General features: G+C 72.7%; 98 protein-coding genes and 3 pseudogenes (2 of these 101 running past the window's edge). 48 read left to right on the forward strand and 53 right to left on the reverse strand.

What is annotated here, in order from left to right; all coding sequences use genetic code 11:
* A protein-coding gene (locus tag ACIRGB_RS10510; protein WP_403861323.1) for a helix-turn-helix transcriptional regulator crosses the window boundary here: on the forward strand, positions 1-40 show its 3' portion. It extends 335 nt beyond the left edge of the window; 40 of the gene's 375 nt are visible here — the last part of the coding sequence; the start codon falls outside the window, past its left edge; it ends in the stop codon at positions 38-40.
* Between the two features lie 50 nt (positions 41-90).
* Here ACIRGB_RS10510 and ACIRGB_RS10515 read toward each other — a convergent pair whose 3' ends face one another.
* The 5 genes from ACIRGB_RS10515 to ACIRGB_RS10535 form a co-directional block, all read right to left on the reverse strand.
* Positions 91-2,304: an FG-GAP repeat domain-containing protein gene (locus tag ACIRGB_RS10515; RefSeq protein ID WP_403861326.1), complete on the reverse strand. Its 2,214-nt coding sequence runs from the start codon at positions 2,302-2,304 to the stop codon at positions 91-93.
* A 104-nt stretch (positions 2,305-2,408) separates the two neighbouring features.
* Positions 2,409-3,083: a histidine phosphatase family protein gene (locus tag ACIRGB_RS10520; protein ID WP_403861329.1), complete on the reverse strand. Its 675-nt coding sequence runs from the start codon at positions 3,081-3,083 to the stop codon at positions 2,409-2,411.
* 76 nt (positions 3,084-3,159) lie between these two features.
* On the reverse strand, positions 3,160-4,401 hold the full coding sequence (gene manD, locus ACIRGB_RS10525) for a D-mannonate dehydratase ManD (protein WP_403861332.1): 1,242 nt from the start codon (positions 4,399-4,401) through the stop codon (positions 3,160-3,162).
* A 54-nt stretch (positions 4,402-4,455) separates the two neighbouring features.
* Positions 4,456-5,592: a PQQ-dependent sugar dehydrogenase gene (locus tag ACIRGB_RS10530; RefSeq protein ID WP_403862110.1), complete on the reverse strand. Its 1,137-nt coding sequence runs from the start codon at positions 5,590-5,592 to the stop codon at positions 4,456-4,458.
* Positions 5,593-5,710: 118 nt separating this feature from the next.
* Complete coding sequence (locus ACIRGB_RS10535; RefSeq protein WP_403861335.1) at positions 5,711-6,304, reverse strand: dihydrofolate reductase family protein; 594 nt, start codon at positions 6,302-6,304, stop codon at positions 5,711-5,713.
* Between the two features lie 266 nt (positions 6,305-6,570).
* On the opposite strand from ACIRGB_RS10535, the gene ACIRGB_RS10540 reads away from it, so the two are divergent.
* Positions 6,571-8,049, forward strand: a complete 1,479-nt coding sequence (locus ACIRGB_RS10540; protein ID WP_403861338.1) for an FAD-dependent monooxygenase — start codon at positions 6,571-6,573, stop codon at positions 8,047-8,049.
* Positions 8,050-8,079: 30 nt separating this feature from the next.
* On the opposite strand, the gene ACIRGB_RS10545 is transcribed toward ACIRGB_RS10540, so the two are convergent.
* Complete coding sequence (locus tag ACIRGB_RS10545; RefSeq protein WP_403861341.1) at positions 8,080-9,201, reverse strand: FAD-dependent oxidoreductase; 1,122 nt, start codon at positions 9,199-9,201, stop codon at positions 8,080-8,082.
* Between the two features lie 53 nt (positions 9,202-9,254).
* On the opposite strand from ACIRGB_RS10545, the gene ACIRGB_RS10550 reads away from it, so the two are divergent.
* Entirely contained in the window at positions 9,255-9,935 is a 681-nt protein-coding gene (locus ACIRGB_RS10550; protein WP_403861343.1) for a TetR/AcrR family transcriptional regulator, read from the forward strand.
* Positions 9,936-9,964: 29 nt separating this feature from the next.
* Here ACIRGB_RS10550 and ACIRGB_RS10555 read toward each other — a convergent pair whose 3' ends face one another.
* Positions 9,965-10,888, reverse strand: a complete 924-nt coding sequence (locus ACIRGB_RS10555) for an MBL fold metallo-hydrolase (protein ID WP_403861346.1) — start codon at positions 10,886-10,888, stop codon at positions 9,965-9,967.
* A 173-nt stretch (positions 10,889-11,061) separates the two neighbouring features.
* Between ACIRGB_RS10555 and ACIRGB_RS10560 the strand changes: the two genes are divergently transcribed.
* From ACIRGB_RS10560 to pntB, 5 genes are all read left to right on the forward strand, one after another.
* On the forward strand, positions 11,062-11,271 hold the full coding sequence (locus tag ACIRGB_RS10560; RefSeq protein ID WP_403861349.1) for a hypothetical protein: 210 nt from the start codon (positions 11,062-11,064) through the stop codon (positions 11,269-11,271).
* Complete coding sequence (locus ACIRGB_RS10565; protein WP_403861351.1) at positions 11,258-12,649, forward strand: amidase; 1,392 nt, start codon at positions 11,258-11,260, stop codon at positions 12,647-12,649. Before ACIRGB_RS10560 ends, ACIRGB_RS10565 begins: the two co-directional genes overlap by 14 nt.
* A gap of 49 nt (positions 12,650-12,698) precedes the next feature.
* Positions 12,699-13,262, forward strand: a complete 564-nt coding sequence (locus tag ACIRGB_RS10570) for a TetR/AcrR family transcriptional regulator (protein ID WP_403861354.1) — start codon at positions 12,699-12,701, stop codon at positions 13,260-13,262.
* 160 nt (positions 13,263-13,422) lie between these two features.
* The gene (locus ACIRGB_RS10575; RefSeq protein WP_403861357.1) at positions 13,423-14,997 is read left to right on the forward strand and encodes a Re/Si-specific NAD(P)(+) transhydrogenase subunit alpha; all 1,575 of its coding nucleotides are present in this window, start codon (positions 13,423-13,425) and stop codon (positions 14,995-14,997) included.
* On the forward strand, positions 14,994-16,454 hold the full coding sequence (pntB, locus tag ACIRGB_RS10580; protein WP_403861360.1) for a Re/Si-specific NAD(P)(+) transhydrogenase subunit beta: 1,461 nt from the start codon (positions 14,994-14,996) through the stop codon (positions 16,452-16,454). Before ACIRGB_RS10575 ends, pntB begins: the two co-directional genes overlap by 4 nt.
* Before the next feature lie 48 nt (positions 16,455-16,502).
* Here the strand turns inward: pntB and ACIRGB_RS10585 are convergent, their stop codons facing one another.
* The 6 genes from ACIRGB_RS10585 to ACIRGB_RS10610 all read right to left on the reverse strand — a co-directional run bounded on the left by ACIRGB_RS10585 (position 16,503) and on the right by ACIRGB_RS10610 (position 20,305).
* Positions 16,503-16,946 carry a nuclear transport factor 2 family protein gene (locus tag ACIRGB_RS10585; RefSeq protein WP_403861363.1) on the reverse strand — a complete coding sequence of 148 codons (444 nt, stop codon included), beginning with the start codon at positions 16,944-16,946 and terminating at the stop codon, positions 16,503-16,505.
* Between the two features lie 120 nt (positions 16,947-17,066).
* On the reverse strand, positions 17,067-17,471 hold the full coding sequence (locus ACIRGB_RS10590; protein WP_403861366.1) for an STAS domain-containing protein: 405 nt from the start codon (positions 17,469-17,471) through the stop codon (positions 17,067-17,069).
* 84 nt (positions 17,472-17,555) lie between these two features.
* On the reverse strand, positions 17,556-18,314 hold the full coding sequence (locus tag ACIRGB_RS10595) for an IclR family transcriptional regulator (RefSeq protein ID WP_403861369.1): 759 nt from the start codon (positions 18,312-18,314) through the stop codon (positions 17,556-17,558).
* 41 nt (positions 18,315-18,355) lie between these two features.
* Positions 18,356-19,171 carry an SAM-dependent methyltransferase gene (locus ACIRGB_RS10600; RefSeq protein ID WP_403861372.1) on the reverse strand — a complete coding sequence of 272 codons (816 nt, stop codon included), beginning with the start codon at positions 19,169-19,171 and terminating at the stop codon, positions 18,356-18,358.
* 10 nt (positions 19,172-19,181) lie between these two features.
* Positions 19,182-19,436 (reverse strand): DUF397 domain-containing protein, encoded by a 255-nt coding sequence (locus ACIRGB_RS10605; protein ID WP_403861375.1) that lies wholly within the window; start codon positions 19,434-19,436, stop codon positions 19,182-19,184.
* Complete coding sequence (locus ACIRGB_RS10610; protein ID WP_403861378.1) at positions 19,433-20,305, reverse strand: helix-turn-helix domain-containing protein; 873 nt, start codon at positions 20,303-20,305, stop codon at positions 19,433-19,435. Before ACIRGB_RS10610 ends, ACIRGB_RS10605 begins: the two co-directional genes overlap by 4 nt.
* A gap of 136 nt (positions 20,306-20,441) precedes the next feature.
* On the opposite strand from ACIRGB_RS10610, the gene ACIRGB_RS10615 reads away from it, so the two are divergent.
* From ACIRGB_RS10615 to ACIRGB_RS10625, 3 genes are all read left to right on the forward strand, one after another.
* On the forward strand, positions 20,442-20,894 hold the full coding sequence (locus ACIRGB_RS10615; RefSeq protein WP_403861381.1) for an ATP-binding protein: 453 nt from the start codon (positions 20,442-20,444) through the stop codon (positions 20,892-20,894).
* A gap of 117 nt (positions 20,895-21,011) precedes the next feature.
* Complete coding sequence (locus tag ACIRGB_RS10620; protein WP_403861384.1) at positions 21,012-23,432, forward strand: SCO7613 C-terminal domain-containing membrane protein; 2,421 nt, start codon at positions 21,012-21,014, stop codon at positions 23,430-23,432.
* A 149-nt stretch (positions 23,433-23,581) separates the two neighbouring features.
* Positions 23,582-24,232, forward strand: coding sequence for a YceI family protein (locus ACIRGB_RS10625; protein WP_403861387.1), 651 nt, complete (start codon positions 23,582-23,584; stop codon positions 24,230-24,232).
* Between the two features lie 22 nt (positions 24,233-24,254).
* On the opposite strand, the gene ACIRGB_RS10630 is transcribed toward ACIRGB_RS10625, so the two are convergent.
* The 3 genes from ACIRGB_RS10630 to ACIRGB_RS10640 all read right to left on the reverse strand — a co-directional run bounded on the left by ACIRGB_RS10630 (position 24,255) and on the right by ACIRGB_RS10640 (position 26,599).
* Positions 24,255-24,941: a 2-phosphosulfolactate phosphatase gene (locus ACIRGB_RS10630; protein ID WP_403861390.1), complete on the reverse strand. Its 687-nt coding sequence runs from the start codon at positions 24,939-24,941 to the stop codon at positions 24,255-24,257.
* 58 nt (positions 24,942-24,999) lie between these two features.
* Complete coding sequence (locus tag ACIRGB_RS10635; RefSeq protein WP_403861393.1) at positions 25,000-25,449, reverse strand: SGNH hydrolase domain-containing protein; 450 nt, start codon at positions 25,447-25,449, stop codon at positions 25,000-25,002.
* Positions 25,450-25,612: 163 nt separating this feature from the next.
* Entirely contained in the window at positions 25,613-26,599 is a 987-nt protein-coding gene (locus tag ACIRGB_RS10640; RefSeq protein ID WP_403861396.1) for a helix-turn-helix transcriptional regulator, read from the reverse strand.
* A gap of 117 nt (positions 26,600-26,716) precedes the next feature.
* On the opposite strand from ACIRGB_RS10640, the gene ACIRGB_RS10645 reads away from it, so the two are divergent.
* Positions 26,717-27,403, forward strand: coding sequence for an alpha/beta fold hydrolase (locus ACIRGB_RS10645; RefSeq protein WP_403861399.1), 687 nt, complete (start codon positions 26,717-26,719; stop codon positions 27,401-27,403).
* Between the two features lie 182 nt (positions 27,404-27,585).
* Here ACIRGB_RS10645 and ACIRGB_RS10650 read toward each other — a convergent pair whose 3' ends face one another.
* Positions 27,586-27,960 carry a VOC family protein gene (locus ACIRGB_RS10650; protein WP_403861402.1) on the reverse strand — a complete coding sequence of 125 codons (375 nt, stop codon included), beginning with the start codon at positions 27,958-27,960 and terminating at the stop codon, positions 27,586-27,588.
* 32 nt (positions 27,961-27,992) lie between these two features.
* The gene (locus ACIRGB_RS10655; RefSeq protein ID WP_403861404.1) at positions 27,993-29,147 is read right to left on the reverse strand and encodes an ABC transporter substrate-binding protein; all 1,155 of its coding nucleotides are present in this window, start codon (positions 29,145-29,147) and stop codon (positions 27,993-27,995) included.
* 72 nt (positions 29,148-29,219) lie between these two features.
* On the opposite strand from ACIRGB_RS10655, the gene ACIRGB_RS10660 reads away from it, so the two are divergent.
* A complete protein-coding gene (locus ACIRGB_RS10660; RefSeq protein WP_403861407.1) occupies positions 29,220-29,474 on the forward strand; it encodes a hypothetical protein in 255 nt (84 codons plus the stop codon).
* A gap of 44 nt (positions 29,475-29,518) precedes the next feature.
* Here ACIRGB_RS10660 and ACIRGB_RS10665 read toward each other — a convergent pair whose 3' ends face one another.
* Together ACIRGB_RS10665 and ACIRGB_RS10670 are read right to left on the reverse strand one after the other, a co-directional pair.
* A complete protein-coding gene (locus tag ACIRGB_RS10665; protein ID WP_403861410.1) occupies positions 29,519-30,403 on the reverse strand; it encodes an endonuclease/exonuclease/phosphatase family protein in 885 nt (294 codons plus the stop codon).
* An 8-nt stretch (positions 30,404-30,411) separates the two neighbouring features.
* Positions 30,412-31,680 (reverse strand): FAD-dependent oxidoreductase, encoded by a 1,269-nt coding sequence (locus ACIRGB_RS10670; protein ID WP_403861413.1) that lies wholly within the window; start codon positions 31,678-31,680, stop codon positions 30,412-30,414.
* An 80-nt stretch (positions 31,681-31,760) separates the two neighbouring features.
* Here ACIRGB_RS10670 and ACIRGB_RS10675 point away from each other — a divergent pair, with 80 nt between their 5' ends.
* Positions 31,761-32,354 (forward strand): TetR/AcrR family transcriptional regulator C-terminal domain-containing protein, encoded by a 594-nt coding sequence (locus ACIRGB_RS10675; RefSeq protein WP_403862113.1) that lies wholly within the window; start codon positions 31,761-31,763, stop codon positions 32,352-32,354.
* 40 nt (positions 32,355-32,394) lie between these two features.
* Complete coding sequence (locus ACIRGB_RS10680) at positions 32,395-33,369, forward strand: LysR family transcriptional regulator (RefSeq protein WP_403861415.1); 975 nt, start codon at positions 32,395-32,397, stop codon at positions 33,367-33,369.
* Positions 33,370-33,390: 21 nt separating this feature from the next.
* Here ACIRGB_RS10680 and ACIRGB_RS10685 read toward each other — a convergent pair whose 3' ends face one another.
* Positions 33,391-33,999, reverse strand: a complete 609-nt coding sequence (locus ACIRGB_RS10685) for a TetR/AcrR family transcriptional regulator (protein ID WP_403861418.1) — start codon at positions 33,997-33,999, stop codon at positions 33,391-33,393.
* Positions 34,000-34,127: 128 nt separating this feature from the next.
* Between ACIRGB_RS10685 and ACIRGB_RS10690 the strand changes: the two genes are divergently transcribed.
* Positions 34,128-35,588: an amidase gene (locus ACIRGB_RS10690; RefSeq protein ID WP_403861421.1), complete on the forward strand. Its 1,461-nt coding sequence runs from the start codon at positions 34,128-34,130 to the stop codon at positions 35,586-35,588.
* 265 nt (positions 35,589-35,853) lie between these two features.
* A complete protein-coding gene (locus ACIRGB_RS10695) occupies positions 35,854-37,059 on the forward strand; it encodes an alanine--tRNA ligase-related protein (protein ID WP_403861423.1) in 1,206 nt (401 codons plus the stop codon).
* Between the two features lie 7 nt (positions 37,060-37,066).
* On the opposite strand, the gene ACIRGB_RS10700 is transcribed toward ACIRGB_RS10695, so the two are convergent.
* Entirely contained in the window at positions 37,067-38,002 is a 936-nt protein-coding gene (locus tag ACIRGB_RS10700; RefSeq protein ID WP_403861426.1) for a MurR/RpiR family transcriptional regulator, read from the reverse strand.
* A gap of 195 nt (positions 38,003-38,197) precedes the next feature.
* Here ACIRGB_RS10700 and ACIRGB_RS10705 point away from each other — a divergent pair, with 195 nt between their 5' ends.
* From ACIRGB_RS10705 to ACIRGB_RS10715, 3 genes are read left to right on the forward strand one after another with little or no spacing between them, the layout of a single operon-like run.
* The gene (locus ACIRGB_RS10705) at positions 38,198-39,199 is read left to right on the forward strand and encodes a BadF/BadG/BcrA/BcrD ATPase family protein (RefSeq protein WP_403861429.1); all 1,002 of its coding nucleotides are present in this window, start codon (positions 38,198-38,200) and stop codon (positions 39,197-39,199) included.
* 8 nt (positions 39,200-39,207) lie between these two features.
* Positions 39,208-40,779 (forward strand): sodium:solute symporter, encoded by a 1,572-nt coding sequence (locus ACIRGB_RS10710; RefSeq protein ID WP_403861432.1) that lies wholly within the window; start codon positions 39,208-39,210, stop codon positions 40,777-40,779.
* A 39-nt stretch (positions 40,780-40,818) separates the two neighbouring features.
* Positions 40,819-41,994, forward strand: a complete 1,176-nt coding sequence (locus ACIRGB_RS10715) for an anhydro-N-acetylmuramic acid kinase (RefSeq protein ID WP_403861435.1) — start codon at positions 40,819-40,821, stop codon at positions 41,992-41,994.
* 22 nt (positions 41,995-42,016) lie between these two features.
* On the opposite strand, the gene mgrA is transcribed toward ACIRGB_RS10715, so the two are convergent.
* A complete protein-coding gene (gene mgrA, locus ACIRGB_RS10720) occupies positions 42,017-43,063 on the reverse strand; it encodes an L-glyceraldehyde 3-phosphate reductase (protein WP_403861438.1) in 1,047 nt (348 codons plus the stop codon).
* Between the two features lie 53 nt (positions 43,064-43,116).
* Entirely contained in the window at positions 43,117-44,544 is a 1,428-nt protein-coding gene (gene rox, locus ACIRGB_RS10725) for a rifampin monooxygenase (protein WP_403861441.1), read from the reverse strand.
* A gap of 351 nt (positions 44,545-44,895) precedes the next feature.
* Between rox and ACIRGB_RS10730 the strand changes: the two genes are divergently transcribed.
* The 3 genes from ACIRGB_RS10730 (at position 44,896) to ACIRGB_RS10740 (ending at position 48,409) form a co-directional block, all read left to right on the forward strand.
* Positions 44,896-46,416 (forward strand): catalase, encoded by a 1,521-nt coding sequence (locus ACIRGB_RS10730; protein WP_403861445.1) that lies wholly within the window; start codon positions 44,896-44,898, stop codon positions 46,414-46,416.
* A gap of 174 nt (positions 46,417-46,590) precedes the next feature.
* Positions 46,591-47,370 (forward strand): hypothetical protein, encoded by a 780-nt coding sequence (locus ACIRGB_RS10735; RefSeq protein ID WP_403861448.1) that lies wholly within the window; start codon positions 46,591-46,593, stop codon positions 47,368-47,370.
* A 118-nt stretch (positions 47,371-47,488) separates the two neighbouring features.
* Complete coding sequence (locus ACIRGB_RS10740) at positions 47,489-48,409, forward strand: SDR family oxidoreductase (RefSeq protein ID WP_403861451.1); 921 nt, start codon at positions 47,489-47,491, stop codon at positions 48,407-48,409.
* 13 nt (positions 48,410-48,422) lie between these two features.
* Here ACIRGB_RS10740 and ACIRGB_RS10745 read toward each other — a convergent pair whose 3' ends face one another.
* Both ACIRGB_RS10745 and ACIRGB_RS10750 read right to left on the reverse strand, forming a co-directional pair.
* A complete protein-coding gene (locus ACIRGB_RS10745; protein ID WP_403861454.1) occupies positions 48,423-49,790 on the reverse strand; it encodes a phosphatase PAP2 family protein in 1,368 nt (455 codons plus the stop codon).
* A 105-nt stretch (positions 49,791-49,895) separates the two neighbouring features.
* Positions 49,896-50,969, reverse strand: a complete 1,074-nt coding sequence (locus ACIRGB_RS10750; protein ID WP_403861457.1) for an alkene reductase — start codon at positions 50,967-50,969, stop codon at positions 49,896-49,898.
* Between the two features lie 116 nt (positions 50,970-51,085).
* Here ACIRGB_RS10750 and ACIRGB_RS10755 point away from each other — a divergent pair, with 116 nt between their 5' ends.
* Both ACIRGB_RS10755 and ACIRGB_RS10760 read left to right on the forward strand, forming a co-directional pair.
* A complete protein-coding gene (locus ACIRGB_RS10755) occupies positions 51,086-51,451 on the forward strand; it encodes a MerR family transcriptional regulator (protein ID WP_403861460.1) in 366 nt (121 codons plus the stop codon).
* A gap of 60 nt (positions 51,452-51,511) precedes the next feature.
* Positions 51,512-52,084, forward strand: coding sequence for a TetR/AcrR family transcriptional regulator (locus ACIRGB_RS10760; RefSeq protein WP_403861463.1), 573 nt, complete (start codon positions 51,512-51,514; stop codon positions 52,082-52,084).
* 36 nt (positions 52,085-52,120) lie between these two features.
* On the opposite strand, the gene ACIRGB_RS10765 is transcribed toward ACIRGB_RS10760, so the two are convergent.
* Complete coding sequence (locus ACIRGB_RS10765) at positions 52,121-54,010, reverse strand: glycoside hydrolase family 9 protein (RefSeq protein WP_403861466.1); 1,890 nt, start codon at positions 54,008-54,010, stop codon at positions 52,121-52,123.
* A 161-nt stretch (positions 54,011-54,171) separates the two neighbouring features.
* On the opposite strand from ACIRGB_RS10765, the gene ACIRGB_RS10770 reads away from it, so the two are divergent.
* Positions 54,172-55,389 carry an AAA family ATPase gene (locus ACIRGB_RS10770; protein WP_403861469.1) on the forward strand — a complete coding sequence of 406 codons (1,218 nt, stop codon included), beginning with the start codon at positions 54,172-54,174 and terminating at the stop codon, positions 55,387-55,389.
* Positions 55,390-55,408: 19 nt separating this feature from the next.
* Complete coding sequence (locus tag ACIRGB_RS10775) at positions 55,409-57,046, forward strand: VWA domain-containing protein (protein ID WP_403861472.1); 1,638 nt, start codon at positions 55,409-55,411, stop codon at positions 57,044-57,046.
* A 30-nt stretch (positions 57,047-57,076) separates the two neighbouring features.
* Here the strand turns inward: ACIRGB_RS10775 and ACIRGB_RS10780 are convergent, their stop codons facing one another.
* Together ACIRGB_RS10780 and ACIRGB_RS10785 are read right to left on the reverse strand one after the other, a co-directional pair.
* Complete coding sequence (locus tag ACIRGB_RS10780; protein ID WP_403861475.1) at positions 57,077-57,892, reverse strand: SAM-dependent methyltransferase; 816 nt, start codon at positions 57,890-57,892, stop codon at positions 57,077-57,079.
* 72 nt (positions 57,893-57,964) lie between these two features.
* Positions 57,965-58,840, reverse strand: a complete 876-nt coding sequence (locus tag ACIRGB_RS10785; protein ID WP_403861478.1) for a helix-turn-helix domain-containing protein — start codon at positions 58,838-58,840, stop codon at positions 57,965-57,967.
* Positions 58,841-59,127: 287 nt separating this feature from the next.
* Here ACIRGB_RS10785 and ACIRGB_RS10790 point away from each other — a divergent pair, with 287 nt between their 5' ends.
* Entirely contained in the window at positions 59,128-59,598 is a 471-nt protein-coding gene (locus tag ACIRGB_RS10790) for a hypothetical protein (protein ID WP_403861480.1), read from the forward strand.
* A 31-nt stretch (positions 59,599-59,629) separates the two neighbouring features.
* Here ACIRGB_RS10790 and ACIRGB_RS10795 read toward each other — a convergent pair whose 3' ends face one another.
* Complete coding sequence (locus tag ACIRGB_RS10795) at positions 59,630-60,739, reverse strand: glycoside hydrolase family 43 protein (RefSeq protein WP_403861483.1); 1,110 nt, start codon at positions 60,737-60,739, stop codon at positions 59,630-59,632.
* Positions 60,740-60,993: 254 nt separating this feature from the next.
* On the opposite strand from ACIRGB_RS10795, the gene ACIRGB_RS10800 reads away from it, so the two are divergent.
* Positions 60,994-62,187, forward strand: a complete 1,194-nt coding sequence (locus ACIRGB_RS10800; protein ID WP_403861486.1) for a glycoside hydrolase family 64 protein — start codon at positions 60,994-60,996, stop codon at positions 62,185-62,187.
* A 100-nt stretch (positions 62,188-62,287) separates the two neighbouring features.
* A pseudogene (locus ACIRGB_RS10805) lies at positions 62,288-63,139 on the forward strand (family 16 glycosylhydrolase); the annotation flags it as partial.
* Positions 63,140-63,226: 87 nt separating this feature from the next.
* Here ACIRGB_RS10805 and ACIRGB_RS10810 read toward each other — a convergent pair.
* The gene (locus ACIRGB_RS10810) at positions 63,227-63,373 is read right to left on the reverse strand and encodes a hypothetical protein (RefSeq protein WP_037922471.1); all 147 of its coding nucleotides are present in this window, start codon (positions 63,371-63,373) and stop codon (positions 63,227-63,229) included.
* 306 nt (positions 63,374-63,679) lie between these two features.
* On the opposite strand from ACIRGB_RS10810, the gene ACIRGB_RS10815 reads away from it, so the two are divergent.
* Both ACIRGB_RS10815 and ACIRGB_RS10820 read left to right on the forward strand, forming a co-directional pair.
* A complete protein-coding gene (locus ACIRGB_RS10815) occupies positions 63,680-65,929 on the forward strand; it encodes an alpha-N-acetylglucosaminidase (RefSeq protein ID WP_403861489.1) in 2,250 nt (749 codons plus the stop codon).
* 5 nt (positions 65,930-65,934) lie between these two features.
* Entirely contained in the window at positions 65,935-66,783 is an 849-nt protein-coding gene (locus ACIRGB_RS10820) for a glycerophosphodiester phosphodiesterase (RefSeq protein WP_403861492.1), read from the forward strand.
* 6 nt (positions 66,784-66,789) lie between these two features.
* On the opposite strand, the gene ACIRGB_RS10825 is transcribed toward ACIRGB_RS10820, so the two are convergent.
* Both ACIRGB_RS10825 and ACIRGB_RS10830 read right to left on the reverse strand, forming a co-directional pair.
* Positions 66,790-69,714 (reverse strand): FAD-binding and (Fe-S)-binding domain-containing protein, encoded by a 2,925-nt coding sequence (locus ACIRGB_RS10825; protein ID WP_403861495.1) that lies wholly within the window; start codon positions 69,712-69,714, stop codon positions 66,790-66,792.
* Between the two features lie 92 nt (positions 69,715-69,806).
* Positions 69,807-70,232 (reverse strand): RidA family protein, encoded by a 426-nt coding sequence (locus ACIRGB_RS10830; protein ID WP_403861497.1) that lies wholly within the window; start codon positions 70,230-70,232, stop codon positions 69,807-69,809.
* A 2-nt stretch (positions 70,233-70,234) separates the two neighbouring features.
* Between ACIRGB_RS10830 and ACIRGB_RS10835 the strand changes: the two are divergent.
* The 3 genes and pseudogenes from ACIRGB_RS10835 to ACIRGB_RS10845 all read left to right on the forward strand — a co-directional run.
* Positions 70,235-70,515 (forward strand): annotated as a pseudogene (locus tag ACIRGB_RS10835) (serine hydrolase); the annotation flags it as partial.
* 4 nt (positions 70,516-70,519) lie between these two features.
* Positions 70,520-71,053 carry an NUDIX hydrolase gene (locus tag ACIRGB_RS10840; RefSeq protein WP_403861500.1) on the forward strand — a complete coding sequence of 178 codons (534 nt, stop codon included), beginning with the start codon at positions 70,520-70,522 and terminating at the stop codon, positions 71,051-71,053.
* Positions 71,054-71,437: 384 nt separating this feature from the next.
* Positions 71,438-72,634, forward strand: a complete 1,197-nt coding sequence (locus ACIRGB_RS10845) for a glycoside hydrolase family 64 protein (RefSeq protein ID WP_403861503.1) — start codon at positions 71,438-71,440, stop codon at positions 72,632-72,634.
* A 119-nt stretch (positions 72,635-72,753) separates the two neighbouring features.
* Here ACIRGB_RS10845 and ACIRGB_RS10850 read toward each other — a convergent pair whose 3' ends face one another.
* From ACIRGB_RS10850 to ACIRGB_RS10865, 4 genes are all read right to left on the reverse strand, one after another.
* On the reverse strand, positions 72,754-74,193 hold the full coding sequence (locus ACIRGB_RS10850; protein WP_403861506.1) for a GH1 family beta-glucosidase: 1,440 nt from the start codon (positions 74,191-74,193) through the stop codon (positions 72,754-72,756).
* Between the two features lie 46 nt (positions 74,194-74,239).
* Positions 74,240-75,163 carry a carbohydrate ABC transporter permease gene (locus ACIRGB_RS10855; protein WP_403861511.1) on the reverse strand — a complete coding sequence of 308 codons (924 nt, stop codon included), beginning with the start codon at positions 75,161-75,163 and terminating at the stop codon, positions 74,240-74,242.
* A 12-nt stretch (positions 75,164-75,175) separates the two neighbouring features.
* On the reverse strand, positions 75,176-76,171 hold the full coding sequence (locus ACIRGB_RS10860; protein WP_403861514.1) for a carbohydrate ABC transporter permease: 996 nt from the start codon (positions 76,169-76,171) through the stop codon (positions 75,176-75,178).
* Positions 76,172-76,275: 104 nt separating this feature from the next.
* Positions 76,276-77,586: an ABC transporter substrate-binding protein gene (locus ACIRGB_RS10865; protein ID WP_403861517.1), complete on the reverse strand. Its 1,311-nt coding sequence runs from the start codon at positions 77,584-77,586 to the stop codon at positions 76,276-76,278.
* A gap of 337 nt (positions 77,587-77,923) precedes the next feature.
* Between ACIRGB_RS10865 and ACIRGB_RS10870 the strand changes: the two genes are divergently transcribed.
* Complete coding sequence (locus ACIRGB_RS10870) at positions 77,924-78,937, forward strand: LacI family DNA-binding transcriptional regulator (protein ID WP_403861520.1); 1,014 nt, start codon at positions 77,924-77,926, stop codon at positions 78,935-78,937.
* 10 nt (positions 78,938-78,947) lie between these two features.
* Here the strand turns inward: ACIRGB_RS10870 and ACIRGB_RS10875 are convergent, their stop codons facing one another.
* Positions 78,948-79,343 (reverse strand): hypothetical protein, encoded by a 396-nt coding sequence (locus ACIRGB_RS10875; RefSeq protein ID WP_403861523.1) that lies wholly within the window; start codon positions 79,341-79,343, stop codon positions 78,948-78,950.
* Between the two features lie 94 nt (positions 79,344-79,437).
* Here ACIRGB_RS10875 and ACIRGB_RS10880 point away from each other — a divergent pair, with 94 nt between their 5' ends.
* From ACIRGB_RS10880 to ACIRGB_RS10900, 5 genes and pseudogenes are all read left to right on the forward strand, one after another.
* On the forward strand, positions 79,438-80,280 hold the full coding sequence (locus ACIRGB_RS10880) for a class I SAM-dependent methyltransferase (RefSeq protein ID WP_403861526.1): 843 nt from the start codon (positions 79,438-79,440) through the stop codon (positions 80,278-80,280).
* A 107-nt stretch (positions 80,281-80,387) separates the two neighbouring features.
* Positions 80,388-80,558: pseudogene (locus ACIRGB_RS10885) on the forward strand (TetR/AcrR family transcriptional regulator); the annotation flags it as partial.
* A 65-nt stretch (positions 80,559-80,623) separates the two neighbouring features.
* A complete protein-coding gene (locus ACIRGB_RS10890) occupies positions 80,624-80,827 on the forward strand; it encodes a hypothetical protein (RefSeq protein WP_403861528.1) in 204 nt (67 codons plus the stop codon).
* A gap of 168 nt (positions 80,828-80,995) precedes the next feature.
* Positions 80,996-81,850: a glycerophosphodiester phosphodiesterase gene (locus tag ACIRGB_RS10895; protein WP_403861532.1), complete on the forward strand. Its 855-nt coding sequence runs from the start codon at positions 80,996-80,998 to the stop codon at positions 81,848-81,850.
* Between the two features lie 123 nt (positions 81,851-81,973).
* Positions 81,974-82,318, forward strand: a complete 345-nt coding sequence (locus ACIRGB_RS10900; protein ID WP_403861535.1) for a hypothetical protein — start codon at positions 81,974-81,976, stop codon at positions 82,316-82,318.
* On the opposite strand, the gene ACIRGB_RS10905 is transcribed toward ACIRGB_RS10900, so the two are convergent.
* From ACIRGB_RS10905 to ACIRGB_RS10930, 6 genes are read right to left on the reverse strand one after another with little or no spacing between them, the layout of a single operon-like run.
* Complete coding sequence (locus tag ACIRGB_RS10905; RefSeq protein WP_403861538.1) at positions 82,293-83,282, reverse strand: formylglycine-generating enzyme family protein; 990 nt, start codon at positions 83,280-83,282, stop codon at positions 82,293-82,295. The genes ACIRGB_RS10900 and ACIRGB_RS10905 overlap by 26 nt on opposite strands.
* A 32-nt stretch (positions 83,283-83,314) precedes the next feature.
* The gene (locus ACIRGB_RS10910) at positions 83,315-84,856 is read right to left on the reverse strand and encodes a sulfatase-like hydrolase/transferase (RefSeq protein WP_403861541.1); all 1,542 of its coding nucleotides are present in this window, start codon (positions 84,854-84,856) and stop codon (positions 83,315-83,317) included.
* Positions 84,853-85,854 (reverse strand): aliphatic sulfonate ABC transporter substrate-binding protein, encoded by a 1,002-nt coding sequence (locus ACIRGB_RS10915; protein ID WP_403861544.1) that lies wholly within the window; start codon positions 85,852-85,854, stop codon positions 84,853-84,855. Before ACIRGB_RS10915 ends, ACIRGB_RS10910 begins: the two co-directional genes overlap by 4 nt.
* A 20-nt stretch (positions 85,855-85,874) precedes the next feature.
* Positions 85,875-86,687 (reverse strand): ABC transporter ATP-binding protein, encoded by an 813-nt coding sequence (locus ACIRGB_RS10920; RefSeq protein WP_403861546.1) that lies wholly within the window; start codon positions 86,685-86,687, stop codon positions 85,875-85,877.
* Complete coding sequence (locus ACIRGB_RS10925; protein ID WP_403861549.1) at positions 86,684-87,565, reverse strand: ABC transporter permease; 882 nt, start codon at positions 87,563-87,565, stop codon at positions 86,684-86,686. Before ACIRGB_RS10925 ends, ACIRGB_RS10920 begins: the two co-directional genes overlap by 4 nt.
* Complete coding sequence (locus tag ACIRGB_RS10930) at positions 87,552-88,817, reverse strand: ROK family transcriptional regulator (protein WP_403861551.1); 1,266 nt, start codon at positions 88,815-88,817, stop codon at positions 87,552-87,554. The genes ACIRGB_RS10925 and ACIRGB_RS10930 overlap by 14 nt, the downstream gene beginning before the upstream one ends.
* A 236-nt stretch (positions 88,818-89,053) precedes the next feature.
* On the opposite strand from ACIRGB_RS10930, the gene ACIRGB_RS10935 reads away from it, so the two are divergent.
* The 3 genes from ACIRGB_RS10935 to ACIRGB_RS10945 all read left to right on the forward strand — a co-directional run bounded on the left by ACIRGB_RS10935 (position 89,054) and on the right by ACIRGB_RS10945 (position 93,378).
* Positions 89,054-90,415 carry a family 43 glycosylhydrolase gene (locus ACIRGB_RS10935; protein ID WP_403861554.1) on the forward strand — a complete coding sequence of 454 codons (1,362 nt, stop codon included), beginning with the start codon at positions 89,054-89,056 and terminating at the stop codon, positions 90,413-90,415.
* 132 nt (positions 90,416-90,547) lie between these two features.
* On the forward strand, positions 90,548-92,710 hold the full coding sequence (locus ACIRGB_RS10940; RefSeq protein ID WP_403861557.1) for a SpoIIE family protein phosphatase: 2,163 nt from the start codon (positions 90,548-90,550) through the stop codon (positions 92,708-92,710).
* Positions 92,707-93,378: a CBS domain-containing protein gene (locus tag ACIRGB_RS10945; protein WP_403861560.1), complete on the forward strand. Its 672-nt coding sequence runs from the start codon at positions 92,707-92,709 to the stop codon at positions 93,376-93,378. The genes ACIRGB_RS10940 and ACIRGB_RS10945 overlap by 4 nt, the downstream gene beginning before the upstream one ends.
* 86 nt (positions 93,379-93,464) lie before the next feature.
* On the opposite strand, the gene ACIRGB_RS10950 is transcribed toward ACIRGB_RS10945, so the two are convergent.
* Complete coding sequence (locus tag ACIRGB_RS10950) at positions 93,465-95,711, reverse strand: MMPL family transporter (RefSeq protein ID WP_403861563.1); 2,247 nt, start codon at positions 95,709-95,711, stop codon at positions 93,465-93,467.
* Positions 95,712-95,898: 187 nt separating this feature from the next.
* On the opposite strand from ACIRGB_RS10950, the gene ACIRGB_RS10955 reads away from it, so the two are divergent.
* Positions 95,899-96,633 carry a TetR/AcrR family transcriptional regulator gene (locus ACIRGB_RS10955; RefSeq protein ID WP_403861566.1) on the forward strand — a complete coding sequence of 245 codons (735 nt, stop codon included), beginning with the start codon at positions 95,899-95,901 and terminating at the stop codon, positions 96,631-96,633.
* A gap of 71 nt (positions 96,634-96,704) precedes the next feature.
* On the opposite strand, the gene ACIRGB_RS10960 is transcribed toward ACIRGB_RS10955, so the two are convergent.
* Positions 96,705-97,640 (reverse strand): LysR family transcriptional regulator, encoded by a 936-nt coding sequence (locus ACIRGB_RS10960; RefSeq protein WP_403861569.1) that lies wholly within the window; start codon positions 97,638-97,640, stop codon positions 96,705-96,707.
* A 106-nt stretch (positions 97,641-97,746) separates the two neighbouring features.
* Between ACIRGB_RS10960 and ACIRGB_RS10965 the strand changes: the two genes are divergently transcribed.
* Positions 97,747-99,060 (forward strand): aspartate aminotransferase family protein, encoded by a 1,314-nt coding sequence (locus ACIRGB_RS10965; RefSeq protein WP_403861572.1) that lies wholly within the window; start codon positions 97,747-97,749, stop codon positions 99,058-99,060.
* Between the two features lie 64 nt (positions 99,061-99,124).
* Here ACIRGB_RS10965 and ACIRGB_RS10970 read toward each other — a convergent pair whose 3' ends face one another.
* The 3 genes from ACIRGB_RS10970 to ACIRGB_RS10980 form a co-directional block, all read right to left on the reverse strand.
* Positions 99,125-101,344, reverse strand: coding sequence for an MMPL family transporter (locus ACIRGB_RS10970; protein WP_403861575.1), 2,220 nt, complete (start codon positions 101,342-101,344; stop codon positions 99,125-99,127).
* 350 nt (positions 101,345-101,694) lie between these two features.
* Entirely contained in the window at positions 101,695-102,798 is a 1,104-nt protein-coding gene (locus tag ACIRGB_RS10975; RefSeq protein WP_403861578.1) for a winged helix DNA-binding domain-containing protein, read from the reverse strand.
* Positions 102,795-103,217 (reverse strand): VOC family protein, encoded by a 423-nt coding sequence (locus ACIRGB_RS10980; protein ID WP_403861580.1) that lies wholly within the window; start codon positions 103,215-103,217, stop codon positions 102,795-102,797. Before ACIRGB_RS10980 ends, ACIRGB_RS10975 begins: the two co-directional genes overlap by 4 nt.
* A gap of 131 nt (positions 103,218-103,348) precedes the next feature.
* Here ACIRGB_RS10980 and ACIRGB_RS10985 point away from each other — a divergent pair, with 131 nt between their 5' ends.
* A complete protein-coding gene (locus ACIRGB_RS10985; RefSeq protein ID WP_403861583.1) occupies positions 103,349-104,350 on the forward strand; it encodes a helix-turn-helix transcriptional regulator in 1,002 nt (333 codons plus the stop codon).
* A 22-nt stretch (positions 104,351-104,372) separates the two neighbouring features.
* On the opposite strand, the gene ACIRGB_RS10990 is transcribed toward ACIRGB_RS10985, so the two are convergent.
* The 4 genes from ACIRGB_RS10990 to ACIRGB_RS11005 all read right to left on the reverse strand — a co-directional run bounded on the left by ACIRGB_RS10990 (position 104,373) and on the right by ACIRGB_RS11005 (position 111,044).
* Positions 104,373-105,584 (reverse strand): Cmx/CmrA family chloramphenicol efflux MFS transporter, encoded by a 1,212-nt coding sequence (locus ACIRGB_RS10990; protein ID WP_403862116.1) that lies wholly within the window; start codon positions 105,582-105,584, stop codon positions 104,373-104,375.
* A gap of 99 nt (positions 105,585-105,683) precedes the next feature.
* Positions 105,684-107,978 (reverse strand): FdhF/YdeP family oxidoreductase, encoded by a 2,295-nt coding sequence (locus ACIRGB_RS10995; RefSeq protein WP_403861586.1) that lies wholly within the window; start codon positions 107,976-107,978, stop codon positions 105,684-105,686.
* A 37-nt stretch (positions 107,979-108,015) separates the two neighbouring features.
* On the reverse strand, positions 108,016-108,534 hold the full coding sequence (locus tag ACIRGB_RS11000; protein WP_403861589.1) for an SRPBCC family protein: 519 nt from the start codon (positions 108,532-108,534) through the stop codon (positions 108,016-108,018).
* Positions 108,531-111,044, reverse strand: coding sequence for an ATP-dependent Clp protease ATP-binding subunit (locus ACIRGB_RS11005; RefSeq protein ID WP_403861592.1), 2,514 nt, complete (start codon positions 111,042-111,044; stop codon positions 108,531-108,533). The genes ACIRGB_RS11000 and ACIRGB_RS11005 overlap by 4 nt, the downstream gene beginning before the upstream one ends.
* A 429-nt stretch (positions 111,045-111,473) precedes the next feature.
* Between ACIRGB_RS11005 and ACIRGB_RS11010 the strand changes: the two genes are divergently transcribed.
* A protein-coding gene (locus ACIRGB_RS11010; RefSeq protein WP_403861595.1) for an MFS transporter crosses the window boundary here: on the forward strand, positions 111,474-112,408 show its 5' portion. The gene runs 280 nt beyond the window's last position; the window shows 935 of its 1,215 coding nt (coding positions 1-935); the start codon lies at positions 111,474-111,476; the stop codon falls past the right edge of the window.

Raw genomic sequence — 112,408 nt, forward strand, 5'->3', positions numbered from 1 at the left:
GGCCGGCGGCACCACGCTCCGCCGGGAGGGGCGAGGGTAGGGCGGGGGCCGCCCCTCTTCCTCCCCCGCCCGCTCCTTTCCCTCGCCGCGTCAGACGATGGGCTGCTGGGCGTTGCCCGGGCTGTCGAGGCCCATCACCTGGCGGCCGAGGAACGGCGCCTTCCACGAACCCGTGCCCCGGTAGAGGTAGTTGCCGGTCGGGCTGAGGGCGATGAGGTCGTTCCGACCGTCGCGGTCGGCGTCGCCGACGGCGACGAGGTGGGTGTACGGCCCCCATCCGCCACCGATCCGCGTACGGGCGGCGAACGTGCCGTCGCCCTTGCCCAGGTAGAGCCAGAGGACCCCGTCCTTGTCCCGGGCCACCAGGTCCCCGGCTGCCGCTCCCGCGATGTTCCCGACGGCCGTCAGGTCGTTGTAGACGCCCCAGCCGCCGCCCATCCGCTTGCGGGCGGAGAAGGGTGCGGCGACCTTGCCGGTACCGGGGTAGAGCCACAGGACACCGGAGCGGTCGGTGGCGAGGAGGTCGTTCCTGCCGTCTCCGGTGACGTCGGATCCGCCCGTGATCCTGTCGTAGACCTGCCAGCCGCCGCCGACCCTGGTCCGGGAGGCGAAGCCGCCGCGGCCGTTGCCCTGGTACAGCCACAGGACGCCGGACGCGTCGCGGGCGACCAGGTCGCCCACCGGCGTGCCGCCGAGGTCGCCGGTGGCCTCGATACGGTCGTAGACGTTCCAGCCGCCGCCGACGAGGGCCTTGTCCTCACCCTCCGTCAACTGCCCGTCGTTCATGCGGGTGCTGTAGTAGGTGTCGCTGCGCCAGAGCCGGCCGGCGGTGTCCCGCGCGAGCACGTCGGGGGTGCCGTTGTCGTTGAAGTCGTGCGGCTGCGCCCTGCGGGTGACGGTGAAGGTCCCGTCGGCGGTGGCGACCGGACCGATGCCGTTGAGCGGCTCGGCGACCACTTCCCAGGTGTAGGCGCCGTTGGGGGCGGCCTCGAAACCGTCGCCGATGTAGCCGCCGTTCCAGTCCAGCGTGACGGAGGGGGTGGACGGGTGGGTCTCGGTGACGACGACGGCCTTCCCGGTCCGTACGTGGCGGAGCGTGATCCGCGCCTCCACGCTGCTCCGGGACAGGTCCCAGCGCAGGGACGCCGATCCGCCGTTCTCGTCGAGGTCGACGACCCCGGGCACGGTGTTGCCGGTGATCTCGACCTTCGTGGGTGCTCCCGCGCTTGCCACCTGGGTGACGACGGGTGCCCCGTCACCGCCCGTGGTGATCTTGTACAGGCCCTCGCCGTCGGCGACGCTGCCCCCGCGCACGTACAGGCCGTCGGGAGCGGCGGCGGACGACGTCAGGTGGTCGAGCAGCTTCACCGACCGCCCGGTGCCCGGGTCGTACGCGGTCACCGCGTGCAGCGGGTTCTTCTCGCCGGAGGCAAGGCCGCCGGCCTCCCCGTAGACGACCCAGCCGCCGACGAGGCCCACGTGGAGGTCGCTCGCGTACGCGTGCGGGACCGGGATCTGCCTGACCTCGTCGGTGGCACGGTCCAGGAGGAACACCGCGGGGTTCTGCGAGTTGTCGTTCTCGGTCCAGACGACGTGTGTCCCGGAGACGGCGATGTCTCCTCCGGTGGCGCCGGGGGTCCGGTCGTGCACCTCGTGGACGGCGCCCGCGGCGAGGTCGATGAGCGCCCACTTCTTCTGCGCCCCGTCGGTGAAGGTGAGCAGGGCGTCGTCCGGGGTGGCCGGGGCGACCGAGAGGCCCTTCGCACCGGCCGGCAGCCCGGTCACGGTCCGCGCGGCCCCGCCCTCGGGGTGCTGGCGCAGGGTGAGGGCGCCGTCGGTCTCGACGGTGGTGAAGACGGCGTCCGCCGCCGAGCCGGCGTAGCGGGGCTCACCGGGCAGATCCCCGACGAAGACGTCGGACGACGACAGGGTCTTGAGGTTGCGCTGCTGGATTCCCCAGCGGCCCACGAAGACCAGGTAGTCCGCCGTCCGCGAAGAGCGCAGGTAGGTCCGGTTCGAATATCCGCTCCCGGCACCGCCCGTGTACCGCGTCCAGCGCTTGTCGAGGGACGCGTCGGACATGGTCACGAAGCCGGTCAGACCGGCGTCGACCAGCTTCGCGTTCTTCAGGAAGGGCATGAGGACGGCGTCGGTGGCCGCCGCGTCCGCCGTCACCGTCGCGTGGGCGGCCGAGACGGGCACGGACAGGGCACCGCCGGTGACGGTGAGGACGGTGGTGACGGCGACGAGAAGTCGGCGTCGGGTCGATCGGGCCAGGGGCACGTGCGTTTCCTCCTGATGCATGAGGCGCACCGTGCGCCTCATGCATACGACTCACGGTGAACCGAATGGTTGTACCCGAGGTCAGGACGCCGGTGGGAGGTCCGGTCGCGGCGTGCGGGAGTTCCTCACCGCCCTGGGCTGGACTCCGTCACGGTGGCTCCCGTGGGGTCGTTCGGGCCCGGCGCGAGGGGCACGGGTCCCAGGGACTCGCCCTCCCAGCGCAGCGCTCGCCATCCCTGCCCGGGCGAGCCGGAGACGATGACGATTCCGGTGTTCGCCAGGGGGTGGCGCTTGGCGTAGTCGACGTCCACGTTGTCGGCGCGCGCCGCGGCCCACATGCGGATCGCGGCGCCGTGGCTGACCAGCGCCGCGGTCCGCGCACCGGTCTCGTGGGCCTCGGCGACGACGGCGTCGAACCGGTCGAGTGCCTCCACCCCGTTCTCGCCGCCGGGCATCCGCAGCCGTACGTCCCCCGCGGACCAGGCGAACGCGGTGTGCATGTAGGTGTGCGCCGCTTCGTCGTCACCGCGCATCTCCAGGTCGCCGGCGGTCAGCTCCCGGATACCGGCCCGGATCCGGACCTCGAGGCCGGTCGCCGAGGCCAGCGGGGCGGCGGTCAGCTGCGTGCGTACGAGCGTCGACGCGTACAGCGCGTCGATCTGCTCGGACGCCAGCGCCTCGGGCAGCGCCGCCGCCTGTTCCTGGCCGAGGGCGGTCAGACCGGGGCCCGGCTCGGCCGTGTCCAGGAGGTGCTTGAGGTTGGACGGGGTCTGGCCGTGCCTGATGAGCAGCAGACGCATGCGACGGGGACCTTCTGCGGGACGACGGGACGACGGAGCCTTTCCACTGTGCCACGCGCCCCGGGTGTCCCGGGTCTCACCAGTCGTGCACCGTGCCGTCCCCGAGGCGGTTCACGGGCAGGTAGGCGGGCTCGTAGGGGAAGCGGGCCGCCGCCTCGTCGTCGAGTTCGACGCCGAGACCGGGGGCGTCGCCGGGGTGCAGGAGGCCGTCCTCGAAGCGGTAGGAGGTGCGGAACACCTCCAGGGTCTCGGGGGCGTGGCGCATGTACTCCTGGATGCCGAAGTTGTGCACGGCGAGGTCGAGGTGGAGGGCGGCCGCCATGCCCACGGGTGAGATGTCGGTCGGGCCGTGCATGCCGGACCTGATGCCGTACACGGCGGCCATGTCGAGCAGTTTGCGTACGGCGGTGATGCCGCCGGTGTGCGTCACCGCCGAGCGGACGTAGTCGATCAGCCGTTCCTGGAGCAGCGTGGTGTAGTCGTGGACGGAGTTGAAGACCTCCCCGATGGCCAGGGGCGTGGTGGTGTGTTCCCGGATCAGCCGCAGGGCCCGCTGGTCCTCGCCCGGTGTCGGGTCCTCCAGCCAGAAGAGGTCGTAGGGTTCCAGGTCCTTGCCGAGCCGGGCCGCCTGGATGGGCGTCATGCGGTGGTGTCCGTCGTGCAGCAGCGGGAGTTCGGGGCCGAAGGTGTGCCGGACGGCTTCGAACACAGTGGGCATGTGGCGCAGGTAGGCGCGGGTGTCCCAGGTCTCCTCGGTGGGACGCGGGTGGGCGGTGCCGGTGCGCCGGGCGGGCTCGTAGTCGTAGCGCTCCCCGCCGCCCGCGGCGGAGGCGGCGACGCCGTACACGGAGTCGAGGCCGGGGATGCCGCTCTGGATGCGGACGGCCCGGAAGCCGTCCGCCAGGTGCGCGCGCACCGAGTCGAGCAGTTCGGGTATGTCCCGGCCGGAGGCGTGGCCGTAGGCGAGGGCGCCGGTGCGGCAGGCACCGCCGAGGAGTTGGTAGACGGGCATGCCCGCCGCCTTGCCCTTGATGTCCCACAGCGCGGTGTCCACGGCGGCGACGGCCGCCATGGTGACCGGGCCCCGGCGCCAGTACGCGCCCCGGTACAGGTACTGCCAGGTGTCCTCGACGGCGTGCGCGTCCCGCCCGAGCAGCAAGGGGGCCACGTGCTCGCGCAGGTAGACCTCGACGGCCCGTTCACGTCCGTTGAGGGTGGCGTCGCCGAGGCCGGTGAGCCCGTCCTCGGTGGTGATGCGCAGGGTGACGAAGTTGCGCCCTGGGCTGGTGACGACGACATCGGCAGCGGTGATCTTCACGGGGGCGGGTCTCCTTCCGAGACGCGGGCCCGGGTGGTCAGGCCGGTGCCGTGATCACGCCGGGTCGACGCGGGAAACCGTACCCCCGATGGCGAGGACGTACAGCTCGCCGTCGCCGTCCTGGGCGAAGGACACGACCTCTCCGCCGTTCACCCCGAGGTCGTGCTCGGCGGTCACCTCGCCGTTGTCGATCTCCAGGGAGCGCAGGGTGCCGTCGCAGTAGTCGCTGTAGACGTACTGGCCCGTGAGGTCCGCGATCGCCTCGCCGCGGTACACGTATCCGCCGGTGACCGAGCAGCCGAGGCCGGTGCGGTCGTACTCGTGGATCGGCGGAACGTGGTTCGCGGGTTCGGTGCCGCCGCGGAAGGGGTGGGTGCCCTCCATCTGCGACCAGCCGTAGTTCTCGCCGCCCGCGCTGCTCGCGGGCGCCCGGTCGATCTCCTCCCAGTCGCTCTGGCCGACGTCGCCGATGAACAGGTCGCCCGTTGCCGAGTCGAAGGAGAACCGCCACGGGTTGCGCAGGCCGTAGGCCCAGATCTCGCCCCTGGCGTTCGGGGCGCCGACGAAGGGGTTGTCCTCCGGGATCGCGTACGGGTCGCCGCCCTGGGGGTCGATCCGCAGCAGCTTGCCGAGCAGGGTGTCGAGCTTCTGGCCGTTGCCCTCGGGGTCGCCGCCGCCCCCTCCGTCGCCGAACGCGATGTAGAGGTGGCCGTCGGGGCCGAACCTGATGTCGCCGCCGTTGTGGTTGGACTCGGGCTGCTCCTGGGTGAGGACGGTACGGCGGGTGTCCTCCCGGACGGTGCCGTCCTGGACGGCGAACTCGTCGATGGTGCTGGTGCCCTGGAGGTCGGTGTAGGAGAGGTAGAGGTGTGCGAAGTCCTGGTCGAACGCCAGGCCGAGCAGGCCGCGTTCGCCGTCGGTGGTGGTCTCGTCGGAGATGTCGAGCACGGGTGCGCCGAGTCCGTCGCCGTCGAGGACCCGGACGGTGCCCGCGCGTTCGGCGATCCACACCGTGTCCTTCGGTCCCGCGGTTCCGGCCGTCGGGTTCTGGGCCCGGGCCACCTCGGTGAGCGCGACCTGCGCCGCGTCGCCCGGGGCTGGGGGCTCGTCGGCGGATGCCGTGGCCAGGGTCAGGGACCCGACGAGTCCCAGCGTGCCGATGATCGCCGATATACGGGTGCGAACGTTCACCATGGCCTCCCGGAGGCGGTGAGTGGGGGGAGTTCCGTCGCCGGCCACCACCGACAATACGGGGCCGCGGCATGCTGGCCCAGACCAACGCGGGCTTCTTCCGGCCGAGTTGGGCCGTCTAGGACTCGCCTCGGTCGCCGGCCGAGGGCGGTCCGTCCACGATCGTGGGAACGTACTCCAGCAACTGGAGCCGGCCGTCGAAGGTGCGGCTCTCGACGAGGTCGAGGGTGACGTCCGGGTACGCGTCGAAGATCCGCTCCTTGCCGGTCGCGCCGGTGATGACCGGGAAGACGACCACGCGGAAGCGGTCGACCAGACCGGCTTCGAGCAGCGACCGGCTCAGGCTGAGACTGCCGAGGGTGCGCAGGGGCCGCGTCCCGTCCCGTTTCATGTCCCGCACGGCCGGGACGGCGTCACCCTGGACCAGTTCCGTGTTGGCCCAGGACAACGGGGGCCGGAGGGTCGAGGAGAACACCACCTTGGGCATCTCGGTCAGCCAGGCGAACCCGGGGTCGTCGGGCATCTCGCGGGCGAATCCGGACATCAGCCGGTACGTCGTGGCCCCCATGAGGCTGGTGTGCTGCTTCTCGGCGTCCCCGTCGAGCCAGGCGAGGTACTCGGGGCCCTCCATGCCCCAGAAGCCGGGCCAGCCCTCCGCGGAGGCGTAGCCGTCGAGCGAGATGATGAAGTCGACCATGAGGCTTGATGACATCGGTCTGTCCCTCCTGTGGCAGGTGTGCCGGGTGCTGGGTGTGCCTACCGGATACGACCGTCGCCGGGCCCGAAAGTCATCGAAAAGGATTGGACGGGGTGACGCCCGCCCCGGTAGCTTGCGCTGGACCGTGACACCGCCCGAGGAGGTGAGACCCATGAACGCTGTATCGACGTGGGTGCTCCCCCTTCCCGTCATGGCCGGCGACTGACGCAGGTGTCGCCGGGAGCGCCTCGACCCCAAGGCACTCCCGAAAGGCCACACCCATGGACTCTGGGCAGTTCACCGCCGAGCCGTCGTCGGACGACACGGCCGGGCACGACTTCGACGTGATCATCGCCGGCTGCGGGCCGACCGGCGCGATGCTGGCCGCCGAACTGCGGCTGCACGAGGTGCGGGTACTCGTCCTGGAGAAGGACACCGAACCCGCGTCGTTCGTCCGCATCGTCGCTCTGCACATGCGCAGCATCGAGCTGATGGCCATGCGCGGACTGCTGGACCGCCTCCTCCGGCACGGCAGACGACGTCCGGCCGGCGGGCTCTTCGCCGCCATCCCCGCGCCCGCACCCACGGGCCTGGACTCCTCGTACGCCTATCTGCTGGGCCTCCCGCAGCCGGTCCTCGTCCGGCTCCTCGAAGAACACGCGGTCGCCCTGGGCGCGCGGGTCCGGCGCGGGGGCGCGGTCGCCGCTTTCGAGCAGGACGACGAGGGTGTCACTGTGGAGCTGGCCGACGGTGAACGGCTGCGTGCGCGCTGTCTCGTCGGCTGTGACGGCGGGCGCAGTACGGTGCGCAAACTGCTGGGCGTCGGCTTCCCGGGCGAGCCCTCGCGCAACGAGACGCTGATGGGCGAGATGGAAGTGGGTGTGCCCCAGGAGGAGATCGCCGCCGGGGTGGCCCGGGTCCGCGCGACGCAGCAGCGGTTCTGGCTGCGGCCCTTCGGCGCGGGGGTCTACAGCGTCGTGGTCCCCGCCGCGGGGGTCGGCGACCGCGCGGAGCCACCCACCCTCGACGATTTCCGGCAGCAGTTGCACGCCGTCGCCGGTACCGATTTCGGCGTGCACTCCCCGCGCTGGCTGTCCCGCTTCGGCGACGCCACCCGGCTGGCCGAGCACTATCGGATCGGCCGGGTGCTGCTGGCCGGGGACGCGGCGCACATCCACCCGCCCACCGGCGGGCAGGGCCTCAACCTGGGCCTTCAGGACGCCTTCAACCTGGGCTGGAAACTGGCCGCGCGGATCCGCGGCCGGGCGCCGGAGGCCCTGCTGGACACCTACGAGGCCGAACGCCGTCCGGTCGCCGCGGACGTGCTGGACAACACCCGGGCGCAGATGGAACTGCACTCCGCCGAACCGGGCCCGCGGGCCGTGCGCAGGCTGCTCACCGAGCTGATGGACATCGACGAGGTGAACCGCCGCCTCACCGAGAAGATCACCGCGACCGGCATCCGTTACGACCTCGGCGAGGGCCCCGACCTGCTCGGCCGCCGCCTGCCGGACATCGAGACGGCGCAGGGTCACCTCTACGGTCTGCTGCACCGCGGTCGCGGCCTGCTCCTGGACCGCACCGGACGCCTGACCGCCGGCGCCTGGTCGGACCGGGTCGATCACCTCGCGGACCCCACCGCGGCGCTGGACGTCCCGTGCGTGCTGCTGCGCCCGGACGGCCACGTCGCCTGGATCGGTGACGACCGGCGGGACCTGGAGCGGCACCTCTCCCGGTGGTTCGGCGGGCCCACCGGCTGACGCGAGAGCGGCGGCCGAAGCGGCCGCCGCTCAACGGGACGGCTGGACCCGGTCGAAGACGGCGAGGGCCGCGGCGGGGTCCGGGCCGACGAGGCGTTCCAGTCCGGCCGCCGTGATCCTCGCCCACCGTTCGGCCCGTGCCCACATCCGTTCCTCGAAGGCGCGGACGGCCCCGTCCGGGTCCGCGGGGCCGGCGGCGAGGGACTCGGCGAGTTCGGCGCCCTCCAGCAGGGCGAGGTTCGCGCCCGCCCCCAGGGGAGGCATCAGATGGGCGGCGTCGCCCAGGAGCGTCACCCCGGGGACATGGGTCCAGGTGTGGGCCACGGGCAGGACGTGCAGGGGGCGGTGGACGAAGGCGGTGCCGTGGCGCAGGAGGCCGAGGACGGGCGCGCTCCAGCCGTCGAACCGGGTCAGCAGGTCCGCCCGCACGGCTTCGGCGTCGGTCAGGTCCAGGTGGGCGTGCCAGTCCAGCGGCGCGCGGAACTGGGCGTACGCCTTGACGTGGCCGCCGCTGCCGCGCTGGGCGACGATCGCCCGGTGCACGCCGTACACGGCCAGGGAACCGTCGCCGACCAGCCGGGCGAGGTCGGGGTGGCGGGTGTCGACGTCGTCCAGGGAGGTCTCGATCGCGGTGACACCGGTGTAGTGCGGCGTCACCGGCGAGACCGCCGGGCGGGTGCGGGACCAGGCGCCGTCCGCGCCGACCACGAGGTCGTACGTCTCCTGCCGCCCGTCCTCGAAGTGGACCCGTACGCCGTCCCGGGCCCCCGGCACCACCTTCGCGACGCCCCGCCCCCATCGGACGTCGAGGGGGCCGAGCAGCAGGTCGCGGAGTTGCCCGCGGTCGATCTCCGGGTTGGCCCGGTCGTCCGGACCCGGTCGCCAGTCGCGCAGCACGGTCCCGTCCGGGTCCAGGATGCGCATGGCCTGCCCCTCGGGGCGGGACAGCGCCTGGAACTCCGCGAGCAGCCCCGCCTTGTCCATGGCCAGCTGGCCCAGCCCTTGGTGCAGGTCGAGCGTGCCGCCCGGGGGGCGGGCGTCGGGGGCCCGATCGCGTTCGAGGACGGTGACGGGGTGGCCGTGGCGGTGCAGCACGCGGGCGAAGGCAAGTCCTGCGGGGCCGCCACCGACCACAGCGATACGTTGTCTCATGCCGATACACCGTATTGGTGTCCTACGCCGTATCGCAACAGTACGGTGGGGGCATGACTGTCTGGGACCGGCCGGAGCCGCCGAACCGCCCTGTGCCGCTCGACCGGGAGCGGATCGTCGCCGCCGCGGTCGCGCTCGCCGACGAGGGCGGGCTGGCGGCCGTGTCCGTGCGCAAGGTCGCCGCCCGGCTGGACGCCGGCCCGATGCGGCTGTACGGCTACATCTCCACCAAGGACGAGCTGTTCGACCTGATGGTGGATGCGGTGTACGCCGAGATCCTGCCCGAGGAGCGGCCCGGTGACTGGCGGGAGGCGCTGAGCGTCCTCGCCCACCGCACCCGGCAGGCCGCTCTGCGGCACCCCTGGCTGGCCGATCTGCTCGGCGGCCGGCCGGCCCTGGGCCCGAACGGCCTCGCCGTGACCGAGGCGACGCTGGCCGCCCTCGACGGCCTCGCCGACGTCGACACCGTCATGCGCGCCGTGGAGACGGTCAGCGCCTACTTCACCGGCGCGATCAGGCGCGAGATCGCGGACCTGCGGGCCGAGCGGACCACCGGCCTGTCCAAGTCCGAGTGGCAGCGCGCCCGGGGACCCCACGTGACGCGGATGCTGGCCACGGGCCGCTTCCCGGCGCTGGCCAAGGCCGTGCACGACGGCACGCACGTGGACGCCGAGGAGTCCTTCGCGGCCGGTCTCGACTGGGTGCTCGACGCCGTGGCCGCCAGGCTCACCTGAGCGCCGTCGCCTCCCGGGCGTGCTCGCCCTCACCGAAGCCGGGCGGAACCGGCGGGGACGGGCAGCAGCCGGTAGGCGTCCTCGTGGGTGACGACGCGCCCGGCGGTGGGCGGCGCGAAGTGGGTGCCCAGGACGAGGGTGCCCGTGTCGGCGAGCGAGCCGAGCAGCTCGCGGCGGGACGCCTCGGACCGTTCGGGGTCGATGTCGACGCAGGCTCCGACGGCGGGGTGGGCGAGCTGAACGGGGTGGTGGATGCAGTCGCCGGTGATCAGGGCCGTCCGGCCGCGGCTGGTCAGCTCCAGGGCGAGGTGGCCGGGCGTGTGCCCGGGGGTGGGGATCAGGCGCAGGCCCGGGACGACCTCCAGGCCGTCGGCGGGGATGTCGACGAGGTCGAGCAGGCCCGCCTCCTCCACCGGGAACACGGAGTCGCGGAACATCTGCCTGCGCGCCTCCTCCATGGCGTACCCGGCCCAGAACTCCCGCTCGGTCCGGGAGGTCAGATAGCGGGCGTTCGGGAAGGTGGGAACCCACTTCCCGTTCTCCTGCCGCGTGTTCCAGCCGACGTGGTCGGCGTGCAGGTGGGTGAGGATCACCAGGTCGACGGAGTCCGGGGGGAATCCGGCGGCGGTGAGGCGCTGGAGGAAGTCGGTGCGCAGGTCGTGCCAGGCGGGGTTGGCCCGCTCCTTGCCGTTGCCGATGCCGGTGTCCACCAGGACGCGCGAGCCGCCGACGGTGAACGCGAAGCTGTGGCTGTCGATGCGCAGGGTGCCCTCGTCGTCGGCGAAGTGGGGACGCAGCCAAGGCTGCCCGGCCACGAGGTCCGGGGTGGCGTCGGGCAGCAGCCAGGGTCCGGTGGCGGCCGGCAGGGCCACCTCGTCGATGCGGTGCACGAGGACGTCCCCCACCGTCCAGTACGGGGTGGCGGTCTGATGGGCGGACGGAGCGGTGCTCATGATCGGTCGCTTCCTTCGGGGTGCGGTCGGTGGGCGCGGGAAGCGCCCCCTCGGCGCTAAAGGCAATGTGTTTGCGTTTAGCCACAGTAGGACCTACAGTCCACCTAACGCAAACATTTAGCTTTTGAGTGCCGAGTTCCGGCCCACTCCCCCTCCCCGAGGAGAGAACACCCGTGCCCTCTGCCGAACCCACCCCGCCGGAGGCGGCCCGCTGGGCCGCCCGCGCCGGGCTCCCGCTGCCCGCGGACCGCCATGCCGCGGTCGCGGCCACCGCCCATCACATCCACTCCGTCGTCGCCCTCCTGCGGGAGCTGGACTTCGCCGACACCCCGCCCGCCCCCGCCTACCGCGCGGAAGAGGAGACGCACGATGCAGCCGTATGAACTGACCCTCGCCGCGGCCGCCGACGCCGTCCGGACCCGGCACCTGTCCCCCGTCGAGCTGGCGGACTCCGTCCTGGACCGCGTCGCGCGGACGGAGCCGCACCTCCAGGCCTACGTCACCGTCACCGCGGAGCACACCCGCCGGGCCGCGCGCGCGGCCGAGAAGGACATCGCGGCCGGCCGCCACCGCGGCCCGCTGCACGGCGTCCCGATGGGCCTGAAGGACCTCATCGATGTCGCCGGCATCGCGACCTCGGCCAGTTCGCGGGTCCGCGCCGGCCACCGCGCGGAGGCGAACAGCACCGTCGCCGCCCGGCTGGAGGCGGCCGGCGCGGTCCTGGTCGGCAAGACCCACACCCACGAGTTCGCCTACGGGCTGACCACCCCGCAGACCAGCAACGCGTGGGACACCGGCCGGGTGGCCGGCGGGTCCAGCGGCGGGTCCGCCGTCGCCGTGGCCGCGGGTGCCGCCACCTTCGCCCTGGGCACCGACACCGGTGGGTCGATCCGGGTGCCCGCCGCGCTGAACGGGGTCGTCGGCCTCAAGCCGACGTACGGGCTCGTCCCCCGGCACGGCGTCACGTCCCTGTCCTGGTCACTGGACCACGTCGGCCCCATCACCCGCACCGTCGAGGACGCCGCCCTGGTGCTGGGCACCCTGACCGGGCACGACCCCCGTGACCCCGCCTCCCTCACCGCACCCGCCGCGCGGTACCGGCCGGACGCGGGCACCGACCTCACGGGGCTGCGCGTCGGCGTGCCGCGGACCTACTACTTCGACCACGTCGACCCGGAGGTGGAGGCCGCCGTCCGGGACGCGATCGACCGGCTCGAAGAACTCGGGGCACGCCTCGTGGAGGTCGAGATCCCGATGACCCGCTACATCCAGGCCACCCAGTGGGGCCTGATGGTGCCCGAGGCCACCGCCTACCACGAGCGCACGCTGCGCACCGTCCCCGAGCTGTACCAGGCCGACGTCCGCGTCCTGCTCGAGGCCGGTGAACTGATGCCCGCCGGGGACTACCTGCGCGCCCAGCGCGCCCGCACCCTCATGCGGCGGGAATGGGCGGCCATGTTCCAGGAGGTCGACCTGATCGCCGCCCCCAGCGTCCCGACGACCGCCGTCCGGGCCGGTCAGGAGACGATCACCTGGGCCGACGGCACGGCCGAGGCCGTGTCGGACGCCTACGTACGCCTGTCGTCCCCCGCCAACATCACCGGCGTGCCGTCCCTGTCCCTGCCGGTCGGCCACGACACGACGGGACTGCCCATCGGCATGCAGCTGCTAGGACGACCGCTCGGCGAGCGGGTCCTCCTGCGGGCCGGGCACGCCTACGAACAGACCCGGCCCGCCCGCGGGCTCGCACCCGCCGCGTGAACGAGCACCGACCCCCTAGACGCAATGACTTTGCTTTAGGGTGGCTGCCATGAGCAGGCAGATGGCGCGCCCGGGCGGGCGCAGCGCCCGGGTCCAGGCAGCGGTGCACGCCGCCGTGCGCGAGCTGGCGTCGGAGGTGGGGCGGGACGCCCTGACCGTACCGCTGGTCGCCCGGCGTGCGGGCGTGACGCCGTCGACGATCTACCGGCGCTGGGGGGACCTGCAAGAACTGCTGTCGGACGTCGCGGTCGAACGCCTCCGCCCCGACACCGCCCCCCAGGACCACGGCGCCCTGCACGCCGACCTGACGGCGTGGGCCGAGCAGTTCCTCGACGAGATGGCCTCCCCCACCGGCCGCGCCTACATCCGCGACGCCCTGCTCGGCGACCCGGACGGCGGCAACGCCGGCCAGTGCTCCGCCTACGCCGCCGAGCAGCTCGGGACCGTTCTCGCCCGCGCGGCCGGACGCGGGGACGACACGCCGGATGTCGAGACCGTCATGGACCGCGTCGTCGCCCCCTTGATGTACCGCATCCTCTTCCGCCCGGACGGGCTCGACGCCGCGTACACGCGGCGGCTCGTCGCGGAGGTGCTGGGGCGGACCGGCCCCTGACCAGCGGCGCCCGCGCGACGTCGGCCCTCTCTCTCGCACGCACGCCTCCGGCCCTCCTCCGGGATGCGGCCGCAGGCGGTCCGGAATCCGTGTTCCCGGTGCCTCGCCCTCCTCCTCTGGGTACGGAACCCGGCAACAACGCCTCGACGAGAGAGTGGCCATGACTGGACAGCAACCCGCTCACCACCCACCTCAACGCGTCGGCGTCGTCGCCGAGTCCTCGCCCGGGGAGACGCGCGTCGCCGCGACGCCCTCGACGGTCCGCCTGCTGCTCGGCCTCGGGTACGAGGTCGTCGTCGAGCCGGGAGCCGGCGCGGCCTCCGGGTTCGGTGACGAGGCGTACGCCGAGGCGGGGGCGAGTCCCGGGGATGCCTGGGCCGCGGACGTCGTACTCAAGGTCGACGCGCCGACCGACGAGGAGATCGCGCGGCTGCGCGCCGGAACGACGCTGGTGGCGCTCGTCGCGCCGGCGCAGCGGCCGGAGCTGCTGGCGGCGCTCGCCGCGCGTGACGTCACGGTGCTCGCCCTGGACGCGGTGCCGCGGATCTCGCGGGCGCAGTCGATGGACGTGCTCAGCTCCATGGCGAACATCGCCGGGTACCGGGCGGTGATCGAGGCGGCCCATGCCTTCGGGCGGTTCTTCACCGGGCAGGTCACCGCGGCCGGCAAGGTACCGCCGGCGAAGGTCCTGGTCGCCGGGGCCGGGGTCGCGGGACTCGCCGCCATCGGGGCCGCCTCCAGTCTGGGCGCGATCGTGCGCGCCACCGACCCCCGTCCCGAAGTCGCCGACCAGGTACGGTCGTTGGGCGGTGAGTACCTCGCGGTGGACGTCGCGCAGGAGGAGAGCACCGACGGCTACGCCAGGGCGACGTCGGCCGACTACGACCGTGCCGCGGCCCGGCTCTACCACGAGCAGGCCCGCGAGGTGGACGTCGTCATCACCACCGCGCTGATCCCCGGGCGGCCCGCCCCGCGCCTGCTGACCGCCGACGACGTGGCGGCGATGAGACCGGGCAGCGTCATCGTCGACATGGCCGCCGCACAGGGCGGCAACGTGGAGGGGACCGTCCCGGGCCGGAGCGTGGTGACCGGCAACGGCGTGACCGTCATCGGCTACACGGACCTGGCGTCCCGGCTGCCCGCGCAGGCGTCACAGCTGTTCGGCACCAACCTGGCCAACCTGTTGCGGCTGCTCACCCCCGGCAAGGACGGCCGGCTCGTCATCGACTTCGACGACGTGGTGCAGCGGACCGTGACCGTGGTCCGCGCGGGCACCGTCACCTGGCCTCCCCCTCCGGTCCCCGTGTCGGCCGCCCCGCCCTCCACCGCGCCGCAGGCCACGTCCACCGCCGCACCGGCGGGCGCGAAGCCGTCCGGGATCAGCCCGGCGGGGCGCTTCGCCCTGATCGGCCTCGGCATGCTGGCGACCTTCCTGCTGGTCGCCTTCGCTCCGGCCCAACTGGCGGAGAACTTCACGGTGTTCGCGCTGGCGGTGGTCATCGGCTACTACGTGATCGGCAAGGTCCACCACTCCCTGCACACCCCGCTGATGTCGGTGACCAATGCCATCTCGGGGATCGTGGTGATCGGTGCCCTCGTGCAGATCGGGCACGAGAGCACGCTCGTCACCGTGCTGTCCTTCGTGGCGATCCTGCTGACGAGCGTGAACATCTTCGGCGGTTTCGCCGTCACCCGCCGCATGCTGTCCATGTTCTCGAGAGGCGAGTCCCGATGACGTCCATGACCGCCTCCCGCGCCGCCGACCTGGTGGCGGCCCTGCTGTTCGTCCTCAGCCTCGCCGGTCTGTCCCAGCACCGGACGTCACGCGCCGGCGTCGTCTACGGCATCGTGGGGATGGCCCTCGCCCTGGTCGCCACCGTCGTGGCGTCGGCGCGGAGCGTCTCCGCCGGGCCGGTCGCGCTGATCCTGCTCGCCACGGTGATCGGTGCCGCGCTGGGCCTGTGGCGGGCGCGGCGCGTGGAGATGACGCAGATGCCCGAACTGATCGCGGTGCTGCACAGCTTCGTCGGCCTCGCGGCCGTGCTGGTCGGCTGGAACAGCTACCTGGAGGTCGAGGCCCACGGCTCGCGGGGCCGGATCGCCGCCGATCTCGTCGGCATCCACCACGCCGAGGTGTTCATCGGCGTCTTCATCGGCGCGGTCACCTTCACCGGCTCCGTGGTCGCGTACCTGAAGCTGTCCGCGCGGATCAAGTCCCGGCCGCTGACCCTGCCCGGCAAGAACGCCCTCAACCTGGGCGCGCTGGCCGTGTTCGCGGTGCTGACGGTCTGGTTCACGGTCAGTCCGGGGCTTCCGCTGATGGTGGCGGTCACGGTGCTGGCGCTCGCCCTGGGCTGGCACCTGGTGGCCTCCATCGGCGGGGGTGACATGCCCGTGGTCGTCTCGATGCTCAACAGCTACTCCGGCTGGGCCGCGGCGGCGGCCGGCTTCCTTCTCGACAACAACCTGCTCATCGTCACCGGGGCGCTGGTCGGTTCCTCCGGCGCGTATCTGAGCTACATCATGTGCCAGGCGATGAACCGTTCCTTCCTCTCCGTCATCGCGGGCGGCTTCGGCATCGAGGCCCCGCCCGGCGGCGCGGACGAGCAGGGCGAGCACCGCGAGATCCGGGCGCACGAGGCGGCCGAACTGCTCGCGCGGGCGCGGTCCGTGGTGATCACCCCCGGTTACGGCATGGCCGTGGCGCAGGCCCAGCACCCGGTCGCGGAGCTGACCCGGCGGCTGCGCGAGCGCGGGGTCGAGGTGCGCTTCGGCGTCCACCCCGTCGCCGGACGACTGCCCGGGCACATGAACGTGCTGCTGGCCGAGGCGAAGGTGCCGTACGACATCGTCCTGGAGATGGACGAGATCAACGACGACTTCGCGGACACCTCGGTCGTGCTGGTCATCGGCGCGAACGACACGGTCAACCCCTCGGCGACCGAGGACCCCGCCAGCCCGATCGCGGGCATGCCCGTGCTGCGGGTCTGGGAGGCGGAGCAGGTCGTCGTCTTCAAGCGCTCGATGGCCTCCGGCTACGCGGGCGTGCAGAACCCGCTGTTCTTCCGGGAGAACAGCGGCATGCTCTTCGGCGACGCCAAGCAGAGTGTCGAGGCGATCCTGGAGGCCCTCGGCCCCGGGACCGGCCGCGGGCCCGCGGCCCCCGCTCAGGGGGTGACGGCGGCGCGGTGACCCGGGCGGTCAGAGTGTGCCTCGGCGGTGCGGTCCGCCCGTGAGCCCTCACGCCCGGGCCGGCTCGAAGGCCCGGGCGACGGCGAGGCTGTCCTCGTAGACGTGGTGCCGGGTGACGAGGCCGTCCTCGACGGTGAGGTGGAGGGCGAAGCGGGCGCGGTACGCGCGTCGGGTGGGGCGGGCGGTCTGGCGGATCTCGCCGAGTACGACCGCGTCGTTTCCGTCGACGAGGATGCGCTCCACCTCGGTGGCGGCCTGCTCGGGCACGTGGTGCTCGGCGAGCTCGCGGTAGTGGGCCGCCGCGTCCGCCCGGGTGGACCGGTGACGGATCCACGGCGTGGCGGGGCGGCCGTGCTCGGCCTCGGGCCAGTCGAGCCTCCAGTCGCCCTGTTCGGCGTACAGCTCGGCGATGTGCGCGGGGTCGCCCGCGCCGATCCTGCGCAGCAGTTCCTCCACCACGGCACGGGTGTGCGTCGATGTGGGCGTGGGCATGGCCGACCTCCTCCGGGGCCGCATCCCGGCGATGCGGCCAGGTCGCCCATCCTGTCGAGGCGCGCCGGGCGAGGCGATTACTTCCGGGGTAGGGCCGGGCGCGAGACGGCGGCCCGGTCGTCAGGCTCGTACGTGCGGCCAGCCGGCCAGTCCCTCCGTGCCGGGAGGCTGCGCGACGGCCTGCGCCACGGAGTCGTGGAAGGAGTAGACCCTCCCCAGGCCGCCGAGGGCGAAGACGTGCAGGAGCCGCTGGTCGGAGCAGGCGATCCGCAGCGATCCGTCATGGCTGCGGATGCTCTTGGTCACGGCCACGATCATGCCGAGTCCCATGGAGTCGAGGAACGGGGTGTCGCACAGGTCGAGCACGAAGTGCCGGTGGCCGTCGGCGAGGCGTCGTGTCACCTCGGCCCGGACGAGCGGCGCGAAGGCGATGTCGATCTCGTCGTCGGCCCGGACGACCGTCCAGCCGTTCGCCACGTGGCTGCCGACCTGTACGTGTGGCCCTGCGACGCCCTGCTCACTCACGCTCTCGCTCCCTGCACATCTGTCCGGTTTGCCCGTCTCATCCAGGAAACGCGGTACGGCCGCGCCGACACAAGGGGCCGGATTTCAGATGGTGAGCGAGAGCCCCCGGGACACCCGCTCCGCGGTGGTGAGCAGCGTCGTGACGGCGTCGTCGAGGCAGGCCGTGCGGTTGACGTCCAGCGAGATGCCGAGCGAGCCGATGGTGTCGCCCCGGCGGACGGGGACCGCCACGCACGCGGTGCCCAGCCGGTACTCCTCGATGTCGGTGACGGCCGGGCGGTGCGGGGTGGCGTCGAGGCGCCGCAGCAGCTCGGCACGGTAGGTGACGGTACGCGGGGTGAGATCGTTCAGCGCGTGGCGGGACAGGTACTCGGCGCGGGCCTCGGCGTCCAGCTCGCGCAGCACGCTCTTGCCCAGCGCCGTCGCGTGTCCCGCGTCCTCGAAGCCGACCCAGAGATCCACGCGGGGGGCCTTCGGCCCGTCCACGATCTCCGCGACCCGGATCTCGCCCTCCTCGTAGAGGGTGAGATAGGCCGCGGCCGACAGGTCGTCCCGCAGCTCGGTGAGGGTGGGACGGACCCTGCTGAGCGCCGTCTGGTCGCGGCTGCCCGCGTGCAGCGCGCCCAGCCTCTCGCCCAGGACGAACGTGCCGTCCTCGAGTTTGCGCACATAGCCGTCGTGGACCATGGTGCGCAGCAGGTGGTACGTGGTGCCCAGGGCCAGCCCCGTCTCGCGTGCCAGCTGCTTGGCCGGTACGCCGCTCTCGTGGGCGCCCACGGCTTCCATCAGCCGGAACGCTCGCTGCACCGAGGAGATGAGCGTGGGGCCCTCCTGACCGCTCATCCCTCCACCCTGCGCCCCGCCGGAGGGGTCCGGCAAGTGCGCTACGGCTTGATGCCGACCCCGGCCCACAGACTGACCTGGGCGTCGGTGGGGGTGTCCGGCCCGGCGGGCTGCGACGGTCGCCAGCGGTGACCGACGGTGACGCCCGGTTCGAGCAGGTCGAGCCCGTCGAAGAAGCGGGTGACGTCCTGCTGCGAGCGGAACTGCACCGGCGTGCCCGCGCCGGTGTAGATGTCCGTGACCTTCTCCCACGTGGGCGGGTCGAAGTCGGGCGTGCAGTGGCTCAGCGCGAGGGCGCTGCCCGCCGGGAGGGCCGCCATCAGCCGGCCGACGATGCCGTACGGGTCGCGGGCGTCGGTGATGAAGTGCATCAGGGCGTTCAGCGACAGGGCGACCGGCTGGGACAGGTCGAGCACCTCGGCCAGCTCGGGCGCGGTCAGCAGCGAGTCGGGGTCGTTGACGTCGGCCTCGATGTAGGTGGTGCGGCCCTGCGGGGTGCTGCGCATGAGCCGCTCGGCGTACTTCAGGACGAGCGGGTCGTTGTCGGCGTAGACCACCCGGGCCTCGGGGACCACGGACTGCGCCACCTGGTGCACGTTCGGCTCGGTGGGGATGCCGGTGCCGATGTCCAGCCACTGCCGGATGCCGTGCTCCTGTGCCAGGACCCGGGTGGCGCGGTGCATGAAGGCGCGGTTCTCCCGGGCGCAGGTGAAGATGCCCGGGTAGGCCTCGGCGACCGCTTCGGCGGCCTGTTTGTCGACCGGGAAGTGGTCCTTGCCGCCGAGGTAGTAGTCGTACATGCGGGCCGAGTGCGGCCTGCTGGTGTCGAGGCCCCGCGCGGCGTGGGTGTTGCTCATCCTGTTCCCTTCAGCAGCCGGCCGTGAGGTGGTCCGCCATGCCCTGCTTGACTCCCCGGATGAACGCGCCGATCTCCTCGGGCGTGTAGATGAGCGCGGGGCCGGACGGGTCGGTGGACTGGCGCAACGCGACGCGTCCGTCGGCGAGTCGCTTGGTCTCCACGCACTGGCCGCCGTTGGGTCCGCTCCACGGGCGTTCCCAGCCGCTGTCACCGAGGTCGCAGGCGGGCATCCCGTTGTAGACCGGGTCGTCGGTGGTTCTCATGAGTACTCCTTGCGCATGCGGTTCAGGAGTGCCGTGCTGTCCCGTGTCGAGGTCAGCAGCGACATCCTGTTGTGCGCCTCCAGGTGGGCGACGACGTCGGCCCGTTCGTCCAGGTACATCGACGCGGAGAGGATCTCGCTGTAGACGACGTCGGGCAGCTCCGGCTCCTCGAACCGGAAGTAGGTGAAGGGGGCGCAGGCCCCGACGTGGGCGCCGACGGCGAAGGGCAGGATGTCGATGCTGACGTGCTCCAGCTCGGACACCTCCAGGAGCCGGTCGATCTGCTCGCGCATCACGTCCGGACCGCCCACGACCCGGTGCAGGACGGCTTCCTCCATGACCACCCAGAGGGTGGGCGCGTTCTCCCGCTCCAGCAGGCTCTGCCGGCGCAGCCGCAGCCCGACGCGGCGCTCCAACTCCTCCTCGGAGCCGTTCGGGAAGCCTCCGCCCAGCACGCCGCGGGCGTACGCGGGGGTCTGGAGCAGCCCCGTGACGTAGTGCGGTTCGTAGGTGCGCAGCGTGCTGGCGCCGGTCTCCAGACTGACGTACGCGGTGAACCAGTTGGGCAGCACGTCGCGGTAGGCGTGCCACCAGCCCGGTCGGTTGGCCTGCTCGGCGAGTGCGACGAACTCGTCCGTCTCCTGCTGTGCTCTTCCGTATGTCTGGAGGAGTTTCTCGACATACAGGGGTTTGAGGGCGACTTCGGCCTTCTCCAGCCGGCGGATCGTCAGGGGCGTGACCCGAAGCGCCTGGGCGGCGTCGGCCAGTGAGGCGCCCGCGTTGTGCCGCATCTCCTGGAGCCGGCGGCCCAGGATCATGCGCAGCACCGTCGGGGCGCTGGTGCCCGCGCCGGACCGAGCTTCACTCACGCCCCCACCTCCTGACGGGCCGTCACCGTCGCCATTGTGGCAGCGACTTGATGAGAGCACCAGACTGAAGCGGTCTTTCTGAAATTATCAGGGATTCGGTTGCAGCCTGAACGGAACGGCGAGCATAGTTGCGTCCGTGACCCCCCACACGAGCCCCTCGCCCGGACTGTTACCGCCGACGCGTCCGGACCGGGAGCACTGGTTCGACCTTCCCTCGCTGCGGATCAGCGTGCGGACGGCGCGCGACACGGTGCGCCGGCAGCTTCGCGCCTGGCGGCTTCCCGGGGACGTGTGCACCGACGCCGTACTGCTCGTGTCGGAACTGGCGACCAACGCGGTGATCCACTCGGGCAGCGACCGCATGCTGTGCGGCCTGTCGCTGACCTCGCGCGAACAGCTGCGCGTCGAGGTGCACGACGACGGACACACGTCGGCCCGGCCGGCCTGCTCCGGCTCCGGTTCCGGCTCGCGGGACGAGAGCGGCCGGGGGCTGCTGATCGTGCAGCAGCTCGCGGACTCCTGGGGAACCGCCCGGTCCGGGCGCACCGGGGGCAACATCGTCTGGGCCGTTCTCCGGCTCGGGGCCTGAGCCCACTGGGACGCGCCACCGGGGCCGCGGCGACGGGACCGCAGCGACGGACTGATGAGTACGAGCTGAGTATCAGCGCTCATGTCCCGGCACGTGGCGAGGCCCACACTCCGAGGCATGACGAATCTTCCGCCCCCGGCCGAGGAACTGCGGATCCTCGACGCCGAGCTGCGGCAACTCGACGTGCGCCGCGCCGTCCTGCTGCGACGCCGTGCGTGGCTGATCCACACGCTGCGGACGACCGCCGCCGCCCCGCAGCCCGCCCAGGCACCCGGGGCGCCCCCGGCGGCGTGGCCCACCGGCCCGGGCGCCGGCGTTGTCGCCCGCCGCCCGGAGGCGAGCGCGCCCGGCGTGCAGAACGTGCTGCTGGTGCTCGGTGGCGTCCTGCTGACGGTCGCGGCGATCGCGTTCACCCTCCTCAGCTGGGGCCACCTGGGGATCGCGGGGCGCGCGCTGGTACTCGGTGCGCTGACCGTGGCGGCGCTGGGCACGCCGGTGGCGTTGCTGCGGCGCGGGCTGAGGTCGACCGCCGAGGCCGTGTCCGGCCTGGGGATGGCCCTGACCGTCCTCGACGCCTACGCGCTCCACGAGGTGGCGTTCACCGGCACGGACGGTGTCGGCTACACGGCCGCCGCGTCCGCCGTCCTGGCCGCGCTGTGGGCCGCGTACGGGGTGCGCCTCGGGCTCTTCCACCCCCTCCCGCTCGCCGTGGCGACCGCCCACCTCCCCCTGCCGTTGTGGGCGGTCGCGGTGGGCGCGGGTCCGTACACGCTCACCGCCGCGCTGCTGGCGACCGCCGCCGGCGGCACCGCGGTCGCGCTGCGCGCCGGGCCGGAACCGGTGCGTGTGGTCGCCGTCGTCGGTGCGCTGGGCACGGGCGCCGTCGGGGTGCTGTCGGCCGGCTGGCTCTGCTGGAGCGCGTCCGATCCCGGCCCGGCCGCACGGGCGGCGGCGCTCCTGGTCGTGGCGGCGGCGGTCGCCCTGGTGGCCGGCCGCTTCGTCCCGAACCGGGAGGTCGCCATGGGCGCCGCCGCGACCGCGGGTCTGTGCCTGGTCGCCGGGGCCGGAGGGATGCTGCGGGTCTCGGTGCCCGGCGAGTGGACGGTGCCGGGGTGTCTGGTGTGCGCGATCGCCCTGCTGGCGGCGGAGCGGACGCGGCTTCCCCGGCCGCTGCGCCAGGGGCTGGTGTGCGCTTCGGCGGCGGTCCAGGGCCTCGCGGTGCTGTGGGCGGTCCCCCTGGTCGCCGGGAGCCTGCTCGGTCCGGCGGCCCGGGCCGCCACGCCCTGGTCCGGCGCGCCGGGAAGCGTGCGGGACGCCGTGTTCACGGACGTGCCCCCGCCGCCGTACGCGAGCACCGTGCCGCTGGTGCTCACCGTGGTGGCCGGGGTGCTGGTGACCGCCGGGCGGCGCACGCGTCGGCGCCCGGCGGTCATGGTGGTGGCCCTCGTCCTCGGTTGGGCGGCCGTCTTCGTCCTGCCGGTGGCGCTCCAACTGCCGTACACGGCGGGGCTGGTGGCGCAGGCGGCCGTGGTCGCGGCGGCCCTGGGCCTCGCGGTGCGGGCCGAGCGCGCCGACGAAGGGCTCTCGCCCCTGGCCCTGACGGCCCTGCTGCTGGCCCTCGTCACCTCGGTCGGCCTCGCCCTCCTCTCGCTGGCCTCCGAGGCCGCGACGATCGGTGTACTCGTGACCCTCACGGTCCTGTTCGGCGCGGCCGGGCGCCGCCCCAGGGCCGCTGCGTTCACCGCGCCCGCCGCTCTCGGTCACGCCACGGCGCTGGCCTGCGCGGTCGGCGCGTCCGCCGGCTTCGCCCCGCAGCACACGGCGCTGCTGGTGCTCGTCGTACCCGCGCTCGCCGCCCTGGTCGCGTCGCGGACGGGTGGCTCGCCCGCGACGGTACCGGTCGAGGTGGCGGGTGGGGCCGCGGCACTGCTGGCGCTCGCGCTCGCCGTGCCGGATCCGCCGATGCTGGCCCTGGTGCTCTCCCTGAGCGGTGTCGTCGCGGCCGCCTCGGCGCTGCGCCCGGAGCGGCGGGCGGCCGGTTGGGCGGCGGCCGCGCTGTTCCTGCTGGCCGCCTGGGTGCGCCTGGCGGCGTGGGACGTCGGCACGCCGGAGGCCTACACCCTGCCGGTGACCGGGCCCGCGCTGGCCGTCGGGTTCCTGCGCCGGCGCCGCGACACGGCGGTCTCCTCGTGGACGGCGTACGGTGCCGGTCTGGCCGCCACCCTGGTGCCGAGTCTGCTCGCCGCCTGGGACGACCAGCACTGGTTGCGGCCCCTGCTGCTCGGCGCCGCCGCGCTGGCGGTGACGCTGACCGGCGCCCGGCAGCGGCTCCAGGCCCCCCTGGTCCTCGGCGCGGGGGTGCTCGCGCTGGTGGCGCTGCACGAACTGGCCCCGTACCTCACCCAGGTCGTCGGCGCGCTCCCCCGATGGGCGCCTCCGGCCCTCGCCGGTCTCGTGCTGCTCGTCCTGGGCGCCACCTACGAACAGCGGCTGCGGGACGCCCGGCGACTGCGGGAGGCACTCGGGCGGCTCCACTAGGACCGGCGCGCGCAAGTGCGTGACCTCGTGTCGAATCCGTGCAGCTTTGCGGGCGGGGTCATGGAACCCGGACGAGGTCACCCATCTTGCCGTGGGCCGCTGATCGGCTTCGTGGTAACACGAAGTGATCCATTCGAAAGGGCCGACTCATGGGTATCTTCAGCCGTCGCCAGACCGCCATCGCCGAGCAGCCGGGGGCCGCCGGACCGGAGCGGTTCGCCGCGGGGTCCGCGACAGCGGCGGCCACGCTCGATCCGGCCCTTCGCGCGCTGACCGGGCACTGGACCATCGACCGCCCGCACAGCCGGATCGGTTTCTCCGTGCGCCACGCCATGGTGACCACGGTCCGCGGGGCCTTCACCGACTACGACAGCAGGCTCTACTTCGACGGGGAGCGCCCCTCCGAGTCCCGGGCGGACCTCGTCATCCGCGTCGCCAGCGTCGACACCGGTGTGGAGCAACGGGACGCCCATCTCGTCGGCAAGGACTTCTTCGACGCGCGGCGCCACCCCGAGATGACCTTCCGCAGCACCTCCACCGTCCAGGAGTCCGGGGAGAGCTTCCGTATGACGGGGGACCTCACCATCCGCGACACGACCCGTCCCGTCGAGCTCCAACTGGACTACCTCGGCTCGGTCGTGGACCCGTTCGGCTACCAGCGGGCCGGGTTCGACGGGACCACCACCATCGACCGCAGGGACTGGGGCCTGGTCTACAACCAGCGCCTGGAGGCGGGCGGCAGCATGGTGAGCGAGAAGGTCCGCCTCCAGTTCGACATCTCCGCGATCCGCTCCTCCTGAGCCCCACCCGGGCCGCGGGCGCTCACAGCGGCAGGGGCACGGCGCACGGGCGCAGCACCATGAGGGAGTCCTCCCGGGCCGCGACCATGGCGAAGGGAAACCGGTCCACCTCGAGACAGAGCGCGACGTCGGCGGGGTGGACGCCCTGACGCACCCCCTCCGCCAGCTCGGTCGCGGCACGCGACGCGGCGGCGCGGCGCAGGAACCCGGCGGCGTCCGGGCCGGCCCCGGTGGCCCTGCCCGCGATGTACTGGGCGCACGCCAGGTCCTCGTCGGCCCGGCCGTCCTCGCCGGTGACCACGAACGTGACCTGCTCGGCGGCGCGTTCCCGCAGGAGCCGGGCCGTCGCCCCCGCGACCACGAAGCCGGCGCACAGCACCAGCGAGGCGTCCTTGACCGCGAGGGCGCCGACCGTCCCGGCCGTGGTCTTCTGCACCACGGTCCGTCCGGCGAGGTCGGCGGAGCGCAGCAGGCCCGGCGAGTTGACCAGGTCGAACCCGGGCGCGGGCGCACCGTCCTTGAGGGCCACGCGGTCCGGGTGACCCGCCTTGAGAGCCAAGGCCTCGGCCAGCGATCCGGCCAGGACGATCTTCTCCGCCCCTCGGGCGAAGGCCCACGCGGCCACGGTGAACGCGCGCATGACGTCGACGACGACCGCCACGGCCGGGGCCTCGGCCACCTCGGGAATGCCGACGAAACGAGTGTCCATTGCGGTCATGATCGCGCACGCCCGTCGACAGGGCCACACCCCGCGGGTGCTCCCGGCTTCAGGGCGCGCCCACGAGACGGACCAGCGGCGCCGCCAGGAGCGGGGCGAGTGCCTCGGCGTACGCCTCCGAGAGGTGGCTGTCGTCCCGGTGCACCGCGGTGTCGGCGACGACCACGGGGCAGACGCCGGTGCGCGGGGCGCAGACCCAGGGGGTGGGGTTGATGACCGTGGTGCCCGTGGCGGAGGCGGCGGCCCGTACGGCCCGGCCGCGCGTCGCGTCCCGGGTCGCCTCCGGCAAGTGGTGTGCGCAGGCGCGCAGGTGCAGGGAGTTCCGCGCGGCGCAGTCGATCGGGTCGCCCTTGGGCCACGGAGTGTCGAGCAGGGCGGCGACCCGCGCGCCGGAGCCGCGCAGGGCCCGGAAGGTGCGCGCGAAGCCGGTGGTCCACTGGTGCGCGGGGTCGGCGGTGGGGCGGGCCGGGTCGCCCGCGTCCGAGGAGGAGGCCGGCACGAGGGCCGGGCGCAGGGCCCTGATCCGCTCCAGGGCGTGGGAGCGCCAGGTGCCGCGTCCCGGAGTTCCGCCGTCGTCTCCCGACTTGGCCTCGGCCGGGAAGGTTCAACCGCGGGCAACCAGCGGTTCAGCCCCCGTCCGGCCCGGCGACCGGGAAGCGCCTTCAGTCCGCCGACGGCCGGGCTCCGGGCCGGTGGTCCGGCACCGCGGCGGTGAAGCGGGCCGCGAGTGCGGCGGCCGCGGCCCGCAGTTCCGCCCCGCCGTCGATACGGAAGGGGACCGGCACCCTCGCGAGCCACTCCTGCGCGTACATGTCCGGGTTCCGGGTGCTGCCGACCAGGACACAACCGTCGCCGAGGGGTTCGAGCCGGCCCATGGGCGGGCGGATCCAGGGGGCGACCTCGGCCGGTGGGGCGTCGAAGACCACGCGGGTGGCGAACCGCCATCCGGTGCCCAGGTTCTCCTCCAGCACCGCCACCGGGTCGAAGCCGACGGGCGGGTCGAAGCCGTGCGCGGTGCACCGGACCTCGCCGATCCGGTCCACCCGGTAGGTGCGGACGGCGTCGGCGCGGTGGGAGTGGCACAGCAGGTACCAGCGCCCGTGGCGGACGACGAGGGACCAGGGGTCCGCCTCCTCCTCCCAGGCGTTGCCGGACTCGCTGCGGTAGGTGAGCAGCACGCGGCGCCGGTGGGCGACGGCCTCGACGAGCGTGCTGGTGACGGCGGGATCCGGGTGGGCCGCGTACGGGTCGGGGGCGGCGGCCGCGTACTCCCGCAGCAGCGCCGCCTGCCGTCCGACGCTCTCCGGCAGCGCCTTGACGACCTTTCCCAGGGCGGCCCCCACCAGGTCGTCGGCGTCGGTCACGGCGGGCCGGCCGCCGAGCGCCGCCATGACGAGGCCGAGGGCCTCGGCCTGCGTGAAGTGCACGGGCGGCAGTCGCGTCCCGCGGCCCAGCCGGTATCCGCCGTGCGGTCCCCGGGCCGACTCCACCGGGATGCCCGCCTCCCTGAGGATCCCGACGTACCGGCGCGCCGCTCGCTCCGTCACGCCGAGCCGCTCGGCGAGTTCGCCTGCCGTCGTGGTGGGGCGGGTGCGGAGGATCTCCAGGGTGCGCAGCGCTCGCGCGGTGGGGCTGACGTCGTGGGGCACGGGAGCAGGCTAATCCGCGCGGCGGACGCCGGGAGCGGTCACCGGGGAAAACGATCCGGCAGTGGATCGTCCGGATCTCCTCCTACGGTGAGCCCAGGCGACGAAAGGGAACCGATCATGGACATTCTGCTCATCGGCGGCCTGTGGCTGGACGGAAAGGTGTGGGACCGCGTCGCGGCCACGCTGGAGTCGCTCGGCCACCGTCCGGTGCCGCTCACCCTCCCGGGGCAGGGGGACGGCGCCTCGGACGCCACGCTCGACGATCAGGTGGCGGCCGTGCTGGCCGCGGTGGACGCGGCGCCCGCCAAGCCCATGGTGGTGGGGCATTCCGCGGCCTGCGCGCTGGCCTGGCTGGCCGCCGACCGGCGGCCGGAGCGGCTGGCCAAGGTCGCGCTCATCGGCGGCATCCCGACCCCGGACGGCCGCCCGTACGCCGACTTCTTCGAGGTCACGGACGGGGTGATGCCTTTTCCCGGCTGGGAGCCCTTCCAGGGGGCCGACGCCGCCGATCTCGACGAGGCGGCCAGGCGCGAGCTGGCGGCGGCCGCGATTCCGGTGCCCGAAGCCGTGGCCAGGGGCGTGGTGCGGCTGACCGACGAGCGCCGGTTCGACGTGCCGGTCGTGGTCGTGTGCCCCGAGTTCACGCCCGCGCAGGCACAGAAGTGGATCGACGGGGGCGATGTCCCGGAGCTCGCCCGGGCCGCGCGTGTCGACTTCGCGGACATCGACTCGGGCCACTGGCCCATGATCTCCAAGCCCGCCGAGCTGGCCCGGGTCCTGGCCACAGCGGCCGAGGCGGACTGACGAGCGCCGTTCAGGCGTGGAGGGCGGGCCGGTAGGCGAGCCCCTCCGGCCGGTGATCGCCGGGTACCGGGTCACTCGGACGCGGTCGACCAGGCCGGCGACCACCAGGCGAGGGGCCCTTCCAGCGTGGTCGACACCACCGTGGCCGGCGGGCTCAGTGGAAGCAGAGACAGCCGGCGGGCTCAGTGGAAGCAGAGGCAGAACGGATGGCCGGCCGGGTCCGCGTAGACCCGCCAGTTGGCGTCCGGGCGGAGCTGGTCCGTCCGTTCCAGGACGGTCGCTCCGAGTGCGAGCGCCCGCTTCTCCTCGCCGTCGAGGTCGTCGACGTCGAAGTCCAGGTGGAGCTGCTGCGGGCGGTCCTGGCCGGGCCATTCGGGCGCCCGGTAGCCGTCCACCCGCTGGCAGGCCAGCGGCGTTCCCTCGAAGCCGTGCACCTCGATCCAGTCGGAGTCGTCCGGGTCCGCGACCACCCGTCCGCCGAGCAGTTCCGCGTAGAACTCCGCGAGCCGTACGGGATCTGCGCAGTCCAGCGCGACCGCTTGCAGCTTTCGAATCACGTCCGACACTCCTCACTCAGGGGTCACTGGCGTTACGCCCTCGCACGGGAAGGTCCTACCCGGCGCGGCGGCCCGCATGCGACGGAGCGCAGGACGCGGAACCGATCGGGTCGCGCGGGGTCCCGGTCGACGACCTGGACCGGCGCCCAGACCCATTGCCAGACGCCGATGTCGGGCGTGCGGGAGAACCGGATCCGTCCGCGGGTGCCCTCGACCTGGACACTCGCCCAGGCGTCGGCGATCCCCGCCCGGTCGGTGCCGTGCGAACGCAGCACCTCGGCGAGGACCAGCACCGTGTCGTAGCCCTCGAAGGCGACGAAGGACGGCGCTTCGGCCAGCCGCTCGCGCAGCGCGGTCCCGACGCGTGTGCCGAGTGGGCCGAGGCGCTCGGGCAGGTAGCGCAGGAACGGCACCGCGGCGCCGTCGTCCCCCAGCGACGTGGCCCATGAGGCGAGTTCCGGTTGCCCGGCCGGGGCACCGATCAGGATCTCGGCCAGGCGCGGGTCACGGCGGACGGACCGGACGAGCGACACGGCCGGCTCGGGGTGACCGACCAGCAGGAGCAGCGCGGTCGCGTGCCCCTCGACGAGTGCGTCGCACACCGACTCGGGGGTCGACTCGCGCATGTCGACCTCGATGACGGTGCCGCCGCGCGGTGCGAGGTGGTCCCGCAGGATGCGGACGCCGGACGCCCAGTAGACGCTCGGCTGGGAGGCCACGGCGATGCGGCGGTGGCCCGCGGCGAGGAGGAGGTCCGCGTAGATCCGCCAGCCGTGGGACTGCGCCGGGGCGAGCCGCGCGACCCAGGGCGTCGGCTGTTCGGTGAGCGCGTCGAGCACGGCCGACGAGCACAGGAACGGCAGCCCGAGGGCGTCGGCCCGGCCGGCGGCGGCGCGCGCGACGACGCTGTGGTACTCCCCCGCCAGGGCGGCCACGCCCAGCCGGGCCAGCTCGTCCACGGCCGCCGCGGCCCGGTGCGGATCGGCCGCGGTGTCCCGGACCACCAGCTCGAGCGGTCTGCCCTCGATGCCGCCGGCGTCGTTGACTTCGCGTACGGCCAGTTCCATCCCGGCGAGCAGGTGCCGCCCCGCCTCCGCCCAGCCGGGCCGGGACAGCGGCACGAGCGCGCCGATCCGGACACCCGCGTTCGTCTCGTCCGGCCCTGACGGACGCACTTCGGTGATCATGCCCGCCATTGCATCCACCACCGACACCCGAGGCAACCGATTATCCGTCCCGACCGCTGCTGACCAGGTCGTATGGGGCCCTTCGAGGAGGTCGGCCGGTTCGGCATCAACCCCGTCAGCTGGCACGAACTGGCCCGGCACGGTGTGACGGTCCGCGGCCCGGCGCTCACCGCGTCCGAGGTGTACGTCGACGACGCCGCGCTGCGTGCCTTCAGTGACGCCGCCCTGTCGGGCTACTGGTCGCACCTGCTCGCGACGGGTTCCCTCACGTCGAAGAGCGGCGCGGGCCGGTACGCCCTCCTCGCACTCGGGGCCCGGCGGGAGTGAAGCGTCGTCCTTCCGCGAGAGCCACCGCGTCAGGTGACGGTGGTTCAGGTCACGTCCAGGTCGGTGTACAGCATGTCGTGGTCGGAGTGCTCGGTGTGGATCACCCGGTGCTCGACGGGGGCGATGCCGCGCAGGAAGACGTAGTCGAACTTGCTCTGCCAGTCCGTGGTCGGCTCGCAGGTGCCGACGGGCGAGGGATGGCACTGCGGGTCGGTGTCCGTGGCCAGGGCCCACATCGGGTCCAGTTCGGGGGCCTCGGGCACGGCGTTGAAGTCGCCGAGGGCTATGGCGCGGTCCTGCCGGGCGACTTCGGTGGCGAGTACGCGGACCTGGTCCTTCCTGAACTCCTCCTGGCGCCGCTGGGCGAGGTGCGTGTTGAAGACCCGGACGGACCGGCCGCCCACCTCGGTGGTGACGGCGAGGTATCCGCGGTCCTCGGAACCGCCGTCGGGGTATTCGACGTTGACCCGGTCCGTCATCGGTGCCGCCGACAGGATGGCCTGGCCGAAGCCCCCCGGGTTCCACGGTGCTCCGCCGCAGCGGCTCCAGTTCTCCAGGACCGTCCCGTACTCGACGTGGTAGACCAGCCCGTGGAAGGCCTCCAGGTAGTCCCTGATCCGGTCGACGTCGCGTGCGCAGGCCTCCTGCACGCCGATGACCTGGGGCGCGTGCGCGGCTATCTCCGCGGCCCGGTCGAGGTTGCTCGCGTCGCAGGGGTTGCACAGGTTCCACGTCATGACCCGGTTCGGTACGACGTCCTTGACGGCTTCCACGGGCAGCGACCTGCCCGACAGGGCGCCGCCGGGGGCGCTGGGGCCCACCAGCGCCAGGCAGGCCAGCGCCACGGCGCAGACGAGCAATCGCGAGCCGCCGCTTCTGAGCACCGCCGCCTCCTCGGTGTGGACACACAGGGCAACTGACGTTCCCACGGACGAGGTTATGGCACGTCCCGGCGCGAGTTCACCGGCAGGTCCGGGAGCCGCCAGTCGCCTCCGCGGTCCTCCTTCGCGTGGCGCGCGACGAGTTCGGGCACGCGCAGGCGGCAGGCCAGGGCCGTGACCGCGTGGAAGGCGTCGATGGCCCGTCGGCTCCCGGGCATGCCCAGGCGCAGCAGGTGCGGTTTCACCTCGGCCTGGATCGTGTCCACGAACGGCCGCAGCACGCGGTCGTACCCGGCCAGGGCGGTGGGCAGGTCGTGGCCGTGCCGGTTGAGCTCGCCGGCCAGGACGTAGGCGCCGACCAGGCCGCCGGAGGTGCCCATGCCGCTGTAGGGGGACGCGCAGTGTGCCGCGTCGCCGACCAGGACCACCCGGCCCCGGGACCAGGTGTCCGTGCGCACCTGCACGACCTCCTGGGAGTAGAAGCTCTCCGTTCCCCGCATGCCTTCGAGGAACCGCGCGGTCTGCCATCCCGCGTCGCGGAACCTGTCGGTCCAGAACTGCTTCTGGCGTTCGACCGGTTCCCGGTGGACGGCCGAGGCCCGCGCGGACCGCTCGCGCAGCACGAAGTAGACCTGGGTCTCGGTCGGGTTGTGGCTCCTGCGCATGATCATCCGGCCGCCGGGCGCGTGGTAGGTGTCCCGGATGCCGCTGTCCGAGGCGATGCGCGGGACGAACCAGTAGGCCATGTGGATCCCCACGCGCCAGTACGGGTCGGGGGTGCCGGGCGGCAGCAGGGCCCGGCGGATGCGCGAGCCCTGCCCGTCCGCGCCGACGAGAAGGTCGTACGCCTCGGACGAGCCGTCGGAGAAGTGGGCGACGACCCGGGTCTCGTCCTGCTCGAAGCGCTCCACACCCGTGCCGAACACGTGGTCCACGTCCTCGCGCGTCGCGTCGTGGAGGATGCGCACCAGGTCGCCGCGCATGATCTCGTACTCGGACGTGAGGGTCTGCCGGCCCCGGCCGGAGGTGTTGGCCATGATCGTGCCCCGTTTCCTGCCCCGGCGGTCCACGAAGGCGACCCCCGCCTCGTCCACGAGCCTGCTCCGGACGGCGTCCAGGAGCCCCATGCGCTCGACGGCGTCGATGCCCTGCCCGCGCAGGTCCACCTGCGCACCCGTGGCCCGCAGCGCGGGGAAGCGTTCGACAACGGTCACCCGGTGGCCGCCCCGGGCGAGCCAGTAGGCCAGCGCCTCACCGGCGATCCCACCGCCGCAGATGAGGACCTTCAGGCGGTCGCTGCCCGGCGCCGACGATCCGTGTGTCATGCCCGCACCCTCTTTTTCTATCGGTGATAGGAACGTTGTGCAGAGTCACCTATCAGCGATAGATTGTCAATGTGGCGAAGATGAACCGCGAGACCGTCCTCACCGAGGCGCTCGACCTGCTGGACGAGGTCGGCCTGGACGCCGTCAGCACGCGACAGCTGGCCCGACGTCTGGGCGTCGAGCAGCCGTCGCTCTACTACCACTTCCGGAACAAGAAGGAGCTGCTCAGCGCCATGAGCGAGGCCGCGATGGCGCCGCACGCGACGGCTCCGCTGCCGACGCCCGACGACGACTGGCGCGACTGGTTCCTGGAGAACACGCGCAGTTTCCGCCGCACCCTGCTGCTGCGCCGCGACGGCGCACGGCTCCATGCCGGGAGCAGCCCCGCCGCCGCCGACCTCGGCCGGATCGCGCACAAGATGGCGTTCCTGACCGCGGCGGGCGTACCGGAGGAGCACGCGCGGACGGCGATGCTGGCAGCGAGCCGCTTCACGGTCGGCAGCGTCCTGGAGGAGCAGGCGGACCCCGGCCCGGGCGACGGCGGGGACCGTACCGGCGCCGTGCCGCCGGACCTGCCCCTGGACGTACCGCCGATGGACCACGAGTCCTCCTTCGAGGCCGGGCTCGCCCTCATCCTCGAAGGTCTGGAGCAGCAGGTGGGGCGCGCACGGTGAGCCACAACCGTCGGTTGGGCGACGCCTTATGCTCGCCCTCATGGATACCGAGGCGCTGCGCTCGTTCGTCCGCGCGGCCGAGCTGGGACAACTGCGGCACGCGGCCGACGAGCTGGGGGTGACGCAGCAGGCCGTGTCGAAGCGGATCGCGGCCCTTGAGCGCACACTCGACGTCCGGTTGTTCAGCCGTACCGCCCGAGGGGTAGAGCTGACCCTCGACGGGCAGGCCTTCCTGCCGCACGCGCGGAGCGTCGTCGCGCATGCCGATCGTGCCGTCGCGGCGATCCGGCGGGGCTCGCGGGCGCTGCGGATCGACGTTCTCGGCCTGCGGAGCGCGCAGGCCGTCATCCTGCACGACTACTGGCGCTCACATCCTGAGACCGCGCTGGACGTGGTGACGCTCAAGGTCGACGATCCGCGGCTGGCGGTGGCCGCCGTGCGGGCGGGCGAGGTCGACGCCTCCTTCCGCTCGGTCACCGACCCGGCCGCCCTGCCGCGCGAGCTGCGGATGGTCCACGCGTTCCACTCCCCGCTGGAACTCGTCGTCGGCCCGCGGCACCCGCTCGCCTCCGCACGCAGCGTGACACCGGCCCAGTTGCGCGGACACCGGATCTGGGTGCCCGGTATCGCGCCGGGCAGCGAGTGGGCGGACTTCTACGACCAGCTCACCACCGCGTTCGGCCTCCGCGTGGACGCCGCGGGCCCGAACTTCGGCAACGAGGTGCTCCTCGACATCCTCGCCGACTCCGACGACGTGGCCACCCTCGTGGGCTCGCGCGACCGGTACGTCTGGCCGACCGGTCACGACCTGCGCCGCATCCCCGTCGCGCGGCCGACGCTCGCCTACCCGCTCTCGCTGATCCTCCCCCGCGAGGATCCGCACCCGGGCCTGCGGGCGGTCCTCCACCACTTCGCGAGCCTGGCCCCGCTGCCCGCGGACACCTGGCTGCCCTCCTGGGCGGCGGCACCGCACCGTGACGACGACGGCCGCGACGTCGGACCCGCCCCGAGCTGACATCACGAGGTCCTTGAGGGATCACGCGCCCCTGGCGTGACGCTCCTGGTCCACGATCCCCTCGACGATCCGCAGCAGCCGCTCCCCCGCCCGGTCGACGCTTCCGTTCTGCGTGCTGACCTGCGCCCCTTCGAGCACGAAGGTGATCTGGGCGGCGACCTGCTCGGGTCCGGGCAGCCCCGCCTCGGCGCACATGCCGACCAGTCTGCGCAGCTGGCGGGCCTTGTGCTCCTCGATCACCTGTCGCGCGGGGTGGGAGCGGTCGGGCAGCTCGGCGAGGGAGTTGATGAAGGGGCACCCCCGGTACGAGAGCGCCGGCAACCCGTCGGCGATGAAGCGGGCCAGGCCCAGGATCTGCTCCCGGGGCCTGCCGGGGTGCTCGGCCTCGACGCGGTCGAACGCCGCCTGGTACTCGGCGGCCAGGATCCGCAGCCACTCGGCGACCAGCGCGTCCTTGGTCTCGAAGTGCCGGTAGATCGCCATCTTGGTGGTCTCGGCCTTCTCGGCGATCGCCTGGACGCCCACCCGCCGGATGCCCTCGCTCTGGAACAGCTCCTCGGCCGCGTCGAGGATGCGCTCACGGGGCGGCAGCTTGGCCACCCTGCCCGGCCTGGCGGCGGTCGATGTCATGCGTGCTCCGTGACGTCCGGTCGTTGGGTCTCTGCACCGCCTGCTACGGTACCAGTCCGTCCCACTCGATACCGCTCGGTATCGTCCGGGACCCATGGGTATCGTTTGATGGTCCGGGGAGAGTGACAGTGAGAGTTTCCGAGTACGTGCGCCACGACGCGGTGGGCCTCGCGGAGCTGGTGGCCAAGGGCGAGGTGACCCCCGCCGAGGTGGAGGCCGCGGCGCGCGAGGCCGTGCGGCGGGTCGATCCGCGGATCAACGCCGTGGTGGAGACCTGGCCGGCCGACGACCGCCCGGCGCCCGGCAGCACCCCGCTGGCCGGCGCACCCTTCCTGATCAAGGACTTCGGAGTCGCGATGGCGGGCCGGCGCACCGAGCTGGGCAGCCGCCTCGCGGCCGGGCACGTCGCCCGCTCCGACTCCTTCCTGATGCGGCGCTTCCGCCGCGCTGGTCTGGTGACCTTCGGACGCACCGCGACCCCGGAGCTGGCCTACAGCATCACCACGGAAGGGGTGCTGTACGGCCCGACCCGCAATCCGTGGGACACCCGGCGGGGCGCCGGCGGATCCAGCGGCGGCGCGGGCGCGGCCGTCGCGGCCGGAGCGGTCCCCCTCGCCCACGCCACCGACGCCGCGGGCTCGCTGCGCATCCCCGCCGCGTACAACGGCCTCTTCGGGCTGAAGCCCACGCGCGGCCGGGTCTCCCTGGGGCCCGCACTCGACGAGGGCTTCAACGGCCTGGCCGTCCAGGGCGGGGTCAGCCGCACCGTGCGGGACAGCGCGGCGCTGCTCGACCTGATACGCGGTCCGGAGCCGGGCGATCCCTACTACGCCGAGCAGCCGTCCCGCCCCTACGCGGAGGAAGTCACCCGCCCGCCGGGCTCCTTGCGCATCGGGGTCCTCGCCCAGGCCTGGGGTGGACGCCGCACCGCCGCCCCGGTGGCCGACGCACTGGCGCGGACCGTACGGCTGCTGGAATCCCTCGGCCACCGCACCGAGGAGGCCACGGTCGGCCTCGGTGCCGACTGGGAGGAGTTCGTGCTGGCCAACGCGCGTCTGTCGACCGCGAATATGGCGGCCTCGGTCGACGACCTGGCCGCCGCCCTCGGCCGGCCCGTCGACTCCTCGTCCCTCGAACCGGCGACGCTGGCCGCCCACCGCTACGGGCAGCAGGTCACGGGCCCCCAGTTCGTCGCCGCCCTCACCATCCGCAACCGCGTCGCCCGCAGCCTGGCCGGGTACTTCGCCACCCACGACCTGCTGCTCACCCCCACCCTGCCCGAACTGCCCCCGCGGCTGGGCACCTACGGCGAGAGCGAGGAGACGCTCGACGGCCTCGGCTGGATCGACCGGCTCAACGACCGCTCCCCGTTCACCATGGCGTTCAACGTGGCGGGCACGCCCGCCATGTCCGTTCCACTGACGGCCGACCCCGGGACGGGACTCCCGATCGGCATGCAGTTCGCCGCCGGGTACGGACAGGAGGGTCTCCTCTTCCGCCTCGCCGGACAGCTCGAACGGGCACACCCGTGGGCGGACCGAACTCCCGCCGTGTGGGCGGGCGACGATCCCGCGCCGGTGCACTCCTGAGAGTGTCCGGGCCGCGGAATATTCAGGTGCCCGCGGGCGCCCGGAGCGTTATCTTCGGGGCATGAACGTCATCGGCACCAGCATCTTCGCGACCGCGCGAGCGACCAGCTCGCCGGTTGCCGCCGTCTGACCTTCCCCTCTTCCACCGGCGACCGGAAACGGCCCGTCGGTGGTTCCCGCGGCGTTCCGCCGCCTTCGCCTCGGTGCGAGGACCGCACGGTTCCGTTCTCCGGTGCCTCTCCGCCTCGAAGCGAAGGAGTACCCCATGGACACCGAGCAGATAGTCCGCACGTTCGTCGAGTACTACGAGGACCAGGGACACCGCCGGATCACCGGCTCGACCCTGCTGCCCGAGCCGGGCGACCCGGTGCTGTTCACCAGCGCCGGCATGCATCCGCTCACCCCGTATCTGGAGGGCCGCCCCCACCCGCTGGGCCGGCGGCTGGTCAACGTCCAGCGCTGTCTGCGCACCACGGACCTGGACGAGGTCGGCGACAGCACCCATTTGACGGTGTTCCAGATGCTCGGCACCTGGTCGCTGGGCGACTACGAGGGCCCGCGGAGTCTCGACTGGGCCTACCGGCTGCTCACCGAGGGGCTGGGCGTCGACCCGGGCCGGCTGCACGCCACCGTGTTCGGGGGTGACGAGCAGGTCGGGCCGGACACCGAGTCCCTGCGGCTGTGGCAGGAGCGCGGCGTCCCCGTGGAACCGACGGTGGACGACAACTGGTGGTCCAACGGTCCGGTCGGCCCGTGCGGACCCGACTCGGAGATTTTCCTGTGGAGCGGTGACACCCCGCCCCGGTCCACGCCCACCGGCGACGAGCGCTGGGTGGAGGTGTGGAACCACGTGATGATGCGCCACCGCCGGCTCGACGACGGCCGCCTCGTGCCGCTGCCGCAGCGCAACGTCGACACCGGCCTGGGCCTGGAGCGCCTCGCCGCCCTCCTGCAAGGCAAGTCGTCGGTGTTCGAGTGCGACGTCTTCGAGCCGTGGCGGCGGCTGCTGCCCGTGCTGTGGCCGCTGGACGAACCGTGGTTCCGGGTGGTCTGCGACCACCTCCGGTCGGCCGTCGTGGTCGTCGGCGACGGAGTCCGGCCCTCCAACACCGGCCAGGGCTACGTGCTGCGCCGCCTGGTGCGACGGCTGCTCACCGTGCTGTGGCGGGACGACCCCACGCGCGTGCTCGGGGACCTGCCCCAGGAGTTGATCACGCACACCCTGGATCACTTCCGCCAGGACGCCGACCCCGGCCTCGTACGGCGCCTGCTGGTGGAAGAGGAGCGCCGGTTCCGGCAGCTGCTGGACCGCGGCCGGAACGTGCTCGCCCGGCCCCGCTTCCGGGGCCCGCTGGGAGAGGAGGACTTCCACTACCTCCACGACACCCACGGTCTGCCGCGCGAGCTGGTGACGAGCCTGCGCGAGGGCGGGTACCCGGAACCGGGGCGGGTGGGAGCCGTGCGGTCGTGACGCCCCGTCAGCCGGTGCGGCGCGTGGGACGCCTACGGCGCTGGACGGCTCCGTAGGTCTCCTCCAGGGCCGTCGTCGACGCGTCGTAGGAGCGCTGGGCGACACCGACGAAGAGGCAGTCGATGACGGCCAGTTGGGCGATGCGGCTGACGGTGGCGCCGGACCGGAACGGCGTTTCCCGCGCGCAGGTCGTCAGTACGAGGTCGGCGCTGATGGCGAGCGTGGAGCCCGGGTCGTTGGTCAGGGCGATGGTGGTGGCTCCGCGCGCGGCCGCGGCCTGGAGGGGCTCGGTGGTGTCCTCGGTCTCCCCGGAGTGGGAGACGGCCAGGGCCACGTCGCCGGGCCCCAGCAGGGCCGTCGCGGTGAGCGCCGCGTGCCGGTCGCTCCAGATGAAGGCCATCCGGCCTATCCGGTGCAGCTTCTGGTGCAGGTCCTGGCCGACGAACGCGCTGGCCCCCACGCCGAAGATGTCGACCCTGCGGGCCTCGGCCACCGCGTCGACCGCCCGGCCCAGCGCGTCCACGTCGAGTTCGGCGCCCGAGTCCTCCAGGGCCCGGACCTCGTTGTAGATGATCTTGCTGACTATCCGGTCGAGCGAGTCCGTCGGGCTGATGTCGGTGCCGGCGTGCGCCGCCCGCTCGCCGCCCAGCGCGTGCTCCCGCGCGGCGGCGGCGGCCAGCGCCAGGCGCAGCTGCGGGTAGTTGCCCGTGCCGATGGTGCGGCAGAACCGCATCACGGTGGCCGCCGAGGTGCTCGCCCGCTCCCCCAGGGCGTGGATGGACAGCTCCGCGACCTGTCCCGGGTCGGCGAGGACCACGTCGGCCACCCGCCGTTCGGAGGGGGCCAGGGAGGGCCGGGCCGCGCGCACGCGGGTGAGGATGTCGGCGAGCGGGGCGTCCTGGGCGGACGGCTCCGGCACGCCGGACGAGGACTGGCGGACCATGGCCCCTCCTGGATGTGGTGCCCACAGGGTAAGGGGGTGACCCGGGGAGGTCAAAAAGTTACGCAGCGAGCAACACCACGTTACTTATTGACATACGGAGGACGGCGTTCCCATACTCGGACGGCGATCCGCGCCGGTCACCGACGACCCGGTGGCGCTCGGCGTGCCGGGTCCCTCGGGCAAAGGGCAGGCCGTATGACTTCAGTAGTGGCGGTAGATCTCGGGAAGACCGGTTGCCGCGCCATGCTGTGGAACAGCGCCGACGCGTCGCGGGCCGTCAGCTCCGTGGCCGGTGCCCCCGGTCTGGCGGCGCCCGACGGGGTCGCGACGGCCCGTGCCGCCGTGCGCGCCGCCGTGGAGCCGCTCCTTCGGGAACCGGGCGATGCCCGGCCGGAGTCCGTCCTCGTGGGCGCCGCCGGAGCGGCTTCGGCCCCCGCCGCGGCCCGCTCCCTGGTGGACGCCCTCCTGGCGGACCTGCCCGTCCAGGAGGCGGCCGTCACCAGTGACGCCGTCACCGCCCACGCCGGCGCGCTCGGCGGCCGGGCCGGGGTGGTGCTGGCGATCGGCACCGGATCGGTCGCGGTCGGCATCGGCGCCGACGGGACGTACGCGCGCGTCGACGGGTGGGGTCCCCTGCTCGGTGACGACGGCAGCGGCGCCCGGATCGGCACGGCCGGACTGCGCGCGGCCCTGCGCGCCCACGACGGGCGGGGCCCGGCCACCACCCTGCGGGACGCGGCCGTCGGCCTCTTCGGCGACCTCGAACGGCTGCCGTCGACGGTCGCACGGGACGGCAATCCCGCCCGTACGGCCGCCTCGTTCGCCCCCGAGGTGGCCCGCGCCGCCGACGCGGGCGACGCCGTGGCCGCGGCGATCGTCCGGGACGCGGCGGCCGGCCTGGCCGAGACCGCGCTCGCGGCGGCCGCCCGGATCAGCGCGGGCGGCGGCCCGGTGCCGATGGCCGTCACCGGTGGTCTCACCGGTCTCGGCCCGGCCCTGATGGGACCGCTGACCGCCGCCGTCACCGGTTCCGGGCTCCCCGTGCGGCTCACGTCCGCGCTCGGCGACCCCCTCGACGGGGCCCGGCTGCTGGCCCTGGACCGCGCGACCCCTCATGCCTCCCTCGTCGTCCGCGTCCGCCGGACGACCGCCAGTTCCCCTCTCCCCACGCCGGCGACCCCACCGGCCAGTGCCTAGGAGCAAGCGTGCGCCAGCTCGACCTCGTGGTGATCGTGGTCTATCTGATCGGGATCGCCTGGATCGGCCTGCGGAAGGCAGGCCGGCAGAAGTCGGCGAAGGACTACTTCGTCGGTGAAGGCCACATGCCGTGGTGGACGGTCTCCTTCTCCGTCGTCGCCACGGAGACCAGTGTGCTGACGGTGATCAGCGTTCCCGGCGGCGCCTACAGCGGCCAGGGCTTCGGCAACGTCGAACTCGCCCTGGGCTACGTCATCGGACGCGTCGTCGCGGCCACCGTGCTGATCCCCCTCTACAAGCGCGGCGGCTTCGTCAGCGCCTACCAGTACCTGGGCGACCGGTTCGGGCTGAAGCTTCAGGGGCTGGCCTCGGTGACCTTCGTGTTCACCCGGCTGCTGGCCGAGGGCGTGCGGCTGTTCGCCTCCGCCATCCCCATCAAGCTGCTGCTCGACGAGTTCGGGGTGCACGCGAGCTACCGCGTGATCATCGTCGTGATCACGCTGATCACCGTCGTCTACACCTACCTGGGCGGCATCAAGGCGGTCATCTGGACCGACGCCATCCAGATGGTCCTCTACCTCGGCGGCGCGGTCCTCGCCGTGGCGGTGCTCTCCGCCCACGTCGGCGGCGACGGCTACGCACGCGCCCTGGACGCCGGCAAGTTCCAGCTCTTCGACACCGACTTCGACCTCGCCCACATCCTCACCAGCCCGTTCGCCCTGCCCACGGCCATCATCGGCGGCGCCATCTTCGCCATGGCCTCGCACGGCTCCGACCAGCTGATCGTCCAGCGCGTGCTGGCGACGAGGACACTGCGCGAGGGCCAGAAGGCCATGATCGCCTCGGGTGTCTTCGTCACCATCCAGTTCGCCGCGTTCTCCCTGGTCGGCGCGCTGCTGTGGTCGTACAACGAGGGCAAGTCCTTCTCGGAGCTGGGGCTGTCCAGCTCGGACAACCTCTACCCCGAGTTCATCCTGCACGGGCTGCCCGTGGTGATCTCGGGCCTGCTCGTGGCGGGCATCCTGGGCGCCGCGATGGGCTCGCTGTCCTCGGCGCTGAACTCCATGTCGAACTCGACGGTCGCCGACATCATCCACAGCTTCTTCCGCACCACACCGTCCGAGGAGGCGCTGCTCCGGCTCGCCCGCTGGATGACGCTGGTGTGGGCGACGCTGATGGCCGTCTTCGCCTGCGCGTTCAGCGCGAGCACGGGCAACGTGTACCTGACCGGACTGACCATCGCGGGCTACACCTACGGCGCGCTGCTCGGCGCGTTCCTGCTGGGGCGGCTCGTCAGGCGTGCCAACGAGGTCGACTCGATCGTGGCCTTCCTGGTCACCATCGGGGTGATGACGTACATCGTGCGCGGGGTGAAGATCGACGTCACCACGGGCGGGACCACGGTGTCCCAGGCGATCGCGGCCCAGTGGCTGGTGCCGATCGGCGTACTGATCACCCTGCTCGTCGGCGGTGTGCTGAGCCTGTTCCACCGGGCGCCGGAGTCCGCCGGTGGCCCCGCGGTCGACGAGGAGCCGGGCGCCGGACCCGACCAGCTGACCACCACGGCCGGCCGGAACTGATCCCGCCCCGGCCCGACCAACCCCTCGCAGGAGTGCATCGTGCGTGTGATCGGCCTGATGTCAGGCACGTCCTACGACGCCATCGAGGCGGCCGCCGCCGACCTCGAACTACACGGTGAGGCCCTGGTGATGCGCCCACTGGGCCACCTCTCCGCGCCCTACCCGGACGAGCTGCGCGACCTGATCGCGGGCAGCCTGCCACCGGCGGCGACGACGCTCCGGGACGTCGCCCGGCTCGACACCGGCATCGGGCAGGCGTTCGCCGACGTGGCCGTGCGGGCCGTGCGCGAGCTGTGCGGCGGCGCCGCCGATCTGGTGGTCTCGCACGGGCAGACCCTGTACCACTGGGTCGAGGAGGGCGCCGTGCGCGGCACCCTCCAGCTCGGCCAGCCCGCCTGGATCGCCGAGGCGACCGGTCTGCCCGTCGTCTCCGACCTGCGCGCCAGGGACGTCGCGGCCGGCGGTCAGGGGGCGCCACTGGTCGCCATGACCGACGCCCTGGCCCTGGCCGCGCTGCCCGGCGTCCCCGCCGCCCTGAACCTGGGCGGGATCGCCAACGTCACCGTCGTCGCTCCGGGCGCCGAACCGCTGGCCTTCGACACCGGGCCCGCCAACGCCCTGATGGACGCCGCCGTACGGCACTTCACCGGCGGTGCGGCCGCGTACGACGAGGACGGACGCCGGGCCGGGGCGGGCCGAGTGGATCCGGCGCTGCTGCGGGTGCTGCTGGACGACCCCTACTACGGCAGGCCGGCCCCGAAGAGCACCGGCAAGGAGCAGTTCCACCTGCCGTACCTGCTCGGGGCACTCGCGGCGGCGCCCGTCGCGGAACCCGACGACGTCCTGGCGACCCTGGCCAGGCTCACCGCCGTCACGGTGGCCGACGCCTGCCGCGCGCACGGCGTCACGCGGCTGGTCGTGTCCGGCGGCGGCGCGCACAACCCGGTGCTGATGGGCATGCTCGCCGAGGAGCTGCCCGGGGTGGCCCTCGGCTCCAGCGACGCCCTCGGGCTGCCTCCCGACGCCAAGGAGGCGCTGGCCTTCGCCCTCCTGGGCTTCCTGACCGTCAACGGCCTGCCCGGCGCCGTCCCCTCGGGCACGGGGGCGCGCCGGGCGTCACTGCTCGGCAGCATCACCCCCGGGCGGGAGCCCCTGCGGCTGCCCGAGCCCGCCGGTGAGCCGCCCCGGATGCTGCGCGTCACCGGCGGGCACTGAGCGCCGCTCCGGGCGGGGCGCCTCAGCCGAGGTCGCCGGTGCGGGCCTGCCGCCACAGGTCGACGTCGCCGTCGACGACCGCGTACTTGTCGATCTCGGCGAGTTCGTCGTCGTCGAAGGAGAGGTTGGCGAGGGCGGCCACGTTCTCCTCCAGCTGCTCGGGCCGCGAGGCGCCGATGACCAGGGAGGTGACGCGCGGGTCGCGCAGCGCCCAGGCGAGTGCCATCTGCGCCAGGCTCTGGCCCCGGCGGGCGGCGATGTCGTTCAGGGCGCGCAGCCGCCGGACGGTGTCCTCGGTGAGCCAGCCGGTCGCGAAGGACTTGCCCTGGGTGGCGCGGGACCCCTCGGGCATGCCGTCGAGGTAACGGCCGGTCAGCAGTCCCTGGGCGAGCGCGGTGAAGCCGATGACGCCGAAGCCCTCGTCGGCGGCCGCGTCGAGCAGGCCCTCGGTCTCGATCCACCGGTTGAGCATGTTGTACGACGGCTGGTGGATGAGCAGGGGTGTGCCCAGGTCGCGGAGGATCGCCGCGGCCTGCCGGGAGCGTTCGGCGTCGTAGGACGAGATGCCGACGTACAGGGCCTTGCCCTGGCGCACCGCCGTGTCCAGCGCCGTCATGGTCTCCTCCAACGGGGTGGAGGCGTCCAGGCGGTGGGAGTAGAAGATGTCGACGTAGTCCACCCCCATGCGCTTCAGCGACTGGTCGAGGGAGGCGAGCATGTACTTGCGGGAGCCGCCGCCCTGGCCGTAGGGGCCGGGCCACATGTCCCACCCGGCCTTGGTGGAGATCACCAGTTCGTCGCGGTACGGCGCGAGGTCCTGCCGCATGATCCGGCCGAAGTTGATCTCGGCGGATCCGTAGGGCGGGCCGTAGTTGTTGGCGAGGTCGTGGTGGGTGATGCCGAGGTCGAAGGCGCGCAGGGCGATCCGCCGCTGGGTCTCGAACGGCTTGTCGTCGCCGAAGTTGTGCCAGTAGCCCAGGGACAGCGCGGGCAGGTCGAGCCCGGAGCGTCCGGTGCGGCGGTAGTGCATGGTGCCGTCGTAGCGGCTGGGGTCCGCGACGTGGTGCATGGGTGTCCTCCGGTGGGAAGCGGGGTCGGGCGGGCGGCCCGTGACGAGGAGGGTCAGCCGGTGGCGGTGCCGAACCACCGGGGCAACCGGTCGTACAGGTCCTGCTGGTCGTCACCGACCCATGCCACATGGCCGTCGGGCCGCAGCAGCATCGCGGGCACCGTCAGTTTGTCACCGTCGTCGACGACGTGATCCACCCGGTCCGACCAGCCCTTCACCAACAGCCGGCCGGTGCGGTCGAGGAGCAGCCCGCGCCCTGAGTGCATCCGCTCGTACAGGCGTCCCCGCCCCAGTTCGACGTCCCGCATCCTGCGGCCCAGCAGTTCGTGTCCCGGGCCGAGGTCGTAGCGGACGTCGAGCGCGGTGATCTTCTCGGTCAGATCCCGGCTGACGTCCTCGAACCGCATCAGTTCCGCCAGGAGCCGGCGCACCGCGCGGGGCCCGGGTTCGGTGGACAGCAGTTCCATCTGTGCGCGGGTGTTGTCCAGCACACCGGCGGCGACCGGGTGCCGTTCCGTGTGGTAGGTGTCCAGCAGGTCCTCGGGCGCCCAGCCGTTCACCTCGGCGGCCAGCTTCCAGCCCAGGTTGAAGGCGTCCTGGATGCCGAGGTTGAGGCCCTGCCCGCCGACCGGCGGGTGGATGTGCGCCGCGTCCCCGGCCAGCAGCACCCGGCCGGTCCGGTAGCGCTCGGCCAGCCGGGTGGCGTCGCCGAAGCGGGACAGCCAGCGCGGTGAGTGCACGCCGAAGTCGGTGCCCGCCCACTCCCGCAGCCGCCGCTTGAACTCCTCCAGGTCCGGCGGGACCGACCGGTCCTCGGCAAGGCCCGCGGCGGGTACGACGACGCGGTAGACCCCGTCGCCGACGGGTCCGAGGCCGAACCGCTTCTGGGTCCGGCGGACCTCCGCGACCCGGGCGGCGACCATCTCCGGCTCGGCGGTCACGCTCATCTCGCCGATCAGCGTCTCGGTGGCGGCGGGCTCGCCGGGGAAGCCGACGCCGAGCAGTCGCCGCACCGTGCTGCGGCCGCCGTCGCAGCCCACGAGGTAGCGGCAGCGCAGTCGGGTGCCGTCGGCGAGTTCGGCGGTCACCCCGTCGTCGTCCTGGCTCAGGCCGGCCAGTTCGCGGCCGCGGGCGACCTCGGCGCCGAGTTCGGTGGCGCGCTCGGCCAGCAGGCGGTCGGTGACGGGCTGCGGGATGCCGAGGACGTAGCCGTGCGCGGTGTCCAGCGTGCTCGGCGCGGGCTTCTCGATGGCGGCGAAGGAGCCGCCGACCGGGTACCGGCGGCCGTGTGCGAGGAAGCGCTCCAGCAGGCCCCGCTGGTCCATCACCTCGATGCTGCGCACATGCAGGCCGAGTGAGCGCACCACCCGGGTCGGCTCGGGCTCCTTGTCCAGCACCCGTACGTGTACGCCGTGCAGTCGCAGTTCGCCGGCCAGCATCAGGCCGGTCGGTCCGCCGCCGACGACGAGCACGTCGATCATGAGTCCCCCAGGGAGTGGCATCGCAGGATGAGGCCGCCCGCTGTACGCGAGCGGCGGCCGAGGGCGCCGATTCTGCGTCAGGTGGGGGCTCTTGCCGCAAGGCCCCCGGTGCGCTATAGGTTGAGAGTGGCAGGAGGAGTGCGTTTCCCCTGCCCTTTTTGTCGCTTCCTCCGCTGCCGCTGCCGCCGGTGACCATCGGCGTGGCCCGGCGCCCCGGTCGGCCCCACTCGCTCCGCTTGCGAGGGCTCGCTCGGCTTGCGAGGGCCGGGCGGCGGCGGAGACTGATACCGACGACGGCACTCCGGACGGTAGCCCCTGGGCGTCAGCCACTCCCCGAAGAAAGGCAGCTCCATGACGGACACCCCGCCTGCCACCACCACGGACTCCGGAGCACCGGCGGAAAGCGACGAACACTCGCTCACCGCGGGTCCGGCAGGTCCGGTCCTCCTCCAGGACGCCTACCTCATCGAACAGATGGCGCAGTTCAACCGGGAGCGCATCCCCGAGCGCCAGCCGCACGCGAAGGGCAGCGGCGCCTTCGGCCACTTCGAGGTGACGCACGACGTGAGCGCCTACACCAAGGCGGCCGTCTTCCAGCCGGGCACCCGCACCGACCTGGTCGCCCGCTTCTCGACCGTCGCGGGCGAGCGCGGCAGCCCCGACACCTGGCGCGACCCGCGCGGCTTCGCGGTGAAGTTCTACACCAGCCAGGGCAACTACGACATGGTCGGCAACAACACGCCGGTGTTCTTCGTCAAGGACCCGATGAAGTTCCAGCACTTCATCCGGTCGCAGAAGCGCCGGGCGGACAGCAACCTGCGCGACCACGACATGCAGTGGGACTTCTGGACCCTCTCGCCGGAGTCGGCGCACCAGGTCACCTGGCTCATGGGCGACCGCGGCATCCCGCGCACCTGGCGCCACATGAACGGCTACACCTCCCACACCTACATGTGGATCAACGCCTCAGGCGAGCGCTTCTGGGTGAAGTACCACTTCAAGACGGACCAGGGCATCGAGTTCTTCACCCAGCACGAGGCCGACCAGATGGCGGCGGCCGACACCGACTACCACATGCGGGACCTCTTCGAGCACATCCGCGACGGCGACTTCCCGAGCTGGACGCTGCACGTGCAGGTCATGCCGTACGAGGAAGCGGCGGGCTACCGGTTCAACCCGTTCGACCTGACGAAGGTGTGGCCGCACGGCGACTACCCCCTCATCCCGGTCGGCCGTATGACGCTGGACCGGAACCCGACGGACAACCACGCCGAGATCGAGCAGGCGGCCTTCCAGCCCAACAACCTGGTCCCCGGTATCGGCCCGAGCCCGGACCGCATGCTGCTGGCCCGGCTCTTCTCGTACGCCGACGCCCACCGCTACCGGATCGGCGCGAACTACCAGCAACTGCCCGTGAACGCCCCGGTGGTCGACGTCCGCACCTACTCCAAGGACGGTGCGATGGCCTACCGGAAGACGACCGATCCGGTCTACGCGCCGAACTCCAAAGGCGGTCCCGCCGCCGACACCGAGCACTTCGGCACGCCGCCCAGCTGGGAGACGGACGGGGCCATCACCCGCACGGCCTACGTCAGCCACGCCGAGGACGACGACTGGGGGCAGCCGGGCACCCTGGTGCGCGAGGTGATGGACGACGCGGCCCGGGACCGGCTGGTCGACAACGTGGTGGACCACCTCCTGAACGGGGTGACCGAACCCGTGCTCCAGCGGGCCTTCGCGTACTGGTCGAACATCGACCGGACCATCGGGGAGCGCATCGCCAAGGGGGTGCGGGCGAAGGCCGGCGAGAAGGACTTCAAGGCCGCCGAGCAGCACAACCCGGCCCGGCAGTCCATGCAGGACAAGGCCTGACCCCGCGCACGCCTATTGCGTCGCGGGCCGCCCGCACCGGCTGCTAGCGTCCGGACCGTGCGTTGATCTGCCATGCGGTGGCCCCGGCCGCCGCGGACGGAGTGACCGCCCTCGTGTCGATGACTTCGAGGGCGGCTCGTCATGTTCCCCGTCAGGCAGTCCGGAGGTCCGCACGTGTCCGCACAGCACCCCATGTCCTACGAGGCGTTCGTCGCCCGTGCCGCCGACGACCCCGACGTCGTCGGTCTCGTCCTCAAGGGGTCGCACGCCCACGAGGGCATGGCCACCCGGTACTCCGACCACGACCTGTACGTCGTGCTCGCCGACGAGGCGGTGAGCGGCCTGGCCGCCCTCGACGGCTTCCGCTCCGCCCGGCTGGACCTGGTCGTGGTGACGGTGGCGGAGTTCGACCGGCTCGACGGCTGGGAACGCTACGCGATCGCCCGGGCCCGGGTCCTGCTCGACCGGCTCGGCGGACGCGTCACGAGGATGGTGGCCGCCAAGGGGCGGCTCGGTGCCGCCCAGGCCTCGCGAACGGCGGCCGCCCGGCTCGACGCCTACGCCAACTCCCACTACCGGTCGCTCAAGAACGCCCGGGACGGGCATCCGCTCGCCGCGCGGCTCGACGCCGCGGACAGCGTCGGCTCCCTGCTGGAGCTGCTGTTCGCCCTCGACCGCCGCCCGCGCCCCTACAACAAGTACCTGGCGTGGGAACTGGACCGGTTCCCCCTCCCGGGATGGGACACGCGCGAGCTGCTGGCGACGCTCGGAAGGATCACCGGGGCCGGTGACACGGGCGCGCAGCGAGAACTGTTCGGCCGGGTCGAGGCCGTGGCACGCGCGGCGGGACACGCGGCGACGCTGGATGCCTGGGGCGACGATCTCGCGCTGATGCGTCCCGCTGCGCCGCCGCGCCGGGCGGGCTCGGTGACGACCGGCGATGACAGTGACTGACATTGCGTGTTACGGTCGATGACAGCGGCTGTCATCGACGGTTCCCCCGCGCTCGCCACTCGTGCCCGCGCCCGGCGGACCGGCGGTCGCCACATGCGGACTTACCTGGAGGAATCTCATGCGTGTTTTCGTCACCGGCGCGTCCGGCTGGATCGGCTCAGCGGTCGTTCCCGAGCTGATCGGGGCGGGTCATCAGGTCGTGGGACTCGCCCGTTCGGAGGCCTCGGCCGAGGCGCTCACCGCGGCCGGGGCCGAGGTGGTCCGCGGCACCCTCGACGACCTCGACGTCCTGCGGAGCGCGGCCGCCGACTCGGACGGGGTGGTGCACCTGGCCTTCAAGCACGACATCGCGTTCTCGGGCGACTTCAAGGGTGCCGGAGAAGCCGACCGGCGGGCCGTCGAGGTGATCGGCGAGGCGCTCGCGGGCTCCGACCGGCCGTTCACGATCGCGTCCGGGACCCCCGCCATTCCCGGCCACGTGTCGACCGAACGCGACGGCCACGACCCGGACCCGGCCGCGGCCGCCCGCGGCGACGCCCAGCACGTGCGGGGCGTCACCGCCGAACTGACCCTCTCCCTCGCGGCCCGCGGAGTCCGCTCCTCCGTGGTGCGGCTGGCGCCGACCAACCACGGCGAGGGGGACAACGGGTTCGTCCCGGCGCTCATCAAAATCGCCCGCGAGAAGGGCGTCTCGGGCTACATCGCGGACGGCGCCAACCGCTGGTCGGCCGCGCACCGCCTCGACTCCGCGCGGCTGTTCCGCCTGGCGCTGGAGAAGGCCCCCGCGGGCTCGACGCTGCACGCCGTCGCGGAGGAGGGCCTGCCCGTGCGGGAGATCGCCGAGGTGATCGGGCGGCAGCTGGACCTGCCGGTCGTGTCGGTCCCGGCCGCTGAAGCGGGCGCCCACTTCACCTGGCTGGCGGGACCGCTCGCGGACAACCGCGCGGCGTCCAGCACCCTGACCCGCGAGCTGCTGGGGTGGGAGCCCGTCCAGCCCGGGCTCGTCGAGGACCTGGAGCAGGGCCACTACTTCAAGTAGCCCGGTCCGGGCCTCAGACCAGTTCGGGCTGCGGTTCCGTGGGGCGCGGCGGTTCCGGCTGCCGCGCCGGCGTGGCCTTCCCGTCCCACAGCCTGGTGGTCCGCGCGTAGCCGAGGACCACGGAGGCCGTCGCCAGGACGAGCAGCGGCCCGGCCGCCCACGGGTGCTCGGCCATCTCCAGGGGCAGGTACCGGTACGACACCAGCAGCACGGCGAACACGGTCGTGCCGTAGGCCACCAGCCGGGCGGCCGCGCGGTCCCAGCCCCGCGCGAACGCGCGCATCGCGGCATCGACGGTGAGCGCGAACACCACCCCGGCGAGGAGGTCGGCACCGTAGTGGTAGCCGAAGCCGAGGGTCGCGGTGAGGGTGGCGACCAGCCAGAAGGCACCCGCGAACCGCATGGCCCGGGACCCCCTGCGGGAGTGGAGGAACAGCGTCGTCGCCCACGCCGTGTGCAGGCTGGGCATGCAGTTGCGCGGAGTGATGTCGTCGAACGGGATCGCGTGCGGGGCGCCGCCCGGCGGCGGGATGTCCGGCCACAGGTGGGCCACCGCCCACGGGCCGCCGTCGGCGCCGTAGGCGAAGACCGGACCGACGACCGGGAAGACCATGTAGACGGCGGGCCCGAGCAGGCCGATGACGAGGAAGGTGCGCACGAGGTGGTGGCTCGGGAAGCGGCGCTCGACCGCCACGTGACGCAGCTGGTACAGCCCGACGAGGGCCGCCGCCAGGGGCAGCTGGCCGTAGACGAGGTGGAGCACGTGGCCGCCGACCGGTTCGGTGGCTTCGACGAACCGGCCGACCAGCCACGAGGGGTTGCCCAGCGCCTGGTCGGCGGTGGCCACGTACGGGTCGAGCACCGCCTTGCGGGTCTCCGACGTGATGAGCAGCCAGGTGTCGCCCGTCTTGTGCCCGGCCACCAGGAGCAGCCCCAGCCCCACGCCCTTGAGCAGCAGGGCACGCTCGCCGCCCCTGCGCCGCGTCACGGCGACGACCGCACAGCCCAGGACCACCCACAGCGCGCCGTTGCCGAAGTTCATGTCGGCGCCGACGGCCCAGCGCACCAGCCAGAAGACGAGGTCGATGCCGATCGCGGCACCGGCCGCGACCAGGCGCTGCCGCCAGGTCAGCACCACCATCGTCAGGGCAAGGCCGGCGTACAGCAGGGGCCCCGAGTCGGGGGCGAAGACCACTTCCCGCGCCTGCTCGGTGATGGGGCCCCGCACGCCGTAGTGGCGCGCGGCGCATTCCAGCGCGATGAGGAAACCGAGCGTCACCACACCCGCCGCGGTCCACAGCACGGCCCGCGGCCGGCGCGACGCGGCGACCAGGGAGCCGAGGTCTCTTCGCGAGGATATTCGTGTGGGTGGGGTTTTCACTTGTTTGGCCCGTTTGCTAGGGGTCGGACACATGGTGCACTCGTACGGATCGTCACGAGTTCGAACATGCTAACGGCACCGTGTCGCCGACCCCGGGGTCGGCGTTCAGGCCGTGTGCTGGTACGCCGGGTAGGTCAGGTAGCCCGCGTCACCGCCCTGGTAGTACGTGGCCTCGTCGACCGGCGCGACGGGCAGGCCCGCGCGCAGGCGCTCGACCAGGTCGGGGTTGGCGATGAAGCCGCGGCCGAAGCTGATCAGCTCCGCCCCGAGTCCGAGCCAGTGGTCGGCGTCCTCGCGCCCGGTCTGCTTGGGGCCCATCGGGAGCACCGGGTTCATGACGAGCGTGCCCGGCCACAGGCGGCGCAGCGCGACCAGCAGGTCCTCGTCGGCGGTGGCCTCGAGGTGAACGTAGGCGATCCCCAGGCGGGACAGCTCGGTCAGCAGCTCGGTGTAGAGGTCGAGCACGTCGGTCTCCTCAACGCCCCAGAACGTGCCCGCCGGGGAGAGGCGGATGCCGGTCCGGGCGGCGCCGACGGCCTCGACGGTCGCGGACACGGCCTCGACGGCGAAGCGGATGCGGTGGGCCACCGGGCCTCCGTAGCGGTCCGTGCGCAGGTTCGCGTTCGAGGAGAGGAACTGCGAGATGAGGTAGCCGTTGGCGCCGTGCAGCTCGACTCCGTCGAAGCCGGCGTCGACGGCGCGGCGGGCGGCGAGGGCGTAGGACCGGGCGTGCTCGGGCACTTCGGCGGTCTCCAGGGCCCGGGGGGTCGGGGCGGGCTGCGGCCCACTCGGGGTGAACACGTCCCCGACGGCGGCCACGGCCGAGGGCCCGACCGGCCGCATGCCCGTGGTGTCGGGGTGCGAGACGCGGCCGCCGTGCATGATCTGGGCGAAGATCCGCCCGCCGTTGGCGTGCACGGCGGCGGTGACGGGGCGCCACGCGGCGACCTGTTCGTCGGTGTGCAGTCCCGGCGTCCCCGGGTTGGACTGCCCTACCAGGCTCGGCTGCACCCCCTCGGAGACGATCAGTCCGGCGGTGGCCCGCTGGGCGTAGTACGTGGCCATCGACGGTGTGGCCAGGCCGCCCTCGGCGGCCCGCACGCGCGACATCGGGGCCATGACCATCCGGTTGGGCAGCGTCAGGTCGCCGAGCCGGTAGCTGTCGAAGAGGGACGTCATGTCGGGACTCCTTGGTCGTCCGCGGGCCCGGATCTCGGGCACGAGGGCTACGCTAGAACCTGACACTGACGTCAGAGGCAAGTAAGTGTGCCGCGGATCACAGCAGGGAGCAGCGCATGCGCATCGGGGAAGTGGCGTCGCGGGCCGGGGTCAGCGTCCGGTCGGTGCGCTACTACGAGGACCAGGGGCTGCTGGCCAGCACGCGCAGCGCCGGGGGCCAGCGCCAGTACACGGAGTACGCGGTCGAGCGGGTCAGGTTCCTCCAGCGGCTGTACGCCGCGGGCCTCTCCAGCCGCACCATCGCCGAACTGCTGCCCTGCGTGGACTCGCCCAGCGCGGATCATTCCGACGCGGCGCTGGAGCGCATGGCCGAGGAGCGGGACCGGCTGACCGAGCACATTGCCGACCTCGTCCGCACCAGGGACGCCCTCAGCGCCCTGATGACGGCGGCCCGCGAGTACCGGGACGCCGAGTTTGCCTAATCATGTTAGGCAAGTTCATAATCTTCCCCGGCTGCCGGGTGAGCGATGCGGAGGACGGGTGTGGCTCGGGTAGGACTGACGACCGAGGGTCTGATCAGGGCCGGGGCCGAGACGGCCGACGAGATCGGCTTCGAGCGCACCACTCCGACGGAGCTGGCCCGGCGGTTCGGCGTCCGGACGGCGAGCCTGTACTCGCACGTGCGCAACGCCCACGACCTCAAGACCGGGATCGCACTGTTCGCCCTGGAGGAGCTGGCCGACCGGGCCTCCGAGGCGGTGGCCGGCCGGGCCGGCAAGGACGCGCTGACCGCGTTCGCGAACGTCTACCGCGACTACGCCCGGGAGCACCCGGGCCGCTTCGCCGCCACGCAGTTCCCCCTCGACGCGGAGGCGGCGGCCTCCAGTGCCGGGGTGCGGCACGCCCAGATGTCGCGGGCGATCCTGCGCGGGTACCGCCTGGCGGAACCGCACCAGACCCACGCCGTGCGGCTGTTGGGCAGCGTCTTCAGCGGCTACGTCACCCTGGAGGCCGCGGGAGGGTTCAGCCACAGCGCCCCGGACTCGCAGGAGAGCTGGACGGAGATCCTCAACGCGCTGGACGCCCTGCTGCGGACCTGGCCGACCACGTCCTGAGCCGCGGCTCCGGGCGCCGGGGCCGTCCCCTGGGGATCAGGACCGGGCGGCGGTGAGGGAGAGGGCGTACAGGGCCGTCGAGGTGAAGTCGTCCGCCGGTTCCACCGTCTGCCAGGCCCGCACGTCGTCGACGTAACCGGCGCCGCGACCGTCGAACCGGGACCAGGGCCCGCCGTCGGGGGCGAAGGAGCAGGGGTGTGCCCCGTCGAGGGTGACCGGCTTCTTCAGCAGGTCCGCGTCGTTCGGCCCGTTGACGACGGCGCCGCGCAGGATGTCCCCGCGGCCGGTGCGGCTCATGGCCAGGTTGGCGACCTGGTGCTGAAGGCAGTGCGGGTAGAGGTCGCCCGCGCCGACGACGAAACTGGTGCCCCAGGCGTTCGCACCGAAGACCCAGGCGCGTTGCCGCGCGGCGAAGTCGTCGTACCGGTGGTCGCCGGTGACGCGGGCGTACAGTTCGGCGGTCGCGAGCAGACCGAAGGTGTGGGGCACCGCGTCGAAGTCACGGAGTACGACGCCCGAGCGGAAGGGGTCCTGGGCCGCGCGCTTCCTGCCCGTCTCCACCTGCCGCCTCAGTTCCGCCTCGAGCGCGGTCGCCAGGCCCGCGTCGGGGTCCGCCGAGGTGAGCACGTCGGCGTGCGCGAGGGCGCTGACGTCGGCGGGGCCCAGGATGCCGCCGCGCTCCTCGCGCAGGGCCGCGCGGGCCCAGGTGGCCGCCTCGTCGCTCCACCGGGAGCCGCGCGCGTCGCCCAGGGCGTCCGCGCCGCGGGACAGTTCGACGGCCGCCCATTCCATGTCGTCGCGCCAGGCGTGCTCCGGGTAGTAGTCCGCGGGCGTGGTGGTGACCAGCGCCCCCTCGCCGGGCCGGGTGTCCGCGCGCGCGTAGACGGCGGCCGCCTTGTCCAGCCACGCGCGTGCCTGGGCCGGGTGGTCCCCGGCCTCGGTCTGCGCGGCGAGGGCGAAGGCGGCGCTCACCCGGCCCGCGAGGTTGGGGCTGACGGGCTCCCCGGGTTGGTTGGCGCGGAAGACGGGCCGGTACTTGATCAGGTAGTCGGCGTCCCCGGGGCGCACGGTGAGCCGGTCGTCCTCCTCCGGCAGCCGCCACACGTCGTGGTCGCCGCGGACCCCCTTGCCGCCGGACCCGAGCCCGACCTGCGCGTAGAGCGTGCCCGTCCCCCCGTCCCACATCCGGTCCAGCCAGCGCAGACCGTGCCGCGCCTCCTCCCGCAGCCCGGGTACCGAGGGGGTGTCGCGGACGGTGCTCAGCAGCTGGCCGACCACGTAGGACGCCGTGTGCGTGAACTTCAGGAAGTCGCCGGCGTCGAACCACCCGCCCGAGACGTCCACCGGACCGCCGGTCCCGGTCGGTTGCGGACCGGCGGCCGAGCCGGTGCGGGCCGGCTCGTGGACGCGGGCCCGCTCGTCCGTCAGGTGCGAGGGCACCCGCCCGGTCGCGTCGGCCAGCACGTCCGCACCGTCCCGCTGGGTCCCGAAGAAGCGCACGGTGTCCGCGCGCACCGGGTCCAGCAACTGCCGGGCCGGCGCCACCCGGAAGCGGACCTCCCGGCCGCCGTCCGCACCGACCAGGCGCAGCCGGTAGGTGCCGGTGCGGCGCAGCGACGAGAGGTCGATCGTGCGCACGGCGGTGTACGTGTCGTTCCACTCGCCGAGGGAGGGGCCGAGGCCGCCCTGCCCGGCCGTGTCGCCGTGCTCGTCCAGGACCTCGAACCCGGCGTCGGCCAGCGTGTCCCGGTCCCCCATGACATAGGCGTACTTCTTCTCGCCGGACACGTATCCGACCTGGTTGACGCGGAGGGCCGACGGCACCTCGTCCCGGCCCCCGGAGCACGCGGTGAGGCAGCAGGCCGCCAGGACGGAAGCGGTCACGGCCGACACGGTGCGGGCCGACGGCGAGAGGAAGTGGTTCATGGCGGACAGTCTGGTCGATGGCACCCCCGTGGTGTCGCCGAGGAGGCGCACGGGCCGAGGTGCCGCCCGGGGGCGGGGCGGCGCAGTGGACGTGCGTGCGGGATAGGCTCTGGTCCGCCAGCCCGCCAGAACCGTCAGGAGCGCCACGGGAGGAGTCGGCCATGGGCCCGGGGGACCCGCTTGAGGCACCGGCCGCACCGGAGACCGCCGAGCGACTCCGGGCGATCGGCGACGAGTTGTCGGACCGCTTCTACGAGCGGGCCGACGTCGTGCGGACTCTGCTGGTGACGCTGCTGGCCGGTCAGCACTCGCTGGTGCTCGGCCCGCCGGGAACGGCCAAGTCCGAGCTGGCCCGGGAGCTGACCGGCCGGATCGTGGGGGCGTCCTACTGGGAGATCCTGCTGTCCAAGTTCACCGCGCCGACGCGGATGTTCGGGCCCGTCGACGTCGCCGCGCTGGCGCGCGGGGAGTACCGCCAGGTCTACGAAGGGCGTGCCACCACCGCGCACGTCGCGTTCATCGACGAGATCTTCAAGTGCTCCACGGCGGCGCTGAACGAGACGCTGGGCTTTCTCAACGAGCGGATCTACCACCCCGAGAGCGGCGGCGAGCCCGTCCGCTGTCCCCTCATCGGCGCGATCACGGCGAGCAACGAGCTGCCCGAAGGCGAGGACTCGGCCGCGATCTACGACCGGCTGCTGGTGCGGATCGAAGTCACGTACCTGGAGGACCCGTCCAACTTCGCAGCTCTGGTCCGCTCCGCCGTCAGCCGTCCCGCGGCCCCGAGGCGGACCACCGTGGACCTGGCCGCGTTGCGGCACGCCGTGGACCAGGCCGTCCCCGCCGTGGAGGTGCCCGACGGCATCGTGGACGCGGTGTGCACGCTGCGGGCCGCGCTGCGCCGCAAGGAGCTGATCGCCTCCGACCGGCGCTGGCGGCAGGCGGTGGGGCTGCTCCAGGCGTCCGCGTACCTCGACGGGCGCCCCTCGGTCGCCGAGAGCGACCTGTCGGTGCTGACCCACGTGCTGTGGAACTCCCCCGCCGAACGCCCCACCGTCGAGCGGGAGGTGCTGCACCTGGTCAACCCGGACGCCAAGGAGGCCCTCGACCTCGCCGACACCATCGAGGAGCTGGAGACCCAGCTCGACGCGATGGCCGGGCAGTCCCGCGAGGCGCTCAGCGAGTGGGTCATCAAGAAGGCCCACAACCAGCTGGCCATGGCGGGCAAGCGGCTGGAGCGACTGCGCGAGGAGGCGGTCGTCGCGGGCCGCTCCACCAGCGCCATCGACCGGGTCGCCGGCCGTCAGCGCGCCGTGCGCGCCCGGGTGCTCACCGAGGCCCTGGGCGTGGACGCGAGCACCGTGCAGGCCCAGCTCTGAGCGGGGGCGGGACGGCACCGTGGAGGAGGGCGCGGAGGTGACCGCGGGCGGGGCGGCGAGCCGGCTCGGTGTTCTCGCGGACCTGGCCGGGACGTGGCTGGCCCGGTCGGCCGCCGCCACCGCGGGGCACACCGGAGCCGTGGTCGCGGACCGCTTCGACCGGATCGCCTGGCGCGACACCTGCGAACAGTCGGCCGCGCTGCGCGAGTTGGCCGACGAACTGGGCGCGGGCCACACGCACACCGCCGACCTCCTCACCGACGTCTTCCTGGCCGCGTACAAAGCCGCTCCCCGCCTGCGCGAGCGCGCCGAGATGGCGCCCTCCCGGCTGGTCAACCACCGCGTCGTCACCGCGCTGCTGGAGGCGCCGGACTTCGCCGAGCTGCACCGGGAGACGGCCGGCGACCCGTACGCCGCCGCCATGGCCGTCCTCGCGCAGGGCACCGCGCTGCGCCGGATGCTGGACGACTCCCGGTCCGCCCGGGACCGGGACGAGCGGGCGGAGCGGGCCCGGCGGGAGGCCGGGGACGCGGCGGACGCCGTCGCCGAGGCGCTGCGGCAGGCCGCCGAGGAGGCCGACGAGAACGGCACCGTGCCGGGACCGGCCGCCGATGCCGTACGACGGGCGGTCGAGGGCGCCGAGGCCGCCGCGGACCGGGCCGCTTCCGACGCCGCCCGGTCGCTCGCGGTGGCCGCCGTGCCCGGCGTTCGTGCCGCCGCACGCGGTGCGGTCGCGAAGTCGGCGTCGGCCGCACGGGAGGAGGCCGCGCTGATGCGGGCCTGGGGCGTCGGTTCCGGCGAGCTGGAGCGGATGCCCTTCGACGAGCGTGCCCGGCTGGCCGAGCGGCTGCGCACCGGCCGGCTCGCCGAGTGGGCCGAACTGATCGGTCGTTTCCGGCAGATGGCCGACGGGGAACGGGCCCGCAAGGTGGAGAACACCACCGGCGAGCTGATCGGGGGCACGCTCGGCGACGACCTCTCCCGGGTCATCCCGTCGGAGCTGGCGAATCTCGGACTGCCCGCACTGCGCGCGGTGTTCGCCGCGCGCTACGCCGCCGGGGAGCTGATGCTCTACGACAGTCAGGGCGAGCAGGCCACCGGCCGGGGCGCCGTCATCGCGTGCGTGGACACCTCGCACTCCATGTACGAGGCGGGGCCCGGCGGCATCACCCGGGAGGCGTGGGCGAAGGCGTGCGCGCTGGCCCTGCTGGACCAGGCCCGCCACGCGGGGCGTGACTTCGTCGGCATCGTGTTCTCCGCCGCGGACCAGCTCCGGGTCTTCCGCTTCCCGGCAGGTCGCCCAGCGGACCTCGCCCGCACCCTCGACTTCGCGGAAACCTTCCTCGGCGGCGGCACCAGTTACCAGCGGCCCCTGTCGGCGGCGGGCGCACTGCTGGAGGAGGAGTTCAACGACGCCGCCCGCACCCGGGGCGACATCGTGATGCTCACCGACGACGACTGCGGCGTCACCGAGGCGTGGATGCGGGACTGGAACGAGGCCAAGCGCCGGCTGGGCTTCCGGGTCTTCGGCGTCGGCATCGGCGCCCCGCGCGTCGCGGCGGCCGGCTCGGTCCTCGCGGCGCTGTGCGACAACCTCCGTTCCGTCGAGGACTTCACCGACGTCCACGCCGCCGCGGACCTGTTCCGCGTGATCTGACCCGGCCGCCCGTCGCCGCACGCCGGGCGGTCACGGCTTGCGGGCCACCGCCCCGTACATCGCGACGTCCTCGTCCCGGACGCCCTGCTCCCCGGTGCCGTCCGGACGCCACTTGTGGACCTGGACGATGCCCGGCTCGGTCAGTTCCAGCCCCTCGAAGAACTCGTGGGCCTCGTCGAGGGTCCGCAGCCGCATCGGCAGGCCGCGGGCCGCGTACTCGCGTGCGACCCGGCCCACCTCCTCGGGGGCGAACTCGGCGGTGCCGATGGTCATGGCCAGGTAGCTGCCCGCGGGCAGGGGTTCCAGGAGGCGGCGGACGATACCGACGGCGTCGTCCTCGTCCAGGACGAAGTGGACGATCGCGATCACGGTCAGCGCGACGGGTTCGGACAGGTCCAGGGTCTTGCGGAACTCCTCCGATTCGAGGACGGCTTCCGGGTGCTGGAAGTCCGCCTCGATGTACGTCGTACGGCCCTCGGGCGTGCTGGACAGCAGCCCCTGGGACAGGGTGAGGACGATCGGGTCGTTGTCCACGTAGACGACTCGGGACGCGGGGGCCACCGCCTGGGCTATCTCGTGCAGGTTGGGCGAGGTGGGGATGCCGGTGCCGATGTCGAGGAACTGGCGGATGCCCGCCTCCTCGGCCAGCCATCGCACCGCGCGGTTCATCCAGTCCCGGTTGGCGCGCATGTGGACGGGCATCCCGGGCCATTCCCGCACCATCGCGTCACCCGCCTCCCGGTCGGCGGGGTAGTAGTCCTTCCCGCCCAGGACGTAGTCGTAGATCCGGGCCGAGTGCGCGTGCTCGGTGTCGATTCGGTCGGCCGGCCATCCGCTGTCGGACAACGTTCGCCCCTCTCCGTCGGGTCGTGCGGTACGAGTGAACTCTCGGTGGTGAACTCCCGGTCGCGGTGGTCCTCACAGCTCCTTGCGCAGCGCGCCGAGGAGTTCCTCGGTGCCTCGGGCGGGCACCGCCTGGGCGCCCAGGCGGTCCAGGGCCTCGCGGTAGACCACCACGTCGTCGGCCTTGTCCAGGTAGACGGCGCCCACGAGCCCGCCGAGGTAGACGATGTCGGGGAGTTCGGGGGCCCGGAACCGGAAGAGGTCGAAGGCGCCGGCGCGCAGGGCGGGGTGCGGGCCGCCGGCGAACGGCATGATCTGGAGGGTCACATGGGGCAGCCGGCCCACCTCGATCAGATGGTCCACCTGCTGCCGCATCACCTCGGTGCCACCGACGGGCCAGCGCAGGACCGTTTCGTCCATCACGACCCACAGCCGGGGCGGAGAGGGCCGGGTGAGGATCTCCTGGCGCCGCATGCGCAGGGCCACCCGCCGCTCGGTGTCCACCGAAGACGCGTGCGGGTTGCCCGCGCTGAGCAGGGCCCGCGCGTAGTCCGGGGTCTGCAGCAGCCCGTGCACGAACCCGGACTCGTAGGCGCGGATGTGCAGGGCCGCCTGTTCCAGGCTCAGGTAGGCGGCGAACCAGTCCGGCATGACGTCGCGGTAGGTGTGCCACCAGCCGCGCTTGTTCGCCTCGCGCGCCGACTTCAGGAAGGTGTCGATCTCCTGCTGGTCGCGGACACCGTAGACCTGGAGCAGCTTCTCCACGTCCGGGAGGCGCAACCGGGCCACCTTCGCCGCCTCGAGCCGGCGGATCGTGGAATGGCTCACCCCGATCGCCTCCCCGGCCTGCTCGAACGTGAGACCGGCGCGGGTGCGCAGCTCCTCCAGCTGTCTGCCGAGGATCATCCGCAGCACGGAAGGGGCACCGCCCCAATCGGTCTCCGCGGTCACACCGTCTTCCCTTCGCCGTCCCGCGCCCGGGCCAGGACACGCCAGTCTGTCACGGGCGTCGTCCCGCCGCAGGAGCATGCATGCTGGCGACTGCAATTTTCAACTTGCCGGTTGCGTACCGTTGTTGACGGATGACACAGTGGCTCCACCGCCCCTGCCCTCCCGACCCGCATTTTCTCGACCGATGACCAGGACCGTCCTGTTGGCGACACGTCCCCCACCCCCACGGGACGGTCTCGCACGACACGTTCTTCTGACGTCCGTCGCGGCCAAAGGACCCACCCCCCATGGACCCGCAGCACACCCGTGATCCACGTCCGTCCGCGGCCACCGTCCGTGACCGCTCGTGCGCGTCCGGCACCGCCCGCCCGCCCCGCAGACGCCGTCCGGGCCCGGCCCCGCTCAGCCTTCCCGCCGGGCTCCGCGCCGGCCTGGGGCACGACGCCGTGGGCACCTCCGCGTCCCACGGCGAACGCATTCTGGCCCGCCTTCCCCGTGCGGGGTGCGTGTTCGCCGACGAGGGGCGCTGGTGGTGGATCGTCCCCTCCGGGTCCGACATCGGAGTCGCGTGGCCGGCCGACGCCCCCTACGTCGTCGGCGACCCGTCCTGGACCCGGGCGCGGGCGGACGCGCGGGCGGCCGGACCGCGCATGGTCCACGGCCCCGACGGCGACTCGCCCTACACCGCGCCCATCCCCTTGTACCTCCTCGTCTGCCGGTTCGCCGGTGTGCCGCCGCGCTGGTCCCTGGCGCCCTGAACGGACCACAACGCGGGCGGGCGCGACGGCGCTACTCGAAGAACTTGAGGCTCCAGCCGGTGTCGCTGGTGGGGCCGGGCACGCCGGCCCGGCGGTAGGTGGTCCCGCCCCACCAGCAGAAGGTGCCGGTGTACCAGTACCGGTTCTCCCACGCGTACGGCGTCCCCTTGGCGACCGCGTGGAACATCAGCGGGAACCTGGGGCCGGCGGGCGGGCTCGTGGCGATGTCGCCGTCGAGCAGGACGAAGCTGTGGTGGCCCGGCCCGTCGACGTACAGGGTGGGGTCCCAGCCGGTCATCATCGTGGCGCGGTGGGACCCGAAGAGGCAGCCGTTGGACTTGTACCAGTCCCACACGTACGTGGGGTCGCCGCCGGACCGCAGCCTCAGGTCGGCCAGGCAGTACTGGTCGCTCCAGCTGCCGTTGGCGGAGTAGGCGATGTGCAGCTGCCCGTTCGGGTCCTTGATCGGTTCGGGGCCCTCGTTGATGAACGGGTTGCCCACCACCCGCTCCCAGCTCTCGCGCGGCTGCGAGATGACGTACCGCGCGCCGGCCGGTGCGGTCGGGCTGCTCATCCGCGCGAGGTAGAGGTTCTGTTCGACGTTGGTGTCACCGGCCCAGCCCGACCAGACGAACCACCGCTGCCCCTCGAAGGTGAACAGGGTGCCGTCGATGGCCCACTTGTCGTCCGGCAGTGCCAGCTTCGTCTCGGCCGTGTATCCGCTGTCGGCGGCGGCGGAGCTGATCACGTACATCCGGTGGGCCGCTCCGCGGCCGGCCGAGAAGTAGATGTAGTAGCGGCCGCCGTCCCGCACGATCTCGGGGGCCCACACCTCGCCCCGGTCGCGGGTGTCCGACCAGACCTGCCGGGCGGGGGCCGCGGCCAGCGCGGCCGGGGACGCGGCCTGGCGCACGGCGATGCCGCCCCCGGTGGACTGCACGGAGACATAGGTCCCGCCGACCCGGATCACGCTCGGGTCGGCGGCCCGCAGTCCGGTCCGGTCCGCCCGCGCGGGCCCGGCGGAGGACACCAGCAGCAGGAAGGCGACGAGGACGCCGGACAGCAGGGCGGCAACGGCACCGTGGAGGCGGCGGGAGAGCCGTCCGGTCCCGCTCGGTGGGCTTCCGGTCGAGGTCGGCATGTCCCTCCGCTTCCACGGGCCGTGATGTACATCGATGGAAGTAGGCAGCGGGTCCAGGATCGTAATCGACAGCGGACATGTCAATGAGGGCGCCGCAACACCCCCTGCTCCGCACGGCATCCGGAGACATCGGCCCTTGCCCGCTTCACCTTCCGAACCTGGAGGGCCTTCTTCCGATTGATCTCGTTCACCTAGTTGACATGCACAGGGAAGGACTACAACCCTGCAAGTCCCCCCACACCAAGGAGGACCGTGTGCTTTCCCCACGCAAGCTGACGGCGTCCCTGGCCGTCGCGGCGTCGATCGGCGCCCTCGCCGTCGTAGTCGGGCCGGCCGAACCGGCTTCGGCAATACCGGACACCATCCCGCTCACCCTGAAGAACGACTCGGGCACCGCCGAGCAGGTCTACGTCTACGTGATCGGCACCGAACTCGCTTCCGGCAAGCAGGGATACGCCGACGAGAGCGGCACCTTCCACGCCTGGCCGGCCGGTGGCGCCCCGCCGGTCCCCGCCCCCGACGCCTCGTTCGAGGGGCCCGCAAACGGCGGGTCAAAGACCGTTCGGCTTCCGAAGTTCTCGGGCCGGGTCTACTTCTCGTACGGCGAGAAGCTCGACTTCCGGCTCGCCGAGGGCGGCCTCGTGCAGCCCGCCGTCCAGAACGCCGACGACCCCAACCACGACACGCTGTTCAACTGGACCGAGTACACGCTCAACGACTCCGGGCTGTGGCTCAACTCCACCCAGGTGGACATGTTCTCGGCGCCCTACTCCGTCGGTCTGACGGCGGGCGACGGCTCCACGAAGCAGACGGGATCGCTGAAGCCCGGCGGGTACAAGGCGGTCGCCGACGGTCTCACGCAGCAGGGCGGCGGCTGGGAAGGGCTGGTCCAGACGCGGAGCGACGGCTCGCCGCTGCGCGTCCTGGCCCCGGGGCACGGCATCGGCTCCGGCGACCTGCCCGCCGACGTGATGGACGACTACATCAACCGTGTCTGGAGCAAGTACGCCACCGACACGCTGACGGTGACGCCGTTCAAGGAGCAGCCGGACACGAAGTTCTACGGCAAGGTCAACGGCGACAGGATGGACTTCACCGACGGCGGCGGCGCGGTGGTGACCTCCTTCGAGAAGCCCGACTCCGACTCGGTATTCGGCTGCTACAACAAGCTCGACGCCCCCAACGACCAGGTGCGCGGCCCCATCTCGCGGACCCTGTGCGCCGCGTACAACCGCTCCACGCTGCTCACCGACTCCGAGCAGCCCGACGCCGACGCCACCGGCTTCTACCAGGACGACGTCACCAACCACTACGCCCGCCTCGTCCACGCGCAGATGCGGGACGGCCGGGCGTACGCCTTCGCTTTCGACGACGTCGGCAACCACGAGTCGCTGGTGCACGACGGCGACCCCAAGGACGCGGCGATCACGCTGGAGTCCTTCGACTGACCGGGCCGGCCCCACCCGCGCCCGAACCGACGCACCACCTTCCCCCCCACCCCCGTGCCCGCTCCCCTCTCGTGGGAGCGGGCCCACGAAAGGGAGAGACATGGCCTCCCCACGACTGTTCCGCGGTTGCGTCCTCGCCGCCCTGTCCGCCACCCTCGTCGCGGCCTCCGCGGTGACCCCCGCCCAGGCGGAGCACCGGCCGGAGTCCGCCGCGGCGGTGACGTTCTCCGACACCTTCGACGGACCCGCCGGAGCCGGCGTCGACACCGCCAAGTGGCAGCTGGAGACCGGTGACAACGTCAGCAACCACGAGCGGCAGTACTACACGCCCGGCACCGACAACGCGCAGCTCGACGGCCAGGGCAACCTGGTGATCGAGGCCCGCCGCGAGAACCCGGGCAACTACCAGTGCTGGTACGGCACGTGTGAGTACACCTCCGCCCGGCTGAACACCTCCGGCAAGTTCACCGCGACCTACGGCCACGTCGAGGCCCGGATGAAGATCCCGCGCGGGCAGGGCATCTGGCCCGCGTTCTGGATGCTGGGCCAGGACATCGGCGAGGTCGGCTGGCCCAACTCGGGCGAGATCGACATCATGGAGAACGTCGGCTTCGAACCGTCCACCGTGCACGGCACCCTGCACGGCCCCGGCTACTCCGGCTCGGGCGGCATCGGCGCGGCCTACACGCTGCCGAACGGCGAGGCGTTCGCGGACGCCTTCCACACCTTCGCGGTGGACTGGGCCCCGGACAAGATCACCTGGTCGGTCGACGGCACCGTCTACCAGACCCGTACGCCGGCCGACCTGGGCGGCAGGGACTGGGTCTTCGACAAGCCGTTCTTCCTCATCCTGAACCTCGCGGTCGGCGGCTACTGGCCGGGCGACCCCGACGCTTCGACCACGTTCCCGCAGCAGCTGGTGGTCGACGAGGTGAAGGTGACCACGAGCGACGGCTGACGGCCCCGGCCAGGATGGCGCGGGGTCGCACAGCGTCACGTGATATGTGCGTGGTGTGAGGTCCGCGCCGCCTGACCCGGCTCAGGGGGACGTGGTCCGGGCGATGTCCCCGGCCGGGGCATCCTCGTCCGGGGCCGCCGGAGGCGGGAAGATCAGGTCTTCGAGCGCGTCCGCGGCGAAGAGGAAGGCCATCATCACGACTGGCAGGAGGAGCGCGAGCAGAATCACAGGACCTCCCGGTGGGTCGGTCTGTGGGCTTCGTGGCCCGGCTTCAAGGATGGGCCCGAATGGCGGAACCCGCACGGCGGGAGCCGACCGAGCCGGTAGACGGGGCGCCGATGACCGATCCCGCAGGTCGACGCGTCGGCGCGGCGGCGGGCGGTACCCCGTTGCCTCGGTTCTAAACGAAGGCCACCTGCGCGTGGCTGAGGACGGGCCTCCGGGCGAGGCGCCCGGCGGCGAGGCGCCCTTGACCGGTTGCCCGCCCACCCTCATATTCACCAGCACCCCGTCAACAACTCTCCAGAGGTGACCGTGAGAAGCCTCAGACCCTGGTCTGCCCTCTGCGCAGCCGCCGCCCTCGCTCTTCTCACCACCACGTTCACGCCCTCCCCCTCCCCCGCGGCGGCGTCCCCGCCGGGCGGACCGGCCTTCGCCCCGCACTCCGCCCGGGCGGCGCTCGCCCGGCTGCTGCCGCGGCACGTCTCGCAGTTCACCCTGATTCCGGCGCCCCGGCGCGCCTCCGGGGACTGGTTCAGCGTGTCCGGCCGCGCCGGTCACGTCCGGGTCCGGGGGACCAGTCCCGCGGTGATCCTCAGCGGCGTCAACTGGTACCTCAAGTACACGGCCAAGGTGGACATCGGATGGCCCGGGCGCAGCACGGCCAAGCTGCCGCGCACACTGCCCGCACCCGACGGCACCGTCCGCCGGCACGCCTCGGTGCCGCACCGCTTCGCACTCAACGACACCGACGACGGCTATTCCGGCGCCTACCGCGACTGGGCCTCCTACGAGAAGCAGATCGATCTCCTCGCCCTGCACGGCGCGAACGAGGTCTTCGTGCAGATGGGCGCGGACGCCGTCTACTACGAGACCCTCCAGGAGTTCGGGTACACGAAGGAGGAGCTCAGATCCTGGATCCCGGGTCCGGCGCACCAGCCGTGGTGGCTGATGCAGAACATGTCCGGCTTCGCCGGTCCCGTCTCCGAGCGGCTGATCGAGGACCGCGCCGCACTCGGCCGCAGGATCGCGCACCGGCTGCGCGAGCTGGGCATGACCCCCGTGCTTCCCGGCTACTACGGCACCGTGCCGCCGGGCTTCACGGACCGCAACCCCGGCGGCACCGTCGTCCCGCAGGGCCAGTGGGTCGGCTTCGAGCGGCCCGACTGGCTGGACCCGCGCACCGACGTGTTCCCGAGGGTCGCCGCCTCGTTCTACCGCCATCAGCGTGAGCTGTTCGGCGACTCCACGATGTACAAGATGGATCTGCTGCACGAGGGCGGACGGCCCGGCGACGTCCCCATCGGCAAGGCCGCCCAGGCCGTGATGCAGGCGTTGCAGACCGCGCGTCCCGGTGCCGTCTGGACCCTGCTCGGCTGGCAGAAGAACCCCTCGGCGCAGATCATCGACGCCGTCGACAAGAGCAGGCTGCTGATCGTCGACGGCCTGTCCGACCGCTACGACGGCCTCGACCGCGAGACCACCTGGCACGGCGCGCCCTACGCGTTCGGCACCATCCCCAACTTCGGCGGTCACACCACCGTCGGGGCCAACACCGCCGTGTGGGCCGAGCGTTTCGACCGGTGGCGCACCAAGGCCGACAGCGCCCTCGCGGGTATCGCGTACCTGCCGGAAGGCACGGGAGGCAATCCGGTCGCCTACGAGCTGTTCACCGAACTGGCCTGGCGCACGGGCCCGGTGGACCACGCGGCCTGGTTCGCCGGGTACGCGGAACGCCGCTACGGCGGACCCGATCCGCACGCGGCCCGGGCCTGGGAGCTGCTGCGCACGGGCCCGTACAGCATGCCCTCCGGCACCTGGAGCGAGGCGCAGGACAGCCTCTTCACCGCCCGCCCCCGGCTGACGGCCACCTCGGCGGCCAGCTGGAGCCCCGGCGCGATGCGCTACGACCCGGACACGGTGCGCGAGGCACTGGCCGAGTTGCTGAAGGTCGCACCGGCCCTGCGGACGACCGACGCCTACCGCTTCGACCTGGTCGACGTCGCCCGCCAGGCGCTGGCCAACCGCAGCCGCTCCCTGCTGCCGGAGATCAAGGCCGCCTACGACGCCGGTGACCTGTCCCGCTTCCGTGCGGGGGCGGCCGAGTGGAAGGGCGACTTGGTCCTGCTGGACCGGCTGCTGGCCACCGACTCACGCTTCCTCCTCGGGCCGTGGCTGGCGGACGCGAGGTCCTGGGGGCGCACCGCGGCGGAGAAGGACACCGCCGAGTTCGACGCCCGGTCCATCCTGACCACCTGGGGCCACCGCTCGGGCAGCGACGCGGGCGGCCTGCGGGACTACGCCAACCGGGAGTGGTCGGGGCTGGTCTCCGACTTCTACGCCAAGCGCTGGACGACGTACCTCGACTCCCTCGACACCGCGCTGGTCACCGGACGGCCACCGGCCGCCATCGACTGGTTCGCGCTGGAGAACGCCTGGAACCAACGGCACGACCCCTATCCCGTCGAGCCCTCTGGAGATGCGATGACGACGGCCGCCGCGGTGCTCGACGCCCTGCCCGCACCGGCACCTTTGGTTCCGGCCGCCTCCGGGGCGACGCGGTGAGGCGCGTGAGCGGCAGAGCCGCCGGTGTGGTCGTGGCGGTGCTGAGTGGTCTGGCACTGGCGATGACGTCGACGACCGCGCAGGCCGCGACCGGTCCCGACGTCATCGCCCACCGCGGCTCCTCGGGCATGGCACCCGAGAACACCGCCGCCGCCATCGACCTCGCCGTCCGCCAACGCGCCGACTACGTCGAAATCGACGTCCAACGCACCAAGGACGGCAAACTCGTCAACTTCCACGACTGCACCATGGAACGCACCACCGACATCGAAACCCTCTACCCCGGCCGCCCCCGCTACCGCGTCTCCGACTTCACCTGGAACGAACTCCGCCGCCTCGACGCCGGCACCTGGTTCCACGACGACTACACAGGCGAACCCCTCATCACCCTCGACGACGTCATCCGCCACATCCAGCACACCCGCACCGGACTCCTCGCCGAAATCAGCCCCTGCAGCCAGTACGGCACCACCGTCGCCACCGACCTCGCCGACGCCCTGCACGGCAAACCCCGCTACGTCCGCACCGCCCTCGCCCGCCACCGACTCGCCGTCCAGTCCTTCCAGACCGACGACGCCCGCACCTTCCACACCGCCCAGCCCGACATCCCCATCGGCATCCTCGACGCCGACCGACCCACCGACACCGAACTGACCGAACTGAGCCAGTGGGCCGACCAGATCAACCCCCAGCACACCGTCACCGACCAGACCCTCGTCGACCGCGTCCACCAACTCGGCATGGACATCAACGTCTGGACCGTCGACGAACCCGGCGCCATCCGAAAAATGGCCGGCCTCGGCGTCGACGGCATCATCACCGACTACCCCCAGACCCTCACCCAACGGGGGTGACCCGGCTCAGGGGCGGGTGGCCCGGTCCAGTTCGATGAGGACCGAGTAGTACGCGCGGCCGGTCGCGCGGTCCATGCCGATCTCGCACATGCGGTTGGCGGACAGGTGGGCGTCGTACGGGCGCGAGGTCACCTCGGCGGCCTCCTTGGCCGTCGCGGAGGCCGTCAGTTCCTTGTGCAGCATGCCGCGGTCGCCGGCGAAGGCGCAGCATCCGGCGTCGTCCGGGACGACGACCTCGTCGGCGACCGCGTCGGCGACCGCGCGCAGTTGGTCGACGTCGCCCAGGTGCTGCATCGAGCAGGTCGGGTGCAGCACCGCCGAACCGGTCGTACGGCGGATCGTCAGATGCGGCAGGAGTTCCTCGGCGGCCCACACGACGGAGTCGATCACCTCAAGGCGCTCGTGCAGTTCCCGGTTGGCGTGGGTGAGGTAGGGGACGACCTCGTGCCGGATGCCGAGCGTGCAGGACGAGGCGTCGACGACGAGGGGAATTCTGCCCCCGTCGGTCCAGGCCCAGGCGGCCTCGACGATGCGGTTGGCCATCACGGTGTTGCCGTCCGCGTAGCCCTTGGAGTGCCAGATCGTGGAGCAGCAGGTGCCCGCGACGTCGTCGGGGATCCACACCGGGCGGCCGGCCCGGGCCGAGACGTCGACCACGGCCTGCTGGAGCGAGGGGGTGCCGTCGTCCTCGGGCCCGGCGAAGATCCGGTTGACGCAGGCCGGGTAGTACACGGCGCTCGCTCCCGTGCGGGAGGTGGGCGGCGCGTGGCGGGCGGCGGCGCCCGGGATCTCCGGCAGCCACTCGGGCAGCAGATCGGGTCGTACGGCCCTGCGGGCGAGGCCGGTCGCGGCCTCCAGCAGCCGGTCGCCGATCCGGTCCGCCACGCCGACCGCGAGGCGTGCCGACGCCTCCACCGCTTTGAACCGCTTCGCGGTGAGGGCGGCGATCCGCTCTTCGCGCGGCGAGTGCCTGCGGTGGCGGAAGTCCTTCATCATGGCGCCGGTGTCGATGCCGACGGGGCAGGCGATCGCGCAGGTGGAGTCGCCCGCACAGGTGTCGACGGCGTCGTAGCCGTAGGAGGCGAGGAGCTGTTCCTCCACGGGTGATCCGTCCGGCTGCCGCAGCATCTCCCTGCGCAGCACGATGCGTTGGCGCGGGGTGGTCGTCAGGTCGTGGCTGGGGCAGGTGGGTTCGCAGAAGCCGCACTCGATGCAGGGGTCGGCGAGCGGCTCGATGGCGGGGATCGTCTTCAGTCCGCGCAGATGGGCCTTCGGGTCGCGGTCGAGGACGACCCGGGGCGCCAGTACGCCCTCGGGGTCGATCAGCCGCTTGAGGCGCCACATCAACTCGGTGGCCCGGGGCCCCCATTCCAGCTCCAGGAACGGGGCGATGTTGCGTCCGGTGGCGTGCTCCGCCTTCAGCGAGCCGTCGAAACGCTCCACGGTCATCCGGCAGAAGTCGTCCATGAAGGCGGCGTACCGGTCGACGTCGGAGGGCTTCGACGCGTCGAAGGCGAGCAGGAAGTGCAGGTTGCCGTGGGCGGCGTGACCGGCGACCGCGGCGTCGAAGCCGTGCTCCGCCTGGAGTCCGAGCAGTTCCTCGCAGGCGTCGGCCAGCCGGGACGGCGGGACCGCGAAGTCCTCCGTGATCAGGGTGGTGCCCGCCGGACGGGAGCCGCCGACCGCGGTGACGAAGGCCTTGCGCGCCTTCCAGTAGCCGGAGATCACCTTGGCGTCGCGGGTGAACTCGTTGGTCACGGAGGCGACCGGCGCGACCAGTTCCAGCCGTTCGACGACCGCGGCCGCCGCCCGCTCGAAGGCCGCCTGCCCCGCCTCGTCGGGTGCCCAGAACTCCACCAGCAGGGCCGCCGTCTCCCGCGGCAGACCGGCCCAGTCGGCCGGGACGCCCCGCACGCTCACCGAGGCGCGCAGCGTGTTGCCGTCCATCAGCTCGACGGCGATCGCCCCGGCCTCGTTGAAGAGGGGTACGGCCGCCGCGGCGGCGGTCAGCGAGGGGAAGAAGAGCAAGCCGCTGGAGACCTTGCGGTCCAGCGGCAGGGTGTCGAAGACGACGTCGGAGATGAACCCGAAGGTGCCCTCGGAGCCGACCATGAGCCCGCGCAGGATCTGGACGGGTGTGGTGCCGTCCAGGAAGGCGTCCAGCCGGTAGCCGTTGGTGTTCTTGATCTCGTACTTGGCCCGGATGCGGGCGGTGAGGGCCTCGTCCGCCTCGATCTCCGCCTTGAGCGCCAGCAGCCCGGCGCACAGCTCCGGCTCGGTCCGCGCCAGCGTCTCGTCCGCGTGCGGGTCGGCGGTGTCGACGACGGTGCCGCTCGGCAGGACGAAGGTCAGTGCGGCCAGCGTGCGGTACGAGTTGCGGGTGGTGCCCGCGGTCATGCCGGAGGCGTTGTTGGCGACGACCCCGCCGACGGTGCAGGCGAGGGCGCTGGCCGGGTCGGGCCCCAGGATCCTGCCGTACCGGGCGAGGGTCGCGTTGGCCCGCATGACCGTGGTGCCGGGCCGGATGCGGGCCCGCGCGCCGTCGTCCAGGACCTCGATGCCGGTGAAGTGGCGGCGTACGTCGACGAGGATGTCCTCGCCCTGGGCCTGGCCGTTCAGGCTGGTGCCGGCGGCGCGGAAGACCACCTGGCGACCGTGGTCACGCGCGTACGCCAGCACCGCCGCCACGTCGTCGACGGTCTCGGGGAGTACGACGACCTGCGGCACGAACCGGTAGGGGCTGGCGTCGGAGGCGTACTTCACCAGGTCGGAGATCTTCCACAGGACCTTGTCCGGGCCCAGCAGCGCGGTCAGACCGGCGCGCAGCGGCTCGGGGGTACCCGTGGCCCCGGCGTCGGGCACCCGGTCGGCGGAGGCGACGCGGGCCGTGCCGGGGCGGAGGGTTTCCGGCTTGGGCTCCAGCAGGGGCATGGTCTTCGACTCCCACACGGTCTCGGTCGGTGCTGATCAGGGTACGACTGCGCTGCCCGCCGGCCCCGGCGGGACCGGCGAGCGCGGACGGATCACCCGGGCAGGTCGGGGTCCGGTCCCGGGCCCGGGTCCGGCAGCAGGGCCACCACGTCGATCTCCACGAGGATGTCCATCAGGTCGGACCCGACCGTGGTGCGCACCGGGCGGGGTTCCTCGAAGAACGGACGGTAGGCCGCGTCGTACGCGGCGAAGTCCCGCCGGAGGTGTTGCAGATGCACCGTGACCTTCACGACGTCCCGCAGGGACAGGCCCCGCGCGGCGAGGACCGCCGCCACATTGCGCAGCACCTGCGCGGTCTGTGCCGCGACACCCTCCGGTACGGCGCCGGTGACGGGGTCCTGCGGGCCGAACCCGGCCGTGAACAGGAACCCGCCCGCCACCACCCCCTGGGAGTAGGCGCCCGCGGGACGGGGAGCCCCGGCCGTGTGCACGGCCCGCTTGCCGGTGGGCTCGCTCATCCACGGACCACCTGTCGCTGCGGCGCGCGCTCGCCCGGCAGGGCCGCGATCCGGTCGGCTCCCCCGCCGGGGAGGTGTTCGGCCCGACTCGTACGGCCACACGGGATTCACCGGCACCAGCCTGTGGGTCGACCCGGCCACGCGGCGCTACGCCGTGCTGCTCACCAACCGGGTGCACCCGACGAGGACGGGTGACGGGATCGTCGCCCTGCGCCGCGCGTTCCACGACGCCGCCGCCCGGACACCCCCGGTGGCCGCCGAGGCTCCGCACGGTGTGGAATGAGCCGGTGAACCCTTCCGCACCTCGCGCCGAGCGCCCCGAACGCAGCCGCCCCGCCGCCCAGAGCCTCACCGGCGTCGGCCTCGCCGTCCTCGATCCCGCCGGCCGGGTCCTGCTCGGGCTCGGTCACGACGGACGCTGGGAGCTGCCCGGCGGCAAGGTCGACGCGGGCGAGGACTTCGAGACGGCCGCCGCGCGGGAGTTGGCGGAGGAGACCGGGCTCGCGGCGGCCCCCGCGGACGTGCGGGTGCTGGCTGTGCTCGTCGACGGCGTGGGTGGGCTGACCCGGGTGACGGCGGCGGCCGTCACCGAGCGGGCGGCCGGTACGCCCCGGGTCACCGAGCCCGACAAGATCGAGCGCTGGGAGTGGTTCGCCCGCGAGTCGGTCCCCGCCGCGCTCTTCCCGCCGTCCGCCTCGGTCCTGGACTGCCTGTGGCCCGGTGCGGAGCGGCGGGGTGCGACGGGAGTCCGGCATTACGCGGTGGCCGGGTCCGCCGTCCACGACAGCACGAGCCGGGACGGGTGCGCCGCGTCGCGGTGACCATGACGAGCTGACGCTCGCCGCCCGGCCCCGTCCGGCGCCACCACCACCATGCCGGGCGACCTGGGCTTCGCCCTCCGACCGGTCGGCGTCGGCGCCGTCGCCCCGAGCGACGCGGGACCGGCCTTCGCCGCGAACCCGTCCTGTCCGGGGTTCGGGCTGCGCGGCACCGACCCCCTTCGCCACGGCCGCCGAAGCCTTCGGGCGGCTCCGCACGAGCGGGCACCGGTCACCACCACCGGTCCCCGTCCGCGGTCCCCGGCACGGGACCGGGCGAGCCGCGTTGCGCCGCACGCATTGACATGAACGCGCCCCGGCGTAACGCTGAGAGCGCTCTCAGGATCGGTACGGACCAATTCCCCCACACCCGCACGGAGGTGGAGAGTGCTCTCCCGACTCAGACACCGTCTGCTCGCCGTGGCCGCGGCCGCAGGCCTCACCGGCGCCCTGCTCACGTTCGGCGCCGCACCGCCCGCGGACGCCGCGGTGCCCGCCACCATCCCCCTGAAGATCACCAACAACTCGGCTCGCGGCGACGCCGTCCACATCTACAACCTGGGCACCTCCCTGACGACCGGTCAGCAGGGCTGGGCCGACGAGAACGGCACCTTCCACGCCTGGCCCGCCGGTGGCAATCCCCCCACCCCCGCACCGGACGCGTCCATCCCCGGACCGGCCGCGGGACAGACCAAGACCATCCGGATCCCGAAGCTGTCGGGACGCATCTACTTCTCCTACGGTCAGAAGCTGGACTTCCGGCTGACCACCGGCGGCCTGGTCCAGCCCGCCGTGCAGAACCCGAGCGATCCCAACCGCAACATCCTCTTCAACTGGTCGGAGTACACGCTCAACGACGGCGGGCTGTGGCTGAACAGCACCCAGGTCGACATGTTCTCCGCGCCCTACACGGTCGGTGTGCAGCGCGCCGACGGCAGCGCGGTCAGCGCCGGGCAGCTCAAGGCCGGTGGCTACCGCGGGGTGTTCGACGCGCTGCGGGCCCAGCCGGGCTGGGGCGGGCTGATCCAGACCCGGCCGGACGGCACCGTACTGCGGGCGCTGGCACCGCTGTACGGGGTGGAGACCGGGGCGCTGCCCGCGTCGGTCATGGACGACTACATCAACCGGGTCTGGCAGAAGTACGCGACGACCACGCTCACCGTCACGCCCTTCGGGGACCGGCCGGACACCAAGTACTTCGGACGCGTGTCGGGCAACGTCATGAACTTCACCAACACCTCCGGCGCGGTCGTCACCAGCTTCCAGAAGCCCGACGCCTCCAGCGTCTTCGGCTGCCACCGGCTCCTGGACGCGCCCAACGACCAGGTGCGCGGGCCGATCTCCCGCACGCTGTGCGCCGGGTTCAACCGCTCGACGCTGCTGAGCAACCCGAATCAGCCCGACCCCTCGGCGGCGAACTTCTACCGGGACTCCGTGACCAACCACTACGCCCGGGTCATCCACGAGCGCATGGCCGACGGAAAGGCGTACGCGTTCGCCTTCGACGACGTCGGCAACCACGAGTCGCTGGTGCACGACGGCAACCCGGCCGAGGCGCGGCTCACGCTCGCCCCGCTCGACTGAACCGGCGGCGGCATGCACGGGTCCGCCCCCGTCCTCCCCCGCCGGTGCGGCGGAGGACGGGGGCGGTCCGGTGGTGCGGCATCCGGCGGGGCGAGGTGTCGCGTGCCGCACCGGCCCGGTCAGGCGCCGGGCAGTACGCCGGTGCGGGCGACCTCGGCGTACCAGCGGGCGCTCGCCTTGGGGATGCGGGTGCCGGTCGGGTAGTCGACGTAGACGGCGCCGAAGCGCTTGCTGTAGCCGTGCGCCCACTCGAAGTTGTCCAGCAGGGACCACAGGAAGTAGCCGCGCACGTCCACGCCGTCCAGGATGGCCTGGTGGACGGCGGCCAGGTGGCCGCGCACGTAGGCGATCCGGGCGGGGTCGTTGACCTGACCCTCGGGGTCGGCGTAGTCGTCGAAGGCGGCGCCGTTCTCGGTGATCACCAGCGGCAGCCGCGGGAAGTCGGCGGACAGCCGGCGCAGCAGGTCGTACAGGCCGGTGGGGTCGACGGCCCAGCCCATGGCGGTGGTGTCGCCGGGCGGCTGGTGGAAGGCGACCCGGTCGGCTCCCGGCCAGGGGCTGTGGGCGCTGTTGCCGTGCCCGTCGGAGGTGTGCGCGGCGCTGCCGTCGGTCTCGGAGACCACGGTGGGCGTGTAGTAGTTGACGCCGAGGAAGTCCAGCGGCTGGCGGGCCTGGCGCAGGTCGCCGTCCTGGACGAAGGACCAGTCGGTCAGCTCGGCGGTGTCCTTGAGCAGGTCCTCCGGGTAGGCGCCGGTCAGCATGGGGCCGGTGAAGACCCGGTTGGCGAGGGCGTCGATCCGGCGCACCGCGTCGGCGTCGCCGTCGCTTCCGGTGAGCGGGCGGACGTGGTGGATGTTGAGGGTGACGGAGACCTGGGCGTCGGCGCGGACGCGGTCGCGCAGGGCCTGGACGGCCAGGCCGTGCGCCAGGTTGAGGTGGTGGGCGGCGCGCAGGGCGGCGACCGGGTCGGTGCGGCCGGGGGCGTGCACGCCGGAGCCGTAGCCGAGGAAGGCGCTGCACCAGGGCTCGTTGAGGGTGGTCCAGGTCTTCACCCGGTCCCCGAGGGCGTCGGCGGCGAGCGCCGCGTACTCGGCGAACCGCTCGGCCGTGGCCCGCTCGGGCCAGCCGCCCGCGTCCTCCAGTTCCTGGGGCAGGTCCCAGTGGTAGAGGGTGGCGACGGGCTGGATGCCCTTCTCCAGCAGCTCGTCCACCAGACGCCGGTAGAAGTCCAGGCCCTTCTGCACGGCCGGACCGCGGCCGGTGGGCTGGATCCGGGGCCAGGCGAGGGAGAAGCGGTAGGCGCCCAGGCCGAGTTCGGCCATGAGGGCCACGTCCTCGCTGCGGCGGTGGTAGTGGTCGGTGGCGGTGTCACCGGTGTCGCCGTTGCGGACCCGGCCGGGGGTGCGGGCGTAGGTGTCCCAGATGGACGGCGTGCGGCCGTCTTCCGCGGCGGCCCCCTCGATCTGGTAGGAGGCGGTCGCGGAACCCCAGAGGAAGCCCTTGGGGAAGGTGCGGGCGGCGTCCGGGGCGGACGCGGTCTGCTGTGCTGCGGTGACCACGTAAGTCCTTTCGGGTGGGGGTGCGGGAGACGGCGCGGGCGACGGGTCAGCCCTTGACGGCGCCCGCCATGATGCCGCTGACGATCTGGCGGCCGAAGACGACGAACATCGCCAGCAGCGGCAGCGTGCCGAGCAGCGCGCCGGCCATGATGAGCGACTGGTCGCGGACGTAGCCCGCGCTGAGCTGGGTGAGCGCGACGGGGACCGTCGGGTTGGTCATGTCGAGGACCACGAACGGCCAGAAGAAGTCGTTCCACGCGTGCACGAACGTGATCATGAACAGGACGGCCATCGCGGGCCGCGCGATGGGCAGCACGATGCTGAAGAAGATCCGCAGCGAGTGCGCCCCGTCCACGCGGCCGGCCTCGACCAGTTCGTCGGGCAGCGCCTCGGTCAGGTACTGCCGCATGAAGAACACCCCGACCGCGCTCACCAGCGTCGGGAAGATGACGGCGGGCAACTGCTGCGACCAGCCCAGGTCGGCCATCAGCATGAACAGCGGCACGACGGCGAGCTGCGGCGGCACCAGCATGGTGCCGATCACCAGGACGAGCAGGGCGTTGCGGCCCTTGAACCGCAGCTTGGCGAAGGCGAACCCGGCCAGCGTCGCGAACAGCACCGTGGACAGGGCGATCACCCCGGCCACGATGAGGCTGTTGACCATGGCCTTGCCCATCGCCGCCTCGTCCCAGGCCCGGGCGAGGTTGCTGAACAGGTTCGGGCCGGGCAGGAACGGGGGCGGCGTCTGGCTGACCCGGGTGTTGTCGGTGGACGCGGCCACCATCGTCCAGTACAGCGGGAAGATCGACAGGATCGCCATGATGGCGAGCAGTACGTAGGCCAGGGGGCCGGCGTGGTGCTGGCGGCCGGCGCGCTGGCGCAGCAGCCGGCGGCCGCCGCGGCCGCCCGCCTGCACGGCGGGGGTCAGGGCCGGGGCGTCCGTCCGGGCCGGCAGACTGTGAGTGGTCATGACGACTCCAGGTCAGGACGTGCGGGAGCGCAGGCGCTTGATGACGCGCTGCACGACGAAGACGAGGACCAGCAGCATGAACATCGCCCAGGCGACGGTCGCCGAGCGGCCCATCTGGTAGTTCTTCCAGCCCTCCTCGTACAGCAGCAGACCCAGCGTCTGGTACTGGTTGTCCGCGCCGCCGGTGACCCCGTTGGGCCCCTGGCCGAAGATCAGCGGCTCACCGAAGAGCTGAGTGGCGCCGATCGTGGAGAGCACGATGGTGAAGACGATGGTGGAGCGGATCCCGGGAACGGTGACGTGGATGAACTGCTGCCAGCGGGAGGCGCCGTCGAGGGAGGCCGCCTCGTACCGGTCGGCGGGGATGGCCTGCATCGCGGCCAGGTACAGCAGCGCGTTGTAGCCGGTCCAGCGCCAGATGACGATGGTGGAGATCGCGACCTGGGCGGGCCACTTGTCGGCCTCCCAGTCCACCGGGTCGATCCCGACCGAGCCGAGCGCCCAGTTGATCATGCCGAAGTCGCGCTCGAAGATCATGGTGAAGACGAGGGCGGCCGCGGCGACCGAGGTGGCGTAGGGGACCAGAGAGGCGACCCGGAAGAACAGCGAGGCGCGCATCCGGTAGTTGAGCAGGTGGGCCATGCCGAGCGCCATCATCAGCTGCGGCACCGTGGAGATGACGCCGATGGTGATCGTGTTCTGCAGCGCGTTCCAGAACCGGGAATCGCCCCACAGATCCACGTAGTTGTCGAACGCCACCCACTCCATGACATCGAGGGTGGCCAGCTCCACGTCGTGCAGGGAGATCCACGAGGTGTAGATCAGGGGGTAGAAGCTGAACGCGGCGAAGATGATGAAGAAGGGCGCGACGAACGCGTACGGGGCGCCCTTGATGTCGAGCCGGTGCAGGAGCGCGCCGCGCCGCCGGGGGGTGTCCCCGCCGCCCCCGCGGGGGGACGGACGCGCAGGCTCGCCCCCGGCCAGGGCCTTGGTGGTGGAGGTGGCCACCGGACTTCCTTCCTGAGTGCGGATGGGTGAGCCGGGCGCCGGGCCCGCCGGCCAGGACCTGGTCCTGGGTACGGGCGGGCCCGGTCGGCCTCGGGAGCGGAGAGTCAGCCGACCGCCTTCTCGATGCGCTCCCCGGTGGTCGTCCACGCCTCGTCACGCGTGGCGTCGCCCTGCTCGATCAGGGCCAGGCCCTGGGAGAAGGTGTCCTTGATCGTGCCGTCCTTGCGGCCGAGGACCTGCTTGTCCGGGATCTCCTGGGCGGCGGCGCCGAAGATCTGGCCGATCGGGGCCCCGCTGAAGTACTCGGACTTGGCGTTCTTCACCTCGGGGCTGTCCAGCGCCGTGCGGGAGGAGGGGATGTTGCCGATCTCCTTGAAGATGTGGGCCTGCTGCTCGGGCGCGGTGAGCCAGGCGACGAGCTTCTTGGCCTCCTCCTTCACCGGGCTCTGCTCGACGACGCCGAGGAAGGAGCCGCCCCAGTTCGCGCCCTTGGGCGCCTTGGCCACGTCCCACTTGCCCTTGTTCGCGTCGCCGGCCTTCTCGCTGATGTGGCTGAGCATCCACGCCGGGCACACCGCGGTGGCGAAGGTGCCGTTGGCCAGGCCGGGGTCCCAACCGGGCTGGAACTGGCGGAGCTTGGCAGTCAGTCCGTCCTCGGCCGCGTCGGCGGAGAGGTTCCACGCCTCCTTGACGGCCGGGTTGGTGTCGTGGATCAGCTTGCCGTTCTCGTCGTAGTACTGCTCGGGGTAGCCGTAGACCATGGCGTTGAACAGGCCGCTGGCCGCGTCCATGTAGGCCACGTCGCCACCCTTGAAGTCCTTCTTGAAGGTGCGGCCGACCTCGACGTACTTGTTCCAGTCGCCCTCCCAGAGCTTGGCGACCTCCTCGCGGTCGGTGGGCAGGCCCGCCTTCTCGAAGTAGTCCTTGCGGTAGCAGACGGCCATCGGGCCGATGTCGGTGCCCAGGCCCAGCACCTTGCCGTCCTTGGTGCTGATCTGGGACTCCTTCCACGGCAGGAAGTGGTCGGTGCCCGGCACGTCGGAGAAGTCCGCGAACTTGTCCGCCTGGGTCTCGGTGATCTCCTTGGCCCGGCCGATCTCGATGCCCTGGATGTCCTTCAGGCCCTTGCCCGCCGCGAGCCTGGTCTGCAGGGCGGTGTAGTAGGTCTGCTCGTCACCGGCGATCTCGGCCTTGATGTCGACATCGGGGTTCTGCTTCTCGTACTGCTCGAGAAGACCCGTCTCCTTGATGCCCATCACCCCGTACATGCCCATGGTGATGGTGACCTTGCCGTCCTTCTTGCCACCGCCGGTGGCCGAGTCGTCGCTGCCGCCGCAGCCGACGACGAGCGCCAGCGCGCCGACGGCCGCGGCCGTCGCCACCGCCCTTCTGCGCAATGAACCGAGAGTGCCCATGGATCTCCTCCTAGCGACGACGCTGACACATCGGAGTGACGAGTTCTGCGATGACTACTGCGATGGCTACAGCGGCTACAGCGGTGAAAGACAGCGGCTCGAACAGGGGGTGGGAACGTGCCCAATTTTGGTGGGCACGTTCCCACCGGCGCATCGAAGACTCGTGGGAACGAGCCCTGTCTGTCAATAACTTGAAAGCAACTTGTCGCACGCGCCCCCGCGCCGCGTTCGCCTCCCGGAGGGCGGGGGGTGCTCCGCCGACCGTGGTGTCTGCAAGAATTGCCGCAGGTCACCTCCGCGGCAGGCAGCGCCGCCGCGGCCGCCGAGGGGGGAGTACATGACCGGCAACCGCCGTCCAACGATCAAAACGGTCGCCGCCCGCGCCGGCGTGGGCCGCACCACGGTCTCCCGTGTCGTGAACGGCTCGGAGCTGGTCAGTGACGATGCGCGGGAGAGGGTCCTTGCGGCGATCAAGGAACTGAACTACGTTCCCAACTCGGTCGCCCGCGGCCTGGTCACCAACCGCACCAACGCCGTGGCCCTGGTGATCCCGGAGTCGGAGAGTCGGCTCGGCTCGGAGCCGTTCTTCGCCGCGCTCATCCGCGGTGTCAGCGGCGCCCTCGCCGAGAGCCGCACCCAGCTGCAACTGATGCTCGTGCGCGACCAGGCCGAGCGGGACCAGCTGACCGAGTCGGTCGCGACCCGCCGGGTGGACGGCGTGCTGCTGGTCTCCGTGCACTCCGAGGACCGGCTGCCGGGCATGCTCGAGGAGATGGGCCTGCCCACCGTGCTCGCCGGCCGCCGTGACGCGGGCGAGCGGCTGAGCTACGTCAACTCCGACAACGCCGGCGGGGCGGCCGCCGCGGTGCGCCATCTGCTGGGCGGCGGACGGCGCCGGGTCGCCACCGTCACCGGGCCGCTGGACATGGACGTCGGCCGCAGCAGGCTCGCCGGCTGGCGCGCCGCCCACGAGGAGGCGGGCGTGCCGGCGCCGGAACTCCTGGTCGAGGCGGGTGACTTCACCGAGGAGGGCGGCGCGAAGGCCATGCGTTTGCTTCTTGAACGCGCCCCCGACCTGGACGCCGTCTTCGCCGCGTCCGACCTCATGGCGGTCGGCGCCCTGGCCGAACTGCGCCGGCGGAAACGGCAGGTGCCGGGGGATGTGGCCGTCGTCGGTTTCGAGGACTCGGTGCTGGCCCGCCACACCAACCCGCCGCTGACGACGGTGCGTCAGCCGGTGGAGGAACTGGGCCGGACCATGGCCCGTATCCTCACCGACATCACGCAGCACGGCGCGCCCCGGCAGCAGATGACGCTGCCGACGGAGCTGGTGGTGCGCGAGTCGTCGTAGGCCCGGCCGGTCACCCGGCGGCCCCCTGCCGCCGCAGCCGCTCCAGGACCCGCCCGCGCAGCAGCTCGTACTCCTCCCGGAGCCGGCGTATCTCGGGCGGCCGGGGGATGACGGTGCCGCCGACGACGGTCTCGTGCGGGCCGAACTGCTCCCGGGTGAGGTCGATCTCCACGCCCATGCCCAGCCGGTTCCACCAGTGGAAGTCGACCCGCTCGCCCGCCACGTGCACCTCGCCCCGGATCAGCTCGCCGCCCAGCAAGTCGTTGAGCACCATGGCGGTCACGCCGCACTGGTCCCGGGCGGGATTGTCCCCGGTCCACCGCGTCCGGAACTCCGGCGTGCACGTCTCGGCACTCCAGCTGCTGCGGACGGCGCGCTCGACATCGGCGAGAAGCAGGGGTTTCATGCCGTCCATTGTGTCGGAGGGCACTGACAGTCATGCGTGGCCGGACAGACGCGTACCGGACGGAGAAGTACCGGACGAAGGAGTGGCGGGCGGTATGGGGATCGGCTGGGAGTGGGACGAGACGCTGTTCTCCGGTACCGCCGCCTTCTACCGGCGCGGGAGACTCCCGTACGCCCCCGGCCTGGCGGACGTGCTCGCCGAGGTGCTGGGTCTGGACGGGCGGGGCCGGCTGATCGACCTGGGATGCGGGCCGGGGACGGTCGCCCTGCGCCTGGCCGCTCTCTTCGACGAGGTGGTCGGGGTGGATCCGGACGCGGGGATGCTCGCGGAGGCGGCCCGCGAGGCCGCTGTACTGGGTGTGGCGGACAAGGTGCGGTGGGTGCGGGCCCGGGCCGAGGAACTCCCGGCGGGACTCGGCGACTTCACCGTCGCGATCCTCGCCCAGTCGTTCCACTGGATGGACCGCGAGCGCGTGGCGGCGACCGTCCGGGGCATGCTGCGGCCGGGCGGCGCGCTGGTGCACATCTCCGACCTCAAGGGAGAGACCCGGACCGTCGACGGGCTGCCGCACCCTCCGGTCCCGCACGCGGCGATCGACGCCCTCGTCAGGCGGTATCTGGGGCCGGTCCGCCGGGCCGGCCGGGGGCTGCTGCCGCGCGGTACGCCCTCCGGTGAGGCCGCGGTACTGGCCGGGGCGGGGTTCGCCGGCCCGTACCGACATGTCGTGCCCGGTGGTCAGGCGATGATGCGTACGGAGGACGACGTCGTCGCTTGGGTGTTCTCCATGTCCTTCTCGGCCCCGCACCTGTTCGGCGCCCGGCTCGCCGTCTTCGAGGCGGATCTCCGTCGGCTGCTGGGGGAGGTCTCGCCGTCGGGCCGGTTCTCCGAGCGCCGACCGGGCACCGAGGTGTTCGTCTGGCCACGCGGGCTGGACTGAGCGCGTCCGCCGGGTGCGTCACCGGGTGGGCGGTGGCCGCCGCGGCGGGACGGCCCAGGGTTCACGGGGTAAGCACGATTCGCCCGAAGACCTCGCCCGTGTCCATCGTGCTGGGCGACCTCATCCTCATGGTCATGGCCCACCGGGGCATCCACGCCCGGTCGACGGCCGCCCGCGTCGCGGCCTCCCGGCGCTTCGCCGCGCTGGTGATCCAGGCGTTCCGGGCCTCCCCCGGGCACGCGCCGCTCCCACCGGTGCCACGGTTGACTCCCGCGTGAACCCGTCTGGCCCAGTCCGGCCCCGGCGGGCGTTTCCCCTCGGGTCCCGGTTCGTTGGGACGGACATGATCAAGAAGCTCGCCTGTGTCTCCGTCATGGCCACCGCTCTGCTGGTCTCCGCTCCCCTCGCCGAGGCGGCTCCCGTGCCCGACCCGTCCGCCGGTGTTCCCGGTGGTGCGCTCCTGGACGGTCTCCTGGGATCGCTGGAGGTGGGGCACCCGGCCACCTCGCCGCAGTCGCTCCTCCCTCAGGGCATCCTCGGCGGGTGACCCGCAGGGGGCGGGAGGGGGTGATTGCGCGCAATCACCCCCTCCGCCTCCGATGACCGGTTCGGCGCTCCGCTCCACCGGCCCCACGCGGGCCCGCCAGACCGCGGCAGGCTTCCCGTAACCACCGTCCGCGAGTCTCCAGGGAGTCATTCAACGTGGGAGGCTCCAGTGAAGTTCGCGAGCAAGAGGCGTGCCGGTGTGGTCGTGGCGGTGCTGAGTGGTCTGGCACTGGCGATGACGTCGACGACCGCGCAGGCCGCGACCGGACCCGACGTCATCGCCCACCGCGGCTCCTCGGGCATGGCACCCGAGAACACCGCCGCCGCCATCGACCTCGCCGTCCGCCAACGCGCCGACTACGTCGAAATCGACGTCCAACGCACCAAGGACGGCAAACTCGTCAACTTCCACGACTGCACCATGGAACGCACCACCGACATCGAAACCCTCTACCCCGGCCGCTCCCGCTACCGCGTCTCCGACTTCACCTGGAACGAACTCCGCCGCCTCGACGCCGGCACCTGGTTCCACGACGACTACGCCGGCGAACCCCTCATCACCGTCGATGACGTCATCCGCCACATCCAGCACACCCGCACCGGACTCCTCGCCGAAATCAGCCCCTGCAGCCAATACGGCACCACCGTCGCCACCGATCTGGCCGACGCCCTGCGCGGCAAGCCCGGCTATGTGCGCAAGGCTCTCGCCCGGAAGCAACTGGCCGTGCAGTCCTTCGAGACCGACGACGCCCGCACCTTCCACACCGCCCAGCCCGACATCCCCATCGGCATCCTCGACGCCGACCGACCCACCGACACCGAACTGACCGAACTGAGCCAGTGGGCCGACCAGATCAACCCCCAGCACACCGTCACCGACCAGACCCTCGTCGACCGCGTCCACCAACTCGGCATGGACATCAACGTCTGGACCGTCGACGAACCCGGCGCCATCCGAAAAATGGCCGGCCTCGGCGTCGACGGCATCATCACCGACTACCCCCAGACCCTCACCCGGCGGTAGCGGGGCACGGGAAACCGGCGCTTTGACACACATCGCCATCGGGCGTTGACTGTCCGTACGGCGCAGGGTATGCCGCTCCGGGGGAACCCGGTGATCCAAGCAACCAGGAGAGCGGCACACGACATGTATGACCAGACGCGCGCACAGCAGCCCCCGGACCGGGACCGGGACCGCACCGACCACCGTTCCGCGGCACCGGACGCGCTCCTGCCGTCGGCGGAACGGGACGCGGTCCTGGACCGCCTCCGCAAGGCCATCAACACCTTCGCCGACGCTCCGCACGAGGCGCTGGAGGAGGCGGAGGGCGCCTTCGACGACGCGGCGGCCCACCTCGCCAACGCCCTCGCGGAACGGCGTCGTGCCCTGCACGACAGTTGGCAGGACCAGGACCCCGAGGCGCGGGCCGAGGAACTCCGGATCGCCCTGCGGCAGTATCGGGAGATCACGCAGCGGCTGATCCGCTTGTGACGGCCGCGTCGTTGGCGCAGCGGAAGCCGAGGTTGCCGGACGAGGAGTCCGGGGTGTTGGCGGAGCGGGCGGCGACCCGGTAGCGGTTGCAGTAGGAGTCGTGGCACAGGTAGGAGCCGCCACGCAGGACCCTGGCCGTCCCGGTCCCGGGTCCGCGCGGGTCCGCGGCCGGGGACTCGGCGTAGTAGGACGGCGAGAACCAGTCGGCGCACCATTCCCACACGTTGCCCGCGGTGTTCCACAGGCCGTGGCCGTTGGGCCGGTAGGACTTGACCGGTGCGGTGGTGAGGTGGCCGTCCTCGGCGGTGTTGACGTGGGGGAAGCGGCCCTGCCAGATGTTGCAGCGCCACCGGCCGCCGGGGGTCAGTTCGTCGCCCCAGGCGTAGCGGCGGCCGGCCAGTCCCCCGCGGGCGGCGTACTCCCACTCGGCCTCGGTGGGCAGCCGTTTGCCGGCCCACCGCGCGTAGGCGGTGGCGTCGTTCCAGGAGACGTGCACGACGGGGTGGTTCCGCCGGCCGGTGATGTCGGAGCGGGCGCCCTCGGGGCGGCGCCAGTGGGCGCCCCGGACGTTGATCCACCAGGGTGCGCCGGCAGCGGTGCCGAGGACGTCGGTGTCGGGGGCGGCGACCACCAGGTGGAAGACCGCCGAGGAGCCGAAGCGTTCGGCGTCGGTCACATGGCCGGTCGCCTTGACGAAGGCGCCGAACTGGGCGTTGGTGACGGCGGTCTCGTCGATGTGGAAGGGCTCCAGACGCACCGTGTGCACGGGTGTCTCGCCGTCGGCCGGGTATCCCTCCCCGAAGGCGTCCCCCATGGCGAACTCACCGCCCGCCAGGCGCACCTGGCCGCGGGTCGAGCGCGGGCGGGCGGCCGGTCCCGGTGCCGCGAGGGGCGCGGCGGACGTGGCGTCCGCGGCGACGGATGCCGTCGCGGGGGCGCAGCACGGGCGGTGAGTGCGGGTCATCGGTCCTCGAATCGGTCGCCTGCTCGGGCCTGCTACACCTGGTACGTGGACTCGTCGAGCCCGCTCAGGGTCGGGTCGTGTCCCACCTCGCCCACGTCGTACATCGACGTCATCCAGTGGTAGAAGTTGTCGCCGCGTTCCCGCAGGACGTCGTACAGCCGGCGCATCATGCGGCCGCGGACCTCCGCCCGTTCCGGATGGGCGTAGACGTTCTGCAACTCGTCCGGGTCGGTGTGCAGGTCGTACAGCTCGTTGACGGAGTCGGGGTTGACGACGAGTTTGTAGCGGTCCTCGCGCAGCATGCGCTGCGGGTAGGGGAAGTGGTGGCCGTGGAACTCGCAGACGATGTCCTCGTCCCACCGCACCGCCTCGCCCCGCACGAGGGGCAGCAGGCTGCGCGAGTCGACGGCGGGTTTCGGGTCGAGGCCCGCCAGTTCGAGGATGGTGGCGGTGCAGTCGAGGAGGCTGACGAACTCGTCGCGCACCTGTCCGCCGGGGGCGCCCGGGACCCGGAGCAGGCCGGGCGTGCGGTAGATGTCCTCGTACATCGCCGGGCCCTTGTCGTGCAGCCGGTGCGAGCCGGTGAACTCCCCGTGGTCGCAGGTGAAGAACACCGCCGTGTCGTCCACGAGGCCGAGCCGTTCCATGGCCGCCATGACCCGGCCGATCTGCCGGTCGATGAGGGCCACATAGCCCCAGTAGACGGCGATGAGCTTGCGGGTGGTCTCGATGGGCATCGTGTCGAAGGTCCAGTGCGCGCTGTAGTTGCGCTGGACCGGGGGTTTGCCCTCGAAGGTCTCGGCCACCGACCGCGGCAGTTCCACGTCGGCCGGGTCGACCAGGTCGAAGTACGCGTCGGGCAGGATGTACGGCAGGTGCGGTCCGAAGAAGTGCAGGGCCAGGAAGAAGGGCCGGTCGCGGTCGTGGGCGTCGGCGGCGTACCGCTCCAGCTGTTCGATGGCGCGGGTGGCCAGGTAGTGCTCGAAGGTGGCCTCGACCGGCTGATGCAGCCGCGCGGCCAGCAGGTTGCCGGGGCCGCCGTTGGGCAGGGTGCCGCGCACCCGGTCGCTGATCTCGTACGGGGGCAGTCCGCGTTCGGCGAGGTAGGCGAGGTAGTCCGGGTGGTCGACGGGGTTGTGCCAGCCGGGCAGTTGGGGGCCGTCGAAGCCGTAGTCGGCCGCGGTGCGCCGGTTGCCGGCGTGCCACTTGCCGAACAGACCGCAGTTGTAGCCGTGTTCGCGCAGTGCGCGGGAGAAGGCGAACTGGTCCTCGGCCAGGTCTTCCAGGTAGCCGACGTTGCGTTCCTGGTTGGCGAGGAGCTTGTGCCGGAAGGGTGCCTGGCCGGTCAGGAGGCTGGCGCGGGCCGGGGTGCAGATGGCGGTGGGGGTGTACCAGCGGTCGAAGCGAGTTCCGGTGGCGGCCAGTTCGTCGAGCGCGGGAGTGTGGGCCAGTGGGTTGCCGTAGGCGCCCAGGGTGTCCGTGCGGTGCTGGTCGGTCATGAGGAAGAGGATGTTCTTCCGGGACGCACCGGGCCGGGTGCCCGTCCCCGCGCCGGGCTGGTTCTCTCGCGTCACTTGCCCGCTCCCGTGAAAAGGTCGCCGGTGTAGTAGGTCTTGGGGTCGGCGGGCTTCCTGAGTTTACCGGCGCCGACGAAGTAGTCGTTCATGCCCTGGAGCCAGGTGCCGACGGTGCCGTCCCGGGTCAGCTTGTCCAGCTCCGCCACACTGAGCACCTTGTTGTTCGCGGCGTCCGCCGCGACCTGGTCGACGGGGATCTTCAGCTTGTCGGCGGTGAGCCTGATCGCCTCGTCGGTGTGCTCGGCGCGGAACGTCATGGCCTCGCGCAGCACGGCGAGGACCTTCTTGGTCTTCTCCGGCTGGTCGGACACCACCTTGTTGCCCGCGACGAACGCCGTGGGGAAGGAGACGTCGTCTTCGAAGTCGGCGTTCTTGGCGAGTTCGACCAGGTCGGGGACCTGCTTCTTGATCGTCGCCGCAGCCGGGTACCAGAAGCCCGCGCCGTCGACCTGGTGGGAGGAGAAGGCGGAGACGATGGTGGACGGGTCCATGGGGACGACCTTCAGGTCCTCCTTGGTCATCCCGGCCTTCTCCAGGGCGAGGGAGAGGATCATGTCGCCGGAGGTGCCCTCGGGTACGGCGACGGTCTTGCCCTTGAGCTGCCGCATCGAGGTGATGCCCGGCTGGGCGAGGACCCGGTCGGAGTTGCCGAGGGTGTTGATGGCGACGACCTTGGCCTGGCCGGAGGCGGGCAGCCACATGGCGCCGGGGCCTATGTAGCCGAAGTCGAGGTTGTCGGTGCCCAGGGCCTGGATCTGGAGCGGCCCGTTGGTGAAGACCTTGGCGTCCACGGAGAGCCCGTGCTTCTTCCACAGGCCCTTGGCCTCGGCGATGGCGATCAGGCTGGCGCCGTTGAAGTCGTTGATGTAGCCGAAGCGCACCGTGTCCGACGAGCCGCCGGAGGACGAGCCGCCGCCGCACGCGGCGAGCAGCGCCATCGCGGCCACGCCGGCGAGGGCGGTGGTGAGGCTTCTGCGGGTGGGGGCGGGTGACATGGCGGTGAGTCCCTTCCGGGTCATGACGTCGGGGCGGGGGAACCGGAAAGGGCGGCGGTGCGGCCTTCCTGGTGGTAGACGGAGTGCCATACGCGGTTGCGCAGCGCGGCGAACTCGGGGCTGAGCCGGAAGGTCTCGTCGCGCTCGACGGCGGGGTCGACGTCGACGACGTCGTAGACGCGCCCGGGGCGGGCGGCCATCACGATGACCCGGTTGGCCAGGAACACGGCCTCGTCGACGTCGTGGGTGATGAACAGGACGGTGCGCTTGTCCTGGCTCCAGGTCTTCAGCAGTTGCTCCTGGAGCTTGACCCGGGTGAGCGCGTCGAGGGCGCCGAAGGGTTCGTCCATCAGCAGGATCGAGGGGTCGACGGCGTAGGCGCGGGCGATGGCGCAGCGCTGGCGCATGCCGCCGGAGAGGGTCTTGGGCAGCGCGTCGGCGAAGCGTTCCAGGCCGACCAGCTCGATGAAGTGCTCCGCCCTGGCGCGGCGTTCGCCTTTCGGCACGCCCGTGGTCCTCAGGCCGAACTCGACGTTCTGGCGCACGGTCAGCCAGGGAAACAGGGCGTACTGCTGGAAGATGACGCCGCGCTCGGGTCCGGGGCCGGAGACGGGGGCGCCGTCCACCAGGGCGCGCCCTGCGGTGGGTGTCTCCAGCCCGGCGAGGATGTTCATCAGGGTGCTCTTGCCGCAGCCCGAGGGGCCCACGACGGTGACGAACTCGTGGTCGGCGATGTCGAGGCAGACGTCGTCGAGGGCGGTGAAGGTCTCCCGGCCCAGCGAGAAGGTCTTGGTGACGTGCTGGACGGAGATCTTGGCGGGGGTGCTGGTCATCGGCGTTCCTGCCATCGGGTGAGCCTGCGTTCGGCGAGGAGGAGGGCGCGGTCCATGAGGAGACCGAGGACCCCGATCGAGACGAGCCCGACGAAGAGGGTCGGGAGGTCGTAGTAGAGCTGGGCGTTCTGCATGCGGTAGCCGAGGCCCTCCTGGGCGGCGATCAGCTCGGCGGCGACCAGGGTGGCCCAGGCCGAGCCGAGGCCGACGCGCATGCCGACGAGGATGAAGGGGGTGGACGCCGGCACCACCACACGGGCGAAGATCGTGGCGTCGCCCGCGCCCAGCACCCGGGCGGCGTTGATCAGGGTGGGGTCGACGTTCACCACGCCCTGGAAGGTGGAGATCACGCAGGCCAGGAACGCGGCGAGGAAGATGACGAAGATCTTCGGTGTCTCGTCGATGCCCATGGCGACCACGGCCAGCGGGATGATCGCCAGCGGCGGGATGGTGCGGAAGAACTGGATCCAGGGTTCGATCAGTCCGCGCAGGATGCCGTACCAGCCCATCAGGAAGCCCACCGGGACGGCCACGGCGGTGCCCAGGGCGAAGCCGATGAGGACCCGGGTCAGGCTGGCCAGCGCGTCGTCGGCGAGCGTCCCGTCGCTGATCAGGGTGCCGGCGCGGTCGACGACCTCCGGCGGTGTCGGCAGTTTGAAACCGGCGGAGGCGAGGGCCCACCAGAGCGCGATGCCGAGCGCGACGGACACGGCGTTCAGGGCGAGGGACAGCCCGCGCCGGCCGGAACGGGAGCGCTCCGGCACGGACTTGGCGGCACCCGCCGGGGTGTCGCCCGCCTCGGCGCCGGGTGCGGCCCCGGGCCGTCGCTCGGGTCGCGGGTGCCGCTGGCCGGCGCTCCGCTGGTCAAGGACGGACATGGGCGGCTCCTTCGGTGGCGGAGTCGGATGCATCGGAACGGCCCTTCACGTCGGCGGTTTCGGGATACCTCGCCAGGAGGGGTGAGCTGTGGAAGACCGCGGCCAGCGCGCCGATGGCGCCGTCGTCGTCGGAGAGCCGGGCCGCGGCGACGACGGGCCCCGCAGACGCGGTCGGGAAGATCTCGGCGGCGAGGGTGGCGGCGACCTGTTCCACGAGGACGGGCGCCAGCCGGGTGATCTCACCGCCGATGACCACCTTGGCCGGGTTCAGCATCGTGGTCGCGGCGCCGACCACCCGGCCCAGCGCCCCCGCCGCCTCCCGCAGGACCCGTTCCACCACGGGGTGGGCGCGGCGCACGGCGGCCGCGAGGTCGTCCAGGTTCTCCAGGCGCAGGCCGAACTCCCAGCAGGCGGCGAGGATTCCGGGCACCGAGGCCACGGTCTCCAGACAGCCCCGCTTGCCGCACCGGCAGGGGCGGCCCGCCGGTTCGACGGTCACGTGCCCCAGTTCCCCGGCCAGCCCGGACGAGCCCGTCACCAGCTGGCCGCCGACGACGAGACCGCCGCCGACCCCGTCCGACAGCCGCACGTACACCAGGTCGGCGACGCTGTCGGCGCCGCTGATCGCCTCGGCGAGCGCGGCGAGGCGGGTGTTGTTGTCGACGATCACCGGGGCGTCGAAGCGTTCGGCGAAGGCCACGTCGACGCCTTCGGGTGCCGGGCGCAGGACGGTGGTCCCCTTGGTGGCGCGGGGCCAGGCCGCCCCCTCGGGGGCCGGGTAGGGGCCGGGTACACCGATGCCGATGCCCTGCAACGCCCCGTAGTGGACGCCGGCCTCGCCGCTCAGCCGGTCGACCAGTTCCAGGGCCAGTTCGGTGCGGGTCGCCCAGGTCGCGGTGTCCTCGTACCGGACGGAGCCGGAGACCATGACCTCGTGCGCGGCGTCGGCGACGACGACGTGGACGCGGCGGTGCCCGAAGTCGACGCCCATGAACTGCGCCGACGCCGGGTCGAGGGCCAGCCGTTCGGCCGGCCGTCCGCTGCCCTCGCGGCGGGAGGCGTCGGTGTCCACGACGACGATGGCGCCCCGTTGCAGCAGGTTGCCGGTGATCTCGGACAGGGTGGTGCGGGACAGGCCCACGACCCGGGCGATCTCGCCCCGGCTCATGGCGCCGTTCTCCTGCAACGCACGCATGACGCGCTCTTCGTGGGTCCGCCTGACCAGTGCGTGCACTCCGCTGGGCATCTGCATGCCGGTCAAGGTAGGGAGGCGCGATTATTCCGTCAACACTCCGACAGAAAGACGCAATGAAGCGTTCACAATGCCTGGTGGGCAGGGGCTCGGGTGGGGCGATCGAACTCGATTATTCGTCCGCCCTGTTGACGTAAAAGTGCCGGCGTTCGCATGCTGTGCTCCATGCCCCCGTCCCGCGGCCCGAGTGCCGCGCCCCGGTTCCCGGACGGGGAGGACGAAGGAGAACCCGACTGATGACCGATGCCGAGTACGGACTCCCCCGACGATCCCTGCTGGCCGGCGCCGCTGGTGCGGGGGCGGCGTTCGCCCTGCCCGCCGGCGCCGCACAGGCGGCCCCCGCGGCGGCGGTTCCCGCTGCCCCCGCGGCGGCCGGGGCGTCCCGGCGGTACCCGCGGAACTGGCCCGACCCCGAGCCGTACGGCGCCGCGGACACCCGGGCCGACCTGTGGCCGCGTCAGGACAACGCGTTCGTCCTCCCGCTGGAGCTGCGGCCCCGCGACGAGGAGCGCGGCACGGTCTGGATGCGCGACACCTACGTCAACTGCTTCGTCGTCGACGGGCGGCCCCTCTACGTCGCCACCGGCACCACCCGGGTGCCCGGACTCGACGTCGCCGCGCCCTGGAACGACGGCATCTTCGTGTGGCTGGCCCCCTCCCTCCAGGGCCCGTGGCGGCTGGCCGACACGACCGGCATCCGGCCCGGCGCCGAGCGCGGCAAGGTGTGGTCGCCCGAGTTCGCCGGGGAGAACCGGCCCGGCCGCACGGTCGTCGCGCCCTGGCAGGAGTACTGGCACGACGAGCAGTTCGGCAAGCGGGGCCAGGCCTGGGCGCCGGAGCTGCATTATTTCCGCGGCACCTGGTACATCGTGGCGTGCATGGGCGACCACTCCCGCAAGGTGGGCTCGTTCATGCTGGTGAGCGAGGGCGGCGTCGAGGGACCGTACCGGCTGGTCGAGGGGAACCTGGAGAAGCCCTTCGGCGACTCCTTCATCGGGGGGCCGAAGTTCATCGAGCCCGGCGCCTACCACCACATCGACGGCGGCCTCTTCTCCGAGGGCGACGACGCGTGGCTGGTGCTCCACAACGACCTGTACGCCAAGTTCCGGGACGACATGGAGGACATCGTCACGACGACGGACCTGCCCCGGTTCCAGCAGACGCCCTACTCCCCCGAGCCGTATCTCGAGGGCGCCTACGTGTTCAAGTACGGCGGCAAGTACCACCTCGTCCACGCCGCCTGGGACCGGACGTCCGTCAACGCCGACGGCACCGTCCGGCACGCCTACGACGTGCCCGCGACCGGGCGGGTGCAGTACCAGTACGACGCGGTCGTCGCCGTCGCCGACCGGTTCGAGGGCCCGTACGGAAAGCGGTACACCGCGGGGGTCGGCGCCGGGCACAACAACTTCTTCGTCGACCACCGCGGCGGCCTGTGGGCGACGTACTTCCTGAACCCGGCCGCGGGCTACTGGTCCGCTGCCTCGCGCGTCGCGGACGCCGCGGTGCCCGGTGTCGTACGGCTCGAATGGACCGGCCCGGCGGACGGCCGGCTGTATGTGAAGCGCGAGTCCGAGGGCCCCGGCCACCGGGCCTGACCAGGGGCGACGCCCGCGCCACCGCCCCTCGCATGCCGTCGCGGCGGTACGGGCGTAGTGTCCAGATATGGGTGGTGTTCGGGGTGGCCGGCGTCGGGCAGCCCGGCCGGCGCGGACGCGGGCGGACCGCTGATGGACTCCGCGATGGCGGCCGTGGTGCGGGCGAGCGGTGCGTTCGGAGGGCTCCTCTACGTACTGCCCCCGGGCGAGAACGCCATGTGGCAGGTCCTGGTCTCGGGGGTGCCGCAGGAGATGGCCGCCCCGTGGCGGCGGGTCGGGCTGAAGGATCCGATGCCCGTGGCGGACGCCGTACGCGAGCACCGTCTGGTGTGGGCGGGCGGCCGGGAGGAGATGGCACGCGAGTATCCACGGCTGGCGCTCGTCCTGCCGTACGACTTCGGGCTGGCGGCCTCTCCGCTCGTCTCGGGCACCGCCGTCCGGGGCGGGCTGGTGCTGCTGTGGCCCGGGAGCCACCCTGCGCGGCTGAGCGCCGGTGAACAGGACGTCATCCGGGCGGGCTGCCGCCGCCTGGGTGACACTCTGCAACGGGCGCTCGACCGCGGCGAGGCGCTGCTGCCCCCGGACCGGCCCCGGACCCTGCCGCCGCCTGCCCCGCGCACCCCCTCCCCCGCCGAGGCGGCCGCGCTGTCCGCGTTCGTGGACCGCCTGCCCGGCGGCTCGTGCGCGCTGGACCTGGGCGGGCACCTCACCTTCGTCAGCCCCGGGGCGGCCGAGCTGCTCGGTGTCGACCGGTCGCTGCTGGTGGGCGCCCTGCCCTGGGAGGCGCTGCCCTGGATGGACGTGCCGCACGTCGAGGACCGCTACCGCGCCGCGCTGGTCAGCCGCAGGCCGCAGGTCTTCACGGTGCTGCGCCCGCCGGCGACGTGGCTGTCCTTCGCGCTGTACCCGGACGCCACCGGGCTGAGCGTGCGCATCACCCGCGGCAGCCCGGACGCGGACGGGTCCCCGTCCCGGCCGGCCCAGACCTCGGGTCCCAGCCGTGCCACCGTGCTCTACCACCTGATGCACCTGGCCTCCACCCTGACCGAGGCGGTCAGCGTGCAGGACGTGGTCGAGCAGACCGCCGACCAGCTGATGCCCGCGCTCGGGGCGCAGGGCATGGTGGTGATGGCCCCGGCGGAGGGCCGTCTGAGGGTCGTCGGGCAGCGCGGCTACCGCCCGGAGCTGCTGAGGCGCTTCGACGGGACGCCCCTCACCGCGGCCATCCCGGGCGTCGACGTCATGGCCACGGGGGTGCCGGGATTCTGGACGACCTTCGAGGAACTGCACGAGGCCTATCCCGCCATGACGCATGAGGACGGGATGGCCGCGTGGGCCCTGCTGCCGCTGATCGCCTCCGGCCGCCCCATCGGCTCGCTCCTGCTGTCCTACCGACGGCCCCACGTCTTCCCGCCGGGCGAACGGGCCGCCCTGACGTCGCTGGCGGGACTGGTCGGGCAGGCCCTGGACCGCGCCCGGCTCTACGACGCCAAGCACCACCTCGCCCATCGACTCCAGTCCGCCCTGCTGCCCCACACGCTCCCCGAGGTGCCCGGTCTGAACGTCGCCGCCCGCTATCTCCCGGCGGCCCGGGGCCTGGGCATCGGCGGCGACTTCTACGACGTCATCCGGCTCGACGAGCGCACCGCGGGCGTCACCATCGGGGATGTGCAGGGGCACAACGTGGACGCCGCGGCGCTCATGGGGCAGGTCCGCACCGCCGTGCACGCCAACGCCACCGTGGGGGCGCCGCCCGACGACGTGCTGGCCCGCACCAACCGCCTGCTCACCGACCTGGACCCCGGCCTGTTCACCAGCTGCGCCTACGTCCATCTCGACCTGGCCACGCACCGCGCCTGCGTGGCGCTCGCGGGGCACCCGCCTCCCCTGCTGCGCCACGCGGACGGGCGGGTCGAACCCCTGCGCGTGCCGCCCGGTCTGCTGCTGGGCATCGAGCGGGACGCCTGGTATTCCGCGCTGGAGTTCCCGCTGCCGCCCGGCAGTGTGCTCGCCCTCTACACCGACGGGCTCGTCGAGGCGCCCGGGGTCGACCTCGACGACGCGATCGCGGCCCTCGCCGGGCTCCTGGAGCACGGCGACCCCGGCGACCTGGACGCCATGGCGGACACCCTCATCCGGCACGCTCCCACCCCGGGCGACGACATCGCCCTGGTCCTCGTCGGGCCGCACGCGCGGACGGCGGGGCACTCCCGGGGCCACTCGATCGTTTTCCCGGGCAAGAAGGACGAACGCCGGTCGACGAGGGCCGGCAGCGGAGGAGAAGACCCTTCATGAAACACCAGAGGGTGCGCGATCTGATGAGCGACGCCGTGGTCCGTGTGCAGCGGGGCACCCCGTTCAAGGAGATCGCCCACCTGCTGCTGGAGTACGACATCACGGCGGTGCCGGTCGTCGACGGGGAGAACCGCCCCGTGGGGGTGGTGTCGGAGGCGGATCTCCTGCAGAAGATGTGGGGCGGGGAGCCCGACGGTTCCCCGGAGCACGCCGAGTGGTCCCGGACCTCGGCCGCCAAGGCGGGCGCCATCGACGCGGCCGGGCTGATGACCTCGCCCGCGCTCTGCGCCCGGGAGGACTGGAGCGTCGTGGACGCCGCCCGCGTGATGGCGCGGCACCGCATCAAACGCCTCCTGGTCGTGGACGAGGACGGGCGGCTGGCCGGGGTGGTCAGCCGTGGCGACCTGCTGCGGGTCTTCCTGCGCACGGACCGCGCGATCCGCACCGAGATCATCGAGGAGGCGCTGGTCAAGGCGCTCGGTCTGGCGCCCTCCTCGGTGCAGGTGGACGTGACGCATGGCCATGTCGTGCTCAGCGGCCGGCTCCCGGACCGGGTGTCCGCCCCGCTGCTCGAGGAGCACTGCCGCAGCGTGGACGGCGTCGTCGCCGTGGAGTTCCGACCGGCCGGTGAGGCCGGCGCCGAGGACGCCGCGGCCGTCGGTTCCTGAGCTGCCGCCCGGTGGCGGACGCCCGCCCGTGCCCGCTTCCCGGGGGAGGGGACGCGGACACGGGCGGAGGACGGGGCCGGAGCGGGTCAGACTCCGGTCGAGTCCTTCACCCCGGACGCCTGGGCGGGCGGCGCCGGAGCCGGGACCGGCGCGGGCGCGGGGCCGCCCTCGCTGAGACCGAACCGTCGGTGGAACCCGCGCAGGAACGGCGGCGCGTACCAGGCGGACCGGCCGAGCAGGCGCATGGCCGCCGGTACGAGGACACCGCGTACGGCGACGGCGTCGATGAGGATGGCCAGTCCGCTGCCCAGCCCGAACAGCTGCATGAAGCTGATCTTCGCGGTGCCGAAGGCGAAGAAGCTCACCGCGAGCAGACAGGCCGCCGCGGTGACGATACGTCCGGTGTGGCCGAGGCCGTCGGTGACGGCCGTGCGGGTGTCCGCGCCCTGATCGTGCAGCTCCTTGATCCGGCTGGTGACGAACACCTCGTAGTCCATGGAGAGACCGAAGGCGATGCAGCACATCAGCACCGTCATGGACGCCTCCATCGGCTGCGGGGTGACGCCGATCGCCGAGGCCAGGTGGCCGTCCTGGAAGATCCAAGTCATGACGCCGAGGGTGGCGCCCAGGCTGATCACGTTGAGGACCAGCGCGCGCACCGGCTGCACGACACTGCCGGTGAACAGGAAGAGCAGGACGAAGGTGGTCAGCGCGACCAGGCCCAGGGCGAGCGGGAGCCGGCCGCTGATGGAGTCCTTGGAGTCGACCAGCTCGGCGTCCCCGCCGCCCACCAGCGCCTCGGCCCCGGCGGGCGGCGCGACGGCCCGCACCTCTTCGACCAGTTCCTGCGCCGCGTCCGACCGGGGGGTGAGGCCGCTGACCACGGTGATCCGCTGGGCGTCGGGGCGGCCGAGGGCCGCGTTGCCGGGACCGGTCGCCCCCGGCGCTCCCTTCGTGTAGGTGCCGGTGCCGGTCTCGACGCGGACCACGCCTTCGAGGCCGGACAGTTCGGCCGCGTAGGAGCCGAGCGGCGCCTCGGCCACGGAGGCGTCGATGACGACGTGGAGGGCGGCGTCGTCGTTGCCGTCGAACTTCTCCCGCAGCACGGAGGCGACCTGCCGACTCTGCGCGTCCTCGGGCAGCACGCGTTCGTCGGGGGTGCCCAGGGTGATGCCCAGCAGCGGGCTCGCCGCCACCAGCAGGACGGCCAGTACGGGCAGCGCGGTGAGCGCGGGGCGCCGCATGACGGTGCCGGCCAGCCGCCCCCACAGCGGCGCCCGGGTGGCGGCGGTGCGTGCGCGCCCGGCCCACGGCAGGCGCCCGCTGTTGACCCGGTGGCCCAGGACGACGAACAGGGCCGGCATCACGAAGAGGGTGCCGGCGGCGGCGATGACGACGACGCCGACCCCGGCGTAGCCGAACGAGCGGAGGAAGTACTGCGGGAAGACCAGGAGTGCCGCGAGGGCGACGGCCACCGTGGCGGCCGAGAAGGCGACCGTGCGGCCGGCGGTGCGCACCGTGTGCCGGACGGCGTCGTCCACGGTGGAGCCGGTGGCGAGCTGCTCCCGGAACCGGCTGATCATCAGCAGGGCGTAGTCGATGCCCAGGCCGAGTCCGAGGGCCGTGGTCAGGTTGGTGGCGGTCACGGACACGTCGACGAAGCCGCCGAGCAGGGCGAGTTCGGCGAAGGTGCCCGCGATGGCGATGGTCCCGATGGCCAGCGGCAGGAGCGCGGCGACCACGCTGCCGAAGACGACCAGGAGCAGCAGGAGGGTCAGCGGTACGGCGATGGCCTCGGCCAGCACGAGGTCCTTGGGCGTCTGCGTCTCCATGTCGTTGCCGACGGCGGCGCCGCCTCCGGCCCGGACGCTCAGCCCGCCCTCGCGGGGTCCGGTGTAGTCGTCGATGACGGTTTTGGCGTTCTCCCGCTGCTGGGTCTCGTCGCCCTTCACATGGGCGAGCACCAGGGCCTCACGGCCGTCCTCGGAGCGCAGGGCGGGCTGCTCCGCGTCCCAGTACGAGACGACGTTCTCGAGGTTCGGGTCGTTCCTGAGGTCGGCCACCAGGGCCCGGCCGCCGCGCTCGGCGTCCGGCGCGTCGACGCGCGACGCGGGGGCCCGGACCAGCAGGACCAGGTTCGTCTCGCCGCCGAACTTCTCTTCGATGGCCTTCGAGGCCCTGCTGGACTGGGAGGCGGGGTCGTCGTAGCCGCCCCCCTTCAACGCGCCGAACGCGCCGGCGCCGACGGCTCCCATGAGCGCCACGGCCACGACGGCGACGACCAGTACCAGCCGGGCCCGGCGGATCGCCAGTTCGGCTATGCGATCGAACACGCACGTTCTCCCTTGTTCTTTTGCGGTGAAGGCGACGGAATGCGGCCGGAGTTGACGGCCTCGGCAGGGCCTGCGTCGCCGCACCACGACGTTAGTGAAACGCCCCGCGCTTTGGCAGTGTGAGATTTACCTAACACTGTTCGGCTTCGTGACGCCCCATCAGCCCCTGCCGCCCTAGGCTCGCCGCATGTCCGCAGACCGGCACACCACCACGGCTCCCGTCTCCCTCCGCGAACGGCGCCGGACCGCCGCGGCCCTGGAGATACTCGACGCCGCCGAGCAGCACATCGCCGAACACGGGCCCGCCGCCCTGTCGCTGCGCGCGGTCGCCCGCGGTCTCGGCATGACCGTGCAGGCGCTCTACCACTACTTCCCGAACCGCAACGCCCTCGTCACCGCCCTGATCACCAAGGCGTACGGCGACCTGGCCGACGCGTTGCAGGCCGCCGCCGACGGCGCGGGCGAGGACTCCCGCGCACCGCGTCCGGTCGTGGTGTCCGAGGCCTACCGGGACTGGGGCGTCGCCCACCCGGAGCACTTCCAGCTGCTCTACGGGACGCCCCTGCGGTACTACGCGGCACCCGCCGAGGGGCCGACCACGCAGGCGGTCCGCCGGATGGGCGCGATCTTCCAGCGCGAGCTGTTCGCCGGCTTCACCCCGGCGCAGCTCGCCGCGGCCGAGGTCCCCCCGCTCTCAGCCCCGTACCGGGAGCAGCTGGGCATGCTCCCCGTGCACGCCCAGGGCGATCTGCCGCCCGCCGCGGTCTCCCTCTTCCTGAGCGCGTGGGGCCACGTCCACGGGCTGGTCGTCCTGGAGGTGTTCGGGCACACCGCGTTCCTGGGCGATCATCAGGCGGAAGTCTTCCGCACGTCGGTCCGGATGATGCTGGAGGACATCCACCGCCGGATCCCCGCCGCCTGACCGGGCACCGCCCGCAAGGGCGCCGCTCTCAAGGGCGCCGCTCTCAAGGGCGCCGGTCGCCGTGCCGGCCCTCAGCCGTCCTGGCCCTCACCGGGGGCATCGGGGGCGGACAGGGCCTCGATCTCCGGGTGGTCGCGCAGGGCGACGACCACCGCGTTCACCGCGGCGCGCTGCGGGGCGCCGCGCCGCACCACGACGGCGACGTTGCGGTGCACCGGCGGGCTCAGCCGCCGGGTGACGACGGCGTGGTCCGCCGTGACCGCGAGGGCGGGCAGCAGGGCGATCGAACCGGTCGTCTCGACGTGCCGCAGCAGCAGGAGGTAGTTGCCGAACCGGCAGGCCACCCGGGGTTCGAACCCCGACTCCCGGCACAGCCGGACGGTCAGGTCCGCCATGTACGACTGCGGCCGGTCGCACGCCCAGGTCTCCTCCTTGCAGGCCGCGAGGTTCACCGCGGTGCGGGAGGCCAGCGGATGGCCGTGCGGCAGCACCAGGACGACCGGGTCGCTGCCGAGCGACAGGACGTCGAGGTCCGCGCCCCAGGTCAGGCCGGAGTAGTCGGTGGTGGTGACGATGACGTCCGCCTCGCCCGAGCGCAGGGCGGGGCCGCTCTCGTGCGGCTCCATCTCCACGAGTTCCAGGTGCAGGTGCGGGTGGGTGGAGGCCAGCCGGTTCGCCGCCGGGACGGCGAGGCTGTAGATCGCGCTCTGGAACACGGCGAGCCGCACGGTCCCGATGGGCTCGTCGTTCAAAGCCCGCAGTTCGGCCTCGGCGTCGGCCATCCGGTCCAGGATCTCCCGCCCCCGGCGGGCCAGCAGGAGTCCGGCCGGGGTCAGCCGCACCCGGCGCCCGGTCCGCTCGATCAGCCGGCACCGGGTCTCCGTCTCCAGCACCGCCAGCTGCTGGGACACCGTCGACGCGCTCAGATGGAGCGTCTCGGCGACCGCGCGGACGGTACCGAGCGTGTCGAGCTGGCTGAGCAGGTGCAGTCGTCCGGAGTTGAGCACGCGGCGATGGTACGGCGTACCACCCCCTTCTGTACGGTTCTGTCGTACAGCAGCGTCGAATCTGTGCGATGGACACGCGCAGCGGGGCGTCCCTACCGTCGGTCGTATGCCTTCCGAGACTTCGAGCGCCGACCCGGGGCGCCACCTGATCCGCTACTCCGGCCACGCGCCCTTCTCGCCGGAGGTCGTCGTGCGCGCTGCCGGCACCTGTGTGTTCACGGAGAGCGGCCGCGAGCTGCTGGACTTCACCTCCGGTCAGATGAGTGCCATCCTCGGGCACTCCCATCCGGCGATCGTCTCGACGGTGCGCGAGCAGGTCGCGCACCTCGACCACCTGCACAGCGGCATGCTCAGCCGCCCGGTCGTCGAGCTGGCCCGCCGGCTCGCCGGGACCCTGCCCGAGCCGCTGGAGAAGGCGCTGCTGCTGACCACCGGGGCGGAGGCGAACGAGGCCGCGGTGCGGATGGCGAAGCTCGTCACCGGCCGCCACGAGGTCGTCTCCTTCGCCCGGTCCTGGCATGGCATGACCCAGGCCGCCGCGAACGCCACCTACAGCGCCGGGCGCAAGGGCTACGGCCCCGCCGCGCCCGGCAACTTCGCGCTGCCGGTGCCGGACCGCTACCGGCCCTCCGTCGTCGGCGCGGACGGCGAGCTGGACTGGCGCCGCCAGCTCGACCTCGGCTTCGAGATGATCGACGCCCAGTCGGTCGGCAGTCTCGCCGCGTGCCTGGTCGAGCCGATCCTCTCCTCGGGCGGCGTCGTCGAGCTTCCGCCGGGCTATCTCGCCGCCCTGGCCGGCAAGTGCCGTGAGCGGGGCATGCTGCTGATCCTGGACGAGGCCCAGACGGGGCTGTGCCGGACCGGTGACTGGTACGCCTTCGAGCACGAGGGTGTCGTCCCGGACATCCTCACGCTGTCCAAGACGCTGGGCGCGGGGCTGCCGCTGGCCGCCGTGCTGACCAGCCCGGAGATCGAGCAGCGGGCGCACGAGCGGGGCTTCCTGTTCTTCACCACCCACGTCAACGACCCGCTGCCCGCCGCGGTGGGCAACACCGTCCTCGACGTCCTGGTCCGCGACCGGCTGGACGAGCGCGCACGCACGCTCGGGGCCGCGCTGCGGGAGGGCCTCGACAAGCTCGCCGCCCGCCACGAGGTGGTGGGCGACGTCCGCGGCCGGGGGCTGCTGCTGGGCATGGAACTGGTCGGGGACGAGGTGCTGGGTGAGGGCGGTGCCGACCGGCTCGGCGCCGCCGTCACCCGGCGCTGCTTCGATCTGGGCCTGCACATGAACATCGTCCAGCTCCCGGGCATGGGCGGCATCTTCCGTATCGCGCCCCCGCTGACCGCGAGCGACGACGAGATCGCCCGCGGCGTGGCCGTCCTCGACCGGGCGCTCGCCGACGCCACCGGGGACCTGTAGCGCCGAAGGCCCCGGTGGCCTGGGGTACCAGGTCACCGGGGCCGCGCGTGAGGTGTCGGAGGTGTCAGACCCCGGCCGTCTCCGGCGCGCGGGCGGGCTCCGCGGGCGCGGCGGTGTCGCCGAGCTCCCGGTGCAGCTTCTCGCCCTCGACGTCGACGTTCGGCAGGACGCGGTCCAGCCACTTGGGCAGCCACCAGGCCTTGGTGCCGAGCAGGGCGAGCACCGCGGGCACGATGGCCATGCGGACCACGAAGGCGTCGAAGAGCACCGCGATCGCGAGGCCGAAGCCCATCATCTTGATCATGGCGTCGTTCTCCAGGATGAATCCGGAGAAGACGCTGATCATGATGATCGCGGCCGCCGCGACGACCCGGCCGCCGTGGGTGAAGCCCGTGGTGACGGAGTCGGCGGCGGACTGTCCGTGGACGTACGCCTCGCGCATGCGGGTGACGAGGAAGACCTCGTAGTCCATCGCCAGGCCGAAGACCACGCCGATCATGAAGATGGGCATCATCGACATGATCGGGCCCGGCTGGTCCACGCCGAACACGTCGGCGAGCCAGCCCCACTGGAAGACCGCGACCACCGCGCCGAGCGCCGCGGTCACCGAGAGCAGGAAGCCCAGGGCCGCCTTCAGCGGGACGAGGACCGAGCGGAACACCAGCATCAGCAGCAGGAAGGCGAGTCCGACGACCAGCGCCAGGTAGGGGATGAGCGCGTCGTCCAGGGTCTGCGAGAAGTCGATCGTCATCGCGGTCGCGCCGGTGACCAGCATGGTCGCCCCGGTGTCGGCCTTGATGCCGCCGGACAGCGAGCGGATGTCGTGCACCAGCGACTCGGTGGCGACGTCGCTCGGGCCGGTCTTGGGCATCACGGTGAGGACGGCGGTGTCGCCCTTGTCGTTGAAGTTGGCCGGGGTGACGGCCGCGGCCTCGCCGAGACCGGTGATCTTCTCGCCGACGGCGTCCGCGGCGGCCTTCGGATCGTCGGCGCCGCGGGCGTCCAGGGTGACCATCAGCGGGCCGTTGAACCCGGCCCCGAAGGACTCCGACAGCATGTCGTAGGCCTTGCGCTGGGTGGTGTCGGGGGCCGAGGTGCCCTCGTCGGGCAGGCCCAGCTCCATGCCGGCGGCCGGTACGGCGATGACGCCGAGGCCGAGGACCGCGGTCAGCAGGACGGTGACCGGACGCCGCTGTACGAAGCGGGCCCAGCGGGTGCCGAGCTTCGGCTTGCCGGCGACGGCCCGCGTCCCGGCGGGTGCCTTGCGGTCCTTGCGGCTCAGCGCCCGCTTGCCGGCGAAGCCGAGCAGTGCCGGGGTGAGGGTGAGGGCGATCAGCACGGCGATGCCGACGGTGCCGGCGGCCGCCAGGCCCATCTTGGTGAGGATCGGGATGTTGACGATGGCGAGACCCGCCAGGGCCACGACGACGGTGAGTCCGGCGAAGACGACCGCGGAGCCGGCGGTGCCGACCGCGCGTCCGGCCGCCTCCTCCGGGTCGCGGCCGTCGGCTATCTCGGCCCGGTAGCGGGAGACGATGAACAGGGCGTAGTCGATGGCGACCGCGAGGCCGATCATCATGGCGAGCGTGGAGGTCGTGGCGGACAGCTCCAGGGTGCTGCCGAGCGCCCCGATGGCGGAGATGCCGATGCCGACCCCGATGATCGCCGAGAGCAGCGGCATGCCGGCCGCGACCAGGGAGCCGAAGGTCAGCAGGAGCACGATCGCGGCGACGCCGAGGCCGATCAGTTCGGCGGTGCCGCCCAGTTCCTGCTCGGCCACGACCGCGTCGCCGCCGGTCTCGACGGTGTACCCGCCCGCGCGGGCGGTGTCGGTGGCGGCGGTGAGCGAGTCCCGGGCCTCGTCGGTCAGCTCCATCGCGTTGACCTTGTAGGTCACGGAGGCGTAGGCGGTGGTGCCGTCCTTGCTGACGGCGTTCGCCTTGAACGGGTCGTCCACCGAGGCGACCTGCGGTCCGGCCTTCAGGTCGGCGACCAGGCCCTCGACCCGGTCCTTGCCGGCCGCGTCGGATATCTTCGCGCCCTCGGGGGCACGGATCACGACGCGGGCCGTGGCGCCCTCGGCGCTGGCGGCCGGGAACTGCTCGTCGAGCAGGTCGAACGCCTTCTGGGACTCGGTGCCCGGCATGGAGAAGGAGTCTTCGGGCGGCGCCGGCGCGGCGGACGAGGCAACGCCGGCGCCCACGAGTATGGCCACCCACAGCAGGGCGACGAGGCCGCGGCGCCGGAACGCCCTCCGACCGAGTCGATAAAGAAACGTAGCCACCTTTTGGACCAATCCGTCGGGTTACGGGCAGGACGAAGACCCGGCACATGGGGGGAAGGCGGACGCGCTGACCGGGGTACACGTCCATGCTCGCCCGGGGTTCCGGCCGTTTGATCCGACCCTGGGTCTGGACTGGCGTACTGCGTCGGGTGTAGTGGGGTCCCGCGCCCCTCTCCTCTCGGTGTAGATCACGAAGATGGGTGTACTCCACATTTCGTTGCCGAGGGCAGCCGATGTCTTTCAGCCGACGACCGGTGTGGCATGGCCGCCCGCACCGCAGCGCAGGCGGTTGGTCGACGGCGGTGACGTCGTGACCGCCGGGTGACTCGCTCCTTCGGCTTGCCCGTCGCTCAGGGGGGAGTTGCCGCCCCGACCCTGACCCGGTCGCCGGCGCCCTCGGTGAGGAAGGACGCGAGGGCACGGCCCTCCTCGGCGACCTCTGCGTGCTCCGGGCGGGTGAGGCGGCGCAGCGGGGTGACGGTCACCGTGTCGTCCTCGACGGTCCAGGTCGCGGAGACCCGGCCGTCGACGAGGACGAACCGGGCGCCGGTGACCGACAGTCCGCGGTGCGCGTCGTCGATGATCCGGCGGCGGTCCTGGTAGCCGAGGACGGCGTTGTCGAAGGCCGGCAGGTACCGCACGGGGGCGGGGGTGTCCGGGTCGGGTCGCGGTGCGTCGGGCAGGTCCAGCAGTTCGCGGCCCCGCTCGTCGCGGAAGGCGACCAGCTCTCCACGTACCGCCGCGACCGCGGCCGGCAGCCCCGTGAGCCCGCACCAGGCGCGCAGGTCCGCCGAGGCGGCCGGCCCGAACGCGGCCAGGTAGCGCCGGACGAGCGCCGCGCCGACCGGATCGGTGCCCGGCGGGGCGGGCGGGTCGACCTCGCGGCCCAGCCAGTGGGCGACCGGGGCGTTGCGCACCCCGGCCCGGGTGCGCCAGAGTCCGCGCGGCGGCAGCTGCACCGTCGGGATCAGCGCGGCGACCAGCATCTCCCCGAGCGGCCGCGGTCCCACCTCCGGCCACCGTCCGGCCACGGCCCGCGCGAGGTCGCCCATCGAGCGGGGCTCGCCGTCGGCCAGGACCGCCCGGCCCGCCGCCGCGAGTTCGTCGAGGTCGACCCCTTCGAGCTCGCGGCGGTAGGTGCCGAGGACGCGTCCGCGCAGCATGGCGTCGTGGCGTGCGCGCCAGGCCAGTACGTCGTCGGCGGTGACGAGGTGGACGGTGCGGCGCATCAGGTGGGTGCGCACGACCCGACGCCCGGCCAGCAGGTCGTCGAGCGCCCGCGGTGCGAAGTCGCGCAGCCTCGACCACAGTCCGACGAACGGTTCCTGCGGCTCCTGCGCCTGCATGCCGCCGAGGTGCGCGACGGCGTCCAGGACCGGGCGGTCCGCGCGGTCGAGCAGCAGCTGCCGGGCGAGGGCCGCCCGGTTCAGCGACCGGGCGTCGAGCACGCTCACGCGTCGTACTCGCTCACCACGTCCAGGACCCAGGTGACGCCGAACCGGTCCCGCAGCATGCCGTAGAGCGGTGCCCACTGCGCCGCCCCGAGCGGCCTCAGGACGGTCGCGCCCTCGGCGAGCTTCTCCCAGTACGCGGTGATCTCCTCGGCGCCCTCGCCGCGGACCGAGACGAAGAACGCGTTCTCGCCCTGGTTCCACGGCAGGTCGGACGGCACGTCGTAGGCCATCACGCTCGGGCCGTCGGCGCTGGACACCTGGCCGAACATGACCTGGTCGGCCGCAGCGGGGTCCTGGACGTTTCCGGCGTCCTTGTACGTCACCAGGGTCAGGTTCCCGCCGAACGCGGCCTGGTAGAAGGTGAGGGCCTCGCGGGCGTCGCCTCGGAAGTTGAGGTGGGTCACGGCTTGTGCGGTCACGACGGGCTCCTTGCCCTCATGGTGGGACGGCCCGCCGAGCGGGCCGCCGCGGGGCCGGTCCGGCCCCGCGGTGCCCACTCTGCTGCGGGTAGCGGTCAGGTTGTGGCCGCTATGTGCGGCAGCATGGGGGCATGCAGAAGACCTCGGCCCGGCTGCTGTCCCTGCTCTCGCTGCTCCAGGTCCGCCGGGACTGGCCCGGCGCGGTGCTGGCCGAGCGGCTGGACGTCAGTGCGCGCACCCTGCGCCGGGACGTCGACCGGCTCCGCGAGCTGGGCTACCCGGTCCGGGCGGTGAAGGGCCCCGACGGCGGCTACCGTCTGGACGCCGGGACGCGGTTGCCGCCGCTGCTCTTCGACGACGAGCAGGCGGTCGCCCTCGCCGTCGTACTGCGCACCGCGGCCGCCACCGGCGCCGGGATCGAGGACGGCGCGGCACGGGCGCTGGCGACCCTGCGCCAGGTGATGCCCGCCCGGCTGCGGCACCGGATCGACGCCCTCCAGGTCACCCCCGTCGCACGGTCCGCTCCGCTGCCGCAGCCCCAGGCGGACACCGGCGTCCTGATGGCGCTCAGCGCCGCCGTCCAGGCCCGCGAGGTGCTGCGCTTCGACCACGCCCCGGCGCACACCACGGCCACCGCACCCGAGGCCACGCCGCCCCCGCGCCGGGTGGAGCCGCACCATCTCGTCACCCGGGGCGGACGCTGGTACCTGGTGGCCTGGGACCTGGACCGCGAGGACTGGCGGGTCTTCCGCGCCGACCGGGTGACCCCACGCACGCCCACCGGCCCCCGCTTCACCCCGAGGGACCTGCCCGGCGGGGACGTGGCCGCGTTCCTGACCGGCAGGTTCCGCGGCTCCGACGGCTCCGCGGACTGGCCCTGCCGCGGCGCGGCCGTACTCCACCTGCCCGCCTCCGCGGTGGTGCCGCACGCGTCCGACGGGACCGTCGAGGAACTGGGCCCCGACCGCTGCCGGCTCACGCTGGGCTCCTGGTCGTGGCCCTCGCTCGCCGCCGCCTTCTGCCTGTTCGACACCGACGTCGAGGTCGTCGGCCCGCCCGCGCTCAAGGAGGCGTTCGCCCGGCTGGCCGACCGCTGCGCCAGGGCCGCCGGGCAGGGAGCTGGGCCGCGGTAAGCAACCGCCTGCCGGGCCGGGGTCACACCCGCTGGGCCCGCTCCACGCTCGCGGCCTCGGTGGCCGGGCCGCCGCTCATCACGACGCGCGACCGGCTGTGCAGCCGCAGGGAGACGGCGACGAAGCCGATCGCGACCAGGGTCATCGCACCGCCCGCCCAAGCGGTGGCGGGGTACCCGAGGTTCGCGTCGATCACCGTGCCGCCGAGCCAGGGGCCACCGGTGTTGCCCAGGTTGAAGGCGGCGGTCGTGGTCGCGCCCGCGAGGGTGGGGGCGGCACCGGCGACGTTGAACATGCGCGCGTTGAGCGCGGGCGCCGTGTAGAACGCGGAGACGCCGAGCAGCAGCGACAGGACGATCACGGCGGCGGGGCTGGAGGCGAACAGCGCCAGGGCGGCCAGCAGCACCGTCGATGCGGTGATGCCGGAGAGCAGTACGCCGAACAGGTGCGCGTCGGCGACCCGGCCGCCGATCGTCGTACCGATCAGCGCGCCGACGCCGAACAGCGCCAGCACGGCCGGCACCCAGCCGTCCGCGAGGCCCGCCACGTCGGTGAGCAGCGGCGCCAGGTAGGAGAAGGCGCAGAAGACGCCGCCGGCGGCGAGCGCGGTCACCACGATGGACAGCCAGACCTGGCGGTCCCGGTAGATCGCCAGCTCGCCGCGCAGCCGGGGGCGCCGCTCGGGCAGCGGGATGCGCGGGATCAGGGTCACCACGCCGACGAGCGCGACGGCGGACGCGCCGCCCACGGCCCAGAACGCGGACCGCCAGCCCAGGTGCTCGCCGAGGAAGGCGCCCGCCGGGACGCCGAGGACGTTCGCGATGGACAGTCCGCCGATCATCACGGCCATCGCGCGGGCCCGCGCGGTCACCGGCACCATCGCGATGGCCACGGCCGCGCCCACGGCCCAGAACCCGGCGCAGGCGAGCGCGCTGACGACCCGTGAGACGAACAGGACCTCGTAGCCCGTCGCGAGCGCGCCCGCGACCTGGCCGACGCCGAACACCGAGATCAGCGCGATCAGCGTGGTCTTGCGGGGCAGCCGCAGGGTCGCGACGGCGAGCAGCGGGGCGCCGACGACCATGCCGATCGCGAACGCCGATATCAGCAGCCCGGCTCGCGGGATCGACACGTCCATGTCGTCGGCGATGGGCGGCAGCAGTCCGGAGAGCATGAACTCGCTGGTGCCGAGCGCGAAGACGGACAGGCCGAGGATGTAGACGGCGAGCGGCATGCGTCCGGCCGTGGGCCGTGGGGAAGAATCGGGCATGACAGGTGTCAACGGGGCCCCGCTTCCCGCCATTCCCGCGGCGGGCCCCGTCTCACGATGCGGCTACGGGGTGACGCGCTCCAGCCGGACGACGATGCCCTTCGAGGTGGGCTGGTTGCTGAGGTCGGCGACGCTGTCCAGCGGGACCAGGACCTGGGTCTCCGGGTAGTACGCGGCGGCGGAACCGCGGGCGGTGGGGTACGGGACCACCTCGAAGCCCTCGGCGCGCCGTTCGGTGTCGTCGTGCCAGACGCCGACCACGTCGACGCGGTCTCCCGCGGTGAGGGACAGCGCGCTCAGGTCCTCCGGGTTGACCATGACCACCCGGCGGCTGCCGTGGATGCCCCGGTAGCGGTCGTTCAGGGTGTAGGGGATGGTGTTCCACTGGTCGTGGGAGCGCAGCGTCTGCAACAGCAGGTGGCCCTCGGGCAGGTCGGGCGTGCGCCAGGTGTTACGGGTGAACCTGGCCTTGCCGGTGGCAGTGCGGTAGACGCCCTCGTTGACGGGGTTGGGCAGCCGGATGCCGCCGGGGCGTGTCACACGCCGGTCGAAGTCGTGCAGGCCCGGCACGATCCGGGAGATCCGGTCGCGGATCGTGCCGTAGTCGGCCTCGAAGTCCTCCCAGACCACGTTCCCGGGGCCGGTGCCGAGGGTGCGGCGGGCGAGCCGGCACAGGATGGCGACCTCGCTGAGCAGGAGGGGGGAGGCCGGCTTGAGGCGTCCCCGGGAGGTGTGCACCTCGCTCATCGAGTTCTCCACCGTGACGAACTGCTCGCCGCCCGCCTGGTGGTCGCGTTCGGTCCGGCCGAGGGTGGGCAGGATCAGCGCGGTGTCCCCGCAGACCGTGTGGGACCCGTTGAGCTTGGTGGAGATGTGGGCGGTCAGGCGGCAGCTGCGCATGGCCGCCTCGGTGACCGCGCTGTCGGGGGCGGCCCGGACGAAGTTGCCCGCGACGCCGAGGAAGACCTTGATCCGGCCCTCCCGCATCGCCTTGATGGAGTCGACCGAGTCGAGTCCGTGGGCGCGCGGCGGTTCGAAGCCGAACTCGTCGCGCAGGGCGTCCAGGAAGGAGTCCGGCATCTGCTCCCAGATGCCCATCGTGCGGTCGCCCTGGACGTTGCTGTGGCCGCGCACCGGGCAGGCGCCGGCCCCGGCCCTGCCGAGGTTGCCGCGCAGCAGCAGGAAGTTGACGATCTCCCGGACGGTGGGGACGCCGTGCTTGTGCTGGGTGATGCCCATCGCCCAGCAGACGATGACGCGTTCGCTGCCGAGCACCTCGTCGCGGACCTGCTCGATCTCCTCGCGGGTCAGTCCGGTGGTGGTGAGCACGTCGTCCCAGGAGGCCTGCCGGGCGTGCTCGGCGAACTCCTCGAAGCCGCTGGTGCTGTCGCGGATGAACGCGTGGTCGAGGACCGTGCCGGGCCGGGCGTCCTCGGCCTCGAGGAGCAGCCGGTTCAGCGCCTGGAACAGGGCGAGGTCGCCGCCGGGCCGGATGTGCAGGAACCGGTCGGCGATCCGGATGCCCTGGCCGATCACCCCGCGTGCCTTCTGCGGGTTCTTGAACCGCAGCAGCCCCGCCTCCGGGAGGGGGTTGACCGCGACGATGCGGGCGCCGTTGTGCTTGGCCTGCTCCAGCGCGGACAGTTGCCGCGGGTGGTTGCTGCCGGGGTTCTGCCCCACCAGGAAGATCAGGTCGGCGTGGTGGAGGTCGTCGAGGCTGACCGTGCCCTTGCCGGTGCCGAGGGTCTCGTGCAGGGCGAAGCCGCTCGACTCGTGGCACATGTTGCTGCAGTCGGGCAGGTTGTTGGTGCCGTACGCGCGGGCGAAGAGCTGGAGGACGAAGGCGGCTTCGTTGCTGACCCGGCCCGAGGTGTAGAAGACCGCCTCGTCTGGGCTGTCGAGCCCCTTCAGTTCCCCGGCGAGCAGGTCGAGGGCGTCGCGCCAGCTGATCGGCTCGTAGTGGTCGCGGCCGGGCCGTTTGACCATCGGCTCGGTGAGGCGCCCCTGCTGGTTCAGCCACAGGTCGGAGCGGCGGGCCAGGTCGGAGACGGAGTGCTCGCGGAAGAAGTCGGCGGTGATCCGCCGCGTGGTCGCCTCGTCGTTGATGTGCTTGGCGCCGTTCTCGCAGTACTCGTTGCGGTGCCGGTGGCCGGGTGCGGGGTCCGCCCAGGCGCAGCCCGGGCAGTCGATGCCGCCGACCTGGTTCATGGTCAGCAGGTCCACCGCGGTCTCCTTGGGGGACGTCTGCTCCAGGGAGTACTCCAGCGCGTGCGCCACCGCGGGCACGCCCGCGGCCCAGGTCTTGGGCGCGGTGACGGTCAGGTCGTCCCGGGGTTCGTCCCTGGGCGGCTTCTTCATCGGGGGATCGCCTCTCGTTCGCCGTGTTCCGGGGCTCTCAGCCCACGGGCCAGACCGCCACCCGGCTGCGCGGCGGCTCGGACTCCCCGGGCCGCACCTGGCCGTCCCGGATGGTCCCCCGCCAGGCGCCGCTCGCCTCGCCGTGCCCTTCGATGTACGCCTTGAAGTGCCCGAGTTCGCGGCGTACGACGCGGCCGGCCGCCCCGGGGACCGCGGTGAGCACGCCGGTGAGCCCGCGCGGCCCGGCCGACAGCCGCACGGTCACCGCGGTGCGGTCCTGCCCGGTGGGCCGGAACGTCACCTCGCCCCGGTGGCCGTGGCGCTGTCCGAGGCTGCGCCAGGTCAGGTGCGAGTCGGGCACCTGGTCCACGACCTCGGTCGCGAACTCCCGGCGGACGGGGCCGAGTCCGACGACCCACAGGGTCACGGCGGGCCTGACCTGTTCGACCCGCTTGACGGTGGTCATGAACCGCGGGAAGCACTCGAACTGGGTCCACTGGTCGTACGCGGTGCGCACCGGTACGGCGATCTCGATCGTCTCCTCGACGGTGGTCACGTGCCGCTCGCCTCCGGGGGTCGTGCGGTTGCGGGCTTGTCGACCGTGCAGTGCAGGGAGTCGTCGACCACGTCGGCGACGATGGTGTCGCCGGGGTCGGCCTCGCCGCCGAGCAGCAGGTCGGCGACGCGGTTGTCGAGTTCCGTCTGGATCGTGCGGCGCAGCGGGCGGGCGCCGAACTCGGGCTGGTGGCCGTGGGCGATCAGCAGCTTCTTGGCCGCCTCCGTGACCTTCAGCGTCAACCCCTGGGCGTGCACCCGGCGTTCGCTCCGGGCCAGCAGGTGGTCCACGATCCGCGAGAGGTCGTCCTGGGTGAGGCCGTGGAAGACGATGATGTCGTCGATGCGGTTGAGGAACTCGGGCAGGAACCGCGTCCGCAGCTCCTGCGTCAGCTCGTCCTTGAGGTCGGACACGTCGCCCTGGTGGTCGAGGATGCGGCGGGCGCCGATGTTGGACGTCATGATGACCACGCAGTGCCGGAAGTCGACGGTGCGGCCCTGCCCGTCGGTGAGCCGGCCGTCGTCGAGGATCTGCAACAGCGTGTTGAAGACGTCGGGGTGGGCCTTCTCCACCTCGTCGAACAGGACCACGCTGTAGGGCTGCCGGCGGACCTTCTCGGTGAGCTGTCCCGCCTCCTCGTAGCCGACGTATCCGGGAGGCGCGCCGACGAGCCGGGCGACCGTGTGCTTCTCCTGGAACTCGCTCATGTCGAAGCGGATCATGCGGTTCTCCTCGCCGAACAGCAGCGCGGCGAGGGTCTTGGCCAGCTCGGTCTTGCCGACGCCGGTCGGGCCGAGGAAGAGGAAGGAGCCCACGGGGCGGTCGGGGTCCCCCATGCCGGCCCGGTTGCGGCGCACGGCCCGCGAGACGGCGGTGACCGCCTCGTCCTGGCCGACGATCCGGGCGTGCATCTCCTCCTCCAGCCGGAGCAGCCGCTCCTTCTCCCCCGCCGTCAGCTGGGAGACCGGGATGCCGGTGCGGCGGGAGATCACGTCCGCGATGTCGTCGGCGGTGACCGAGACGACGCCCTCGCGGCGCTCCTCGATGCCCGCGAGTTCGCCCTCCGCCTCGGCGATCTCGCGCTTCAGCTCCCCCGCCCGGGCGTAGTCCTCGGCGGCGACGGCCTGCTCCTGCTCCCGGCGCAGCTTCGCGATGCGGTCCTCGCGGCTGACGACCTCGGTGGAGCGGCTCGCGCTGCGCAGCCGTACCCGGGCGCCCGCCTGGTCCATGACGTCGATCGCCTTGTCGGGCAGGAAGCGGTCGCTGACGTAGCGGTCGGAGAGTTCCGCGGCCGCGGTCAGGGCTCCGTCGGCGAAGCGGACCTGGTGATGCGCCTCGTAGGCGTCGCGCAGGCCCTCCAGGATCTGCACCGTCTCCTCGACGGAGGGCTCGGGGACCATCACGGGCTGGAAGCGGCGTTCGAGGGCCGCGTCCTTCTCGACGTACTTGCGGTACTCGTCGATGGTCGTCGCGCCCACCACGTGCAGCTCGCCGCGCGCGAGGGCGGGCTTGAGCATGTTGCCGGCGTCCATGGAGCCCTCGCCGGTGGCCCCGGCGCCGACGACGGTGTGCAGCTCGTCGATGAACAGGATGATGTCGCCGCGGGCCTGCTGGACGTCCTCGATGACCTTCTTCAGGCGCTCCTCGAACTGCCCCCGGTACTGCGCGCCCGCCACCATGGCGGACAGGTCGAGGGCGACGACCCTCTTGTCCTTCAGCGTGTTCGGGACCTCACCGGCCACGATGCGCTGGGCCAGTCCCTCCACGATGGCGGTCTTGCCGACGCCGGGCTCGCCGATCAGCACCGGGTTGTTCTTGGAGCGCCGGGAGAGGATCTCGACGGTCTGCTCGATCTCCTCGGCGCGGCCGACGACGGGGTCGAGCTTCCCGGCCTTCGCCTCGTCGGTCAGGTCCCGTCCGTACTCGTCCAGTGTCGTGGCCGGCTTCCCGGCGCCGTCGCCCGGTGTCCCGCCCGAGCGGGCGACCTGCTCGGTGAGCCCCTCCAGCTTGCCGACGTCCTGCCCCTCGGCGCCCAGCAGCCGGGCCGCGCCCGTGTCGCCGTCCGCCAGCAGGGCGCCCAGGATGTGCTCGGGGCCGATGTAGGAGACGCCGGACGCCCGGGAGCGGGCGTAGGCGGTGGCGAGGGTGCGCTTGGCGGCCGGGGTGAGGCCCGGCTCGGCGGACGGCTCGCCCGCCTCGCGGGGCAGGATCCCGGCGATCCGGCCCGCGAGCGTGTCGGGGTCGGCGCCCGCCCGGGCGAGCAGTCCCCGCGCGGGCTCGACCTTGGTGGCCGCCCACAGCAGGTGCTCCGTGTCCAGGTCGGACGTCCCGTCCTCCAGCGCCCGCCGTGCCGCCAGGTTGAGGAGCTCCTGCGAGGACTCGGTCAGCATCCGGCCGATCGGCACCCGCTGCACCGCCGGGGGTGAGGAGGCGGGCGACGTTCCGAAGAACCGGTTGAACAGATCACTGAACGGATCGGACGCACCGAAACCGAACGACGACATCGACATGACAGCTCCTGGGGCGGTGGCGAGTCGACTCCACCGAAACCCCATGTCGGCGACTCCGCAAGCGGAGCGCCCGCCGCGCGGCGGCGAGGACCCCTTGTCAGCGGCGGGCGGCATGGTTCCGCCCATGCCGACTCCTGCCGCAGTGCCGCGCACCCGGGTGAAGTGCTGCCCGACTCCCCCACCGGCAAGGTCGCCGGCGGTACGGCCGGTGAGGACGTCTCGCTCCTGCCCGGCGGTTCGGTGGGCGGCGGCCGGGGCACCGTGACCGTCTACACCACGACGTGGGCGGCCGAGGGGGACGGGACGAACTGCGTCATCTCCAGGGCGCCGTGGACGCGGCCCTGTGCGAGAAGGGGCGCTGAGCGGCGCGCTCCGGACCGGAGCCACCAGGAGTGTACGTTCGTACGCCCCGAGGGTAGGCTCCCGCGCATGACTGTTGACGTACTGCGCAGGCCCGTCCTGGCCGATCGGCGGGCTCGTGTGGCCGTCGCCGTGCTGTTCTTCACCAACGGCGCCCTGTTCGCCAATCTGCTGCCGAGGTATCCGCAGATCAAGGCGGACCTCGGCATCGGCAACGCCGCCTACGGACTCGCCGTGGCGGCGTTCCCGGCGGGAGCCATCACGGCCGGGCTGGCGGCCGGGGTCCTGGTGCGCCGGTTCGGTTCGGCGCGGGTGGCGGTCGGCGGCACGCTGCTGACCGGGGTGGGCATCCTCGCCGCGGGCCTCGCGGACTCGGTGGCGGTGTTCGCGGGGGCGCTGTTCCTCGCCGGGGCGATGGACGCGTTCACCGACGTCGCGCAGAACGCCCACGGTCTGCGGGTGCAGCGCCGCTACGGACGTTCCATCATCAACTCCTTCCACGCCATCTGGTCCGTCGGCGCCGTCACCGGCGGCTCCATGGCGGCCGCCGCGATCGCGCTCGGCGTCGCGCGGGGCCCGCACCTGCTCTTCTCCGCCGTGGTGTTCGCGGTCGCGGCCTGCGTCGCCCTGCGCTACTGCCTGCCGGGCCCGGAGACCGAGGCGGAACCGGCCGAGGAGACCGGCGCCGAGGACCGCGCGCCACTGCCGGCGCGGGACCCGGTGGCGGGCCTGCGCACCGGCTGGGTGCTGGCCGCCCTGGTCCTGATCGCCACGGCCGGCACCCTGGTCGAGGACGCCGGCATGTCCTGGGCCACCCTCTACCTCGCGGACTCGCTGCACGCGACGGCGGCGCTGGCCGCGTCCGGGTATGTCGCCCTGGTCGGCGCGCAGTTCGTCGGCCGGATCGTCGGCGACCGGCTCGTGGACCGCTTCGGCCAGCGCGCGGTGGCCCGTTCCGGCGCCCTGATCGCGGCGGTCGGCATGGGCCTGGCGCTGGCCGTGCC

This window comes from Streptomyces sp. NPDC102490, assembly GCF_044765285.1.
GTDB lineage: Bacteria > Actinomycetota > Actinomycetes > Streptomycetales > Streptomycetaceae > Streptomyces.

Excerpts from the sequence above, each read along its gene's own strand:
- ACIRGB_RS10515 (WP_403861326.1), bottom strand. The coding sequence starts at position 2,304 with ATGCATCAGGAGGAAACGCACGTGCCCCTGGCCCGATCGACCCGACGC.
- ACIRGB_RS10520 (WP_403861329.1), bottom strand. The coding sequence starts at position 3,083 with ATGCGTCTGCTGCTCATCAGGCACGGCCAGACCCCGTCCAACCTCAAG.
- ACIRGB_RS10535 (WP_403861335.1), bottom strand. The coding sequence starts at position 6,304 with ATGTCATCAAGCCTCATGGTCGACTTCATCATCTCGCTCGACGGCTAC.
- ACIRGB_RS10540 (WP_403861338.1), top strand. The coding sequence starts at position 6,571 with ATGGACTCTGGGCAGTTCACCGCCGAGCCGTCGTCGGACGACACGGCC.
- ACIRGB_RS10545 (WP_403861341.1), bottom strand. The coding sequence starts at position 9,201 with ATGAGACAACGTATCGCTGTGGTCGGTGGCGGCCCCGCAGGACTTGCC.
- ACIRGB_RS10550 (WP_403861343.1), top strand. The coding sequence starts at position 9,255 with ATGACTGTCTGGGACCGGCCGGAGCCGCCGAACCGCCCTGTGCCGCTC.
- ACIRGB_RS10555 (WP_403861346.1), bottom strand. The coding sequence starts at position 10,888 with ATGAGCACCGCTCCGTCCGCCCATCAGACCGCCACCCCGTACTGGACG.
- ACIRGB_RS10565 (WP_403861351.1), top strand. The coding sequence starts at position 11,258 with ATGCAGCCGTATGAACTGACCCTCGCCGCGGCCGCCGACGCCGTCCGG.
- ACIRGB_RS10570 (WP_403861354.1), top strand. The coding sequence starts at position 12,699 with ATGAGCAGGCAGATGGCGCGCCCGGGCGGGCGCAGCGCCCGGGTCCAG.
- ACIRGB_RS10575 (WP_403861357.1), top strand. The coding sequence starts at position 13,423 with ATGACTGGACAGCAACCCGCTCACCACCCACCTCAACGCGTCGGCGTC.
- pntB (WP_403861360.1), top strand. The coding sequence starts at position 14,994 with ATGACGTCCATGACCGCCTCCCGCGCCGCCGACCTGGTGGCGGCCCTG.
- ACIRGB_RS10585 (WP_403861363.1), bottom strand. The coding sequence starts at position 16,946 with ATGCCCACGCCCACATCGACGCACACCCGTGCCGTGGTGGAGGAACTG.
- ACIRGB_RS10595 (WP_403861369.1), bottom strand. The coding sequence starts at position 18,314 with ATGAGCGGTCAGGAGGGCCCCACGCTCATCTCCTCGGTGCAGCGAGCG.
- ACIRGB_RS10600 (WP_403861372.1), bottom strand. The coding sequence starts at position 19,171 with ATGAGCAACACCCACGCCGCGCGGGGCCTCGACACCAGCAGGCCGCAC.
- ACIRGB_RS10605 (WP_403861375.1), bottom strand. The coding sequence starts at position 19,436 with ATGAGAACCACCGACGACCCGGTCTACAACGGGATGCCCGCCTGCGAC.
- ACIRGB_RS10620 (WP_403861384.1), top strand. The coding sequence starts at position 21,012 with ATGACGAATCTTCCGCCCCCGGCCGAGGAACTGCGGATCCTCGACGCC.
- ACIRGB_RS10625 (WP_403861387.1), top strand. The coding sequence starts at position 23,582 with ATGGGTATCTTCAGCCGTCGCCAGACCGCCATCGCCGAGCAGCCGGGG.
- ACIRGB_RS10630 (WP_403861390.1), bottom strand. The coding sequence starts at position 24,941 with ATGGACACTCGTTTCGTCGGCATTCCCGAGGTGGCCGAGGCCCCGGCC.
- ACIRGB_RS10645 (WP_403861399.1), top strand. The coding sequence starts at position 26,717 with ATGGACATTCTGCTCATCGGCGGCCTGTGGCTGGACGGAAAGGTGTGG.
- ACIRGB_RS10655 (WP_403861404.1), bottom strand. The coding sequence starts at position 29,147 with ATGATCACCGAAGTGCGTCCGTCAGGGCCGGACGAGACGAACGCGGGT.
- ACIRGB_RS10660 (WP_403861407.1), top strand. The coding sequence starts at position 29,220 with ATGGGGCCCTTCGAGGAGGTCGGCCGGTTCGGCATCAACCCCGTCAGC.
- ACIRGB_RS10670 (WP_403861413.1), bottom strand. The coding sequence starts at position 31,680 with ATGACACACGGATCGTCGGCGCCGGGCAGCGACCGCCTGAAGGTCCTC.
- ACIRGB_RS10675 (WP_403862113.1), top strand. The coding sequence starts at position 31,761 with ATGAACCGCGAGACCGTCCTCACCGAGGCGCTCGACCTGCTGGACGAG.
- ACIRGB_RS10680 (WP_403861415.1), top strand. The coding sequence starts at position 32,395 with ATGGATACCGAGGCGCTGCGCTCGTTCGTCCGCGCGGCCGAGCTGGGA.
- ACIRGB_RS10685 (WP_403861418.1), bottom strand. The coding sequence starts at position 33,999 with ATGACATCGACCGCCGCCAGGCCGGGCAGGGTGGCCAAGCTGCCGCCC.
- ACIRGB_RS10695 (WP_403861423.1), top strand. The coding sequence starts at position 35,854 with ATGGACACCGAGCAGATAGTCCGCACGTTCGTCGAGTACTACGAGGAC.
- ACIRGB_RS10700 (WP_403861426.1), bottom strand. The coding sequence starts at position 38,002 with ATGGTCCGCCAGTCCTCGTCCGGCGTGCCGGAGCCGTCCGCCCAGGAC.
- ACIRGB_RS10705 (WP_403861429.1), top strand. The coding sequence starts at position 38,198 with ATGACTTCAGTAGTGGCGGTAGATCTCGGGAAGACCGGTTGCCGCGCC.
- mgrA (WP_403861438.1), bottom strand. The coding sequence starts at position 43,063 with ATGCACCACGTCGCGGACCCCAGCCGCTACGACGGCACCATGCACTAC.
- rox (WP_403861441.1), bottom strand. The coding sequence starts at position 44,544 with ATGATCGACGTGCTCGTCGTCGGCGGCGGACCGACCGGCCTGATGCTG.
- ACIRGB_RS10730 (WP_403861445.1), top strand. The coding sequence starts at position 44,896 with ATGACGGACACCCCGCCTGCCACCACCACGGACTCCGGAGCACCGGCG.
- ACIRGB_RS10740 (WP_403861451.1), top strand. The coding sequence starts at position 47,489 with ATGCGTGTTTTCGTCACCGGCGCGTCCGGCTGGATCGGCTCAGCGGTC.
- ACIRGB_RS10750 (WP_403861457.1), bottom strand. The coding sequence starts at position 50,969 with ATGACGTCCCTCTTCGACAGCTACCGGCTCGGCGACCTGACGCTGCCC.
- ACIRGB_RS10755 (WP_403861460.1), top strand. The coding sequence starts at position 51,086 with ATGCGCATCGGGGAAGTGGCGTCGCGGGCCGGGGTCAGCGTCCGGTCG.
- ACIRGB_RS10765 (WP_403861466.1), bottom strand. The coding sequence starts at position 54,010 with ATGAACCACTTCCTCTCGCCGTCGGCCCGCACCGTGTCGGCCGTGACC.
- ACIRGB_RS10770 (WP_403861469.1), top strand. The coding sequence starts at position 54,172 with ATGGGCCCGGGGGACCCGCTTGAGGCACCGGCCGCACCGGAGACCGCC.
- ACIRGB_RS10790 (WP_403861480.1), top strand. The coding sequence starts at position 59,128 with ATGGACCCGCAGCACACCCGTGATCCACGTCCGTCCGCGGCCACCGTC.
- ACIRGB_RS10795 (WP_403861483.1), bottom strand. The coding sequence starts at position 60,739 with ATGCCGACCTCGACCGGAAGCCCACCGAGCGGGACCGGACGGCTCTCC.
- ACIRGB_RS10825 (WP_403861495.1), bottom strand. The coding sequence starts at position 69,714 with ATGCCCCTGCTGGAGCCCAAGCCGGAAACCCTCCGCCCCGGCACGGCC.
- ACIRGB_RS10830 (WP_403861497.1), bottom strand. The coding sequence starts at position 70,232 with ATGAGCGAGCCCACCGGCAAGCGGGCCGTGCACACGGCCGGGGCTCCC.
- ACIRGB_RS10855 (WP_403861511.1), bottom strand. The coding sequence starts at position 75,163 with ATGACCACTCACAGTCTGCCGGCCCGGACGGACGCCCCGGCCCTGACC.
- ACIRGB_RS10865 (WP_403861517.1), bottom strand. The coding sequence starts at position 77,586 with ATGGGCACTCTCGGTTCATTGCGCAGAAGGGCGGTGGCGACGGCCGCG.
- ACIRGB_RS10870 (WP_403861520.1), top strand. The coding sequence starts at position 77,924 with ATGACCGGCAACCGCCGTCCAACGATCAAAACGGTCGCCGCCCGCGCC.
- ACIRGB_RS10875 (WP_403861523.1), bottom strand. The coding sequence starts at position 79,343 with ATGAAACCCCTGCTTCTCGCCGATGTCGAGCGCGCCGTCCGCAGCAGC.
- ACIRGB_RS10880 (WP_403861526.1), top strand. The coding sequence starts at position 79,438 with ATGGGGATCGGCTGGGAGTGGGACGAGACGCTGTTCTCCGGTACCGCC.
- ACIRGB_RS10890 (WP_403861528.1), top strand. The coding sequence starts at position 80,624 with ATGATCAAGAAGCTCGCCTGTGTCTCCGTCATGGCCACCGCTCTGCTG.
- ACIRGB_RS10900 (WP_403861535.1), top strand. The coding sequence starts at position 81,974 with ATGTATGACCAGACGCGCGCACAGCAGCCCCCGGACCGGGACCGGGAC.
- ACIRGB_RS10905 (WP_403861538.1), bottom strand. The coding sequence starts at position 83,282 with ATGACCCGCACTCACCGCCCGTGCTGCGCCCCCGCGACGGCATCCGTC.
- ACIRGB_RS10915 (WP_403861544.1), bottom strand. The coding sequence starts at position 85,854 with ATGTCACCCGCCCCCACCCGCAGAAGCCTCACCACCGCCCTCGCCGGC.
- ACIRGB_RS10920 (WP_403861546.1), bottom strand. The coding sequence starts at position 86,687 with ATGACCAGCACCCCCGCCAAGATCTCCGTCCAGCACGTCACCAAGACC.
- ACIRGB_RS10925 (WP_403861549.1), bottom strand. The coding sequence starts at position 87,565 with ATGTCCGTCCTTGACCAGCGGAGCGCCGGCCAGCGGCACCCGCGACCC.
- ACIRGB_RS10930 (WP_403861551.1), bottom strand. The coding sequence starts at position 88,817 with ATGCAGATGCCCAGCGGAGTGCACGCACTGGTCAGGCGGACCCACGAA.
- ACIRGB_RS10935 (WP_403861554.1), top strand. The coding sequence starts at position 89,054 with ATGACCGATGCCGAGTACGGACTCCCCCGACGATCCCTGCTGGCCGGC.
- ACIRGB_RS10940 (WP_403861557.1), top strand. The coding sequence starts at position 90,548 with ATGGACTCCGCGATGGCGGCCGTGGTGCGGGCGAGCGGTGCGTTCGGA.
- ACIRGB_RS10945 (WP_403861560.1), top strand. The coding sequence starts at position 92,707 with ATGAAACACCAGAGGGTGCGCGATCTGATGAGCGACGCCGTGGTCCGT.
- ACIRGB_RS10955 (WP_403861566.1), top strand. The coding sequence starts at position 95,899 with ATGTCCGCAGACCGGCACACCACCACGGCTCCCGTCTCCCTCCGCGAA.
- ACIRGB_RS10965 (WP_403861572.1), top strand. The coding sequence starts at position 97,747 with ATGCCTTCCGAGACTTCGAGCGCCGACCCGGGGCGCCACCTGATCCGC.
- ACIRGB_RS10985 (WP_403861583.1), top strand. The coding sequence starts at position 103,349 with ATGCAGAAGACCTCGGCCCGGCTGCTGTCCCTGCTCTCGCTGCTCCAG.
- ACIRGB_RS10990 (WP_403862116.1), bottom strand. The coding sequence starts at position 105,584 with ATGCCGCTCGCCGTCTACATCCTCGGCCTGTCCGTCTTCGCGCTCGGC.
- ACIRGB_RS10995 (WP_403861586.1), bottom strand. The coding sequence starts at position 107,978 with ATGAAGAAGCCGCCCAGGGACGAACCCCGGGACGACCTGACCGTCACC.
- ACIRGB_RS11005 (WP_403861592.1), bottom strand. The coding sequence starts at position 111,044 with ATGTCGATGTCGTCGTTCGGTTTCGGTGCGTCCGATCCGTTCAGTGAT.